Genomic DNA, 112,632 nt, shown 5'->3' with positions numbered 1-112,632 from the left:
CGCTCCAGCGCTGAAGATACTGCGGGGGCGACCCCGTGGGAAAATAGGTCATCGCCAGGGGGATTGGGGGCCGGGATTTATCCCGGCCCCCCTCTTTGTGGGTTCCCCCTTATCTGAATCTGATATAATAGCCCTTGAACAAAGTTATAAACAAAGTTATAAAAACAAGGTAGTAGCTCTTTCTGCCCCCATCGTCTAGAGGCCTAGGACACCACCCTTTCAAGGTGGTAACAGGGATTCGAATTCCCTTGGGGGTGCCTATTACAACCGGACCTATCTTACAGCAAGGTATAGAGGTCCGGGAAAAATTTGAGGACAGGTCCCTCGCCTGTAAGCGAACTCTCCACCGACGTGCCTATTAGAGCCATGTGGAACTTAGATTGGATGAAGCTACTCGCCAAATAGATCTGTTTGCAAGTAGCGCTCGCCGGTATCTGGCAGGATAGTCAGGACGACCCTTCCCGCGCCCATTCTTTTAGCCACCTCCATGGCCGCCCACGCGGCAGTGCCACTGGAGATACCGCAAAGAAGTCCCTCCTCTCTGGCCAATCTGCGTGCAGTCTCGAAGGCATCTTCGTCAGTTACGGCGATCCATTCGTCTACGATAGCCCGGTTTAGAATGCGTGTTGTCTGGCCGTCTCCTATGCCCTCCTGACGGTGTTTCCCTACCCTCCCCGTTCCCTCCAGGGCAGCCATATAAGGTTCTACACCTACAATGCGGATGCTGGGAATGACTGCCTTCAGAACCTCGGCGACGCCGGTGAGGGTTCCCCCTGTGCCAATGGTGGACACGAAGGCATCAATTTTATCGCCCATTTGCATCAGTATCTCGGCCGCGGTCATTCGCCGATGGATGGCCACGTTACCGGGATTATCGAACTGCTTGAGATAGACGACGTTCTCTGGATCATTCCGTTCCATCTCGAAGGCTTTCTCCCGGGCCATCCAGACAGTCTCATGCATGTCCTTACCTTCAGGGGAGAGAAGCACCTGAGCGCCATAAGCCTTCATTATCTTGACTCGCTCTTTGCTATATCTCTCTGGCATCACGATGATGGCCTTATATCCCTTCACAGCCGCAATCATGGCGATGGCGATCCCTTGGTTGCCGGTGGTGGCTTCCACAATGGTCATGCCTGGCTTAAGCCCTCCCTGCTTTTCAGCCAGCTCGATCATCCCCAGGGCTGTACGGCTTTTTACACTGCCCCCGATATTTACCGCCTCAATTTTGGCATATACTTGGGCATCAATATCCCTGGCTAATCTTCGCAGCTGCACAATGGGCGTCTGACCGATCAGCTCAAGAATACTCGAGCCAACATGCAGAGACATCTCAGTCCCCCCTTCCCAGCGAGCACCCACTTTAAGTGAATGCTATAGGCCCTTGATAGTGTCTATTTAAAGAGCTTGTAAGGCATCGTGCCAGGTGAATTGGGGTTGGTACCCTAGCTCCCACTTCGCCTTGGATATGGCAAAAAGAGCCCCTCGCTTGCTGGTGATGAATCCATCTTCGTTTGATATCCACTTGACATACGGGTAATAAGTTTTAACCAGTTCTAAAGAGTCCACCTCGGCAGCCACATCTTCAGCGCCAATGTTGTAAACCTCGTATTTACATCCCTCTTTCTCCAGAGCAAGGCGGATAGCCTGAGCAGCATCTTTGACATGGACGTAATTCCAAAGAAACCGTTTATTTAGCTCAGGCTTCCTGACCCTCTCTAAAAAGCGCCCCTGGGCCTCTGGTAAGTGGGGGAAGAGGACCGTGGCCAGGCGAAGGCAGATTGTAGAGAGGTTGTATCTTCTGGAGTATACGTAACAAAGATTTTCACCCACTAGTTTGCTCAATCCATATATATCCTCGGGTCTAGTTGGATGCTTCTCATCGATGGGCAGATAGTCAGGGATGAAGTCCTTAACGTAATTAATGAGCCCGTAAGCGCATATACTGCTTGGGTAAACTATCTTGTGCACACCGTTTCGGGCTGCTGCCTCCAGGACATTGAAAGTGCCCATCACGTTTATCTTCATGATCTTCTCGTCTTCCCCTGTGTAGACCGGGATGGCTGCTAAGTGGATGATAGCATCCATGCCCCTCGCCGCCTTCTCCACGTCCTCGAGGACACATAAGTCCCCCTTCAAGAATTCTAGGTCAGTGAAACTGGGTTCAACGATGTCGAAGATCCTTATCTCGTGCCGCTCGCGCAGTTCAGCGATGACCACCTCACCTATCCGTCCAGAACCGCCCGTGATAAGAACCTTCACTTCAGTCACCTCGCACGATTTTGGCGTCTTCGAGGCCCCATCCCAAGATGACCCTATCCCCCTTCCTCAACCTGGGCGTTTCCAGGCGATTTTGCAACCTGACGGTAAGGATCTCTCCTCCCACCGTGCCTATCCTATACTTAGTGATCTCTCCAATGTAGATCACCTCCTCGATGATCCCCTCCCACCTATTAGGGCCAGCAATATCCTTACCGACGAAGAGGATCTTCTCCGGCCTTAGTGCTACGGAGACTCGCTGACCGGGGCTTACCTCGTCGGATCTCACTGTCTGTATAGTTAGCCCACCTTCGGTAAGCACCGTACAGGCGTTGCTGCTGATGCCTATCACTTCGCCTTGCAGCAGGTTGGTCTCGCCTATGAAATCGGCTACGAAGCGGTTCAGTGGTCTTTCATAAAGCTCATCCGGCGTCCCTACTTGTTGAACCCTCCCATCGTTCATTACCGCGATTCTATCGGACATGACTAGCGCCTCCTCCTGATCGTGGGTGACGTAAATGACAGTGGTATTAACCTGGCGCTGGATATGCTTTATTTCGATTTGCATATGCTCTCTGAGTTTGCGGTCTAGGGCGCCTAGTGGTTCGTCCATTAATAGCACGGGTGGGTTAAAAACTAAAGCTCGTCCTAAGGCGACCCTCTGTTGTTGCCCACCACTGAGTTGGCGTGGATAGCGTTTGCCCATCCCAGAGAGTTTCACCAGTTCAAGCACGGTGCGAATGCGCTCGGCGATCTCCTTGGGAGCCATCTTACGCATTTGGAGAGGGAAGGCGATGTTGTCATATACCGTCATGTGCGGGAATAGGGCATAATTTTGAAATACCATGCCCACGTCGCGCTTGTAGGGAGGCTTGAAGCCAACAGGCTCGTCGTCGATGAATATCTCTCCGGAGGTCGGAAGTTCGAAGCCAGCGATCATCAGCAGAGTCGTCGTCTTGCCTGAACCGCTTGGTCCCAGGAGGGTTATGAACTCCCCCTTTTTGATTTCCAAACACAGATCATCGACGGCAACTACCTCGCCAAACCGCTTAGTAAGATGATCAAGGCGTACGCTTGCACCTTGGGTGGATACAGGATTACCCTGTGTCGCCTTTCCTCCTTCAACTGCATTCACTGTTTGACCTCGCTGTGTGATCACCTGGTGTGCCTACCCTTCCTGCTCTTTGCCAATAGTCACATTCTTAAACCGCTCTGCTGTTTCACGCACAGCCTTCTCTATGGGGAGCCGTTCAATAGCTGAGGCAGCAACGTAACCTACGGCCTCGGTGTGCTGGTAGAGATAGGCCGTGTCCTCTGGTGTGGCGAAGGGCCCGCCGTGAGCCAAGCAGATTATGCTCGGATTCAGCCGCTTGGTCGCCTCACATATTCTTTGCACGCCCAGGGCCGCTGTCTCCAGCGATGTTTCGGTAGGGACCCCCACCAGACCCCCAGCGGTGGGGCCCGCATGGGCGACCATGCAGTCGACCCCGGCCTGGGCCATCTGTTCAGCATCGGCTGGGGAGAAAACGTAGGCCATCGTGAAGATTCCCAGCTGGCGGGCCAATCTCACCATTTCCACCTCTCGGGAGAAGCCCAGCCCCACCTTGTCTCGCATCCGGCGATAGTCGGTGAAGATGCCGATGGTGGGGAAGTTGATGATGCCGGAATAACCGGCTTCGATGAACCGCCGCAGGAGCCTGTTTAGGTCCAATCTGGTGGGGTCGGTAGCCTCCACTCCCCCGATAACCGGGGTGTCTCTTACTACGTTCAAGATCTCCTCGGCCATAGCCAGGGTTATGGCATTGGAATCTCCTAGACGGCTAGTGGGCAGGCCCATCAATCTAGATTTGCCGGTACTATAGACTATGATCAAGTCAGCCCCACCGAGCTCAGCACATTTGGCGATTATCCCAGCGCTACAGCCGGCACCCAGGATCGGCTTGCCCGCCTCTACGGTGTGACGGAGTCGACGGAGAATCTCCTCCCTAGCGATTCTAGTCTTCAGCATTAGGTGCCTCCTGAAACCTGTTTTCCTATCATCTCGCAAAGGACATCCACGGCTGCCTGAGCGAATGTGTCATCGTTGATGTGACAATTGACCTCTACTACCTTTATATGTTTTGGCAAGCCCCCCTTCAGGGATTGAATGAAGGCCATGTCCGCTGTTGGATCATAAAAGACCCCTTGTTCTATATCATAGGCGGAAAAGCCTTTCAAAGGGAGGATCACCGCCGTTGGCCCTTTGGTACGGCTCAACCTTTTGGCTATCATCTTCCCCAAATTTCTATTTTCCTCTACATTGGTCCGCATAAGGACGGAGACAGGGGAATGGAAGCGAAGATTTCTAGTGCGGTACCGGGGCGGTACCATCTCTTTTGGTCCAAGGTTGACGAAGTCCAGTCCTCCAGGAGCTATAACCTGTGGAATACCTGTTTGACCAGCTATCACCAGTCGCTCTGACCCGGGGGCGCCGACGCCACCGGCGACTTCGTCGGCCAACTCTGTGGTGGTCAGGTCCAGAATTCCGGCCAGGAATCCTTCGCTGGCCCTCTCCTCCATAGCGCGGCCACCCACGCCGGTAGTGGCATGGAAAACGATAGAGGTATATCCTCTCGTTTCCAGAAGGTGTTTGCATTTCATGGCGGCAGGCGTCGTGGTACCAGCAGCGCTTAAGCCAATCAGTGGACTCTCCTGTTGACTCTCTTCAGCGATCCCTTGTCCATACATCTCCTGAGCCTTGATCATTCCGTACGTTGCGCCAGCGGCGTTGGCCAGGGCTATCTTAGTTAGACAGTTAAGCCCCATTATGTCGGCTACGGAATAGATCATAGTTATATCCTTAGTATCCACATATTGGCGTGTGTTACCAGAGGCAGCTGTCGAGAGCATCACCTTGGGAATGCCGAAGGGAAGGGACCTCATTGCGGCTGTCCCGATGGCTGTGCCGCCAGAGCCGCCCAGGGCAACGATGGCCTGGAGCCGGCCCGCAGCGTGCAGCTCCTTGGCCAGGCAAGCCGCGCCGGCCATCATGACCCGCATGGCCTCGCCTCGGTCAGCCAGCCGGACGAGCTCCTCGATCTCTCTTCCACCAGCACTGGCCACTTGACCCCGAGATATCTCCGCTTCAAATAGGGGCTCGCCCATGACACCGGTATCCATAACCATCACCTGTAACCCCAGACCCTGTAATAGCCTCTTAAGGTATTGGGCCTCTGGACCTTTAGTATCCAAGGTAGCTATAAGGACGGTCATTTTCATCAGTCTCACCAACGTCTTCTAAGTTATTGGCTTTGCCTCACTCCTGCGCTCGGATCAGTCTGAATCGGCTCAGAGGAGGCGTGCCACTCGCGCTCCCTCGTGGATGGCTTGATAGATCTTGCGGGGGGCAACGCAATCGCCTACCGTGTAGAGCTCTGCCACCTTCCCTTTAAGACTTTGCATCAGCTTGTTATTGGCTTTAGAGCCGAGAGCAAGCACCACTGCGTTGGCTTCCAGGGTTTGTCTTTTGCCCTCGCTATCGAGAAAAACGACGCTGTCCTCGCTGATCATCTCGACCTTCGCCTTAGTAAGGACGCGTATGCCCAGTTCGGCAAACCGATGGTCGAGAAACAGTCGCATGCTGTATTCCATATCCTGGGCTATATCCTCCAGCATCTCCACGATCGCGACCTTATGGCCCTGTGTAGCCAGGAGTTCAGCCACATCGCATCCAACCTGTCCCCCACCAACCACGATGACCTTGTCTCCTAGTTCTCTTTCTCCGGCCAACAGTTCGTTAGCGGTGATGACGTTATCCCTTTGTCTGCCGAAGATCTCCCCTCTCAACGGCTCAGCGCCAGTGGCGAGGATCACTGCCTCTGGCTTGATCTCCTCGATCAATCTGGGGGTGACCTCTGTCCTCAGCCGCACCTCCACTCCAAGTCTCTCCAGCTGATTAATAAAGTACGTAATTAAGCCGACGATCTCCTTCTTGAATGGTGGGGCTGAAGCCAGCAGTAATTGTCCTCCCAGACGGTTATTTCTTTCACAGAGAAGGACCTGGTGTCCACGCAGCCTGGCCACCCTAGCCGTCTCCATACCGGCCGGACCACCCCCTACGATTAGTACCCTTTTAGCTTTCTCAGCCGGGGTGATCTTGTACCTGACCTCCCTCCCCAGTTCCGGGTTTACCGCACAACCCAAGAGTAGATAATGTCGAGTCCTATCGATGCAATCGTTACAAGCGATGCAAGGTCGAATATCCTCCAGACGCCCTTCGGCAGCCTTCTTGGGTAGCTCAGGATCGGCCAATAGGGGTCTCCCCATAGCCACAAGGTCTGCCCTTTTCTCTTGAAGGATCTGTTTGGCCAGGAGGGGGTCGTTGATGCGGCCCACAGTGATGACCGCTATATTTACCGCTTTCTTTACGGCCTCGGCCAGGTGGACCATACAACCGCGGGGCATCGCCATGGAAGGGAAGGTCCAGTAGCACGATTCGTAGATGCCAGCAGAGACATCTATAGCATTCACCCCCGCCGCCTCCAGTTCTTGAGCTATTAGTACGGTATCTTTAATGGAGAGCCCACCTTCCACGAACTCGGAACCACTGAGACGACATAATATGGGGTAATCTGCGCCGAGCATTTGCCTTATTCGTTGTACAATCTCAAGGAGGAATCGCATTCGGTTCTTGAGGCTCCCGCCATAATCATCCGTTCGTCTATTGGTGTAGGGCGATAGGAACTGGGTGATGAGATAGCCGTGGGCGGCGTGGATTTCTACAGCATCGAAGCCGGCTTGCTTGGACCTTCGCGCTGCTTGAGCGAACGTCTCAACATACTTCTTGATCTCTGCAACGGTCAGTGGCCGGGGAGTGAGGCCACGGGCGACGTAGGAGACCTCAGAGGCGGAGACAACCTGCTCCCCTTCGACGCTTTCCCAGGCGCCCACCCGGCCCACGTGGTTTATCTGGGCAGCGATTTTGGCCCCCCAGGCGTGTACCTCCTCTACCAGCTCATTTAACCCAGCGATGTATTTGTCGTTATCTATTCTTAGTGGCTTGCCGCCGACCTTCCCTCTGGGCCATTCGATGATAGCGTTATCAAGAATTATTAGTCCAACCCCACCCTTAGCCCGCTCAACGTGGTAGTCGATTAGTCTCTGAGTTACGGCTCCATCCTCAGCTCCAAACTGGGAGTTGATGGGGGCAAAGACCAGCCTGTTGCGCAGCTCCATTTGTCCGATTCTGATTGGCTCGAATAGCTTTCTTAGCGCGGTCACGGTAGTATCTCCTTAAGCAGATGTAGGTAGACAGGAATAGTCACTGCTCTAAACATAGATCTCCTCGACGCCAAGCAATCTGCCCAGGGCGCTCAGCTCTCGCCTAATATCTCCATAGGCCATAACAAGATGATGCTCTACCCCCTTTGTTATCATAGTATCCAGGACCTCGCGCACAGGTGTATCGGTCTGGACGTAAGCGATATTGCCCCTTCCAGGTGGTCCCTCGATGCTTTGTCCGAGAGCCGTGAATAGACGAAACTGGCCGTTTATCTTTTTAGTTAACTTGGCTAAAGTTACCCGTCCCTGTCGCAATGGGAATTCGAGGGTGACGCCGATGTTGGTTCGCTGATTCTTGCGTAGTCTAACCTTATCCTGCGTCGATGCCAATCCTAGAGAGGCGTGGCCACAGTGCCATAATTGGATGGCTTGTAACTCAGGGATGATTGCCCCTATGTCTCCCAGAAAAACCGGTTGATTTGTTAACCAGTGGCAAGCGAACATGGTCACCGCAGCGGTAGCATCGTTTTCGCATACCCCAATGATCCCCTCATCCATAAATTGGGAGAAGGCCAAGCAAGGTGAGAAGCGGTGATAAATCTCTGGCCAGCAGCGCACGCCGATCCCATCGAGGGCGTATTCATTCACCATTGCCTTTAGCGCTAAGTAGAGATTGGCAGCTGCTCGCAGCTCCTCGTGGGTGGGCTCAATGACCTTCCCACTTTGGCAAACGACTACGTTGGCGACGTTATCGGCCTCTTGGTCGGTTAAGTTCTCGTATTTGGCTAGAAGCTCTAGCGCGTCGAGTCGAACGACCTCTAGCCCTAATCTTCTTAGTCCGATCTCATCTAGCCCAGCGTCGATCATACCAGGACAGGCATAGCCTACCAGTCCTAATCTAGTGTGGCGCAGTCTTTTAGCTATAGCTGAGGCTAGGGCGTGAATGAGGATCTCGTTTAGGACCTTCGCCTCGTCGGCAGCACCAATTACATAAGCGAATTGGCGGCCGAGTCGAGCGAGGTTACTGGCGGTGCTGACAAGGCCGGAGAGGTAGACCCAAGGCGATCCCTCCCCCAGGGACCAAAGGAGGAGGGGTTGACGGAGCTCGGTAGCAAAATAGATAGGTAGGTCCTCGCTGACCCAATGGGCGAAACCTAATATTATCAGGTCAACATCCTTATCCTTAAATTCTTGGATGGTTGTTATGGCCTCTGAGCGGGTTCTTACTACGGCCTGTAGGGGTATGTTCACTGGTAGTTGAGCGAGGCCCTCCATAGACTTCTGGCGATATTCCCGGTGTTGGGCCTCCTCTTCAACATATTCAGGGCTCTCTGACCGGGTCAGGAATATCAAGCCAATCGTTGGGGTCAATGTATCTTCATCCCTCTCTACATTTGGGGTCACGTGGCGGCGTATCGTTATACGATGACCCGATACACGCCGCCACGTTTTGTAGGATATAGTTACCTGTGCTGACTATACCCTCGCTGCTAGCGTAGCTTCCACTCATTCCACTTCTCGACTACCTTTTGCAGGTTCTCGCCCCACCAGACTGCATCATAAATGAATTGGTTCTTCACGTTATCAGGGTAGCTGGTGAGGGTACGTGCCACCGCTGCATCGATGTAATCGTAGGCTCGCTTGTTAGTTGGTCCATAGGGGATGATCTTGACCAGATCAGCTTGTGGCTTACCCTTGGCTATATAGGCCAGGAATCTCATCGCCCCCTCATAATTCTTGGCCCCCTTGGGGATGACGAAGTAGTCAAGCATCAGTCGTCCTTGATTCCACTCAATTTCCAGTGGAGCACCCTGTTTCTTCAAGGCGCCAACGCGACCGTCCCATCCCTGACCGACGACAGCCTCCTTATCTACATAGAACTGCATCAGTTGAGCTGAGGTATGCGCCCAGACGATGTCCTTTTTGATCTCATCTATCTTCTTGAAGGCTCGGTCTATGTCGATAGGATAAAGCTTGTCGACAGGTATACCATCGGCCAGGAGAGCAAACTCAAGAGGTGGGAGGCTGCCCCTTTCCCCGGAAGGGAAGGTGCGCTTGCCTGGGAACTTCTTAACATCCCATACTTCGGCCCAGCTCTTAGGGTGTTTACCAGTGGGGAAGACATCGGTGCGGTAGCACAGGATGGCTGAATAGACTATGTGGGGTACGGCATAGGGATCAAGCATCTTGGGGTCAACACTGTCGAGATCGGCCTTATCGATCTTGCTCGGATCGATCTTCTCCACCAGATTGGCCTTCTTCAGGGCGTAGAGCAGGCTGGCGTCTGCATCGATGACGTCCACCTCAACGTTCTTGCTCTCCACCATCGCCTTGATCTTGGCCAGATCAACCCCCTCGGCCTCGATGACCTTAATGCCCGTTTCCTTCTCAAACGGTTGGAAATAGGCCTTGCGCTGCGCCTCCTGGTAGCTACCACCCTTTGATAAGATGGTTACTGGACCGATTTTAGGTGTCGGTGTGGCAGTGGGCGGCGCTGTTGTGGGTGTTGGTGTTGGCGCCACTGCCACCGGCGTTGGCTTGGCCGTAGTCGGCGTGGGGGTAGGTACGGCAGCGGGTGCGCAGGCTGCCAATAGAGGGCCTGCGGCCAAAGCTCCGGTGGCCACGGCGACACTCTTCAAAAACTCCCTGCGGCTAACCTTCTTGCTCTTACTGCTTTTCATCTCCATTCCTCCTTTCAGCAGGTCTTGCTGTACGAAAAATACCTTCGTTATTCTCCCTTTCACCTTCCTTGGGCTGCGTAGGCCCTCACTGCTATTTTGCTTGCTATCGCTCTGTGCACCTCCTCCACACTGGGCCAGGTCAGAGTGAGCCCCTTGGTCCTTAGGCGGCCCGTCTACGCCCCGCGATTTCCAGGTATCTAGGCTCTCTTGCTGGCCCCAAGAAAGTCACCTGCGTGGTTCTATTAATCTCTTAACCGCTGAGGCGTGCCATTCTACTTCTTAATAATTCCGTTGTAACCAGGATCAAAACGGTCAATACGATCAAAAAGGAAGACACGGCCGCGATGGTCGGATTTATCTCTAGCCAGACGCCCTCCCACATTTTCTTGGGCAGGGTCACCGCCCTTGTGCCCGCAATGAAAATGGCGATCACTACCTCATCGAATGAAGTGAGGAAGGCGAAGATGGCTGCGGTAAATACTCCCGGGCTGATAATGGGTAAGGTGACCCTTCGGAATGTCTGCAAAGGATTAGCACCAAGGCTCATGGCGGCTCGTTCTAGCGAGGTATCAAAGCCGGCCAGGGTGGCCGATACGATGACTACAACCAGGGGGATGGCCAGGACGGTATGGGCCAGGATCATCCCGAGGGCTGTGCCAACTAGACGAAGGCTGGCGTACAGGAAATAAACGGCGATAGCCGTGATTATTGAGGGAACAATTAAGGGCGATAGGATAAAGCCATAGATGAGCCCTTTCCCTGGAAATCGTCCCCGGACAAACCCGAAGGCGCTCAACGTGCCCAGAATGGTGGCGAGAATCATGACTACGCTAGCCACCTCTACGCTGAGCAGGGTGGCCTGTACCCAGCCCGGACCTCCGAAGTAATCTTGATACCATTGCAGGGAGAAACCCTTGGGTGGGAACTCTAGATATAGCGATGAACTGAAGGAGATGGGAATGATTATAAAGATAGGGAGAATTAAGAAAATTACGATAGCGCCACAAAGGAGACGAAGGGTTATCATTCCCCAGCCAACCCCAGGATGGCCTGGTTTCGTCACCGTCTGCACCCAAGCCACGCCCCTCACGTTCTCCCTCCCCATATCTTGTCCAAGCCGAGGAACTGGTTAAAGGTGGTAGCTAGCAGAAGGGTGATGACCAAGAGCACCACGGCGAGGACCGAGGCGAAGCCCCAATTCAATAGCTGACTGGTCTGAGTTTCAATCAGCATTGAGATCGTGGTGTCCCGCAATCCGCCCAATAGGGCAGGCGTGACGAAGAAACCAAGGGAGATAATGAAGACCAGGATGCTGCCAGCAGCTACACCGGGAAGGCTCAGAGGTAGGAAAATTCTCCAAAACGCCTGGAATGGTGTTGCCCCCAGGTTATAAGCGGCCTTTAGTAAGCTCTTATCAATACCGACCATCACGCTGAAAAGGGGTAGGATCATATAGGGAATTAGAATCTGTACCATGCCGACATGGACGCCGATGAAATTATGCATTAACTGTAGTGGAGATGAGACAAGTCCAGACTTCAATAATAACTGGTTTATAAGTCCTTCTCTTCCCAATAACACCATCCAGGCATAAGTGCGGACCAACAAACTGGTCAGAAAGGGGAGGATTACGGCGATCATTAATATATTCCGCACACGAGGGCTGGCGTTGGCCAGGAGGTAAGCGAATGGGTATCCAAGGACTAAACAGGAGAGGGTCACCGTAAAAGCGAGCCTGAATGTGTTCAGGAGGACAGCGATATAAGCGGGCTTCTGAAGTAGATAGGCGTAGTGCTTTAGGGTAAGGTCGGGGTCAAAGAGGCTGAGCATAAATATGCGCATAAGGGGATAGGCGAAGAGCCCGGTGAGGAAGGCCGAGGCCGGCAGAATTAATAAGAGATTGCCTATTTGGGTACGCCGAGTCAGCGATCTGACGGCATCAGCAAGCAATGACCTATAGGTGATAGGGATGGCTGACGCTTGCTTTGACATAGAATCTCTTGACAACCTTATAATTGTATGCTATATTGTATACAATATAGCATACAATTTGATAAATGTCAAGGACTTATTAGAGATGAATCGAGCAGCGCGTACTGGCCCCCTCGTTGATCCCGTTGCTCCGAGCTCTAGGCTGCTGAAGCAACGTGCCTATGAAATTATTAAGGAAAAGATAATCAACTGTGAGCTTAAGCCAGGAAACCCCATCGTTGAGGGTGAGCTCGCCGCTGCCTTAGGTGTGAGTCGAACCCCCATAAGGGAGGCTCTACAGCAATTGCAAGATGACGGTCTGGTGATCTTAGCTCCCCACAAAGGCGCCTACATTTCTGACTTGGATGTGGATGATGTGACTGAGATCTTTCAGATCCGTGAGGCTCTGGAGGGGATGGTGGCCAGATTGGCTGCCGAGCGCATAACGCCTGACTCTCTGGCCGAACTGGAGAAGATCGTTGCTCTGTTGGACGAAGCTATTCGGGAGAATAGTGTCGAACTTGCCTTCAAAGCTGACAATCAATTTCATGCCCTGCTTCTGGAGACCGCAGGAAACCGCCGGGCTTCGCGTATCATTCACAAGCTGAATGGGCAAATCCATCGTTTGCGCTTCATATCTGCTAGTATCCCCAGCCGTATCCCAGTCTCGATGCAGGAGCATAAGGATATAGCTCAGGCTATCAAATCCAGGGACGCCCATTTGGCTGAACAGCTGATGAAGCATCACATAAGGCAGACCTATAACAACGTGGTGCAATTGATAAAGAGTCCGGTAGGAGCCTTCCTTATCTAGGTAGGAGGAGCAAGGGGAATGTTGAGAACCGATGTGCTGATTATAGGCAGCGAGGGAGCGGGCGCCGGAGCGGCCATAGAAGCCTTGCGGTGTGGTGCTGAAGTAGTTATGGTGACCAAGGGCCGCTTCGGCCACAGCGGAGCCACGATCACTGGTGGGGCTGATATTAATGTAGATAGCAGGTCAGCGAAGGAGCTTTTGGGATTGCCTGGTGATCCCCGCGACAGCGTTGATTGCTTCTTTGAGGATATGGTGGTGGAGGGTAAGTACATAAATAACCAGAGGTTGGTGGAGGCTCATGTCCAGGAGGCTCCCATCCGGGTCAGGGAGCTAGTGGACATGGGAGTGAAAATTACTAACTTCATGCATGGTCCGGGCCACAGGTATCCGCGAGGGGTGTACATAAGTGGGGCGGATATGATCAAGGTCTTCAAGAGGCAACTAGAGAGAACTAAGGTCAAAATCGTTGAAGACGTAATGATAACAGACCTACTTATTATAGACGGTCGAGTGGTTGGTGCTGTAGGACTGGACCTGTGTCGGGGGGAGTTTATCTCTATCGCAGCGGGAGCCGTGATCTTGGCCACCGGAGGAGGAATGAGGCTTTATCCCGTAACGACTGCTCCTGAGGAATTGACGGGCGACGGTCAAGCCATGGCCTGGCGTGCTGGGGCCGAGCTAGTAGACATGGAGATGGTCCAATTCTTGCCCTGCACCTTTGTTGATCCTCCGGCTTGGCTAGGGCTGACCTTCCCCTTCCTTATCGGCCCCGGTGTGGGTGGCATGGAGGGCTGGCTACTAAACAAATATGGCTATAGATTTATGAGAGACTGGGACCCTCAACGGGAGGAGCGGACGACACGAGATATTCTGGCCATTGCCATCATGAATGAGGTAGTGGAGGGGCGGGGAAGCCCCTCAGGAGGGGTCTATCTCTCCTTCGCTCATCTGCCTTATAACCTTATTGAACGTTACCCCATTGAGCGTAAAGATGCTCATTTAAAGCCAGATTGGACCTTTAAGGGTTTTTCCTTGCGTAGCCTCGTCGAGGAGATAAAGAGAGGATATGCTATGGAGGTTGGTCCAGCTAGCCACTTCTTTATGGGGGGGATCAGGATTAATGAGCGGTGCGAGACGACTCTGGAGGGGTTGTACGCTGCTGGAGAAGTGGCGGGTGGGCTGCACGGCGCTAACCGACTTACTGGCAACGCCTTCACCCAGATAGTAGTCCAGGGCGCTAGAGCGGGGCAATTCGCCGCCGCTTATGCTAAGGGAATACACCATCGTGAGGTTGATCCGAGGCAGGCCAGGGCTTTACAGGATAGGATATTCAGCCCCATCCAGCGTGATAGCGGTGTTAGATCCTATGACCTCAAGAAGCAGTTACAAAAGCTGGCCTGGGAATCCGCCGGTGTCTTGAGGAACGGGCTTTCCCTGGAGAGCACACTTGCTCATATCCAGGGCATATGGCGAGAGGCTATCCCAAGGAGCTACTGTGCGGCTAAGCAAAGGGAATACAACCGAGAGTGGATCGAATGTTTACAAATAGAAAACTTACTAACTTTGCTGGAAGCGATCTCGCACAGCGCTCTTACTAGAACCGAGAGTCGTGGCGCACACTACCGAAAGGATTTTCCAGGGATGGACAATCACTCTTGGCTGAAAAACGTTGTCATCGAAAATAGAGATGGTCAGATGCGGCATCGTCTGGAACCGGTCGTGATCACTAGACTCGAGCCCCCGAGGGAGTGAGTATGCCCCAGAAGAATATTCGGGTAACAGTCTTCAGGTATAACCCAAAGTGTGACGGGCAGCCGCACTATGAAACTTATCAGGTGCAGGTGACTACTGGTACAAGTGTGCTTAATGTCCTCCAGTATATCAGCGAAAACTATGATGGCGGATTGTCCTATTACACTTCCTGTCGAATCGGCGTCTGTCGGGGCTGTGTAGTGAGGGTTAACGGCAAACCTAGATTGGCCTGCACGGAGTTGGCCACGGGAGATATGGTCATAGAACCAGCCTCAAGTTCTAAGGTCGTAAAGGACCTGCTCCTGAGGTCGTCGGAAAAGTTGACTGGACTTGAGCCAGAATCATAAGGGTGTCCTATTCGTATCACTGGTCAACCAGCGAAGCGAAGGGAGACTAGCTACCGCACTGCGAGGGGAAGACTGTGCAATACAATGTGGGAATCGATATTGGGGGCACCTTTGTTGATCTGGTGGCTTTGAACCTAGAAACTGGCGAAATTCACTGCCATAAGACGCCTTCTGTTCCCGCAAACCTCTCTCAAGGGGTGATTAATGTCCTTAAAAAGGCCGTGGCTGAGGGGAACCTTCAACCTGCTCGTCTCCGTCATTTCGCCCATGGGACAACGGTGGGTACCAATGCGGTGCTGGAACGGAAGGGGGCTAAGGTTGGCTTAATCACCACCGAGGGCTTCAAGGATATCCTAGAGATAGGTCGTCAAAACAGATCATCTTTGTACGACCTCTTGTATGATAAGCCAGAGCCCCTAGTAACTAGGGATATGAGGGTAGGTATCTCTCAGAGGATCAATGCCCAAGGGGAGACGTTGCGGGAAGCCACCGCTGAGGAGATCTCAGAGACGGTGAACCGTCTGAGGCAGCGGGGAGCGGAGTCCATCGCTGTCTGCCTCTTACATTCTTATCTGGACCCAAATCACGAGGCAAGGGTGGCCGAGGTGATCAGGCAAGTCTATCCGCAAGCCTATATCTCGCTCTCTTCCGAAGTGCTTCCCGAGTTTCGGGAGTATGAGCGGATGAGCGTCACGGTACTCAATGCTTATCTTATGCCCGTGATGGATAGGTACTTAGGAAAATTAGAGGCTGAGCTCAGGGAGATGGGTGTGGATACCGTTCTTCACGTGATGCAATCCAACGGTGGAGTGGCTAGTAGCAAAGTGGCTTGCGAGAAGGCCGTCTTTGAGGTCCTATCTGGGCCAGCCGCCGGGGTGATTGGGGCTAGCTACCTGGCTCAGACTACTGGCTACCACAATATAATTTCGCTTGATATGGGTGGGACTAGCTGTGATGTTTCCCTTGTGAAGGGTGGCGTTCCCGAAGTAACAACTGAGGGTAAAGTGGGCGAGTTCCCCCTCAGGTTTCCAGTCATTGATGTTCACACCATTGGGGCTGGTGGGGGGAGCATGGCCAGGGTGGAGATGGGCGTGCTCCTAAAAGTTGGACCCCAAAGTGCAGGGGCAGACCCCGGCCCGGCCTGTTATGGAAAGGGTGGCGATCAGGCGACGGTTACTGATGCTAATGTAATGCTAGGAAGAATAGATCCCAACTACTTTCTGGGTGGGGAGATAAAACTGGATGCCAAAGCAGCAGCAGAGGCCATCTCTCGTAATGTAGTCAGTAAGCTAGACATGGATCTCATTGAAGCGGCTCACGGCATCGTCGCCATCTCTAATGCCCATATGGTCAATGCTATCCGGGTTGTATCGGTGGAGAGGGGCTATGATCCAAGGCAGTTCTCCCTTGTGGCTTTCGGTGGAGCTGGACCAGTGCAGGCGGGTAAGCTGGCGGAGATCCTCGGTATCCCTCGGGTGATTATACCAGAGCTGCCGGGGGCGTTATCTGCCTTTGGGCTCCTTGTCACGGATATAAAACACGACTTCGTTCAAACATATCTCCGAAGGCTGGATAAAGTTGATCTAGAAAAAATAAACTTTCACTACGCCAGACTGAAGATGGAAGGTATGAAAGTTCTAGGGGAAGAGGGATTTGCTGAAACGGAGATTCGCCTGGTTCTTACGGCCGATGTTCGGTACGTAGGGCAGGCCTACGAAGTGAATGTGCCTGTACCAGCAAGCATGCTCTCAGTTGAGGATCTGATCCTTATCGAGAAGCGCTTCCATGATAGACATAAGCAAATCTATGGGCATTGTGCTCAAGAGGAACCGGTCGAGATGGTTAACCTGAGGGTGAGTACACTAGGACTGATGGCCAAGCCTCCGATTAAGAGAGAGGCACTTGGGGATAGCGATACGAGGTTAGCCTTAAAGGGGAAAAGACAGGCATCGTTCGATCCGGAAGGGGGATTCATAGAATGCCCCGTGTATGAAAGGACTTGCTTGAAGCCCGGAAACGTGGTGGAGGGCCCAGCCATCATTGAGCAAAAGGATTCTACGGTTATAATCTATCCGAGGCATAGAGCCTACTTGGATGCCTATCGAAACTTAATTATTGATGTTAGTGCTGGATTTCGAAAGGAGACGGCTGGGTGGACAGAGTTGATCCCGTCACGGTTGAGGTAGTGCTGAATGCCCTGATCTCGGCGGCATTAGAGATGGGGGTAGGGCTGCAACGGACGGCTTATTCCACCATTATTCGGGAGGAAAAGGACTGTTCTTGTGCCGTATTCGGTCCCGAAGGGGAGCTGGTCGCTCAAGCCGAGTTTATCCCCATACACCTTGGTTCTATGGAATTCGGGCTCAAGGAGATCATCGCCGAATACAGCGCTGCCTTCGAGCCTGGAGACATTTATGCTAGTAATCATCCATATAGGGGGGCGCAACACACACCGGATATCATGATGTTTTCGCCAGTCTTCTATGGGGATGAACTGGTAGGTTTCGTCGGCAATGTGGCCCACCATATAGATGTGGGGGGGAACGTCCCGGGTAGCGTGGGGGGAAACAACACAGAGCTCTTCCAAGAGGGCTTAGTGATCCCTCCTCTTAAAATATATGCCAAAGATGAAATGGGTGATTGGTTCAGAAAGATGATCGCGGCTAATGTCAGGGAGCCGGATAAGACGCTTGGAGACCTGAGGGCCCAAGTGGTAGCTAATAAGATAGGAGAACGAAGGTTCTTGGAGCTCCTGCGTAATTATGGAACAGCGATTGTTCGCCACTGTATCAGGCGAATCGTAGACTATTCTGAGCAGCGAATGCGAGCCGAGATCAGTGGGATACCCAATGGCCGGTACGTAGCCGAGGAGTATATGGATGGAGATGGACAGAGTGACGCACCGGTGAGGATAGTAGCCACAGTTGTCGTGGATGGAACGGAGATCTGGGTGGATTTCACAGGTACGGATGAGCAAGTAAGGGGGGCTGTCAATTCGCCTCTTACAGCTACAAGGTCAGCTGTATATTACGCCATAAGATGTCTTACTGATCCAGAGATACCCCAGAATCACGGTTGCCTTCGTCCTATTCATGTCCTTGCGCCGTCAGGAACAGTGGTTAATCCTATTTCCCCAGCGGCCTGTGGGGGGCGCATGCAGCCATGCTATAGGATCGTGGATGTGATATTCCAGGCGCTGGCCCCAGCTATCCCGGATAAGGTGGTTGCTGGCAGCCATGGGAATACCGTTATCAGCATTGGAGGCAGGGGTATAACCGAGAACAAGCATTACGTGTTCTTCGAGGTGGTGGCCGGTGGTTATGGGGCTCGATCAAATAAGGATGGCATCGGTGGTGTGGATGTTCACCTTTCCAACTGTATGAACGCCCCGATAGAGGCCATCGAGATAGAGTATCCCCTGCTTCTCGAAAGCTACGAGTTGGAACCGAATTCTGGAGGAGTGGGGAAGTATAGGGGTGGACAGGGAATACGAAGGGACATCAGGTTCCTGGGTGACGAAGCCACTTTAATGATAAGGTCGGACAAAGTGAAGTTTGGTCCTAAGGGGATGTTGGGTGGGGGGGAGGGGAGGCCGGGCCTATTTGTGCTGAACCCGAACACGAAAGAACAACGGATTCTACAATCTAAAACTACCACATTCATCAAGAAAGGAAATCTCATTAGCCTCAGAACTCCAGGTGGGGGAGGATACGGTGCTCCTGAGCAGCGACCCCCCGGGTTGTTAGAAAAAGACCTGATCGAGGGGAGGGTTATACCATAGGCCGAAGGGGTGCCACACAGTAAGCTGATTCGGAGGTGCTAGGGTGAGGGAGCGCAATGACTTGCCATTTTCTATGGACGAATATAGGGCTAGACTGGCGAGGGTAAGACAACGATTAGTTGAAGAAGAGCTTGACGTTATGATCGTGAATACTCAGGAGAACATTTATTACTTAACTGGATACACGACTACCGGTTACTGGACTTACCAGGCCTTGCTCCTTCCCCAGGATGGCGAACCGATGATGGTTGTACGTCATTTCGAAGCACCTAATGTTGAGGCTTACTCCTGGCTTGATGGCTATGTAAGTTATCATGATAACGAAGACCCTATCCAAGTTTTAAAGACGACTTTGGCAAAAGCGAAGTTGCAGGACAAACGTATCGGGGTAGAGAAGGACTGTCAGTTTGTAACTATCAGGCACTTTGAGAGGCTGCTGGCTGCCCTACCTGAGGCAAAAATAAAAGACTGCTCTGGGCTCATTGAGGGTAGCAGGTTAGTGAAATCGGAGAGGGAGATTGAATATATCAGGAAGGCTGCTGAGATCGCCAGTATCAGCATGGCAGCAGCAATACAAGCTGTGCGTGAGGGGACAACCGAGAACGATTTAGCTATCGAAGCCTATCGTGCCTCAATTGGCAATGGGAGCGAATATATCGCTAATCCATTCTTCGTTGCTGCTGGGACCAGATCTGGCTTTGCCCATGCCACCTGGTCTGGTGGACGGATTCAAAAGGGGGATGTCGTCTACTTTGAGTTGGCCGGATGTGTGCAACGCTACCATGCGGCGCTGATGAGAACAGTAGTGGTCGGTCAGCCCTCAGAAATAATTGATAAGGCTGCTCAGGCAGCCATTAACGCTGTGAATGGCGCTATTAGGACGATGCGGCCAGGGATCATGGCTGGGGAGGTAGACCAGGCGGCTAGAGAAGTCGTCTCCGCGGCCGGCCTCGCGGAGTGTTTCCGTCATCGGACTGGCTACTCTATTGGAATTGCCTATCCACCGGGCTGGACTGAAGGGCATATTATGGATCTCAAGCCTGGGGATCCTAGAATGTTGCAGGCAGGCATGGTGTTCCACTTGCCCCTGGTTCTCCTTGTTCCCAGTGTGGGAGGCATCGGTTTCAGCGAGACTGTTTTAGTTACAAAAGATGGATGTGAAGTGCTAACGAAGGCTGATCGGAGTTTGTTGGTCAGGTAGATGTGAGGGCAGCGCTACGATGGAATATACCTTGAAGTTGGTCGAGTTCTGTGCCGATCTGCGATACGGAGATATCCCCGCTGATGTTTTGCGAAAGACAAAGCTTTGTATCCTTGATAATCTGGGAACGATCCTCGCCGCCTCGAACACAGTTGATGGCCAAAGAATAGCTGAGTTCGTGAACGAGATGGGGGACCGACCGGAATCCACCATTCTCGGTTTTGGTTTTAAGACCTCCTCACGGAGTGCTGCCTTTGCCAATGCTAGTCTGTCGGAGATACTGGAGCTTCAGGATGGTTGGAGATATGGCAATGACCATCCCTGTGTCGTCATACCAGCTGCGCTAGCTGTGGCTGAACAGAGGAATGTCAATGGAAGAGATTTATTGACTTCGATAGTAGTGGGCTACGAGGCGACCAACCGAATTGCCGCGGTTATGCACCCCACTCATTTGGCCAAAGGTTTTCTGCCCACTGGTACAGCAGGAACATGTGGCTCGGCTCTGGCCGTAGGTAAGCTTCTGAATTTCGATCGAGAGTTGATGCTTAACGCCTTGGGTATCGCTGCCTTTCTCCTGCCGATCTCCACGGCCGAAAATCTGTGGGGAGGATATACCATCAAACCGGCCCATTCCGGACAGGCGGCGCGAATGGGTATTGAGTCGGCTATGTTAGCTGAGCGGGGTTTTACTGCTTGTCCACTAGAGGGCCCCCCCGGGAGAGACCACGGCTTCCCTAATCTCACCAGCGACAACCCCAAGTTTGATCGTCTGGTGGAGGGCTTAGGAGAGAGATACACTGTAAAGGACGTCTACTTTAAGGTCTATCCAGCCTGCCGGCATGCTCACGGGGCAGCTGAGGCAACCTTGCAAGCTGTGGCAAGTACCAAGATAGCAGTCGAGGAGATCAAAGAGGTAATAGTCGAGACCTATAGCCTGGCCGCCAAATTGCTGGGGGATAGGCGCACGACTACCTCTAGCACCCCTGTAGCCTGCCAGTTTAGTATCCCCTATGTAACGTCGGTGGCCATCATAGATAGGGCCGTCACCCCTGGCCAGTTTTCGAGCTCGCGGATAAGAGATTCAGCAGTGCACTCCTTGGCGGCAAAAGTCAGGGTTAGCGAAAACGAAGAACTAACTAATATCTATCCGGATAAAACGGCTACTATAGTTCGGATCAGGTTGATTGACGGACGAGGGGTCATCAGCCGAGTGGATCTTCCTAAGGGTGATCCGCGAAATCCGGTCACGGAGGAGGAGCTCCTAGGTAAATTCAAGGATCTAACCTCTGAGATACTCAGCCAGAGGCGTGCTACGGAGGTCATTTCGGCCATTCTTGCTCTCGAGGATATGAGGAATATCTCAGAGCTTATGGATTTGTTGCCATCTTATGGCGAGGTGAGGAGCTAGGTTGTCGAAGACCATCACAGAGAAGCTGACTGATTTTGCCCTGAACTTGAACTTTGCTGATCTTCCCCTCAGCGTTGTCCGGAAGGCCAAAGAGTGCCTGCTTGACCTTCTCGGCTGTGCTATAGGTGGAACCGGGACAGAGGCGGGGCAACATATCCTGTCTCTAGTAGCAGAGGAGGACTGTTCTGGTAGTGCCAGTGTCATCGGGGCTCAAGGCCGGAACAGCTGCTTGAATGCCGCTCTAGCTAATGGCGTGTTAGGCCACAGCCTTCAGTTTGACGATGGTAGCCGAGTAGCCCAGGGACATCCAGGGACGGTGGTAATTCCAGCCATTCTTGCGGCCGGAGAGACGGCAGAAATCGATGGAAAAGGGTTATTGGTCTCCTTGGTGGTGGGCTATGAGGCGTTTATCCGCATCGGCGAGGCGATAAATCCTTCTCATATCAAAAGAGGTTTTCACACTACCGGAACTGTTGGCACCGTGGCCGCGGCCCTCGCTGCGAGCAAGGCATTCGGTCTATCAAGGGAGCAAACATTGGACGCCTTAGGCCTGGCTGGCTCCATCGCCGGGGGATTGATGGAATACGCAGTAACAGGAAGTATGAGTACCTATCTGATCGCGGGTAATGCAGCCAGGAATGGGGTATTAGCGGCACTGCTGGGAAAGAGGGGTTTCACTGGACCGGTGAGCATAATAGAAGGAGAGAAAGGCTTTTTCCGGGCGATGTCAGATGGACAGGATACAGAGAAGGCGACGCTGCAGTTGGGTCAAAGATTCCGTATCGAAGAGGTCTATTTTAAACCCTATCCTAGTTGCCGCCATACCCATGCGGCCATCGAGGCGGCCATTGAATTAGTGAAGCGATATGGGATAGATTTCAGGCAGGTGGAAAGGGTCGTCGTTGATACCTATTCACTAGCCCTCGACGAGTGTAACCTGCCGGAGCCAACGACTATCGCTGGGGCAGATAGCAGTCTGCAGTTCTGTGTAGCCACAGCTATAAGATACGGTCGATTCACCCTGGCTGAGCGATCCCTGGAAAATCTTTGGGATCCGGCAACACGGGCACTCGCCCAGATAGTGGCACTTAAGAAGAACCCTGCTCTGGATGCTTTGGTTCCCCAAAAACGCCCGGCGATGGTCACCATAGTCACCAAAGATGGGGCGAGCTATACCTATAAGCAGGATCACGCTAAAGGGGAACCGGAAAGGGCTATGTCTATGGAAGAGCTCTTGGGTAAATTCACAGCCTGTACCTCGGAGATTTTAAGTGTAGAAAAGAGGAAGAAGATCTTAGATCTCATAGCCATCTTGGAGACATTAGATAGCTTAGAACCGCTTATGGCTGAACTACGGTTTCGATCGCAAACACATCTTTAGGAGCTATCGAGTTGTTGCTTAATAAAAGGCGTACTTATGAAATCATGGAAGAACAGCACCTTGAGGCGCTGATCGCCACCACTCCGGAGAATGTATATTACACCAGTCAATCCTGGAGCCCCACCCATTGGTCGCTAAGGCATGATGTTCAGGTATACGTGGTGTTATTCAAGGACGAGGCTATAGCGCCTGTTTTAATTATGCCCTTAGGCAATGTCGGACTGGCCATCGACGCTCTTGCGGAAGGCTATGAGCTGATTCCCTATGGGACGTTTCACATAGTAACAACGGGCACAAAGCTAGAGGGATGGAGCGAAAGGATAAGAAAGATAATAGAAGATCCTTGCCAGCCGGATCCTATAGACACCCTAGTTAAGGTTCTAAACGAGAGGGGGTTAGTGAGGGGAACGATTGGTATCGATGAGCGAAACTTGACTGATGATCATCTGAACCGACTCAGGAACTCTCTGGATAAAGTCGAACTGAAGCCTGCTTATGCCTTACTGAAACGCATTCGGCAGGTAAAAACTGATGAGGAAATAAAGAGGATCAGAAGATCTATTGGCGTGATAGAGGCAGCTGTAGCGCACTCCCTGGCTGCTGCCCGTGTGGGTGTGACAGAGGCGCAACTGGCTAGAGAGTTAGAGAAAGCTGTAGTGGCGGGTGGGGCTCGACCATTATTCACTGTTATAGCCGGGGGACAGAATAGTGCCTATCCTGCGAGTCATCCGAGCGATAGGAAGTTAGAAAAGGGGGATATTTTGCGCTTCGATGTAGGTTGCAGGTATGAACATTATTGTTCGGATATAGCCAGGACGGCTATCCTGGGTGAACCAGCCGAGAAGCAAAGAAGTTATTATATGGCTATTCTGGAGGGTGAACAAAGGGCGCTGCGTGAGCTAGCCCCTGGCGTTCCCGTTAAGCACATATTCGAGGTGGCCGTTAAGGCTGTACGCCAGGCAGGCATCCCCCACTATAAACGCAATCACTGTGGGCACGGGATAGGGCTGGATCTGTATGAGACCTTATTGGTAGCACCAAATGATGCTACCGTACTTGAAGAGGGCATGGTGGTCAACATCGAGACTCCTTATTATGAGCTGGGCTTCGGGGGACTACAGGTAGAAGATACGGCCCTCATTACTGCGGACGGCTACACGTGCCTCACGACTATAGAAAGAGACCTCCGGTCTGTTCCAGTTTAGTCAGTGGTCGCTGTGAGCGAGGGCAGGCAGGGACCGTACCCAGGGGTGGCTGACTTGCCACCCTATGAGCGCTAGCAGATTCAAAGCAGGTTCGGGTAGCGTCCAAAAGTTGGTTATATTTGCAGCCTATCTGAAAAGAGGGTATGGCCGTAGTCCCTTGTCCTATTACTTAAGTATAGAACGCTTCCCTTGAAATTTTCAGCCTCTTGTATCCCTCTGTAGACTATCTCCTCCTTCAACCGATAGCGCTCACACTTCGCCCTCCGTACGAATCAACTTTTTTCCATACGCTACCCACCGTTCTCGGTCAAGGTTGCCCTGCAAGGGACAAGCTGATATGATGCAGGCGCTGTGGCGCGCAGGGGGCAATATTAATGTAAGCGCTAGGGGAGATTATGGCCGTTTTAGTGACGGGTGTTGGTTATATGGGGGCTAAGCTGGTCGAAGACCTCCTGGCGGATGGCCAGGAGGTGGTGGCCGTCGAGAATTTCTTTTCCGCTGACTCTAAAGCTGTACAGCGCTTGCAGCAACGACCAGGGTTTCATCTCATCAGGGGAAGTGTGGCCAATCGGAGAACCTTGGAGCGGGCTTTCACCTTTGGTCCAAAGATTGGGGCCGTCTTCGCCCTGGCAGCCCAATCCAGCGCCCATCCGTCGGCAGCCAGTGTTAGATACACAGAAAATACCAACTTACTGGCCCCACGTCTGCTCTTAGAGGCGATGCTCCACTATGGGATTAAGTCCCTGGTATTCGCCAGCTCGTTGAAGGTGTACGGTGACCATTTAACTGACACCGTTCGTGAAGATACACCTTATGGATGTTTCCAAGACCTGGCCCATCTATCGAAGTGTTATGTGGAAAAGCTGATCGAGATGTATGCCTCTCGATATGCATTGGACTGCTTCTCCTTGCGTTTTGGTATAGTTTATGGGCTCGGTCCGCTGATGAAACACGATTATCGCTTTATGACCGTACCTAATAAGTTCTGTCTCCAGGCTGTATGGGGGGAGGAGCTGGTCGTGCAAAATGGCCGGGTTCACGGCTTCATTCATGTAGCCGATGCCTCACGGGCCATGCAACTGGTGCTCACCAACGGGCAATTTCGTGGTTACACGCCACTCAATGTGGTCAGCGAGACGACTACCATCGGGGCCGTAGCCCGGATCGTCTCCGGGCTAGGTGCCCAGCGTGGGCTCGTGGTTAGCATCAGATATATGGATCAAACGATGGATGATCCAAGGACGGTTCAGGTGCTATCCTCGCTCCCGGCTATCGGTTTTCGGCCCGAGCGTAACCTGGAGGATGGGCTTGGCGAGGTGATCGACCATTTTCTCCAGAGAGAAGGGAAGGTGGACCAAGGGTGAGGATTGTTGTTACCGGGGGTACGGGGTTCATCGGCCAGCACCTCGTGCGAGAGTTGGTGGAGGATGGTCATCAGGTGATCACCCTCTCCAGTAAGACGCGGGTATCCTCTTTGGTGAGCGAACATCATCAGTGTGCCATTGATAGTTTGGAGGCGAGAAGCATCGCAGCCAGGGGTGAGGCTATCATTCACCTGGCTGGACTGTCGGAGGTTTCCCTCTCTTACAAGCAGCCCTTCTTATACAACTGGATCAATGCCTTGGGCACGCTGAATATCCTTGAAGGGGCCCGGGAGACTAAGCCTCTTTTCCTTTTTGCCTCCAGTCAGAGGATATATCAGCCTCAGCCTTTCCCCTTGGCTGAGGATGCTCCTAAAGAACCGGGAGATCCATATGGATATTCTAAGTTGGTAGCTGAACACTGGGTTAAAATGTATAACACTCTGTACGGCATGCCTACGGTGATCCTGCGTTTCTTCTCTGTATATGGACCGGGACAATTGATCAGCGGTGATTCCAGTGGGGTAGCTTCCATTCTCCTCCAAAGGGCCTTGGCCGGTCTGGAGATGGTTGTGGAGGGACGGCAGCTGAGAGATTTCACCTATGTGGCTGACGTCACCAGGGCTATAGCCCTGATTTTACAAAACCCCGCTTGTGCCGGACAGGTTTATAATATTGCCACGGGTGTTGCTACCTCCATTGAGGAGTTGGCCCTATTGATTAGAGAAGTTACAGGGATGAAATCGGCGCTGAGGCTTGTGCTTGGTGATCGCCCAGCCTGTGGTTATGTGGCGGACATCACCCGTGCCCAAAAGGAGCTTGGTTACAAACCCTTAGTGCCGCTTCGTTCGGGACTGGAGTTATATGCAAGTTGGCTCAAACAAATTGGCCAAGATTGCCTTGAAAGCACGACCGATCAAAAGACAGCTACAGGATAGATTGCAGGAACCCTGGGCCGAGGGTTTGGAACTCTACCTCGATGTGAAAGATGTCTCCGGGTCGGGTTGGCACGAGGAGTTGACGGCCAGATTGGGTGGCTGCATAACCCCTCCCGGATTCGATTATCTTGTGGAGGGTCCCCTGCGCTCCTTGGATGGTTCTTTCTTTGATGTCACCAACAACAGTGAATCTAATCGGGAGGTCATTCGGCGCCTGGTGTCCATCGGACTCAGCATCAAGGCTAAGGCCGCAGTCATTCACGTCATCGCGCCTACCACCAACCCTGTTCATTTTAAGCATGGTTCCCCTGAAGAGAGGCGAGCGAGGGCATTGCCGCTCCTGACGTACTATGTCGAATTGTGCCTCCAGCATGGGCTGGTGCCGACTATTGAGAATATCCCTCCTATAGCCCGCATGAGAGAGAATAGATTCGTCTATTCAGGACTCGGCGTCAAGCCGGATGACCTTCTTTTCTTCGCCGACAAGCTCGAGGGGCTTAAGGTAACGTTGGATGTCTCACACGCTCAACTCTATTGCAATGCACTCCGCACCGACGTGGGGGAGGTGGAGCAGGACCTAGTCCCTGTTCTGCACTATTACCAGGGTGTATCCCAGGTCGGCACACTCGAGGAGTATGTAACGGCGCTAGGAGAGCGTATCTATGAGGTACATATATCTAACGCCACTGGCCTGCTGGGAGAGGGCATGCCTTACGATCAGGGTGAGATCAACCTGGACTTGGTCGTGGATCGGTTGCTGCCCCAGGCCCATTTCCTCGTTACTGAAGTGATTGAGCCGGATCCCAACCATGCTGTATATATGCGCCAGGCACAGCAAAAAATGACCTGCATTCGTCAGCTGTGCGGTGGAGGAGGGGAGGGTCGTGGAATCTAGATTTGTGGGAAACGAGGATTCGAATCATTTGTTATCCCTCGACCCCCTTTTGGAGAGGCCCCCCCTGCGGATAGACATGACTGTCCTTTCTCAGGCTTTAGCCCATAAGCGCCTGCTAATTACTGGGGCTGGTGGATCGATAGGGGTGGCCCTGTCCGAATGGCTGTGTGCGCTTCATCCCGCTGAACTTTGTTTGCTGGATAACCACGAGGATTCACTTTTTAAACTGCAGCAACGACTCGGTATGGCTGGTGGTAATCTCTCCCTCGGGTTTGTCTTGGCTGATGTCCGTGACCGGAGGAGGATGCGCCTGGTTTTTGAGGAACGGCAACCGGATGTCGTTTTCCATCTAGCAGCGTACAAACACGTTCACCTGGCTGAAGAAAACCCTGGTGAAGCCATCGCCGTGAATGTATTGGGCACTCTGAATGTCATCCAGCAGGCGATAGAAGCGAAGGTAGGGAAGGTAGTCTATCCTTCGACAGACAAGGCAGTTAATGCTCCTAGTGTCTATGGGGCGACTAAGCGGATGGCCGAGATCTTGCTACAGGCGTATGCTAAAGAGACGGATACCCAATTCAGCATTGTCCGACTGGTCAACATCCTGGGAGCGCGGGGCGGTGTGATCGAGACCTTTCTGAAGCAAATTAGGAGTGGTCTGCCATTAACTGTCACTCATCCGGAGATGACCAGATATTGGATCACGATGCGAGAGGCGCTGTTTCTCTTAGCCTATGCTGCTTGCGTAGCTGATTCTCCGACTATACTCCTACTTGACATGGGTGCCCCCATCGAGGTCAGGGCTATGGCTCAGAGGTTGTGGAAGATGCTTGGTCTGCCTGATGAGGAGTGCGAGGTCAAATATGTGGGGATGCGTGTCGGGGAGCGGCTGCACGAGGAATTGATCAATGCTGGTGAACAGATCGTCGCCTCAGATTACCCAGGGATTCTCAAGATTCGGAATCTGCAATCCGACCCTCGCTCTATGGAGGAGCTTAGGCGCGAGGTGGCGGCGTTAAGGCGTTGGCTGAATAGGGGGGAAGGGGATAAGTTGAAACATAAGCTGTTCGCTTTGCTGCAGGCAGCGCCGGGAGCGTGTCGATGGTAATGTTGGAGTTGGCCCTGATTTTTCTGGGTGCCCTTTTTGTATCGATTACCCTTACCCCCTTAGCCAGGCACCTGGGTGCCCGCTATGGGTTGGTAGACAGGCCAAGGGCTGGGGAGATACAGTCCTGTCCTGTAGCTCGTACTGGTGGCTACGCAATAGTTTTATCCTTCATGGTGGCGCTAGTGTTAAGCCTGCTCCTGTTCTCTCGCTCTCTTCCGGAGTATCTAAGGATATATGGGTTCCTCTTGGGGGCCTTGCTCATCATACCTGCGGCGCTATGGGACGATATCAAACGTGTTGGTCCCTTACCCCAGCTGGGGGCTCAAGCGCTCATCGCCTTAGTGCCCATCTCCTTTGGGTTACTGATCGACGATGTAGCCAATCCTTTTGGAGGGATCGTGAATCTCCCTCTCTACGTGGCCTTGCCCTTCACCTTCTTCTGGATCTTAGGGCTGATTAATACAGTCAATTTTCTGGACACGATGGATGGTTTGGCCGCTGGTGTCACTATTATTGCGGCCACCATCCTGTTTGTGCGCAGCTTTGAGCTAGAACAATACACGATTGCGGTATTGCCATTGGCCTTAGCTGGTGCCTGCGCCGGCTTTCTTCCCTATAACTTTAACCCGGCCAGGGTATTTATGGGCACATCCGGCTCGCTATTTCTTGGCTACAGCTTGGCCATTTTAGCCATCATAGGTGGGGCCAAGATCGCTACGGCCCTGATGGTTCTGGGCATCCCCATTCTTGATGTGGCCCTGGTGATCATCCAGCGTCTCATTCGCCGACGCTCACCTTTGGTGGGCGGAGATTCTGCTCATCTACCGCATCATCTTTTCGCCATCGGCATATCGCAACGGCGTATCGTTTTTCTATTATATGGCCTATGCCTTACTACCGGCTGGCTCGCCTTGGCTCTCTCCAGTATTCAAAAGTTGTACCTATTCTCTGGCACTGCTCTTATCTTCACCATCTTTTTGGTCGCCCTGGCTCTCCGTAGATACGGGAGCGCCTCTGTGGACCGTTGACCTGAGTCTGGTCTGTAGGACAGTGAGGATGAACATAGGCAAAGCCAATTGCCGTCTCCAGCGCCATGGCTGTTTGATTAAGCGATAGAGCCATTCGAGACCGGCCTGACGCATCCAGAGCGGTGCCCGTTTCACTGTCCCCGAGAGGTAATCAAAGACTCCTCCCACTCCTATCACCACTGGCACTTGTAACTTGGCCAGGTTGCGGGCGATCCATTTATCTTGAGCAGGTGCCCCATAGGCGACCAGGAGGATGTCCACTAGTCCGGCACCTCGGATTATCCTGACAATCTCCTCGTCATAATGAGGGTCTGGCGCTCCAGCGTAGGTGCCAGCGATCCTCAGTCCGGGGTATGATCTTTGCAGGGATAGAGCTGCCTTCTCAGCTACACCTGGGGTGGCCCCAAGAAGAAAAAAGGAGTACCCTTCCCTCGCTGCCAGCTCGGCCAGGTTGTAAATCAGATCGGTGCCTCGTACCTGTTCCCGTAACCCTTGATTGAGGATCCTAGCCGCCAAAAGAAGCCCCCCGCCATCCGGTATCGCCAGCGCAGCACCATTTAGGATTTCCTTGAATTGCCCATCTTTCCTGGCAGCCATGATAAATTCAGGATTGGGGGTTACTACCTGGTGTGGCTGACCAGAGCGGATGAAATCGCCAATAATAGCGATTGCCTCGGCGTAGGTGATGTCGTCTATTCTTACCCCTAATATCTCTATCGATTTCATCTGCTCAATAAAACGGCTAGTATTCATTGGTGAGAAGATGCACGTTTCCGATGCGGACATTGGTCAGACCAGCTCGTGTGGCCGCCTGGAAGCATTCCTCAGCGTGTCGGCGGGAGGTGGGAGGGAGATCTGGCAGGTAGAAGTTAGGGCAGAAGGCAAGTAGAGCGTAAGGGATCATCGGGTCGAGGCGGGCGATAAAATGAGCAATGTGGCTCACCTCTGCTACATCCACATAGCCAGGCACAAGCAGGGTACTGGCGATGAGCAATGGTGGTTCTCGTCTCTCAGGAATAAATCTGGCCGCTAACTCAAAGTTACTTAAAGTACGTCTGTTCGCTGTAGCGGTTAAGGCTACGTGAAGATCAGCGTTGAATGCTTTCAGATCGAACTTGATACAGCCACCAGATGATAGAGAGAGTTCGACTGCTTCTTCAAGAATTTGGGGATGCATAGAGCCATTGGTTTCCCAACAGATGCGCACCTTTTTAGCTAAGCGCCTGGCCGTAGCTAAGGCGTGAGGCATCTGAGGTGTTGGATCACCCCCAAAAAAGCAGATGCAGAAGGTACGGGGATCGGCCTGGGCGGCCAGCTCCTCGGCACTCATAGCGAGTCTGCCTGAGCTCTCACGAAAATGCCAGTTCTGGCAAAAAAGACAATTGAAACTACAGGCGGTATAAAAGACGGCTAAGTTTTTCCTCCCATATTGGCGGTTGCCTGGACAAACCCAATCGGCTACACAATTGGTGGGTAACGGGTCATAGTACCAGTGTAAAAGTCCTCTCCTAGGGATGCCTGCCAGGTGAACTAACTTGCCTTCCCGATTAGTTCTCAACCCGCAGAACCCCAAACCCCCCGGCGGGATACGGCACTCATTCTGGCAGAGCGGACAGATAACCCCGTCAGCCTCCTGAGGTGGGGCGATGGGGAGGCCGAACTCCCGGCGACTTTGGGCGTGCAAGTGGAGAATCGGAGGGAGGACCTTGCCAGGGCTACTGCGGATGCACTCCACGCATGCGCCCAGAGCGTGTGATACGGGTCTTCCCACCGACCCACAGAAGGGACAGGTCATCTGCCAGTGATGCTCGCCGAAGATTCGTCGTTTCAATTGCCCCTATCCCTTTGCCTATTCCACGTTTAAGAAGGCCCAGCGCGCTTACCAGCTCTTGGGTATGGGCTCTGTCTGTAACCTTCGGGTGCCTGCTCTGAGAGAGAGTTGAACGGCTGCCTGCTGGGCTTTTTGCAACAAATCCTCTTCGTCTAGCGCTGTAAAATGCCCATCTTCCAGGATGATTCTTCCGTTGACGATAACCGTATCTATATTCTCCTCACCCAACGAATACACCAGCGTCGGCTGCGCTTCAAGGATAGGGATGGCCTTTGGGGTATAGGGATCAACTATCACAAGGTCTGCTTCTTTGCCCACCTCTAGAGAGCCGACTCGATCGTCCAAACCGGTCGCCTTCGCCCCACCTACTGTGGCCAATCTTAGTATTTGTTCGGCTGAGAGTACGGATGGATCATGAGCAGCTACCCTTTGGAGCAGGGCAGCACATTTCATCACCTCGATCATATCTTGACTATTGTTGCTGGCTGCCCCATCGGTGGCCAGCCCAACGGTGATGCCTTGTGCGATCATCTCTAGAAGAGGAGCGATGCCTACTCCAAGATACATGTTACTGACTGGGTTATGTGAGACCTTCACCTCGTGGCCGGCGATGATTGAAAGGTCGGAATCGTTCAGATCGACGCAGTGGACGGCCAGAACGTCTGGACCGAGAAAGCCGATATCCGCCAGGAAGGGGAAGGTGTGGCGTCCGAAGCTTTTCAGGGAATGCTCATTATCAACGGGGGTCTCGTTCAGATGCATCGTTAGCTTAACCCCATTATCATCAGCAAACTGACGCACCATTTCCAGCCCGGGTTTAGTCATGCCCCAGATGATACCGACGGCTATCTGAATACCGATGCGTCCATCCGCTGCCCCTTGATAGCAGGAGAGCAAGCGGTCGACGTCCTGCAGCGCTCTTTCGGCCGGCTGAAGCATCCCCGTCGGTAGACCGTACTCCTCGCCCACTTCAGTTATTCCTCTGGCCAGGATGCCACGGATGCCACTATCTTCGAAGGCACGGATGATTTGATCGTAGAGATAGGGGTTGGGGAGGGAGTACATAAAATCCAGGACGGTGGTGGTGCCGCTTCTGATGGACTCCATGCAGCCCAGCATCGCTGCCAGGTAGCAGTCTTGTTCAGTGAGATTCAGGGCACTGGGGGTAGTGATATTCCTTATCCAGGAGAGTAAAGGCATTCCATCCCCTAATCCCTTCAAGAAGGTTTGAAAGAGGTGCGTATGGGTATTGATCAATCCGGGGATGATCACCTTCTCCTGCGCCTTGATTACCTTTCTGGCTCTATATCCTTGGCTCAACAAGGGCGTTGAGCCAACGGCGACGATCTTATTCCCCTGAATGGCGACAGCCCCATCGGGGATGACAGCTCTATTCCTGTTCTGGGTGACAATCAGCCCATGGGCGATTAACAGGTCTACATCCATACTCATCATCAGTCCTTTTAGATTATAATCTGGAGAATGATACTTATCTAGAGGACATCCCGGAGTGTGGGCGATCAGCCATCCTCTACGAGAAGGAGTGAGCGGCGCAAGACGTCATAGTTTATTTCCCCGGCTGTGAAGGTGCGGCCGCTGTTCAGGTTGTTGATCGTAACTTTAGCGGGGGAGTCCAGTAAAGGATCTACCTCAAACCAATTACGGTGGAACATATCGAAAATCTGCGCAAAGGGCACCCCATATAGTCCCTTTGCTCTGGCTGAGAAGGGAATTAGGTCAATCACCTTCTCTATCTCTTCATCTGATGTTCGGGTGTAAATGATAGTGGAGCCACCGTAGATGAGACAATCATTTACCCGGCCCATCGCCTGGAATTCGTCGGGTATTACTGGAGCGACTGGAGCAGTACCGAAGGCGTGCACGATAGTAGTAGCGTCGAAGCCAGCGTATTGTAGCTTAATCATCACCTGCTCAACCGTTCGGGCTGAAACCTGTATGGAACCGACGAGGGAGGCGGTGGGGGCGATGAGCACATAGAGGTTCTCGGGGGCAATCCCGCAAGACTCACTAACAAACCGCAAGGTGCTCTCCTCGGGCATCTTATCACTCTGGAGCTGCACTATGGCCTCATCGTTATGATCAGTATATGTTCCTATCCTGGCCCATTGATCAGCCTTGGCGATGGCTCGGGCCGGACCGGAGCCTATAGGGGCGAGCTCACCTTCCCCCAGTTTCCAGGATCCGGCCTGGGATACAACAGCGGCGATCACTGGATTGTCAACCCACACATCAATGGAGGGTAGGGTAACTTCTCCCAGGGTAAAATTTCCGAAGGAGACGTGCCCCATTCCCCCGAGGCCGATTTCCACAAAGTACTTGCCGGCCAGCCAACCCCCATCACAGTTGAGACCCATGTCGATTATCGTCGCTCCAATTGGTGAGCATGAAACCTTCACATTCAGCTGGTCAGCCTCGGCGATTACCTTGCGGACGATCCTCATCGCTTCTTTATTGATGCTTAACACGATAGTACTCCTGAAGTAGTGTTCGGGTGCGGGGTGCTTTCCACTTCTTAATCCGGTTTAGAGCAGCGTTTCAGGATGGGTGAGGATATCTTTAATCTGTTGAAGAAAATCTGCCCCGTCCTTACCATCGAAGCAGCGGTGATCATGGGTTAGGCTAAGGTAAGTCATGGACCGTATTTGGATTGCGCCCTCGATAACGACGGGCCTTTCACGGATGCTACCTACCATCAGAATGCCGCTCTCCGGTGGCCGCAGGATGGGTGTACCGAAATCTATCCCAAACATGCCCAGGTTAGTGACAGTGAATGTTCCACCGCTGATATCATCCAGGGTCAAGCCTCCCTTTCTGGCTCTCTCCACTAATTCTTTCGCCTCTTGGGATATGGTGACTATATTCTTCTGGTCAGCATTTTTCAGGACGGGGACGATGAGTCCCTCAGGTGTGGCTACGGCGATGCCAATGTTAATATCGCCACGGATAATAATCTTATCCTCAGCGAAGGTGGAGTTTGTGATGGGGACCTGCCTTAAGGCGCGGGCGACAGCGCAAATGACGATATCGTTAATGGATATCCTCATCTCAGGGTATCTCTGGGACAGTTCTGTATCTCGTAACCGCATTACCGCGCTCATATCCGCTTCTGTTGTAATCGTGACCTGAGCGGCTGTTTCGAGACTGCGCTTCATCTCACGGGCGATCACCCGTCTGATCCGATTCAGGGGGATCTCAGTATCTGGCTGATTTGACATCTCTAGGACTGTCCTTTCTCATTCAACTGATGGCTAACCTTCGTTAGGCTCAGCGATCTCCCCTGGGGAAGCGAGGATAGCCAAAGGTGTGCCAACCGGGACCGTTTCTCCTGGTTGGACGAGTATCCTGGTCAGAATTCCGGACGTGGGGGCAGCGATATCACTGGTGATCTTGTCCGTTTCCACTTCGGCGATAACCTCATCCTGTTGTATGGCTTCTCCCTCGTTCTTCACCCATTTCGCCAAGGTGCCTTCGGTCATAGTCAGGCCTAGCTTGGGCATAACGATCGTTTCGGCCATTGCTTACCTCCGTTGCAGCTGATGCGTTTGTAGGGATCGTGAACTATATTCCTGCCTGCTGATGGGATATAGGCGCCGCGAGAATTTTAAGACCGCATCACCTCTAGGATAGCTTTACGTATATCTTCCTTACTGGGCAAGATGTAGTCCTCCAGTCCCGGGGCAAAGGCTAAGGGGGCATCTAAGGCGGCGACCCGTTTCGGCGGCTTCTTCAGGTGTCCAAACCCTTCTTCGGCCAGGAGAGCGCATATCTCAGCACCGGGTCCACCTGTCTTGGATGCCTCATGGACGATGACTGCTCTCCCTGTCTTGGCTACAGATTTCAATATAGTTGGCTTATCCAGGGGAAGGATGGTCCGCAGGTCGAGCACCTCCACGCTGATGCCCTCCTTTTCCAGTTCGGAAGCGACATCCAGAGAATCGTGCACAGTCTTCATACTGGCTATAACGGTGACATCGTTGCCTGCACGCTTGATATTGGCCACTCCTATGGGAACGATATAGGGTTCCTCGGGTACCTTACCCTTCTTCCCATAGAGCATCTTATGCTCCAGGAAAAGGATGGGGTTATCATCACGGATAGAGGCAATGAGCAGCCCCTTGGCATCGTAGGGTGTAGAGGGGGCGACGATGGTAAGCCCGGGGACATTCATGAACCAGCCCTCGATGCTCTGTGAGTGATGCGGCCCGGCGTGAAAACCACCACCACAGGCGGTTCTGATAACGATAGGGCATTTAATTTGTCCACCAAACATATGGTGCGCCTTCGTCGCGTTATTCACAATCTGATCATAGCATTCGGTGATGAAGTCAGCAAACATGATCTCGGCTACTGGTCGCATGCCCACGAAAGCCGCGCCATTAGCTACTCCTAAAATGGCGGCCTCGGAGAGGGGCGTATCCTTCACCCTTTCTGAGCCGAATCTTTGCCACAGTCCCCTGGTTGCCCCGAAGTCACCACCCATTTTGGCGATATCTTCGCCCAGCAGGAAAACCGTCTCGTCCCTCTCCATTTCCTGGCGAAGTGCTTCATTGATAGCTTGTAAGAAAGAGATGGTTCTCATTTTCCTTCAACCCTCCGTCCCACGTAAATATCGGTGGTAGCCTCCTCAAGGGCAGGGAAGGGACTCTCTTGGGCAAAGCGGATCATATCCTCTATTTCTTCGTCAACTCGGCGCTGTATCTCGGTCAATTGCGCTTCGGTAGCTATCCCTTCCCCAATGCATTTCTCCCTCAGACGCTTGATAGGATCACGTGCCTTCCAATACTCTAGCTCTTCGGCTGGTCTGTAACTGGCCGGATCGCCGGAGAAATGCCCTTGCCAGCGGTAGGTCTTAAACTCCAAGAAGTAGGGGCCTTTGCCGTCCCGGCAGTGGGCCACGGCCTCACTTGTGGCCTGGTATACAGCCACGATGTCGTTCCCGTTAACGACTTTTGTTTGGATCTTATAGCCCACAACCATCTCGACCAGATCCTCTACTGGATGAGCCTCTCGCAGCGGCGTGGAGATAGCATAGAGATTATTGACACAGAGGTAGACGATGGGTAGCTTCCAGACTGAGGCCATGTTCAGACTCTCGTGGAACTCTCCCCGTCCTATCGTCCCATCGCCGAAGAAGACGGCCGTTACTTGATCAGTCTTGCGTATCTGGGCGGCTACGGCTGGCCCGAGGCAAGTAGCTAAGATGGAACCTTGAATACCGTTGTTGCCCAGGTTGCCCACCGCTATATCGGCGATGTGGAGACTGCCGCCTTTCCCCTTGCATACCCCCGTGCTGCGACCAAAGATTTCGGCCATTATTTTGTGGGGTTCGCTTTTCAGGATGATGATGCCGTGCCCACGGTGGTCAGGGAAGAAGTAATCTCTACTTGTCAAGGCTCTAGCGACGCCAGCCAGAACAGCCTCTTGCCCTACGCCGGAGTGGAAGAAGCCGGGAATCTCGCCCTTCTTGAAGTGTTGCTCCAGATGGGTCTCAAAGCTTCTGATGAGACACATATCCCGAAACATCTGGATGAGGTCTTCATTTGTAACGATCGTTGGGGTCATACGCATCACTGACATCGAATCACCTCCTTATATATGTTGATTTAATCCAAAGTGTCCTGATCCCCCTCCTGTCCATAGGGGGGAAATGGAAGCCGGGGCAAAGCCCTAGAATCTTGTAGGAGCGTGTTGAAACAAGCCCTCGCGCCTTAACCTCCTCACATCCTGAATTTCGAGACTTTACGGAGCATACAAAGCTTCATAAAGTGTGGATTAAAGAATATCCTGACGAAGCATACGGGGCGATCCTCTAAGGTGTAATATAACTCCTCCCATTCAATCAATGGATTGGTTGGATCGATTTGGAGGATGTCGGATAAGCGAGAGTCAGCAAGCGTCGGTATGAACCAGATTATAGCGTGAGCGATTTCCTGTCCACAGTGCTCTTCCAGAAAATCTATAAATCCTCCTTGGAACGGTATTGCTGGCAAGGTTTGCAGATTGGGGCAGGGGATATATGTCGTACTGAAGATAGCTGGGCCCCCATTGGCGAAATAGGTTCGATCAAAAACGAAGACCTCTTGAGGTGAGTCTTCCGAGGGGGTCAGGTTAAGATACCTGGCTATCTGCAGATCGATGGTCCTCTCCACGTGAGGATTGGATTGGGTGGAGGTGGCCACATAGCCAGCATCTTCGATAAGAGCAATAAAGCCGGGGATAAGATCGATGCGCATCTTGGCCTCCAGGGCGCTGTAGTGCACAAAATTGCCCAACCCATGCTTCTTGGTCACTATGCCCTCTTTCTCTAAGGTGGCCAGGGCTTCCCTGATCGTACTGCGTCCTACCCCCAATTGTTCGGCCAGGGATTGTTCAGAGGGGAGCTTACTGCCCTTTAGAGACTCGCCCTCCCTTATGAATTCGGTCAGAACGCGTTTACCACGCGAGTAAAGCGGAGGACCACCTATTTTAAGGTTCATATCTCTACAGGCCCCCTTTTTGAGAGTGTTTCATAACGCTGCTAAGCCACACTATTTTGTGCCGGGTCACTTAGCTGTCCTACCAGAGGTTGTGGTGCGCCTGAGTTATGCCAACATCCCGTTTTGAGCTTGACAACATACCAATTTTGTGTTATACCTTTCCCATCATCTAAACCTAATAACTCTTCAGACTTCAGATGAGTTCTAGCCATACAATATCAGATTAAGGTGGTTCCTGTCAAGCATTTTTGGGGGATTGGTCACTGACGGTAGGTTAGTCCTGCGTTATATCACCCACAATCTGAGGTGAAAGGGGGTGTTTGCCAAAGGAAGCACGCTGTGAGACTCAACGCGGCATATCCTGGTTTTCGTACCAAAATTCGGTTCTAAGGAGGAAACGACAGCTATGGGTAGAATTAGAGGGCCTTTGATGGTGTCGATAGCCCTGCTGGCCGTTCTAGGACTTCTGGTAGCCTGTGGCGCGCCGGCTGCAGCACCGACCCCGACCCCAACTGTGGCTAAGCCGACGGCTACCGTTGCAGCGGCCGCAGCAACCCCCACCACAGTGCCAACCCCAGCGAAGGTAGCGGCGACGCCAACTCCGACGGCTATGAAGCTTAAAGTGGCCCTGGTCACCTCGGGCCCGATCAATGATGGTGGCTGGAACCAGTCGGCCTACGAGGGACTACAGGAAGTCAAGAAGAAGCTCGGGGCAGAAGTAGCTAATACCGAGAATACAAAGCAAGCTGATCAGGAACAGATTATTCGCAGCTACGCCAACCGAGGCTTCAATGTGATCTTCGGACACGGTTTCGAGTATGCCGATTCTTTGAAGGCGGTGGCCAAGGATTTCCCGAAGGTTGAGTTTGTGCAGATCGGCGGAGGCGAGAGCAATGGGAAGAACCTTAGTTCCTTCCTCTTCAAAGCTGGTGAGATGGGCTATCTCATGGGCTTCATTGCGGCCAAGATGACCAAGACCAATAAGATTGGAGAGGTAGGGGCGATGGAGATCCCGACCATCGCGGCCGATTTTGAGAACTTCAAAATTGCGGTGAAGAAGTACAACCCCAAGGCCACGGTGGTCACGGCCTATACGGGCAGCTGGGAGGACATCGGTAAGGCGAAGGAGGCCGCCCTAGCTCAGATTGCCACTGGTGTAGATGTGATTCTAGCCAATGGCGATGCGGCTAACATCGGAGCGATTGATGCGGCGAAGGAGAAGAACATCTATGCCATGGGTTGGACCAAGGATCAGACCCACTTGGCTCCTAAGCACGTCTTGACCAGTGCTATCCAGAGTGTGGAGGCGATAGTCCTCAAGTCCTGCACCTGGGCGCAGGAGGGCAAGCTGGGAGGCAAGAATTACAAGGTTGGGATAGCCGACGGCGTGTCTGCTCTCGGTCCCATGGGTCCGATGATTCCCAAGGAGATCCAGGACGAGGCCAAGCAGCTGGAGAAGGATCTGGCCGCGGGCAAGATCGAGTTGAAGACCGAATTCAAGTAGAGCATCTGGTTACCTGCAGCCGCTACGGCGGCTGCAGGTAACCTTTTTCTAGCGAAAGTAGAGGGGATCTTAGTGGGAAAGGCTTTGACTCGAGCCTCTTTTTGGAGTCAGCTGGGGGACAGATACAGCCTTCAAGGCATATTTAATGCTTCGATGCCTCTTCTAGCAGTGGTTGCCTCTTTTATTGCCGGGGCCATCGTCATCCAACTCGTTGGTGTCAACCCCATCGTGGCCTACCAGGCGCTCTTAGAAGGGGCTTTTGGCAACCTTGGTCAGATCACCACCAGTATAATCAGATCCATCCCCTTGATGCTTGCTGGACTGGCTATCACCCTTTCCTTTCGAGGTGGCGTCTTCAATATCGGCGCAGAGGGGCAGCTATACATGGCCGCTATTTTCGCCACCTGGGTCGGGACAAATCTCCTTGGACTGCCAGCGATTATCCATCTACCCCTGGCAATCATCGCCTCCCTTCTTGGAGGGTTATTATGGGGAGCGATACCAGGCTATTTGAAGGCTACCAGGGGGTTCAACGAGGTTATCGTCACCATTCTGATGAATTATATCGCTATCTGGTTGGCTAGCTATGCTGTGCATGGTCCGCTGAAGGAACCGGGCTGGAACCCGCAATCAGCCCTGGTCGCTGAGAGTGCCCGCTTGCCCATCATCTTTCCAGGCACACGTCTCCACGCTGGTATCCTCCTTGCCCTGCTTTGCGCTGTATTCGTCTATATCGTGCTTTGGAGAACTACCTTAGGTTACCAGATCCGCATGGTGGGGGCCAATGCCTCTGCTGCGCAGTATGCTGGCATCAACGTGGCCAAAACGATGGTTATCACGATGGGGCTAAGTGGGGCACTGGCTGGCCTGGCCGGTGGGGGCGAGCTACTGGGTGTACAGTATCGCCTTCTGGACGGTTTCTCCCCGGGCTATGGTTACGACGCCATCGCCGTCGCCTTGCTTGGGCGTCTGCATCCCTTCGGTACCCTGTTGGCGGCGCTCTTCTTCGGCGCTTTGCGCACTGGGGCCAACGCTATGCAGACTGCGGTACAGTTACCTGTCGTAGTTGTGTACATCATTCAAGCCCTGGCCGTACTCTTTATGATTGCTGGAACGGCCATTCAATTTGCGCCGAGGATTCTTGAACGGAAGGAGATAGCACGTGCTGGAGACATTGCTGAGCCTGTTCTCGAGTGATCTCGTCTACGCCAGCATCCGGCTGACCACACCGTTGCTTTTTGCTGCTATGGGTGGTGTTTTCTCCGAGCGCTCCGGCGTGCTCAACATTGGGCTTGAGGGGATGATGTTGGCTGGTGCCCTGGCGGCTGTTATCGGTTCCCATCAGACGGGCGATCCCTGGATGGGTGTTCTCTATGCCCTGATCGCTGGTGGGATAACGGCCCTGTTGCACGCCGTCATCACCATCACCTTCCGGGCTGATCAAGTCGTTTCTGGGGTAGCCATCAATATCCTTATGCTCGGCTTAACTGGCGTCGTCTTTCGGGCCTATTTTGGCATTACCACGGCGCAGATCAGAGTGCCAGCCTTCATCCCGATGCCAGTCCCGCTCTTAAGTGAGATACCCTTCTTGGGAACTGTGCTGTTCGATCACATTCCACTAGTATATATTGCCTTTCTGCTGGTCCCTCTCGTCCATTTCACTATGTTCCATACCACATGGGGATTGAAGATTAGGGCAGTGGGAGAGCATCCTCGTGCCGCTGACACCGTCGGGGTGAATGTGTTCCTGATTCGTTACCTCTGCGTGATTTTCAGTGGGATGCTAGCAGGCGTCGGTGGTGCTGTGATGACCATTGGTTTCTTAAACACCTTTATGGAAAATATAACGGCCGGGCGTGGCTTCATCGCCTTTTCGGCCATAATCTTTGGCAAATGGAATCCCCTCGGCGCATTCCTGGCTTGTCTCCTTTTCGGTGCGGCAGACGCTTTCCAGCTGCGGATTCAAGCCTTCGGCTTGGAGTTGCCCTACCAGCTGGTAGTGATGCTACCCTATGTCGTAACACTACTTGCTCTCTTTGGGGTAGGGCGGGCCCGTGCCCCAGCCGCCAGCTGCCTTCCCTATGTCAGAGATTCAGCCTAGCGTCCCACCAGGGAACAACCAGCCTGATGGGTTCCCTCAGGTGGAGGTCTCTAGGGGGCATTCTGCATATACTGGTGGAGGATCACCGGTTCGATAATGGCGGAAGATTGGTCTCCAGGCGGAGCGTTGGGAATCAAGTTGTTGGGGCTGGCAGCTAGTCCTCGCCACGGCAATTGCGAGCTTATAATCAAGGAGGCCTTAGAGGGAGCGGCGGAGAGTAAAGGTGTCAGCACTACGTTCCTAACCATCGCTCACAAAAGGGTCGATCCGTGTTTGGGTGTCTGCCATAGGAGGTGTCACCCACCCGTTGAGGACTATCTCTGTGGCCGAGGTGAACGCAGGGGATGGTTCCAGTGTGTCCACAAAGATGATGCGCCGTCCATCATCGAGGCGATAGCTCAGGCTGATGCCATCATCATCGCCAGCCCAGTCTTCTTCGGACAGATACCGGCCCAGTTGAAATCATTGATCGATCGCTGCAACAGCGTTAATTATTTCCAGGGGGAGGAGTCCTTCTCCTGGTTCAGGTACAAGGTAGGTGGAGCGATAGCTATCGGTGGGGCAAGGCATGGTGGACAGGAGGAAACACTCAGGCAGATCGTCCATTTCTATATGTCGATGCAGATGATACCTGTGGGCTTCGCTGAGCGAGAAGCACCATACGGCTTGGCTTTTCTAGCCGAGCAGAGGAGGAAGGTGGAAAGGGATACATGGTTGGATTGGGGCTTCAGACAGGCCTCAGCCCCGGAATACGCCCGACTGTTTGGGCGTAAGGTGGCCGAGGTTGCAACGATCGTCCAGCGTGGACTGTCGGCCTCTGCGAATTTCGAGACCGTTCGGTAAGGGGGTAAGCGATGTCTGTATGTTTAGGTAAAGGGATGCCACTTAAGAAGGTTAAGGCGAGGGTAATAGAGGTGCGCGGCAACTGCGTCGCCGGCTTTAAGGTAGGGGAAGAATTGGTTTTCGATGGGATGAGCCTGAGCACTGCGCCAAAGTGTGTGGAGGCGCTATGTGCTATCTATCCTATGGTGTATGGTAAGCAGCGCGGTGCCTCTTATCCCTTTCAGAACCGTGAAGGTGTTACCTTCAGCGGTTGTCCCAGTCCGGATAACACTGTGGCGTTCGCCATCGAGGAGATTAAATGATTTTTGCTGCTCTGAGGCCCGCGGGGCAGCGTAGGAGGGGGAAATGAGCTATAAGGTGTTAGCCAAAGTCATTGCTATGGGGTCGGATTGTACGGCCGGTCATAGGGTCGGTGACGAGATAGTGTTCGACAAAGACACGGTGCACGGCCATATGTGTGTTGAGGTGTTGCGGAATTGCTATCCGAGGGTTGTGACCCTCCAATTTGGTGGCGCGTTTCCTTGGGAAGAGGAGCCGCACGTTACGCGGGTGGCCTGCCCCGATCCCTACTATCAGGTGATCTTTGAACTGAGGCGCTTAGAGAGCGAGTAAAGGAGGAACGCCATGCGCTTTGGCGGTGAAGCGGTCATCGTCACGGGTGCCTCTCGTGGCATTGGGCGGGCTATCGCCATCGCCTTTGCCCGCGAGGGTGCCAGGGTCGCGGTAAACTACCAGAAGGACAAGGCCGGTGCTGAGGAGACGGTGGAGAGTATCAGGCGAGATGGTGGCCAAGCCCTGGCTATCCAGGCTGATGTATCTCAAGCGTCAGAGGTAGAGGAGCTGGTCGGGAGGACTGAAAAGGAACTGGGCCCGATTACCGTACTGGTGAACAATGCGGCTACCTTTCTGCGGACGACGTTGCTGGAGACAGACGAGAAGGACTGGGACAGGCTATTTGCAGTGAACGTGAGAGGCCCGTTCCTGATGAGCCGCGCTGTGGCCAGGAAGATGATCGAGCGCAGAAAAGGGGCCATCATTAATGTGAGCTCTATCCTGGCCACAGTGGCTGTCGATAGGCGTACAGCTTATTGTGCTTCCAAGGGAGCGCTGAACGCTTTCACCAGAGCCTTGGCCCTGGAAATGGCGCCATTCGGTATCAGGGTAAATGCCATCGCCCCAGGCTTAGTCGCGACCAATGAGATGAATGATTGGCTGGCCGAGATTGGCATGAGGGCTGACTTCGAGCGATACGTACCTTGGCAGAGGCTAGGAACTGCGGAGGAGATAGCGCAGGTAGCTGTCTTTCTGGCTTCTGACGAATCCAACTACATGGTTGGGGCTGTAATACCAGTGGATGGAGCCCTTAGCGCCCGTGAGGCCGTACCAAGGATTTCATAGGTGATCAAGTTGTGGCGATGATCACCCATCAACTGAGCGATGACGTTTATGTTTTCTCTGGGGACTTCTTTGAAAGAAATTGTGGGGTCATCTTCGCCAGGAAGCAAGCCTGCCTCATTGATGCTCCACTCACGCGTGAATCCTGTCAGCAGATCAGCGATCTGTTAGCCAAACGGCAAGCCTCATTAACCTATCTTATCAATACCCACTATCATTGGGATCATGCCCTTGGTGATTGGTTCTTTCGAGATGTGCCGGTCATCGCCCATAAGGCGTGGCGCCGGATGGCCGTTTCACATATGATACCTTATGCCAGAACGATGAAGAAGACATATAAGGACCTGTGGGACGCTGAGATTATTTCCCCTACCATAGTGGTTAACGAGTCTTATGAACTCCAACTCGGCGATGAATATCTTGAGCTCATCTGGCTGCCAGGCCACACGCCGGACTCTATAGCCGTCCGACATTCTCGGATGGGTCTTATCTTTGCCGGAGACGCAGTGATGGAAGGGCATATCAACGTTATCCGTGATGGCCGACTGAAAGATTTCTTCGCCTCCCTGGAGCGTTTGCGGGGGATGGTTGTACATACCGTTGTACCTGGACATGGGTACATCTGTGACCTGTCCATCGTGGATAAGGAAGCTGCCTATTTTCGCTATTTGCACCGTCAGGTGAGCGAAATGGTTCATCGAAAGAGGAGCTTAGAAGAGGTCCTAACCCTTCCCCTGGTGTATCCTTCAAGGATGCCTGAGAATGCGGCCAATATGGTTCACAGACAGAACCTGGTGAGGGTATACAAAGACCTGGTGGATGGCAGCTATCCTCTCTCTGACCGTCAGGACGAAAGGGAATAAGCTTACAAATATCTTGGGGAGGTTATTAGTGATAAGCGTAAACAAAGAGGCTATGAAGCTCGTGAGAGTGATTCTGGGAGAGGCCGAAAAGCTGAATATCGCCATCAATAAACTTTCGAATGGGACGACAGTCATAGATATGGGGCAGAAGGTAGAGGGTGGCTGGTTGGCGGGTAAATACTATGCCCTGGTTACTATGGGTGGTATAGGGGAGGTCACCTTTGGCCGCTTTAGACTTAATGAAACCGAACTGCCAGCGGTGCACGTCGCTATTGATCAGCCTCTTCTCGCCTGTGTGGCCTCTCAAATAGCCGGTTGGAGACTGCAAGGAGGTGATTTTGTCCCTATCCTCTCCGGGCCGGCCAGAGCCTTAGCTACCAATCCGGATCGCTACTTCCGCTGGATCGATTACCGAGATGACAGTGCTGAGGGGGTGATCTGTATTCAGACCGACAGGGAGATTACCGTGGAGATAGCCGAATCTGTCGCCAAGGCCTGCCGCCTTCAGCCCGAGCATCTCTATATTCTAGTAGCTCCGAATTCCAGCCTGGTCTGCGCCATTCAGGTATCGGCCCGGACAGTGGAGCAGGGCCTGCATAAGCTGGCTGAGGAAGGGTTCGATCTCAAGTCCATCGCCTTCGCCTACGGCTATGCCCCCATAGCCACATTAATAAAAGATGAATTGCAGGCGATGGGTCGTATAAATGATTGCCTCCTCTACGGAGGTACAGCTACGTACTATGTTCACTCCGAGGACCAACTCATAAGGGAAGTGATTGGAAAGATACCATCCTCCTATTCAAGAGAGTATGGTATACCCTTTGTGGATATTTTCGAAAGGCATAATAGAGATTTCTATCAAATCGATCCAGCGCTGCATTCGCCGGCCGTGATCAACATCAATAACCTTTCTAGTGGACATACCTTCACTGCGGGGGAGGTGGACTATGCTGTACTACGACGGTCACTGTTGGGGCCTTAAGGCGAGTGAAGAGCCTTTTGGAGGATAGCGGCCACATTGGAGAGGATGTCCGCCGCCTTATCAAATGAGGCTATAGTCAATGGCACGACGAATTGGGCAAAGCCATAGGTCTGAACGAGGGCACGTATCTCTGAGGCGCATTCAGTCCTATCGCCCATTATGATAAATTGTTTTAGCATCTCGTCCGTCACAAAGCGTGCCGCGCTCTCTATACCATTTTTGGCCATCTCAGCTCGGATATCCTGTTCCAAAGCAGGAGAAACACCTAGTCTCTCCTTCACGTGAGATGGGGAGTCGGCGATCATATAGGTATAGTGTGGTCTTATATCTCTCGGCAAGTCTTCGTCGTAGGCCACGTTGGTGGCGTAGATTATCTTCGGATCGTTTTGTGATTCGGCTGCCCCTCTTTTGATATCGCTGATCGTATTTTCAAGGTCAAACTTGGCCTTGCCTGAGAGGAGGACGCCATCAGCGTATTGACCACCCATCTCGAGCATCCGAGAGCCGCGCCCAGCGACATAGATTTCGATGTTTGGCCGACCAAAGGCGAGACTGGCCCCTTTCAGCTGATATCTCTTGCCAGAGAAATCGACCTTCTCCTTTCGGAAGAGCCTTCTGGCGATGGTGATGGCCTCTATGCAGGTGGAGACGGGCCGTTCAGCGTGCAGGTTCAGGGGATTCAGGGTCAATGAGCCACCGGCGCCAAGTCCAAGGAAAGCGCGTCCTCCGGAGAGTTCGTCTAGCGTGGCGATGGCTACAGCTGTTATGGCTGGGTGCCTGGTATAAGGGTTTGTTATGCCCACCCCTATCTTCAGCGTTTTAGTCGCCTGGGCGATGGCCGCCATAGAAATATAAACATCCCTGGCAAAGCCCTCATCCCCGAGCCAACAATAGGAGAAACCGTGTTCTTCAGCCATGCGAGCGATATGAACGATTTCGGCTACGGGCTTGTCCGGAAAGAGCCAAATTCCCGTGGGAATCATAGCTGTTCCTCCTCACAGGCGTGGTGCCCTGTAAGAGCACCTTTTGTCCTTCTTAAGCCACTTTCTTAGAACCGGCCATCATCAATCCGATATCCTCGATGTTGGCCGCGGCAGCTGGTACAATACCCATGATTTCACCTCCGTAGAGCACCGCTATACGGTCGCTCAAGGAGAGGATCTCTTCTAGCTCTGTAGAGATATATAGAATAGCGGCTCCCCTAGACCGTTGCTCAAGTAGACGACGTTCAACGTACTCTGTCGCTCCTACATCCAAACCACGCGTAGGCTGGACAGCGACGAGCAGGTCTGGATCCGTGCACAGCTCCCTGGCCAAAACTACCTTCTGTTGATTTCCACCGGAGAGGGCACGTACCTTTACCCCGGTATTCGGGGCGCGTATGTCGTACTCTTTGACGAGGCGTTCGGCCTGTTGGAGGATGGTCGGTACGTGCAGGAAGCCCCGCTCGGAGAACGGTTGACGGTAGAAGTTCTTGATGATGATATTTTCTGTGATGGTGAAATCCATCACTAACCCGACTTTTTGGCGATCCTCAGGGATATGGGCGAGGTTAAGCTCAAACAATTCTCGCGGTGAATGGTTGGTAACCTCTTGGCCCAGGATAAAGATATGACCGGAGGTTGGGCGGCGCAAGCCGCAAATAGACTCGGCCAATTCGCTTTGGCCGTTACCATCTACACCAGCGATACCCAGTATTTCCCCCCTTCTGATACCCAAGGAGACGTTCTTCAGGGCGCTGAGGTAACGACTGCTCGGCACGTTCAAATTGCGTACCTCTAAGACCGTCTTCCCTGGCTCTACAGGGGGCTTATCCAGGCGGAATAGCACTTCGCGCCCAACCATCATGCGGGCCAGGGCGGCTTTGCTCGTCTCCGCCGTGTGCACGGTGGCGACGACTCGTCCATCACGTAGGACGGTCACCCGGTCGCTGATCTCCATAACCTCATCAAGTTTATGGGTGATGAAAATGATCGAATGTCCGTCGTGAGCCAGGCGTTGCAGGATCAGAAAGAGATCGCGTACCTCTGCTGGGGTGAGAACGGATGTCGGCTCATCAAGAATGAGCAGATCAGCCCCACGGTAGAGGGCCTTGATAATCTCGACGCGTTGTTGCATTCCTACAGAGAGATCCCAAACTAAGGCTATTGGATCTACCTCAAGCCCATAACTCTTGGAGAGACGAGCGATCTCAGCCTTAGCTTTCTCTAAATCCAGTAGTGGTTCACGTCTTGAGGGCAGACCGAGGACGATATTCTCCACCACGGTGAGTGTCGGGACAAGCATAAAGTGCTGGTGAACCATCCCAATGCCGAGATTGATAGCATCTTTACTTGAGTGAATGTGTATCTCCTCGCCGCGAAAGGTGATGCGCCCGGAGTTGGGACGATAGAGCCCATAGAGGATATTCATGCAGGTAGTTTTGCCCGCGCCGTTCTCACCGAGAAGGGCATGAATTTCCCCCTGCTCGATCTCCAAGGTAACACCGTCATTGGCTACGACCCCGGGGAAGATCTTGGTGATGTTTTCCATGCGTAATATTGCCGTCAAAGCGATCACCTCTTATAAGTAATCAGCATCCTGGACCGTTCTAAGCAAGGAAAATCCTCGTCAGGATTGGGACAGTGGATGGCCCGTGTTGTGAACGGGAAAAGGCTCGATTGGTGGAGTCTTGACTTCAAGCCTGATCATCCTCGCGGCTATTTTTTCCAGGGTTGACCGTAAGCTAGCACAGACTACAGAATTTGTCAAATAAACCGCGCTCGCCTTGACAACGCCGGTGAAGACATATAGTATAGGCAACGCATCAGGCATTAGGCATTTTTAGCTAGAATTAGGTAGATTTTTTAGCGTATGGGTGATAGGGCACAGCGGAAGCGATCAGGGACTGCCGAAAATGTGGCCTCAACGACCTGGTTAAGGCTAGGGCGCGCCTCTCAACTGCTTGGGGTGAACCAGACTACCCTGCGCCGCTGGACGGATGAGGGCAAGGTCAAAGTTTTCTTAACCCCCGGTGGCCATCGGCGCTTCGCTGAGGAAGATCTGCGTCGCATGCTGCAAGGAACAGGGCAAATGCTTCGCCCTTCCAATCTGATCGAACTCATTCAGGCCGGATACCAGCGCTATTTAGCGGCACAGAAGGATTGGTTGTGTTCACGGGCTTGGTATCGTAACCTTGATGAGCAGCATAAGGTCAGGTTTCGGAAACATGGGCGTCGCTATATCGAGCTGCTCAGTGAGTATCTAAGTCATAAGCGGTCCAGGGAGCATAGCCTTAGAGAAGGCCATCGTTTAGGGGAGGAATATGGGACCGCGCTGGCTCAGCTTGGCCTATCGGCCTCGGAAGCGATAGAGTCCTTCCTCTTCTTTCGTAGTCCGGTGTTGAACGCTGTAGTCCAGTCGATCCGTCAAAATGATATCTTGAACCAGGAGCAGATGGCCGCAATCCTGGAACAGACTAACCGTTTCATCGATGAGCTCCTCCTGGCCACAGCTGAGTCGTATCAGCGGAACAAAGAGGACCAGCCAAGGCCAGAAGGTGCTGGCCGGGCTGATGCTGAGCCTGATGCGTCTATAGGACAACAATAGATTTATCCTGATACAGTACATAGTAAGATGCCAGATTGGTACCCAATCTATTTGAACCTGAAACAGAAGAGATGCGTTGTCGTTGGTGGTGGAGGCGTGGCCGAGCGCAAGGTGAACGCTTTATTGTCCTGTGGCGCTGAGGTGACGGTCATCAGCCCCACTCTCAGTCCTGGCTTGCAGGAGTTAGCTGCGAAGGGACAAATCAGGGCCATAACTCGCAGCTATCAACGCGAAGATTTGGAGGGAGCTGTCCTGGCGATCGCCGCTACCAACCGAGCGGGGATCAATGCGGCGATAAGACAGGATGCACGTAGCTTCGGTGTCCTGGTTAACGTTGTGGATGATCCCTCTCTTTGTGACTTCATCGTCCCTGCAGTAATCCATCGTGGTGATCTTACCATTTGTATTTCCACTGGTGGGCGCAGCCCGGCCTTGGCCAGGATGGCTCGCGAAGGGTTGGAACAGTCAATCGGGCCTGAATATGGCCATTTGCTAACCCTTTTAGCGAAGGTACGCCAGGAGCTGAAGGCACGTGGACAAAAAGTGTCCTATAGTGTCTGGCAGAAAGCAGTCACACCCGGAGTGCTTTCCCTACTAAAGGAAGGAAAGACCGAGGAAGCGGAAAGAAATCTTATTGTTGCCCTGGAAGGCAGGACTTCAGAGGAATCTTAGATCTAACAGGAAGGATCAATCGACAGGATGTACATCCTCGCCTTAGGATTGAATCATAAGACAACGCCGGTCGAGATGCGCGAACGCTTGGCCATCGGCCACGATGATCTTGCTGAGGCGTTATCTCTCTTGCGCTCCTATGTGACCGAAGGGATGATCCTCTCCACCTGTAACCGCACGGAGATCTATGGACTTGTTGGACACCGTCGCTCTGGGGCACAGAATATTCAACGCTTCCTCTGCGACTATTATCATCTGACCCTTGTCGAGATAGAGCCTTACTTGTATCTCTACGGTCAGGAGGAGGCGATAGGGCACCTCTTTCGCGTTGCCTCCGGCATCGATTCAATGATCGTCGGCGAACCGCAAGTTCTGGGCCAGGTGCGCGATGCCTTCGAGGTGGCTCAAGCCCAGGGATGTGTGGGAGCAGTGCTATCTAGTCTCTTTCGTCAGGCGATCAGCGTGGGTAAAAGGGTTCGTACAGAGACTGACATCAGTAAAAACGCCGCCTCTGTTAGCTATGCTGCAGTCGAGCTGGCCAGGAAGATCTTCAGTGACTTGGCTCGGCGCACTGTCTTGATCGTAGGGGCGGGGAAGATGGGGGAGCTCACAGCCAAGACGCTTATAGATAATGGTGTGGCCAAAGTTATTGTTGCCAATCGTACTTATGAGAGGGCTGTGGAGATGGCCAGACGTTTTGGAGGTAGCGCCGTTGAGTTTTCTCGCTTGCCGGAGGCTTTATCTGCTGCTGACATTGTCCTCACCTCCACTGGCGCGCCAAATTATATTATTGAACCAGAGATGATGCACCAGGCCTGCCAGGCCAGGCACAACCAGCCTATCTTTTTGATCGATATCGCTGTACCTCGCGACGTGGATCCGGAGGTAGAAAATCTCGAAAACGTGTATCTGTTCAACATTGATGACTTACAGGCAGTCTGTGAGTCGAATTTGCGCGAGCGCGAGAAGGAGATTAAGCGGGTAGAGGCGATCATAGAGGGAGAGGTGGCGAAATTTATGGCTTGGTGGGCTAGTTTAGATGTAGTGCCCACGATCAGTGCCCTGCGCCATAAAGCCGAGAACATTCGCCAGATGGAGCTGACTAAGGCCCTGGGTAAGCTGAGCAATCTCTCTGATAGAGAACGTGAGATCGTCAATGCCCTGACGGTAGGCATCATCAATAAGCTATTGCATCACCCGATCGTCTCGCTGAAGGATGCCAGCAATGGACGCAACTACGTGCGGGCCGTGCAGCATCTTTTCCGACTGGACGAGGAGCGCTAATGGAGCAACTGAGCTTAATCCTGTTTGTGGCTGGTGTACTGGCCTATTCACTCAGTACGCTCTTTTATGAGTGGTTCCTGGGTTTCAGGAGTAGGCGTATTGGAGAGTGGGCTACGCGCCTGCTCTTGATCGCTTGGGGAATTCATAGCCTTGCTATTGCCAGCCGTTACCTGGCTTCTGGACAACTACCCCTCGCGAGTCGTTATGAAACCCTTTCTTTTTACACCTGGCTGATAGTCCTCGCCTATCTTATTGTTGAACGTATTTATGCCCAGAAGGTGCTGGGTGCTTTCATCACCCCCATCGTCGTTCTCATCATCAGTATGGCGGCTTTCTTGCCTAAGGGCACTGTGGCTTCATTATCTGGGTTCCAAAGCGTCTGGTTGGCCGTCCACGTAAGCCTATCGTATATAGCCTACACCCTTTTTACCCTGGCCTTCATTACCGCGATCGTCTATTTATTACAACAGGCTCAGCTTAAGGGTAAAAAACCTCGGCTACTGTACTACCGCTTGCCGCCACTGGAGATGATGGAGAGGTTAGGTCACAGCTTTATTGGGCTGGGTCTTCCCTTTATGGCTCTGGCTATTATTACAGGAGCCTTCTGGGCACAACGCGTCTGGGGGACCTTCTGGAGCTGGGAACCGAAGCAAACAGCGACCTTGGTCGCCTTGCTGGTCTATGTGGGATATTTCTATATGCGCGATATCGTCGGCTGGCGAGGGAAGAAAGCGGCCTATTTAATAATGATTGGCTTTGCCTGTATTCTGGTCTCCTACTTGGGGCCCAACTTGATGGCCGCAAGCAGGCACGGATTCATCTTTTAGTTTGAGGGAGAGAGATCAGGACGCTTGTTGTTGGTTCACGTGGCAGTACCTTGGCCCTATGGCAGGCACGTCATATCGCCGCTAAACTACAACGATTGTATCCGAGACAACAGCTAGTTATAAAGCAGATTGTAACGCAAGGGGATCGGGAACGAGGGGTGCCACTACGAGCGATTGGTGGTCGGGGGGTTTTCGTTAAGGAAATCGAGAGGGCCCTTCTTGCGGGAGAGATAGATTTGGCTGTGCATAGCCTCAAGGATTTGCCCGGCCAGATGAGTCCTGAGCTTGTTCTGGCAGCGTTCGATGAAAGAGAAGAGCCCCGAGACGTCTTAGTGACCCGTTGGCGATGTTCCTTGGCCGAACTACCCTCAGGCGCTCGGCTGGGCACCAGCAGCGCCCGTCGGCAGGCTCAGCTGCTGGCCTTCCGCCGCGATTTCCAGATTCAAGACTTGCGGGGCAATCTTGATACCAGGTTGCGTAAGGCGTTGTCGGGTGAAGTCGACGGTATCGTCGTGGCTGCCGCGGGCATGATTCGTCTGGATCTGCAAAATCAGATTAGCCAGTACCTTCCCCTGAATATCTGTTTGCCATCTGTGGGGCAGGGCGCTTTGGCCATTCAGATACGAGCCGGGAATTCCGAATTACAGGAGATGCTCTTCCCCCTTGATCATCAACCCACTCGCTCGGCCATAACAGCCGAGCGAGCCTTCCTGGCGGCGATGGGTGGTGGTTGCCAGGTTCCTATTGCCGCTTATGGGCGTGTGGAAGGTATCTGCCTGATGCTGGAGGGTATGGTTTCCAGCCTTGATGGACGAAGGATGCTGCGGGCGAGGGAGATCGGTGAGGCGAGCGCTCCCGAACGGGTTGGAAGTGCTTTGGCGGAACAGCTGCTCTCCCTTGGAGGGGCGGAGATTTTGCGGGGAGGCCAAGGTGAATGAGATGGGTAAGGTCTACCTGGTTGGTGGTGGACCAGGTGATCCCGGTTTAATCACCGTGAAAGGAATCTGTTGCCTTCAGGAGGCGGATGTCGTGATCTATGATCACCTCATTGATCGGCAGCTGCTCACCGAGGCCAAGCCAACGGCTGAACTGATCTACGTGGGCAAAGCGGCCAGCAAGCATACACTGCCTCAAGAGGAGATCAATGCCCTTTTAATCCAGAAGGCCAGGGAGGGGAAAGTGGTCGTCAGGCTGAAAGGCGGCGATCCATTCGTCTTTGGGCGTGGTGGCGAGGAGGCTGAAGTCCTGGCCGAGGCCGGGATAGCCTTCGAGGTCGTACCGGGGGTGACTTCCGCTGTGGCTGTACCGGCTTATGCTGGTATCCCGCTTACCCATCGTGAATATAGTTCCTCCTTCGCTGTGATCACTGGGCATGAAGACCTTCGTAAGCTGACCTCATGCCTCGCCTGGGATAAGCTGGCCACAGGCGTTGATACCTTAGTCGTGCTGATGGGCATGGGGAATTTGTCCTTCATCGTTGGCAGACTGCTGGAATGTGGGCGAACCTCCCAGACCCCAGTCACATTGATACGTCATGGCAGTGGTCCGGAACAGGAGGTTCTTGAGGGAACCCTGGGCGAGATCGTGGCCAAAGCAAAGGAAAGAGGGTTCAGCCCACCCGTGGTAATGGTAGTGGGGGAGGTAGTGCGCCTGCGGGAGAAGCTGCGCTGGTTTGATAATCGGCCCCTATTTGGTCAGCGCGTGCTGGTCACCCGCTCTCGTGAGCAGGCAAGCTCTCTAGTAGAGATGCTACGTGAGCTAGGGGCCAAGGTGATAGAAGCACCTACCATCGAGATTCAACCCATATCAGATCATTCTGTGCTAGACAAGGCTATAACTCATCTGGAGGACTATGATTGGCTAGTATTCACCAGCCAGAATAGTGTCAATCTGTTTTTCTCTCGCCTCCAAACGCTAGGGCTGGATAGTCGGGAGCTCAAGGGGGTGAAACTGTGTGCCATCGGGCCGGCAACGGCCAAGGCCCTTGGACGTTATGGCCTGTACCCTGACTACATGCCCTCAGAGTATGTGTCCGAAAGGGTAGTGGCTGGACTGGCCGAGCGCGGTATCTCCGGTCAGCGGATTCTTCTGCCTCGCGCGGAGGGGGCCCGTGACCTTCTTCTGACTGAGCTAACCAGGCTGGGGGCCGTGGTGGATGAGGTGACCATCTACCGCACTGTACCACCAGCAACAGATAGGGCCTACGTGAGGAAGTTGTTTCGGGAGGGAGGGATAGACATCGTCACCTTCACCAGCTCATCCACAGTGCGTCACCTGGCGATGATGCTGGGTGAAGATATCACTCGCCTTGAAGCGACAACCGTGGCCTGTATTGGGCCGATTACCGCTCAAACGGCGACTGAGCTGGGTATTCGCGTAGACGTAGTGGCTGAGGAACATACCATCCCCGGCCTGGTAAAAGCCTTAGTGCAGTACAGAGACCGTTTAGGAACAGGGTTCAAGGAAGATAGGCACCCTTAGCAAAGGCCTGGGGTGCCTTTTCGTAGCAAGGAGGGAGGTGTTTGATGATCATTTCAAAGAATCTTTTGAAAGAGAGACAAGCATTTGGTTTTCCTGTTCAACGCCTGCGGCGCCTGCGCCACAGCGAGACTCTGCGGCGCATGGTCCGGGAGACCGAGCTCTCCGTGGATGATTTCATCTATCCCTTCTTTGTTGTCCATGGCACGGGGGTGAAGGAGGAGATCTCCTCGATGCCTGGCGTCTTTCATCTCTCGGTAGACCAGCTGTCCCGAGAGGCGGAACAAGTAGCCACCTTGGACATTCCTGCTGTGCTTCTCTTTGGGTTGCCGGCGAGCAAGGATCCGCTGGGTTCAGAGGCCTATGATCCACACGGTATAGTCCAGGAGGCGGTGCGCGCCCTGAAGCGCAACCTACCTGAGCTAATGGTGATAACTGATGTTTGTCTATGTGAATATACCAGCCACGGCCACTGTGGAGTAATCATTGATGGGCAGGTGGACAATGATGAGACCTTAGAAGTCTTGGCCAGGACGGCTGTTAGCCATGCTGAGGCGGGGACAGACATAGTAGCGCCGTCGGACATGATGGATGGTCGTGTAGCTGCTATTCGGGCAGCTTTAGATGAGAACGGTTTTAAGAATATAGCCATAATGGCCTACGCAGCAAAATATGCCTCTTCTTTTTATGGGCCCTTCCGTGAGGCAGCCGAATCAGCGCCTCAATTCGGTGATCGGCGTGGCTATCAGATGGACCCAGCCAATGTGCGTGAGGCTCTACGGGAGGTTGAATTGGACATCATAGAGGGGGCCGATATCGTCATGGTTAAGCCCGCCCTGGCTTATCTAGATGTGATATCCAAAGTTAAACAGGCCTTCCCTTATCCGCTGGCGGCCTACAACGTGAGTGGTGAGTACGCTATGGTTAAGGCCGCCGCTCGTAACGGTTGGCTCGATGAGCAGAAAGTAACCTTAGAGATTCTCACCAGTATCAAGCGAGCGGGAGCCAATCTGATTATCAGTTATCACGCCCTGGAGGTAGCGCAGTGGTTGAGGCGAAGATAAGGGATCTTGACCTTACAGATAAAAGGTTGCTCAATGTGTTACAGTCCGAATTTCCCCTATGTGAGCGTCCTTTTAAGGCGATCGCCGAGAGGCTCCATCTATCTGAAGCGGAGGTGCTGGAAAGAGTGCGCCGCTTAAAGGAGAGTGGCCTAATCCGGCAGATCAGCGCTATCTTTGACTCACGACAGCTAGGCTATCGGAGCGCTCTGGTGGCGATGCAGGTGCCAGAGGAGCGCTTAGCAGAGGTTGCGGCTCTGATCAGTGCACACCCAGGTGTGAGCCACAACTATCGCCGGGAGCATGCCTACAATCTCTGGTTCACCCTTACTGTACCGCCAGAGAGCAATCCTCAACAGGTGGCAAGTGGGCTGGCCCAACAGGTGGGTGTCGAGCGGATGATGTATCTTCCAGCCACAAAGGCGTTTAAGATCGGTGTTAATTTCGATCTGGGAGGTAGCTAGTGCTTTCGCAGCTGGAGCGGCGACTGATTAGCGAGTTGCAAAATGACTTGGAGGTTATTCCCCACCCCTTTGCGGCGATGGCGGCCAGAGTAGGGTTAAGTGAGGAAGAGGTTATTCGAATAGCCCAGGACTTGCAACAAAGGGGAATTATGCGCCGCTATGGGGCGGTGCTGCGTCATCGTCTGGCTGGCTTTCACGGCAACGCTATGACCTGCTGGTGCGTGCCTGCTGGCAGGATAGACGAGGTCGGTCGGATGATGGCCTCTTTCCCAGAGGTTACTCATTGTTATGAAAGACCAACCTATCCTGACTGGCCTTACAATCTCCTAGCTATGCTCCATGCTCACACAGCGGAGAAGTGTCAGGATATGGCACGGTCCATCGCCGAACGGATAGGGCTAAATGACTATGTCATCCTGTTCAGCACAAAGGAATATAAGAAGATCAGGGTGCGTTATTACGAAGGGGGCTGATCTCAGATGAAGATTGATGGATCAAGGCATCTTTTTAGTGAGGCCCAAAGATACCTGCCGGGTGGTGTAGATAGTCCTGTACGGGCCTTTCGGGCCGTGGGAGGAGAACCGCTCTTCCTTAGGTGCGGTTCCGGTGCACACATTTGGGATGTGGACGGCAATGAATTCATCGATTATGTCTGTTCATGGGGACCGCTTATCCTGGGGCATGCCCACCCCCGCGTCGTAACGGCCCTTAAGGCTGCGGTTGAGTCAGGGACCAGCTTTGGTGCCCCTGTTGAAGGGGAGCTCGCTCTGGCAAAGCTGATGACGGAGGCTTTTCCCTCGATTGAGATGGTGCGCTTTGTGAACTCCGGCACAGAAGCTACTATGAGCGCCCTTCGCCTGGCCCGCGCTTTTAGCGGCCGAGATAAGATAATCAAATTTGCTGGCTGCTATCATGGTCACGCTGATGGGTTGCTGGTTAGAGCTGGCTCAGGTGCTCTCACCCTTGGCGTGCCGGATAGCCCGGGAGTGCCTGTCGCTGTTGCCCAAAACACCATCTCTGCACCCTATAACGATTTCGACAGCGTACAACGCATTTTCGAGAAGCATGGACCTGATATAGCTGCCGTGATTGTTGAGCCCATAGCCGGTAATATGGGTGTTGTCCCCCCACAGCCTGGTTTCCTTAAGGGACTTAGAGAAGTAACCACTGCCTATCGGTCTCTATTGATTTTTGATGAGGTCATCAGCGGTTTTCGTGTCGCTTATGGTGGGGCACAATCTCTCTATGGTATATATGCGGACCTGACCTGTTTGGGCAAGATCATTGGAGGTGGGCTACCCGTCGGTGCCTATGGCGGGCGGCGGGAGATGATGGAATTGGTGGCCCCAAGTGGACCGGTCTACCAGGCTGGTACCCTTTCTGGGAATCCCCTGGCTATGACGGCTGGTATTGAGACCCTACGAATTCTTAAGGAACCAGGCGTTTACCCTCAACTGGAAGAGAGGGCGTCCAGACTGGCCGAAGGGCTAGAGGAGGCGGTCAGGGAAGCGGGCATAAGTGCCTTCTTAACGCGAGTCGGCTCTATGCTTACTCTATTCTTTACAAGCCAATGCGTTGTTGATTACGAAACAGCCAAGACGGCAGATACGAGGCGTTACGCCTCATTTTTCCGGGGCATGCTGGAACATGGCATAAATCTGGCTCCTTCTCAGTTCGAGGCAGTTTTTATCTCTCTGGCCCATAGCGAAGCTGACATTGAAGCCACTATCCGAGCTGCAAAGGAGACATGCCAAACCCTAAACACCTAGGGGCCTGTAATATGTACTGTCGGTCGAGCGTTTACAACCGGAATCGAGAGATTATTATTGCTCTGTGGAGGGCCGGATGATTGGTATTACAAAGCTAATATGCGGCACGGCGACGACCGGTGATGTGCTGCGTTATGGGAGGCGTTCGGCGGGGATGCCCTCTCATCTTCTCCAATTCTCGGCTGACAAGCGTCCCGTAGTCGTTTGGAATGCGACGCGACGCTGTAATCTACATTGTATTCACTGCTATGCCGACTCTCATGAGCGTGATTATCCAGGTGAGCTCAGTACAGCAGAGGCTGAGGCCTTCATCAGGGGTCTGTCCGAGTTCGGAGTGCCAGTGCTGCTCTTCTCTGGTGGCGAGCCGCTTTTGCGGCAAGACCTTTTCGAGCTAGGAGCGCTGGCCAGTGCACTGGGTATACGGGCGGTGATCTCTACCAACGGTACGCTTATTACTAAAGAGGTAGCCAGACAGATTAAGGATGCCGGCTTCGGTTATGTAGGGGTGAGCATCGACGGCATTGCTGAAAATAACGACCGCTTTCGGGGCAAGAGAGGGGCCTTTGAGATGGCCTTGCAAGGGATCCGTAACTGTGTAGCTGTTGGGCAAAAGGTTGGCCTTCGCTTCACTATTAATCGCCACAATTACCGGGATCTGTCTGCTGTCTTTGATCTTATTGAGGAGGAAAATATAGACCGCGCTTGCTTTTACCATCTCGTCTATGCTGGACGTGGTAGCAGCATGGTCAAAGATGACATCAGCCATGCTGAAACTAGAGCCGCTCTTGAACTGATCATCGCCCGAACGCAAGATTTCCATCGCCGTGGTCTGCCTAAGGATATCTTGACCGTCGATAATCATGCCGATGGTGTCTTCATCTACCTGAAAGTGAGGAGAGAGCAGCCGGAGCGGGCGGAGGAGGTTTTACAATTATTGCGCTGGAATGGGGGGAACATGTCTGGGATCGGCATCGCCGCCGTAGATAACCTTGGAAATGTGCACGCCGACCAGTTCTGGTGGCATTACTCCTTCGGTAATGTACGCAAGCGGAAATTTGGAGAGATCTGGTTGGATACCTCTGACCCCTTGATGCGTGGCCTGAAAAATAGGGAACCGTTGTTGAAGGGTCGCTGTGCTCGCTGTTGTTATCTGGAGCTCTGCAATGGCAACTTCCGTGTGCGGGCAGAGGCCGCTTATGGTGATGTGTGGGCGGAAGACCCGGCTTGCTATCTGACAGATACGGAGATTGGCTTGGGTGACGATGAGAAGAGTGGTAGTGAGGTTTTGACATGAGGGTGGAGAAAGGTAGGCGTTCACCCCTCGATCCCAGCGGAGTGCCCGTTCCCCACATCATGGCCTGGGAGCTCACCCGCCGTTGTAATCTGGCTTGTGCCCATTGTCGGGCCGCAGCGGCGAATGCCCCTTATGAGGGGGAGTTATCTACAACGGAATGTTTTCGCTTGGTTGATGAAATCTTACAGATCGGCCGACCCATCATCGTCCTTACCGGTGGTGAACCTCTTCTCCGCGAGGACATCTTTGACATCGCCAAGTACGCTATAGACAAGGGGCTTCGAGTGGCTGCATCCCCGAACGGCACCCTGGTCACTGCAGAGGCAGCGGAGAAGATGCGTCAGATTGGCATCAGACGGATAAGCGTTAGCATTGATTTTCCTACTGCTGAGCAGCACGACCGTTTTCGGGGTGTACCTGGTGCCTTCGCCGAAGCCATCAAGGGTATCAAAAATGCCCGGCAGGCCGGGATCGAGGTGCAGATAAACACGACGGTAACTCGTCTGAATGCTCCTTATCTAGACGAGCTCCTCTCCCTGGCCATCGAATTGGGGGCTGTCGCCTTCCATCCATTCATGCTGGTGCCTACTGGACGGGGGAAGGAGATGGAGGCTGAGGAACTGCCTCCGGAGGAGTATGAGCGTACCCTGCACTGGATCTATGATCGCCAAAGGGAGATTGGAGAGCGCATCTTCTTTAAGCCCACGGATGTCCCTCATTATTGGCGTGTAATGCGCCAGCGGGCCAAGGAGGAAAAAGCCGTTGTTCAGGACCCCCACGCTGGGGTTCACCCTCACGCTGTGGCGCGTGCCCATGAAGCGGGGGGGATGAGCGCTATGACCAGGGGATGTCTGGCTGGGATTGGCTTCTTCTTCGTCTCGCATATCGGCCAGGTGCAGGGTTGTGGTTACCTGGATGTAGCCGCGGGTAACGTTAAAGAAAAGAGCCTGGCTGATATCTGGGTGAATTCGCCGCTCTTTCGCCAGCTGCGTAACTTTAGCAACTTAAAAGGGAAGTGTGGAGACTGCGAGTATAAGGTGATCTGTGGTGGCTGTCGGGCACGAGCCTACGAGGCTAGCGGTGATTACCTGGCCGAAGAGCCCTATTGTATCTACCAACCAGGGCGCAAGCGCTAATCTCAGCAAATATCATCCATTTTACGTCTATTTGCCCCCCGTAGAGGAATTTCGGGTATAAAGTCCTGATATTGGAGAGGTCCCAGCTGGATATCTTTGTGCTATAATGCCCTAGATTAAAAGCGGCCTGAAGCGCATAGGCCGGTTGCTTGAGGCTCTGGGTATAGCGGCCAAGTGCGCGGGGGGAACTGTATCCGTTGAGGTAGAGAACAGCGGGGATGAAAAGTTACTACGGCCATTTCCGCCTGGGACGCTGGCTACTGATCCTCTTTGCTATTAGCGGGGTTCTACTCATCTATGCCATCCTCTTCGCTAGTTTGACGGTGAGTGGGGTGGTGCGCGATCGCCTTAACGGCCAACCGATCGCTGGCGCCTCCATTACTATTCTGAACAAGGAAGCGCCCTCGTCTCTCTCTGTTCATACTGGAGAAGACGGCCGCTACACCATCTCCGGGCTGCGGAGAGGCTCGAAACTGGTGATCAAGGCCGATCGATACGCTAAGCGAGAGGCCGTCGTCATCCATAATAGTCCGCTTGACATCGATCTTGAGCCCCTTATCTTGAGTGGTACAGTCAAGGATGCCTACACCGATGCTCCTATAGCCAACGCCGCTGTTTCGGAGGGTGGCTCCCATACGACTACTGATGCTAGTGGCCTCTTTCGCCTCGTTAGGGTTAAGCAGGGTGGGGTCGTGACGATGGTGGCCGATGGCTATGCCAAGGACGAAATTAGCTATATGGGACAGACCGGGGTGGAGGTCGCTCTCCGTCCCAATGTTCTCAGCGGCAAGATAACTGAGGCAACGAGTGATAAACAAATCGCCGGGGCGAAGGCTTCTGTTGGAAATAGGGTAGCCGTAAGCGGTGTTGATGGAACCTATAAATTGACTGATATACCTCCTGAACCCGACTTGCTGGTCAGCGCTCCCGGATATGAGAAGTCTAGGATTACAATTGCCCGACGAAGTAATATAGACGTCGCTCTAAAACCGTTTGTAGTTAAGGCGGCCTACATCACCATGGCTGGTATCGGTTACCAGCCAATGAGGGATCTGGTCACGCGTCTGATTGAGGAAACAGAGCTAAACGCTATCGTGATAGATGTAAAAGACGATGATGGATCGATCGCCTGGAGGAGCAATGTCCCTTTAGCCAAGGCCATCGGGGCCCAAGAGCGCATCACCATACCGCATCCTGAGGGGTTGATCGCAGAGCTGAAGAAACAGGGCATTTATACTATCGCTCGGATCATCACCTTCAAGGACGACCTGTTAGCCAGTAATGGGGCGAAGGCAGGTACAAATGTGGCCATAATAGATGAGCGGACAGGTGGACCGTGGAAGGATGCCTCGCAAGGACTGGGCTGGGTTGATCCTTTTCGGCGCGAGGTTTGGGATTACAATATCGCCATTGCTAAGGAGGCAGCCCAAAAGGGATTCGACGAGATCCAGTTCGATTATATCCGTTTCCCGGCCGATAGGAACCTGCGTTACGCTGTCTTCTCTCAACCGAACACAGCGGAAAACCGGGTTAAGGCGATCAGTTCCTTCCTGGCTGAGGCTTACGCTGCCTTGAAGCCACTTGGGGTCTATGTGGCAGTGGACGTCTTTGGCTATGCCAGCTGGCAACCGGACAATGTGAATCTCCCTCTTGGACAAAACATCGAGGAGATGGGCAAGTATGCCGATTTTCTCTGTCCGATGGATTATCCATCCCTTTTCTGGTATGGGCTGCCGATGACTCCGAGCTATACTCCAGCCGAGAATTACCCCTATGAGGTCGTTTACTACAGCGTACAGGAGGCCATTAAGAGACTGAACGGTCTACCGGTCAAGGTGAGACCCTGGATTCAGTATTATAATGGCAGCCGAAGGCCCTACACGGCCAAGGATATCGAGCTTCAGAAGAAGGCGGCCATCGATGCTGGAGCGGTGGGTTGGATGTTGTGGGAACCATTTGTGCGCTATAATAAGGGAGGGCTGGTCAAAGGGTCGGATTAGTGGGCGAGGGCACTATGAACTGGCTTGATCTACTGATCATCATGGCCCTGGTTGGTGGAGCCATTGATGGACTGTCCAGGGGGCTTGTTCGCTCGGCTATAGGCCTGCTCGGTTTCTGGGTTGGACTGATGCTAGCCGGACAGCGTTACGCTGAACTGGCGCCGTTGTTTTTCTTCGTGGCTGACCCCTCGCTAGCTAGGGTAATTGCCTTTGCAGCTATCTTCTTATCTGTCCTGTTGGTTGCCACTCTACTCGGCCAGCTTCTCCATTACGTCGTTGGTCTAATCTTTTTCGGTTGCCTCGATCGGATTTTGGGGGCTGTCTTTGGCACTGCTGTGGCGGCCATGATATTACAAACCTTCCTGATTATCGCCACCAGGTTCCCTCTACCTGGTCTGGAGCTGGCCCTCAGGAAATCAGCCTTAATGCCCTATCTCTCGAAGTTAACACCGCTTCTACTCTCGTTATTGCCCAAAGAGTTTGAATCGATACAGCGTTTCCTTCCTTGATCCTTCCTCTGTCTCATCAAGAGCGTCAGTGCTTCAAATATCGTTTAGGAACCTGTTAAGCGAAACAGCCGGCTTAATTTAATGAGGTAAAAGGGATTATGGGAAATCAAAAAGTAAGTTTCAAAACCGAAAAAGGGCTTCAAGAGGCAATCTTGCAGGAAAAGGCAAGAGGAACTTCTGATTTGGAAATTGGCCAGAAATATGGAGTTACATTTAGATATATTGAGCGACTTATTACCAAAACACATGGGCTCAATATTAGTGCTTTAAAAGTTTTAAAAGAAGTAAAAAAGCTTTCCCCAAAAGATTTTAGGGAAGAACAAACTACAGTTTGGAGTTTTAAGCAAAGGGGTAACTGGGCCACTCATAGCGGAGAGTATAGGGGAAACTGGTCGCCTTATATCCCGCGAAATGTGATTCTCAGATATTCAAACACAGGTGAATTAGTCTTGGATTATTTCTGTGGTGCAGGAACAACCGCTGTAGAATGTAAACTTTTAGGAAGAAGGTGCATTGCCCTTGATATTAACGATAGAGCCATTGAACTGGCAAAGGAGAATGTAAATTTCAACGTTGAACCACAACAGTTACCGCTTATTGAAGGAAAAAAATATTTTCAAATCTATGAACCTGAATTATCAGTTGGCGATGCCAGAGATTTATCATTCAATTCTACTTAGAGGATATAAAATGGACAAGCAAAAATTAACTTGGAAAGATATTGTAAGAGATGCCTTATTGGAATTAGGTGGGCAAGGTCATTTGTCTGAGATTAATAAAATCGTAGAGGGTCATCCCAAAACTAAGACTAATCCAACTTGGCAGGATACTATTAGGCGAGTTGTAAGGCAATATAAGATTTTTGAACCAGTCCCACCCGAAAGAAGTGGTATTTACAAACTTTTGGAAGAAGTTTTAATGAAACCAGAATCGCAGAGTTTTACTCAAAAACCAGAAATTGATCACGGAATTGCTCAAGGAATGTTACTAACGCTTGGAAGAATTTATGGATATGAAACCTATACACCACCGCATGACCAAACTATAAGAAAATTCCAAGATAAGCCATTAAGGGATTATGTGACTGTGGCTGACTGTACCGATATTTTTAGGGGTCCTAACTTGGCAAAGATTAGAGAGATAGATGCTTTATGGTTTCATGAGGATGATTACGGATTGTTTCCTGTGTATGCTTTTGAAGTGGAAGAAACAACAAGGGTTAAATCTGGTTTAGATAGACTATTAAAAATACCGAGAAGATTCCCAACCCAGTTTTTTGTTATCAGCCCAAGCACAAAAGAGAAAGATTTATTTGATCAATATGTCAATCAAACGCCTTTTAGAAGTTTTAGAGATAGATTTTTGTTTAAGCTTTATAAAGAATTAGAGGAGCTGTATAATGCTGCCTTAACTCATAATGACCGACGAGAACAGTTTGGAATTATTGAAAGGTGCAAAATTTGAGAGGAAACATGAAATCATGTAAGGATAAAAAGTCTACACAATTGAAGGAGGAATTTTGGGTACAGGTTTATATGCAGGAATAGTGATTGTAGACACTTTCGAAATCGAGGATTACGCAGATTATGGAGGCTTACTATATGAACTTAAGAAGTTAGGTATCCGAGACGGAGAAGAATATCAAATTGATAACGCTGGTGATTTACTTATGTATCGTGATGCGTATAAGAGGTGCAAGCGTATTCTTGAAAAGTTTGGAGTAAAGGTTGTGAATGAGTGAATGTCGTTCAAAAGCGACGATAAGAGGTAAACATGACTGATAAACTTTCTGTAGCTATAGACTCAAAATACCACCGTGTTCAGTTTGATGACTACCTTGCTGGTGGGAAGATTGAGTATAAGGGAAAAGCATATTACTGGTATGCACAAGATAGCAATTATGGTTTCGGGTGGGAGGTTGAACCGATTACCGAAGAAGATTGGAGCAGTCTTGACGAGAACGAGTTTAAGGAAGTCATGAGGATTATTGAAAAATATCTCTATAAACATAAAACAGAATATGTTATCTGAATTTTTCTATCAGAAAAAAGCATCTTTGCCTCCTGAATATATCTCTGAATTTCACAAATACTGGGAGGAAAACCATGAAATTGAAGGAAGAACAGGGTGGAAAAGCGGAAAGACCAATGAAGGTGGAGGGGGTGGAATTTCATCTTAAAGATAAGCCCCCCACACCACCTAACACAGCATAAAAGGAACGAATCATATATTGGAACTAATTGCAGCACGGCCAGCTGCATCAATAATGCCAGAAGTCTTCTTGAAAAGTTCGGCTATAAAGGCGATATGTTAAAGGTGCAATAAAGCGAAGTAGCGACATCACTCAAGTTACAGCCACTGCCTTCTTGCTTTCGTAGTCCTCGATAGCGCGGTGGAGGGCATCAGCAGCAAGATTAGAACAATGCATCTTATTGAGCGGTAAGCCACCTAGTGCCTCAGCCACCATCTTATTAGAAATGATCTTGGCCTCCTCCAATGTTTTACCCTTGACCATCTCTGTGACTATGCTGCTGGTAGCGATGGCGGCACCACAACCAAATGTTTGAAACTTTATAGCCTCTATGCGATTATCCTTCACCTTGATGTACATTTTCATGATATCGCCACAAATGGGATTGCCTTCGACGCCTATCCCATCGGCATCGGGGATACTCCCAACGTTGCGTGGGTTGCTGAAGTGCTCCATTACCTTTTCACTATACACGCCTTAAAGCCCTCCTTTATTCACATCTTTCTTATGCTTGAGCGGTCAAGGGAGACATGACGCGTAGCTTCTGGATGATGCCGGGTAAGACAGAGACGACCTGCTCCACGTCTTGTTCTGTGTTATCAATCCCCGCTGTCAGGCGCAGACTGCCGTGAGCAATCTGGATAGGGATACCCAGAGCCTTCAGCACGTGAGATGGCTCTAGTGAGCCAGAGGTACAGGCCGATCCGCTGGAGGCGGCGATACCATACATATCCAGATTTAGGAGGATTGATTCGCCCTCAACGAATTCAAAGACGAAGCTGGCGCTATTCGGCAATCGATCCGTAGGATGGCCAGTTAGCTGACAGCGTTCAATATTGGGGAGGATGCCATTGATTAATCCATCGCGAATCCTTTGCACGTGCCGGTTATACGATTCCAGGTGCTCGTGGGCCAGACGTAAGGCGGTAGCGAACCCCACTATGCCTGGAACGTTCTCTGTGCCTGCACGGCGGTTACGCTCCTGTCCGCCGCCGTGTTGTTGTGGCCAGAACTTGGTTCCTCGTCGCACATAAAGTATGCCTGTCCCCTTTGGTCCATAGAATTTATGCCCTGACAGGCTGAGCATATCTACACCTAGCTTATCGACGTTGAGATCTAGACTGCCTCCTCCCTGTACTGCATCAGTATGGAAGATGATCCCCTTACCCCGAATCATCTCCGCGATGGCTGAGATAGGCTGGATGGTGCCCACCTCATTATTGGCTAGCATGATGGTGATCAGGATCGTCTTGTCGTCTAAGGCTTTCTCCAGGGCATTTAAATCGACGACTCCATAGCTATCGACTGGTAGGTAAGTGACCCTAAAACCAAACTTCTCCAGATGTTCGCAAGTGTGCAGTACGGCATGATGTTCTAATTGAGAAGTAATGATGTGGTTACCCTTATCCCGGTTGGCGAAGGCAACACCCTTGATGGCCAGGTTGTCGCTTTCTGTGCCCCCGCTGGTGAAGATTATCTCATGTGCGCTGGCTCCCAGTATATCAGCCACGGTATCCCGAGCCTGATCGAGCGCTTTACGCGATTCGCGGGCAAGAGCGTAAACGCTGGAAGGATTGCCGAACTTCTCCGAGAAATAGGGGAGCATCGCCTCCAGAACTTCGGGACGGACAGGGGTGGTGGCGGCGTGGTCAAGGTAGATAGTTTTAGCCATCTGCTTCCTCCTTTGTGATGTGTGATGATCCTTGGGTTACTGCCTCGCGGCAGATATCGGCCAGTGAAGTGGCATCAAGCATCTCGGCGATGCTAGCGCGCATTTTAAGCCAGACATTTTTGGTTGTACAGGTTGCCTCGCGTTCGCAGCAGCTGGCGCTGCTTGTCTCCGAGGCACATTGGACCAGGACGATGGGTCCTTCCAGGATACGTATGACCTCCCCCACGCTGATTTGGGCCGGGTCTCTGGCCAGCTGGTAACCCCCTTGGACCCCACGGCTGGCAGTGATAAGTCCTGCTTGGCGTAGTGAGGCGAACAGTCGTTCAAGATAAGCGTAGGGAAGACCCTCGGCCTCGGCTATCTCCGTGAGCGACAACAAGCCGTGCCCATAATGTTCGGCCAGTTTGGCCATCGCCCTTAATCCATAATGCCCACGTGTTGATAGTTTCATTGAGGTTGACCCCAATTCCTACTAATTTAGTATGATTTTAACACCAAAAAGGTCGCATGTCAATAGCAAACGATGGAAAATTTTGGCTGAACTTCAGCAAGTGCTCGGAGTGATATAATGGGTGACTAAGGAGGTATAGCGATGAAGGACATTAGTAGCCTAACGACGAAAGTGCCCAGAGTGTACCGGGTGAACGGTCACGGGGTGACTCCATCGGCCGGTCCGTTTGCCCCCTTCTCGGCTGAATCCTACCTGATCATGTGCCCGGAACCGGTATTAGTGGATTGTGGCGCTCGCTTAACCTATGACGAGATGAAGGGCAATCTTCGATTGCTCGGGCTGTCCATAAGCGATATCCGTTACGTTATCGGAACACATTATCACCCCGACCATGTCGGCAACACTGCCTTGATACGCCGTGAATCGCAGGCTGAATTCGCTCTCCACGAGTCCGATGTGCCCTTCCTGGGCCGGGGATTTCCATCTCTTAACATAAAGGAGGATTTGGATGCCTCAGCAGACATCGTCGATCTTAAGCTTACTGATGGGCAAGTTCTTCGTATTGGTGATGTGACCTTTGAGATCGTGCCCATGCCTGGTCATACCCCAGGTAGCTGCACGATCCTGGCAGCGGTCGACGGATACCGGATGGCCTTTGTCGGGGATACTGTCCACGGGGTGTATTTCCTGGATCGTTCACGGGATGCCTATGCCGATCTGGAAACCTGGGCTGACTCGCTAGAGAGATTGTTATCCTTCGATTTCGATCTGATGTTTGAGGGACATGTCTTTCCTATCCATATCCTGGGCAACATCCTGGATACTGAGGAGGAAGAGCGCCAGAATATGTTCGGTTGGCTCATGAACCAGATGGAATCCAGACGCCGGGGGATAGAAAATCCCAAGGAGATCATCCGACAACAGTGGCTTATGACCAGACGGAAGATCGTGATCGTGCCCGAATATTGGATTACGCAATTGGCTGAGCGGCTTGGGTTTGGAGGATAACTTAGAGCTGGGTAGCTTGTCTCTGAGGGCTCAGTCTATCCCAACTCAGGAAAATAAGATAAGCGATGGCTGCTAACCATGGTAGGGCAAGAGGATATGTCCTGAGGCTCAGGACAACGAAGGAGGGAAATAATCCACTGAGTTCGACATGATCAAGATATTGATCGGCCCATAAGAGAAGGACGCTCTGCCCCGTGGGATGGTTGTACATGAGTTTTGGGTGCCATAAGAAGATGCCCATTATCCCCAGGCTGAGCATCAACAGTATAACGGCTATAATATTAAACGTCCTGGCCCTGATGGAGGCGATGGCGGAGGCTATTCCCACCACGAATAAGGGGGTGAGCGGAACCAGATAGCGGGCTGGAGGGCACCACTCGCCCCACCAAAGGTGATAATTGGCGATGAAGAGAAGATAAGGTAGCCCAATCACGGCTATCCAGAAAAGTTCAGAACGCCGTTCCTTCCAAAGACGCACTAGCCCAGCAAAGAGCAGCATGTAGATGGGAGAATACACCAGGAGTCCCCACTGTTGATCCAGAAAGGAACCAAAGAGGCCATTAATTGTCCCTAAGACGCCTTGAGCGCCAGCGTGGTCGTGATAGTTGGGGACGATCGTGCCGTACAAATAATAATAATAGGACATCAGTAGAATTCCTGAGAGGAAGAGAGGAATGATAAATAATAGTAACGCCGGCCATCTGTAGTGTCTCTTAAAGAGAAAGAATGCTCCCAAAGGTAGAACGATTAAGAGAAAGCGGGGATGTAGCCAGGGCAGGAAGGCCAGGCAGATGCTGACAAGGAATGTTTGCCAGGCAGCATTTCCGGTAGCCAGACGGGAGCGGCGATACGCATAGGTCACAAGAAGAGTGGCCGGCAGGGCCGGAAAGATGAGGAAGGAATAACTGAACAAAGGGTTAGTGAAGACTGTGGCTAGCCAGGTAGATAAGGCCGGAAATGTTTTGCCTGTTACCTCCCTGGCCAGCAGGAAGATATTGGCCGAAAGCAGTGCTGCCAGTACGTTCAGCCATAAAACCGTTCCCAACCGGCTGCCGAGCGCGTAGGCCGGTGATATAAGAAGGGGGAGCCCGATGCTGTGTTTCTCGTACCAGCCGGGCCGTTTTGTTTGCGACCGGTGGGGCAGCAGCTCTTCGGGGTAATAGGACCAGTAGTCTTTTTGGGCATAGTTGTTGCTCATTTCGATATCGTGGTCGTAAAGCAGACTGTGAGCGATGAGCAAATAGTACGGCTCGTCGCCACGAGGTAGATCCAGTTCGGCCACTATATGGGGGGTCAGGAGAAAGAAGATAAAGAGACTAAGCAGGAAGATAAGCACCGCCTGCCAACTGAGGCTGATTGCTAGAGAGGATTTCTCTAAGGCGTGTTTCATTTTCTCGCGCGGCCGCCAATAAGGGTAGGGCAGTGCCCTACAGGTAAATCTCCTGAAGGGATTATCTTGAAGGTATCTTTCAGCGGGTCAAATCTGAAGGGTCTGCTTATCATCCGTTGTTTGGAGCACAGATGCTATAATAAGCCATGACAAAGATTATCTCTATTATAGCAGGATGGATAGTATAGTGAAGGCGATTGGGATTTCGACTACCGTCCCCAGTGAGATATTGCTGGCTGGTGGCTATGTTCCTCTCGATTGAGTTCACCCTAGATCCCAAGCTACGGACAAGGCTGGAGGCGTTTCTAGACATGGTGAGAAGGCATCTTAAGCTGGTTGTGGCCGATTCCAGAGCTATAGGCGTGGAGGTGACAGGATGAAGAGAGCGAGGATAGCCATCGCTATTATCTTGCTCTTGGCTGGGTCGGTGGGAGCGTGGTATTTTGCCCAGGGTAATCAGGCTGGGTCGAAAGAGTTGACTGGTTCGGGGACGATCGAAGCGGAAGAGGTCTCCATCGTTGCGGAGGTGGGGGGACGAATCGAGGGGATCTTTGTTGATGAGGGCACTGAGGTCCGAGCCGGTGACCGCTTGGTGGGGTTGGACACGGCGCTGCTAGAGGCTCAGCTGAAGCAGGCTCAGGCGGCAGCAGCGGTGGCGCGCGCCAATCTAGCCCTTGTGCAGGCTGGGGCGCGTGATGAGGAGACGCGTCAGGCTAAGGCGGCTCTAGCGCAAGCCGTCGCCCTCCGCGATGGTGCTAAGAAGGCCTGGGAGAATGCTGAGGCGATACGAGCCAACCCGCAAGAGCTGAAGGCTAAGATTGATGCGGCTGAGTCACAGGTGGCCATAGCCAAGGCTTCACTGGACCGTGTCAAGAGGTGGCCCCCAGAGGCCGACTTACGCGTAGCCGAGGCCAATGTGGCTAGTGCCCAGGCCAATTTAGATCTGGCCCAGCAACGCCTCGATCTCCTCAAGGCCGGTCCTCGGGCGGAGGATATCGCCGTGCTCAAGTTGGCGGTTGAACAGGCACGGAATTCGCTTTGGGCCACACAGATTGAGCGCGATGCGATCAAGGGGAATCCAAGACTTCCTGAGTATCAAGGACAGGTAGCTGATGCCAAGGTAGCCGCAGCAGAAACTGCTGTCTCAGTCGCTGAGGCTAATCTGCGGGCTAAGACGGCGCCTCCTACGGCCCAGGATCTTCAGATAGCTACTGACGCCGTGCGGAGTGCTAAATCCGCTTTGGACAGTGCTCAGGCCAGGCTGGACCAGCTTAAGGCCGGTCCCACCGCTGAGGATGTAGCCTCCGCGGAGGCACTCCTGGATCAGGCCCGTAAGAGCCTGGCCAACCTTATCGCTATGCGTGACGATCCCCTTACCATCAATGTGCAGGTGGATAAGGCCAAGGCTGAGTACGAGTCGAGCAAAGCTGCTGTTGAGGCTGCTCAAGCCAAGCTGGAGGCCATAATGAAGGGCGCAACTGCAGAACAATTAGCCGTGGCGCGAGCCCAGTTGCAGCAGGCAGAGGCAGGTGTGGAAGTGCTTGAGGTGCAGCTGCGGAAGATGTCGTTAGTCTCGCCCATCAGCGGCCTGGTCACCGAGCGCACGGTAAACGTGGGGGAGATGGCCGTTCCGGGAATGAGGCTGCTCGTCGTGTCTAACATCGATACCGTGACCCTGACGCTCTACATCCCTGAGAATAAGATTGGCCTAGTTAGGGTAGGACAAAAGGTTGAGATGACTGTTGATTCCTTTCCCCATAAGGTCTTTGAGGGTCAGGTAGTCTTTATATCAGCCCACGCTGAGTTCACTCCCAAGAACGTACAAACTCAAAAGGCGCGGCAGAATCTGGTCTTCGCTGTTAAAGTTAAGGTGCCTAATTCTCAACACGAGCTCAAGCCGGGTATGCCGGCTGACGCGGAGATAAGGGATTAAAACAGCCGATGGGAAGCCGTATTTGGCCGATAATTCGTAAGGAGTTCATCCAAATCGTCCGTGACCGACGGACTCTGGCTATCATCCTGATAATGCCGGTGATGATGCTCACGCTTTTGGGCTATGCGGTCATCACTGATGTCAAGCATATCGCTACGCTGGTATGCGATGAGGCGCTCAGTCGGGAGAGCAGGTCTCTCATTCAGTCCTTCGTTAATACACAATACTTTGATCTCGTCGGCTATATTCGCAGTCCGGAAGAAGCACGTCGGGCGATAGATCGCGGTTGGGCGAAGGTAGCTTTCCTCATTCCCCCGGACTTTTCAGCCAATCTGATGGCAGGTAAGCCGGCTCAGGTGCAGGTGCTGATCGATGGCTCTGATCCTAACACGGCCCAAACAGCTCTTTTCGCTGCTTCGTCAATCGCTCAGGCCGAGGCGGCAGACATCCTCGCTTCCACCACTAACCGTATCGGTGGTCAGCAGCTTAAGACGCCTATAGATCTACGACCGACCGTGCTTTATAACCCTAATATGGAGAGTGCCAATTTTATGATCCCCGGGTTGATCGGCCTGATTCTCCAATTCCAGACAGTATTCCTTACCGCCTTCGCCATCGTAAGGGAAAGGGAACAGGGGACGATCGAACAATTGATTGTTAGTCCCATTAAGCCATGGGAGCTCGTGTTGGGCAAGATTCTGCCTTATGTCATCATCGCCTTCTGGAATGTGGCTCTGACCATCACTGTAGGCTCTCTCTGGTTTAAGGTGGAGTTCAGCGGCAGTATTTTTCTCCTGTTGGCTCTGGCGATGGTTTTCCTCCTGGGATCCCTTTCTTTAGGGATGTTGATTTCGACCGTCTCAGAGACCCAGTACCAGGCGATGCAGGTAGCGATATTTTACATGATGCCCTCTATTCTGCTTTCTGGCTTCATCTTCCCACGTGAAGTGATGCCACAGCCGCTATTTTATCTGGGTTATCTGATCCCTTTGACCTATTTCCTCAAGATCTTGCGAGGCATCGCTCTCAAGGGGATTGGCATCGACTACCTCTGGACTGAGGTGTGGCTGTTAGCCATCTTTGGTCTGGTAGTCTTTGTGATTAGTATCAGTCGATTCCGCAAAAGGTTAGTCTAGCTATGGAATTGGCCATCGAAACCGATAGGTTAACGAAGAGGTTTGGCCGCATTATGGCTGTGGACAACCTGAATATTGAGGTCAAAAAGAGGGAGATCTTTGGAATTCTGGGTCCAGATGGAGCGGGTAAGACGACAACCTTGCGCTTGCTCAGCGGCATCATCGCTCCCAGTGAGGGAACGGCCTCTGTGGTCGGATTCGATGTGAGCAGAGAACCCGAAGGTGTTAAAGAGCGCATTGGATATATGGCCCAGCAATTCAGCCTGTACGCTGACCTCACTGTCAGAGAAAACCTGGCCTTTTTTGCTGATCTCTATCGGGTGCCGCCTGAGACGCGGGAAGAACGTACCGCAGAGCTGTTATCCTTCAGCCAGCTGGCGCCCTATACGGATCGTTTGGCCGGTCACCTTTCTGGGGGCATGAAAAAGAAGTTAGCCCTCTCATGCACCCTTATTCATCGACCTGAGTTGCTTCTCCTCGATGAACCGACGACTGGAGTTGACCCTGTGGCGCGCCGCGAGTTCTGGCGCCTTTTACACGGCTTGCTGGCTCAAGGAGTCACTATCGTCGTCTCTACGCCTTATATGGATGAGGCAGAGCGTTGCCATACGGTCTGTTTCCTTTCTCAAGGAAAGTCAATCGCCTGTGACAGCCCAGCCGATCTGAAGCGATTGGTGACGAATCAGGTGATAGAGTTGAAGGGTATTCCGCGCAAGATTACCCAGCGAGTAGCGCGGGAAACAGCTGGTGTGGCTGATGTGCAGACATTTGGTGATTCATTGCATCTGCTGACTGATGATGCAGCCCAGGTTATGGCCAGGTTGAGGGCTAGGCTGGTTCAACTTGGGGTGGAGATAGTCATTATGCGCCAGATAGAGCCATCGATGGAGGACGTTTTCATGTTCCTGTCCGGCAAGAGGATTCGTTCTGGGGAAGGCGATGTCAGAGAGCTACGCTGTTGAGGTGACGGAGCTAACCAAGAAATTTGGGGAGTTCGCAGCTGTAGATAGGGTTAGTTTCCGGATCCAAGAAGGAGAAGTCTTCGGTTTCCTTGGTCCTAATGGGTCGGGCAAGACGACCACTATCCGCATGTTATGTGGCATACTCTCTCCCACAGCAGGTAAGGGGATGGTATTAGGAATGGATATAAGCCGGGAAGCGGAACGTCTAAAGGAGCATATTGGCTACATGTCGCAGCGCTTCTCTCTCTATAATGATCTAACGGTCTGGGAGAATCTCAATTTCTATGCTAGCGTCTACCGCATACCGCCTGAGCGGAAACGAGCCAGGATAGAGGAACTGATCGGTATGGCTGATCTCGTGGGACAGGGGAATGAATTGACAGCCAACTTGTCTGGGGCGTGGAAACAGCGCCTGGCACTTGGTTGTGCCATAATTCACCATCCCCCCATACTCTTTTTGGATGAACCGACAGCCGGCGTTGATCCGGTCTCCAGGCGAAATTTCTGGGATATGATTTACCAGCTGGCCGGCGAGGGGGTGACCGTTTTTGTGACCACACATTATATGGACGAAGCTGAGCATTGCAATACTATCGGTCTGATGCACCAGGGCAAACTTATCGCTTGTGATACGCCTGATCATCTAAAAGCGTCGGCGATACAAGGACGGCTGCTAGCTATTGATTGTAGTCCGCTGATGAAGGCGATGGACATTTTAGCTGACTGCCCCGCTGTGCGTGAAGTAGTCCTTTATGGAACCTCGCTCCATGTCGTAGTTAGTCCGGATGCGACGCCTCAGCAACTGAGCACCTGGTTTGGTGAGTCAGGGATAACTGTCACTCGTCTCGAACCCATCCTGCCCTCTTTGGATGACGTATTTATTTCTCTAATGAGGACTTAAGCCCGGGGCTGGCTGGCGGTTTATGCTATTATGTATCCGTCTTAAGCCAACTATGAGGAGAGATACTGTGCAGGGGTTGTTATTGAGCGAGAGTGGATGGAGCCAAAGTGAGGTGGCCATCGCCGCAGCCAAAGCAGCTGGGGAGACCATAAGGCAGCACTTTGGGGCGATCGACTCCTTTGATTACAAGGGACGGGCTAATATCCTCACTCACGTGGATTTAAGGGCAGAGGAGCAGATCATCAGCCTGATTCGGCGCGAATTTCCGACGCATAACATCCTTTCGGAGGAATCCGACCGAATCGAAAATGGGTCGGAGTATACGTGGGTCATTGATCCTCTGGACGGCACACTAAATTACGCTTGCGGTATAGGCTTTTTTTCGGTGTCTATCGCCTTAATCCATACGGAAGAGACACGGTTGGGGGTAATTTATGACCCTCTGCGAGAGGAAACGTTCCTGGCCGAGCAGGGAAAGGGTGCTTTTCTGAACGGTGTGAGAATTGTCAGTAAACCAAAAACGTCTCTACTTCAGTCGAACGTTGGCTTCGACCTTGGTCACAATGAAGAGGAGCGGGCCATTATAGTTAAGGTGGCTCAGGCCATTTGCCCCTACATTCAGTGTTTCCGCGTGTTAGGTTCGGCTGCCCTGGGCTTAGCCTATACTGCTGTTGGGCGTCTGGATCTTTATTTCCACCGATTTCTTTACCCGTGGGATATGGCTGCGGCTAGACTGATTGTGGCCGAAGCTGGAGGAAGGGTTACAGATTGGGAGGGGAAGCCGTGCTTACTGTGGAGCAGAAGTATTATCGTGGCCGGTGCCCAGTTACATAAGGAGTTTCTCGAACTTATCGAACGATTGGGACTCGACTTTCGTTCGAGCAGGGACTGAGTGGGGTTAGCTATGAGACGATTCTTTAAAGAATCGCACCGTGTCGAGGTTACCCCCTGGCTGTTAAGTCAGATGTTTGCTGTTGGGCTTATAGCCCTCATTCTGGCCTCAGGCTATCGCCTGGCAGAACCTGTCCTTTATCCTGTCGAGGGGCAGCCGGCGTCGCCGGCTCCTACACTTGTTAGTCAGATTCTGCCCACTGTGTCAGTGGTGTCACCGACGCCCACTGCACCGACGGCCACGATTACGCCTGTACCCAGTCCCCAGCCCACGGTAAGTCCAACAGCGACACCGGCTCCCCCATCTCCTACTGCTGTTCCGACCCCGATGGAGAAAGTGCACATCGTCAAGGCTGGTGAGACGCTGAAGGAGATAGCCATCCAATATGGGGCTTCCGTTGAGGCGATCGTCCAGGTGAATCAGTTGGAGGATCCGGACAACCTGGCTGAGGGGCAGCGCCTGCTCATCCCCTTGACCGCAGCTGGGCCGACGCCAACGGTATCGGCACCGCTCGTGCATACGGTCCAGGAAGGGGAGACTCTCAGGGGCATCGCTTCTCAATACGGCATATCGCCCCAGGCGATTATTGAAGCCAATGGGCTATCAGATCCGGATAGTCTCAGGGTGGGGCAAGAATTGATCATCCCATCCCGCCGTTAGGTCCTGGCTGGGAGTTTCCTGACGAATCGCTGGGTGTAGGGATCTTCGCCTATCTGGCCTGGGTATACCTTCGCCCGCTAGTTGTGCTGCCGTCCTTATCTGCGTTCCCCAGCCTCTATCCCAATGGCTCTAGCGTCTCTTTCAGGTCAAGGTAACTTTCCAAGGGGACGTTGGATAATGCTCTCGCCCTGCAGATTTGGTGGTGTGGTATAATCTTGGCTATCGGATAGACGCAAGGGTTGGAAGCAGATGGCCCAGCAGGACAGCGGGCCAAGGCAGATTGGGATGTTATTCGACAGAGTCAAAGCAAGAAGAGCACCGTGGATGGGGATTGATGATGAGTGGCGAGCGCGCCTAGCACTGATGGCCCTGGCTGTAGTGTTAGGAGCTGTGGTCGGATCCTTAACCGCCGCTGTGACTCCGCCCTTCGCCATAGCCGGAATCATCGGGCTACTGCTGGGTATGGCTATGCTGCTGAACACGCAGATTGGCCTGCTGACCATCGTAGGCGTCGCCTGTCTATTGCCATTCGCCGTCATCCCACTCCCTATCGGTACAGTTAAGCTCACCTTTCTCGATGCTACTCTGACTATCCTTCTTCTTGTTTGGTTGATCCGTTTCCTTACACATCCTGGGCAGAGGTTACAGACCTCGCCACTTGATCTCTTCATTTTGCTATTCATTTTCCTGGCTGGCGTCTCCTTCGTTCTTGGAACTGGCTATTCTGACTCACCTGAGATAACCCGTCTCTTCTTGAAATTGATTAATAGTATTCTCCTTTTCTTTGGGGTGCTTAATTGCGTGCGGACGAAGCAGCAATTGCAGCAGGTGCTTCTGGGTCTTGTGTTAGCTGGCAGTGTAGCTGCTTTGATTGGGCTTGTCCTCTATTTTTTGCCAACAGCAATGACGGTTCGTCTTATGTCATCGCTGCGTGTAATTGGTTACCCTTCTGGTTGGCAGGATATCCTGCGTTACATCGCTGGCACGAAGATCCTGCGTGCCAATGGAACCTCAATTGACCCCAATATCTTAGGAGCGACATTGATGTTGACGGGCAGCGTAGCTGTGACCTATCTTGTCTCACGGTCGCCGCTACCGGCCTTATTTGGTAAAAAATCGGCCTGGGCAGCACTGGCAAAGCGATGGGGACTGGCCGTGCTCTTCACCCTTATTGTCGCCTGCCTGTTATTGACGCGATCCCGCAGCGCCTGGGTGGGGTTGGCGGCAGCTACCATCTTCGTCGCTACAGTCAAATATAGAAGGCTATGGGTGCTTTTTGTGCTCCTGGGAGCAGCTCTATATTTTGGGCTTCTGCCACAGGCAGAACCGTTCTTGGGGCATTTGGAGTCAGGATTCATGGCTCAGGATAAGGCTGCGGCCATGCGCTTGGGGGAGTACAAGGATGCTTTTCGCTTGATTGCCACCTATCCTTGGTTCGGCGTCGGCTTTGGTGCTGCCCCATCTATCGATCTTTACATCGGTGTATCCAGCATCTATCTCCTAATGGCCGAGGAGATGGGGTTAATCGGCTTAGCTGTGTTCCTGTTGATTATGGGCTTGCTCTTCTGGCATGGTCTACGGGTACTCAATCGCATTCCCGATGCTGAGTTACAAACTATTTTGCTGAGTTGTCTGGCTGCTATGTTTGGGGCCCTCACCACTGGCCTGTTCGACCATCACTTTTTCAACTTGCGGTTTCCCCATGCCATCGCTCTTTTCTGGCTGTTCGTAGGCTTGACTATGGTGTCAGTGCGGCTGGGACAGATGGCGATCGAAGAGAGGCTCCAGCAGGTCAAGGAATCCGTCTGATGCGGGTCGGCATTGATGCCCGGTTGGTGCGTTATCGGCCCGGTGGTATCAGTACCTATATTTTGGGTTTACTGAAGGGGCTTGCTAATATTGCTACTACGATCGAGCCGATCGTCTTGCAAAGTGCGCGGGATAGACGCCCTTTATTTCCCGCCGCTGCTTTCAAGCGGAGTTTTCTTTGGACACCTTGTCATCATCGTCTTGAGCAATTTCTGCTGCCGCTTGAGCTCATTCCTCTTGGCCTGGACATATTGCACAGTCCCGATTTCATTCCTCCGTTTCGGCGACGGTGCAAATCGGTCATCACGGTTCACGACCTGGCCTTTCTGCATTATCCGCAGCTGCTTACGGCGGAGAGTAAGCGCTATTATGGACAGATAAGGCAAGCAGTAGAGAGCGCCGAGGGGATCATCGCTGTCTCAGAGAGCACAAAGCGCGACCTCAGGGAACAACTTGGCGTTCCCGAAACAAAAATCACGGTGATTTACGAAGCTGCCGACGCTATCTTTCGCTCAATCGTCGATGCTGAGCAGGTATGTTCGGAGCTGTGGTCGCGTTTCAGGCTTAAAGACGCATTCTTTTTATTTGTGGGCACTCTTGAGCCGCGGAAAAATCTACCCACGCTGCTTAGGGCATATGAACTTCTGAGGAGACAGCAAGGGGCGGGCACCAGCCTAAGGCAATTGCCCAGTTTAGTTATCGCTGGCGCGAGGGGATGGCTTTATGAGGAGATCTTCGCCCTGGTGCAGACTCTACAACTGGAAAAGAGTGTAATTTTTGTGGGAGCGGTCACGGCCGATGATTTGCTCTACCTTTACAACGGTGCCTTAGCCTTAATTATGCCCTCTCTCTATGAGGGATTTGGGTTACCGGCGTTGGAAGCGATGTCCTGTGGTACAGCGGTGATCGTCTCAAACTGTTCTTCGCTACCTGAGGTGGTGGGTGAGGCTGCTGTGCAGGTTGATCCAAACGACTTTGAGCAATTGGCGCTGGTGATGCAGCGCCTGTTGGTTGATAACGCACTTCGGGCGGATTTACAGCGTAAAGGACTGGAGCGGGCCAAGCAATTCTCGTGGGAGCAAACAGCCAGACAGACCTTAGAGGTATACAGGAGGGTATCAGCAGCGTGAGGATTCTGTTCTTGACTCCTCATGTCCCTTATCCTCCCCACAAGGGGACGGCCATAAGGAATTTCAATATCATCGAAAACCTTGCTGCCCGTCATGAGCTGACTCTTGTTTCCTTTGGTGAACCAGCGGATAAAGCAGCGCTCGCCGTGCTGCGTCGTTACTGTGTGCGGGTTGAGGTGATACCCCCACCAACTCGTTCGTCCCTTCGTCGGGCGTTCAGTGTGATCTTTTCAGAGCAGCCAGACCTGACTCTGCGCCTTTCTTCCCTGGCCTTAGTCCAGCGTCTTTCATCCTTACTAGCCGCTGAGGAGTTCGACGTGATCCAGATTGAGGGATTGGAAATGGCTCCCCTTTGGGAGATGGCCTGGAAGGGAAAGACCACGAACAGGCGCCCCTTGGTTGTTCTGGATGCCCATAATGCCGAATATGTGTTGCAACGTCGGGCCTTTGAGACCGACCTATCCCGTCCAGCCACTTGGGTCGGAGCCTTTTATTCGTTTATCCAATGGTGGAAGCTACGGCGTTATGAGGCCAAGATTTGTCGTCTGGTAGATGGGGTAGTGGCCGTATCCGAGGTAGATCGAAGGATGCTACAATCCCTCGTCCCCAACTTAAAAGCAACAGTGGTCAGCAATGGTGTCGATTTAGCGGAATTCGCCCCACTTAATAGTGAGAGGGAGCCGTTCCTTGTCTTTAGTGGAACGATGGACTTTCGACCGAACGTTGATGCTGTAACCTGGTTTTGTCGAGAGATATTACCTCGGCTTCGTGCTGAAGTGCCAGACCTGCGCTTCTACATCGTTGGTCGGGACCCCAAGAGAGAGGTTCTCCGCTTGGGGCAGATACCAGGTGTAATTGTTAGTGGTCCCGTGGCTGATATACGTCCTTATGTTGGGCGAGCAGCAGCCTGTGTAGTGCCCATGCGTATTGGCGGAGGGGTTCGACTGAAGGTACTGGAGGCTATGGCTCTCGGTACTCCTGTCGTCTCCACCTCGCTTGGTTGTGAGGGGATCGAGGTTACCCCCGATGAAAACGTGTTGATTGCCAATGATGCAGCTGAATTCGCCGAAAAGGTGCTGGCTTTGCTTCGCGATCCGGAAAGGGGCAGAGGGCTAGGCCGTAAGGCCCGCCAGCTTGTAGAGATAAAATACGATTGGCGGGTGCTTGTTCCCCGATTAGAGCGCTTTTATTGCTCCTTACTGGAGATATCCTAGGAGAGCGCGAGCCTCAAAGCCGACTGTGCTGGTATCAGCTTTTGAGAATGGTGGTACGTTGATAAATTCGGACAAGAGGGTTATACTCTGCCTCCGATGTGGGGAAAGCCACTTCGATGAAATTGTGGTAGGAGGAATCTTCATGTGGAACGACCTTCGCAGTAAAGGTTTGATCAGTGCTGTCTTAATGATTGTTTTACTGTTACCACTTCTAGTGGGCTGTATAGGGGGATCGGTGCAGCCGACATCCAGTCCATCGCCTACGGTGCAGTCGACATCCAGCCCATCGCCTACGGCGAAGCCGACACAGACGCACCTTACTGCAAAGGAGATCTATCCCCCATTGGCCTGGATGGATAGTACAGCCCGAGCAGTGCACGTTATGCTGTGGGGGAGCCCGTACCTGGAGAGGGATTTGAAGCTGGCCAAGGATGGTGGATTTACCTGGATCAAGCAGATGTTTCAATGGAACTATATCGAGGGCAAGGGTAAGGGGCAATTCGAATGGAATGAGCCAGACCGCATCGTGTCGGCAGCCAAGAGATATGGTTTGCGCATAATCGCACGGGTAGATATTTCTCCCAAGTGGGCCATTGATCCTGCTTCAGCTTCGGCCTTGAGCAGTCCCCCTAAAAATCTGCAGGATTACGCTGACTTTGTGTATGCCCTTGCCAGTCGCTATAAGAACGGTTCACCTTATGGTCAGATAGATGCTTATGAGATATGGAACGAGCCGAACCTGGCGCGGGAATGGGGAGGACGGCCGCCAAATGTAAAGGAGTATGTAACCCTCTTGAAGTTGGCTTACCAGTCCATTAAGAAGGCTGATCCGCAGGCTATAGTTATCAGCGCTGGCCTGGCGCCGACGACGGCTTCTGGGGCCATCGCTATGCCGGATATGGAATTTGTGAAGCAGATGTACGAGGAAGGCGCAAAGGATTATTTTGATATGCTGGGTGCTCACGCCGCAGGGTATAAGGCGCCACCAGAGCTGTCGCCTGATGAGGTGGCCTATGATCCGAGATACGATCATAATGAACCTGGTGCAGGACGGATCTATTGCTTCCGCCACGTGGAGGACCTGCGGAAGATAATGGTCAAGTATGGTGATGAGCAAAAACGCATCGCCATATTAGAATTCGGTTGGACGAGTGACCCCAGGCCTGACTCACCATACAAATGGCAGAGCGTATCTGAGGCGGAAAAGGCTGACTACCTTGTACGTGCTTTTCAGTATGCTAAAGAACATTGGCGGCCATGGATAGGGGCGATGACGGTCATTTATATTGCCAGCCCAGACTGGACGCCAGCCCAGGAACAATACTACTGGTCGATCACTAATCCTGATGGCACTGTTCGCCCTGCCTATACAGCCTTGAAGAATATGCGTAATTAATTGAGGTCTATTCTTGGTGAGGATCAGGCGTCTCTCTCTGTGGCTTGCAGCGTTATTCTTAGCCATCACCGTCCTTGGGATCGTCTTCCGCCAGCCTCTATGGCATACAGTGAAACCGATCATCGGATACGAAGTCAGGGATAGGATAATTGCCGTCTACAGTAGGCTCACAGCTCGACAGGTAGAAACAGCCGACTATGAGCCGATGCCTTATACAGGATTCAATCCTTACGGCATCAATGTCTTCTTAGAGCAGGAAGTGCAGGAGAGTGAGATCCGCCGCACTTTGCAAATGATCAAGGAAGCTGGGTTCGGCTGGATCAAACAGCAGGTCCTTTGGTATGAGATCGAACGTCCGGCCAAGGGCCTGTACCAAGATGACCGTCACAACAACGTGGATACCTGGAAGAAATACGACCGCATCGTCGATCTGGCCGACGAGTATGGCTTGGGTTTGATCCTTCGCATAGATACCTCACCTGAATGGGCCCGCCCGGGCAAGTCAAAGTTAGAAACGCCACCGGATAATTTTGATGACTTCGGTGATTTTGTCTACACCATTGTCAGTCGTTACAAGGGGAAGGTCAGGTATTATCAGATTTGGAACGAGCCAAACCTCGCCTTTGAATGGGGTGGGCAGGTACCGAATGCTAAAGAGTATGTACGACTGCTGAAGATCGCTTATGTGCGGGCGAAAGAGGCTGATCCGAAGGCTGTTATTCTTGCCGCAGCCCTGGCCCCAACGATCGAGTACAGTGAGCGAGGAATAAACGACCTCATCTTCTTGCAACAGATGTACGATGCCGGGGCTAAACCGTACTTTGACATAATGAGCGTCAATCCCTATGGATTGCGCTCTGGTCCCGATGTAACGCTGCAAGCCACAGAGAGAGACATCAACTTCTCGCGGCCCATTCTGACGCGAGAGATTATGGTGCGCAATGGTGATGCGGGAAAGCCGATCTGGGGTTCGGAGATGGGTTGGTGTGCTCTTCCCCCTGATTTTCCAGCTGAACCTCTTTTCGGGCGGGTCACTCGCGAACAGCAAGCAGAGTACACTGTTAGAGCCTATCAACGGATCCAGGAGGAATGGCCGTGGATGGGTGTGGTGAACCTCTGGCATTTTCGAGCGGTTAATGAGGCAGATAAAGAGCAGCAGCGGTATTATTTTAACATCGTCGGGAGTGATTTCCATCCTCATCCCGTTTATAAAGCGCTAAAAGAGTTGGCCACAGGGCCTCGAGTGATGTACCTTGGTTATCATCAGGAGGACCACTGGGCGTTGAACTTCGATGGTCACTGGCAACGAGCCACCGACCACAGAGCCGGCCTGGGCCACTATGCTTTTAGTGACACAGCTGGCGACGCCGTCAGGTTCCTCTTTAAGGGAAATGAGCTGGATTTGGTGGTTCGAAAGGGCCCCACTGCTGGAAGGCTCTTGGTAACCATCGACGGTTCGTCAGAGGGGGCTAATCTGCTACCGAGGGATGAACAAAAGCGAGCGTATCTTGATCTTTATAATCCAGAGGTGCGCTGGCAAGAGCGAGTACCAGTGGCCGATGGATTAAGTGATGATGTGCATTTTACCGAGCTGCGGGTTGCAGCGACGACGAATGAATCCTCGTCGGGCAAGCGCTGTGTGCTGGACGGCATTGTTGTTATCAAGGGATCGAATAACCTTCCTCTGATAGGATCCCTAATAGGGATGGGGGTTGGGTTAGTCTTACTTGGTGGTCTGGCCTGGTCTCAGCGATGGCGAAGAGAACATACGACGGTTACCCCGGAATCCGCGCCGCGGTCGCCCCAGCAGATCAGTTTACTCTTGGCACTGCTGTTGATCGTCGCCTGCGGTTTTGCTCTGCGCATATATTTACTGAATGGCCAGAGCCTGGAGTATGATGAGGGAGTAACGGCGGCGCTGATGACGCGTGATCTCTCGGCTATCACCCAGGCTGCGGCGATGGACATTCATCCACCGCTGTATTACTACCTGCTCCGTATCTGGACTATCTTTTTTGGTACATCCGAGTTTGTCTTACGCTTGTTTTCAGCAGTGATTGGTGTGGCTTTGCTACCACTGCTGGCCAAAGTTGGCACTCGCTTGATGGGGTGGGGTGTTGGGCTCGTAGCTGCCTGGCTTGCTGCTGTGGCACCGCTATTGATCTACTATTCTCAAGAAGCGCGCATGTATTCCCTGCTGCTTCTCCTTTCCACGTTGTCTATGTACCTCTTTATTAGGCTTATTTTAGAACGCTCGGATGGGGAGGAAGGCAGAACGCATCTGTGGCTGTCTTACGTTATCGTGGCGACCCTTTCTCTCTATACCCACTACCTGGCCGTAGCCGTTCTATTGGTGCAAAACGTTTATGTGCTGGTCGTCCTTTCTCGGCGTGACCGGAGGTTGCGCTCCTGGCTAAAGTCCCAATTGGTTATTGTTCTGCTTTGCCTGCCCTGGCTACTCTATGTAGGCCGACAGGTCATAGGGCGCGGCGGCCCGGGCGTTGGGGAATACGTTGCCTTTGGTTCAGTCTTAAGGCGGGCCTTTGTCGTCTTCAGCTTTGGTCTCTCAGCTGATGCTACGCTAACCAATAAAGCTGCGGCTGTTTTCCTGTTTTTTCTTCTGGCGGGCTGTTTCTGGCCGTTGGCGCGGTATCTCCGAGACTTATCCTGGGGGATCTGTGAGGTGAATACTTTGGGCAGGAGATTCGCAGAGGATCTACGCCCTCAAGCCTTAATGGCCTTCTGGTGTCTGGTTCCCATCGTGGTCACTTATGCCTTGTGGTTATGGCACCCTTTGTACAATCCGATTGATAATCCCCGCCTTCTGATTCTAGCTGTGCCGGCTTATTATCTTTGGCTGGCGATAGGCATAAATTCTTTCGCCTTTTCCCTACCGATGGTTTTGAGTCCCATCTGCGGATTTATACGATGCAAAGTGAAGGAGAATTTCCAGCAGATAGCGATCATAACAGGTCTTGGGTCTCTTATCTTATGCTTGGCCTTGGTCGGATTCTTTACCAGTCGCTCATTGCTGGCCTATTATTATGATCCGAAGTATGCTCGCGATGACTATCGGGGTTTGGTGCAGCAGATCGAGTCGTCCTTTCGGGAGGAGGATGCTATTGTCCTGAACGCTCCGGGGCAAGTGGAGATCTTTCGTTACTATTATCGTGGGGAGGGAGACGTTTACCCTTTGCCGCGGCAGCGGCCGATAGATGAGAGGGATACGGAGGGGGAGCTATGGAGGATTGCTGGTGGGCACAAGCGGGTGTGGTTGGTGCTCTGGGCGGTGCAGGAGGCCGATCCCAACGGTTTCATTGAGGGCTGGCTGGATAAACATGGCCATCTGATTAGGGAGCGCTTATTTGGTACGGTTCGGCTTCTTCTCTATGAGGTTTCTTGATCAGGAAGAGAAATAGGATGGGAGGCCGGTCAGCAGGGCGAGCGAATTATATAAGCATAATGATCCTAATGGCCATCCTCGTCATCGCCTTTGGCTTGCGCCTCTGGCGGATAGAGGCACAAAGCCTGTGGTACGATGAAGGAATAAGTGCGCTGATGGCTCCACGGGATTTGGCCACCATCACCCATGATGCCGCAGGGGATATTCATCCACCGCTTTATTACTACATTCTGCATTTCTGGACAGCCCTTTCCGGGAACTCGGAAATTGGCCTGCGTTATCTCTCCCTGATCTATGGCGTTCTAACTGTGGCTCTAACCTACAAAATTGGGGAGCGTTTATTCAATCTGGGAGCGGGCTATTTCGCAGGCTTCATAGCTACTTTTTCTCCTCTCCTAGTCTACTATTCTCAGGAAGCGAGGATGTATATGCAGGTAACCTTCCTCGCTGCTTTATCGATGTATCTATTTCTGAGATTGCTGACCAGGGGCTATCGAATTATCACCGTGGATAGCCAAGGTCCGTCTACCTCTCCACTGCGCAGCAGCTTATCCTCGACGGGGATAGGGAAGGTCGGACGATGGGATGATTTGTGGGTGTGGATCGTCTATGTTTTGGTCACTGCTGCGGCGCTGTACTCTCATTATTTTGCCTTCACCATCGTTTTAGCTCAGAACTTTTTCCTGGCTCTCACCTTTTGGCCACGGCGCAGTCTGGCCATCAAATGGGTGATAGCTCAGGGTATACTTCTACTCCTTTATGTTCCCTGGTTAGCCGTATCGCTGAAACAGCTGGCCGTCTGGCCGAGTGTCAGCGAACCATTTTCATTCTTCACTTTATTGCACAAGATTTTTGTGGCTTTCTCTTTTGGGCTTTCCTATGAGGCATCGAATGTCGAAGAAGTCGCCTTCTTAGCCTTGCTAGTGGCTAGCCTTCTATTGATGTATCTGCCTGCGCAGGTAGGAAGGCCTGATCGCCTTCGGGCTCTTGCCTTCAACCTTGCCTACGTTTTGTTCCCCGTATTGGTTCTTTATCTGTTATCCTTACGTCGCCCAATGTACAATCCCAAGTTTCTCCTGTTGGCTGTTCCTGGGTATTGTTTACTCCTGGGTTTGGGGCTGGATAGATTAGATAGGATCGTGAGGTGTTTACCACCCATTTCCGGGATGAGGTTGACCCGGACGGCTCTCTCGATGGGGGCCATTGCTATTTGTGTCCTGCTCATTTTGACTTCCAGTGCCCGCTCATTGCTGGCCTATTATTATGATCCGAAGTATGCTCGCGATGACTATCGGGGTTTGGTGCGGCAGATCGAGTCGTCCTTTCGGGAGGGGGATGCTATTGTCCTGAACGCTCCGGGGCAAGTGGAGATCTTTCGTTACTATTATCGTGGGGAGGGAGACGTTTACCCTTTGCCGCGGCAGCGGCCGATAGATGAGAGGGATACGGAGGGGGAGTTGCGGAGGATTGCTGGTGGGCACAAGCGGGTGTGGTTGGTGCTCTGGGCGGTGCAGGAGGCCGATCCCAACGGTTTCATTGAGGGCTGGCTGGATAAGCACGCTTACAAGGCAAACAACACCTGGTATGGTGGCGTACGGCTATGCCTTTATTCCTTGGCGGCAGGCGAGGTGGGGGAGGCTACCACAGATAAAGTAAGGGTAAATTTCGGTAATGAAGTCGTCTTACTGGGCTACCGTGTGGTGGCACAGTCACCAAAACCTGGCGACATCCTTCCACTGACGTTATTTTGGCAAGCGCTAGAGCCATTGAAGAAGCGCTATACTGTCTTTGTACATTTGCTTGATCAACGTGAGTTCATCTGTGGGCAACATGATAGTGAACCAGCAGGAGGAACCAAGCCGACCGATTCCTGGGCTGTCGCCGATATGGTTGAGGATCGTCATGGGATACCTATTCTCCTGGGCACCCCGCCCGGCGAATATCAGATTGAGGTAGGCCTCTATGAAACAGATACGGGTAAGCGCTTGAGTATCCTCGATGAACAAGGGCGCGCTACAGCCGACCGCTTCTTGTTTGGGCGGGTAACGGTGCTTCGGTCCAACACACCACCGAAGGTCGAGGCGCTCCGTATGCCACGTTTATCGGGTAAAACGCTTCTTGACAACAAGGTGAAATTTCTCGGTTACGGGCTCTATAAGCTGGGTAGCGACTCCGCGGAGGTTAACTTTGCCCCAGCCGACATAGCTCATCTGGTCCTGTACTGGCAGGCCTTAGGCGACATTGAGGAGGATTACGCGCGGCAAATAGGGCTGGTTGGTACGAATGGGGTTGTCACTCGTACCACAGAGGATGAGCCGATGGGGGGTGCGTATACCACAAGTAAGTGGCACGTTGGTGACTTGATTCGCGATCAGGAAAGGATCGCCCTACACGGGCTTGCGCCTGGGGAGTACAAGATCGTTTTGTATCTGAAACAGGATAGCGGGCCTGGGAAAATGGCTGGGGAGAGGGTTCTTCGGGCAACGGTTGATCTGGGGTCGCTATGGATTCGCTAGCCCACCCGTCCTAAGGAGGATACATTGGTGCGAGCGTCAGTCATTATGACAGTTAAAAACGAGGAAGGTACTATCGATGATATGCTTTCCTCTCTGCTGTCTCAGACGCGCCAACCCGAAGAGATCGTCATCGTCGACGGTGGCTCGACCGATCGAACGGTAGAGCGAGTCAATTCGTTTATAGCCGAAGGTGCGCCCATCAAATTGCTTGTGGTGCCTGGTTGTAACATCTCCCAGGGACGTAATCGGGCCGTCGAGGCGGCAAGTGGCGAGATCATCGTCTCAACCGATGCAGGGGTGCGTCTCGCCCCAGATTGGTTGGCCAAACTATTGGCTCCCTTTGAGAGCAGCAATGCAACTATCTTAGGGGAAGCGGACAGCGGGCCGATCGATGTTGTGAGCGGTTTCTTTAAGCCCGATCCACGAAGCATTTTTGAGATAGCGATGGGCGCAGCGGTCCTGCCTGCTGTGGAGGATATCGATCCGACATCCTTTTTGCCCTCCAGCCGATCGGTGGCTTATACAAGAGCCGCTTGGGTTAAGGTGGGCGGGTATCCGGAGTGGCTTGATTATTGTGAGGATGTTGTCTTCGATCTGAACCTGAGGCGTTTGGGATGTCGTTTTCACTTCGTTCCGGACGCAGTGGCTTTGTTTCGTCCTCGCTCCACGTTGAAGGACTTTTTTAGACAGTATTATCTGTATGCACGAGGGGATGGCAAGGCTGGACTATGGTTTCATCGCCATCTTATCCGCTATGCTGCCTATACCATCGGCTGTCTTGTGCTCCTACTTGGTTTTTGGTATAAAGGATGGTGGCTTATGCTCTTTTTGGGTGCGGCCGGTTACTTATATCGTCCTTATCGACGCCTATATCCGTTGGTCTTGCACTGCTCTGGAGGTGATAGGATAAAGGCTGTTCTCCTCGTTCCCCTCATTCGTCTTACGGGTGATATCGCTAAGATGATCGGCTACCCTGTTGGCGTTCTCTGGCGGCTGAAGAATAGAGGGTTGCGTGCTTGATCTAGCAATCATAATCGTAAATTATAATGTTTGCGATCTGCTACGGGATTGTCTTAAGACGGTTTTCAGCAGTGAGGGGGGATTCAGCTACGAGGTATTTGTTGTAGACAATGCGTCTAAGGATGGAAGTGTGACGATGGTAAGCAGGGAGTTCCCCCAAGCGCGTTTGATCGAGAGTCCATTCAATGGGGGATATGCTTATGCTAATAACCTCGCCTTGCGGGTGATACTCGATGGTTACCCATCGTTGCCAGCTGTAGATGATGAAACATCCTCAGCGTTACCCCGCTACATCCTGTTGCTGAATCCTGATACCGCTTTATCGCTCTACGTCCTAAGGGACATGATCCAGTTTATGGATTCTCATCCGGATGCTGGAGCGGCGGGCCCGCAGCTGATCAGGCCGGATGGTAGTTTGGATCTGGCCTGCCGCCGTAGTTTCCCAACTCCTGCGGTATCTTTCTACCGTATGCTCGGCCTGAGCAAGCTATTTCCGAGAAGCCGTCGGTTTGCCCGCTACAACTTGACCTATCTTGATCCAGACGACGTCGCGGAAGTCGACTCGGTGGTTGGCGCATTTATGATAATTCGTAGTTCGATGTGGCGGCAGGTTGGATTGCTTGATGAGTCGTTCTTCATGTATGGCGAGGATCTCGATCTGGCTTATCGAATTAAGCAGCGTGGTTGGAAAGTGTTATATAATGGGAAAGTCAAGGTATTGCATTATAAGGGCGAGAGCAGCAGGCAGGATAGTTGGCGGCCAGTCATCGAATTTTATCGTGCGATGCTGATCTTCTATCGTAAGCATTATGCGTCCACGACACCATTTCCGCTTAATCTCCTGATTGTAGGCGGAATCTATGTTCAGGCTATCCTGGCCTTATTGCGTAACGTGTGGTTGTCTGCGATCGTGAGGAGGCTAGCTTAATGAAACGGAGAGTAGGAACTTACTTTCTGTTTCTTACTTTTATCAATGACCTGGCGATGGTCAATTTGGCTTCCCTGCTGGCCTATCGCCTGCGCTTCCAAGCCAACATCTTCTCTTATGATGAATGGCAGCCCTATTCTGCCTACCTTGGGCTAGTGGGTCTGCAAATGATTATCTTACCCCTTGTTTTTGCCCTCCAGGGGCTCTATCGTCCCAAGCGAGCTGTTTCTTGGACTGACGAGTTCTACGCCATTTTTGTGGCCCTTTCCATTGCCACTGTTCTGATGATGGCGGCTAGCGCCTTCGCTTCACGAGATTTTGCTTACTCTCGTTTATTGTTAGCCTTAGCCTGGTTCTTGAGTATCATCCTGGTCACTATGGGGCGCTTCGTCTTGCATTCTCTATATTCTTTGTTGCGCTCTCGGGGGATTGATAGAGATAGGGTCCTCATCATGGGCACAGGTGAAACAGCGCAGCTCATCTTAGACAAAATTAGAAGTTCACCAGGGCTCGGCTATCACGTTGTGGGTTTCCTCTCAGAGGATCAAGACGTGGGCCAGGTAGCTGGTGTACCTGTGCTCGGCCAGATTGAACAATTGGGGGCAATCATCAGGAGCCAGGGCATAGATGAAATCATCATCGCTATTCCCAATCTATCCCATAAACAGCTGTTGGACCTGGTGGCAAAGAGCCAGGGAGCTAGGGTTGGCATCAAGGTGTTTCCGGATCTGTTCCAGATGATGGCTAGTGAGGTGAGCATTGGTGACCTGAATGGCTTACCTCTTATCAGTGTGAAAGATGTAGCCCTGCGAGGTTGGAACCTAACCATTAAGCGAATGATGGATTTAGTATCTAGTGCCGTAGGTTTAATCCTCCTATCACCCCTCATGTTGTTGATCACTGCTCTGATAAAAGTGACGTCGCCAGGGGGGCCCGTTTTCTATACCCAAGAACGGGTGGGGTTGGATGGGAAGCCTTTCCAGATGCTCAAATTCCGGTCAATGAGGCCAGGAGCTGAGGACGAGACTGGCCCGGTGTGGGCAAAAAAGGGTGACCCCCGTACCACTCGTTGGGGGGCTTTCTTGCGCCGTTTTTCGCTAGACGAGCTGCCTCAGCTGATCAATGTCCTCATCGGAGAAATGAGTCTGGTTGGGCCTCGCCCGGAACGGCCATATTTTGTGGAGCAATTTCAAAGGAGAATACCACGCTATGTAGAGCGACATAACGAGAAGGCCGGCATTACGGGGTGGGCGCAGGTTAATGGCTTAAGGGGGGATACTTCTATAGAAGAACGGACCGCTTATGACCTTTGGTATGTTGAAAATTGGACCATCTGGCTAGATTTCAAAATCCTAATACGCAGTCTCCTCGTAATTCTGGGAGACAAGAACGCTTATTGATGAAGAGAGGTTACTACGTCTGTTTTCTGATGATGATCATCGCCCTGGTGGGCGCGAGTCGAATTGGGGCTGTTTTGGCGGCGGAGAATACCACTGGCAATACAGTGGTAGCTCTGCCGATGCCATTCGCTCAGCCGAGTCCTACTATAACTCCAGCAACGACGATGGTTACAGCCACACCTTCTCCGCCCGCCCTCTCCTCCACGGTATATTTTGTGCCGCGCTATTTATTGAATGCGCCTCTTACTCCGTCAGCCGAGGGGCGTGGCGCCACAATTCGCGGTCGAGTACTGGATCGAGTTGGAGCTGGATTGGCCGGCATCGTAATCAAGCTCTGGGGTCATAACTATAAAACCTTGACGATTTCGGCGAGTGATGGGGGATTTGCCTTTGTTGGTCTCCCTCTGGGGAGTTATTCACTTGCGGTGGAGGGATTCTCTGGGGTGCCGGCGGAGAATATCTTTGTGGATGGACGAACTGGGGCGGTCATCGAGTTCGTTGAGACCACTTTATTGATGACACCAACACCTGGGGCGACGCCGACGATGACGGTGACGGTTTCACCGACGCCCACCCCGCCGTCACCTACGCCTACACCCTTCAAGACTCCTGTTATTAGAGGAACGGTGACTGCTGGTAGCCCATCGCCATCTGTGGCTGAGATCACTCCTGAACCTGACACCAGACGACCATCGTCAGAGATATTTACATTGTGGCCATCCTGGTTACGGTTTGATCTTTGGGTCGAATCATTATGGCCAGCCTTTTTCTTCGGGGTTGCTGGTGCAGCCCTCGTCTTCTGCGCAGGGCTTATCGCCGCCATTTGGAGGCGTTAACAACTTGGTAGCACCGTTACGATTGCTGGTAGGGCTCGGCAATCCCGGCCGAATGTATGCCCACAATCGGCATAACATTGGTTTCCGGTGTGTCGAGCTCCTGGCTCGCAGGCATGAACTACGCTTTACGCTGAAGCGAGCGAGATCCTTGATAAGCGAGGGACGGATAGGGGGAACGAGGGTGGTTTTGGCTAAACCTCAGACTTTTATGAATCTAAGCGGTCGGGCTGTCCAGGGGCTGATGCAATGTTACAAATCCGATCCAGCCGCGCTCCTCGTTGTTCATGACGATCTGGATCTATCTCTGGGTAAGATTCGCATCCGGCCGGGGGGTAGCGCTGGAGGACATAACGGTGTTCAATCCATCATTGATCATCTGGGAACGGAGGAATTCGCCCGCTTGCGCCTGGGTATTGGCCGCTCGGCTGAAGGAGAGCCGTCTGATTATGTTCTGAGCGATTTCATGCCTGAGGAACGTCCTGTGGTAGAGGAGATGCTAGCGCGGGCTATGGAAGCCATCGAGTATCTTTGGGAACACGGAATCACTGCCGCTATGAATAGATTTAATTGAATGGGCGATGGAAACGTCCCTATCTTCCTTGAGGAGGGCGTACATGCCATATGGTTACAATGGCCGAATATTGCGTGTTGATCTCACTGAGCGTCAGGTCGGGATTGAGGAGAACGATGAGCACTTCTACCGTACTTATATGGGAGGAAGCGCGCTTGGTGCTTACTATCTTTTGAAGGAGATGCGGCCAGGCTGTGATGCCTTCTCGCCGTTGAATATCTTAGTGCTTGCCTGTAGTGTTGTCACTGGGGCACCGGTAAGTGGTCTCAGTCGCTTCTCGGTAACGGCTAAGTCACCATTAACTGATGCTATTGGGGATAGCCAGGCTGGTGGCTACTGGCCGGCTGAGTTGAAGTTTGCTGGCTTTGATGCCATTGTCATCAAGGGCAGGGCTTCAAGCCCTGTTTACCTCTGGATCGATGATGGACAGGTAGAGATCCGGGACGCAGGTCATTTTTGGGGGAAGACTACGGGTGAGACCCAAATACTCGTCCGTCGTGAGGTTGGTGATGGGGATGTGCAGGTAGCCTGTATTGGACCGGCTGGTGAAAAACTGGTTCGTTTCGCCAGCATAGTAAGTGGGCTCAATCATGTCGCCGGCCGCACGGGGATGGGGGCAGTGATGGGCTCGAAGAACTTGAAAGCGGTGGCCGTCCGTGGGCGTAAGAAGGTGGAGGTCTTTGATGCGGAGACGGTACGGAAGATTGCAAAGCAGGCCGTAGAGGCGGTGAAGCGTGGTTTCTCCTTGCATGAATTGGGTACGGCCGGAGTAGTGAAATGGCAACAGGACGATGGGGGGCTACCGACACGAAACTACGCTCGAGGCGTCTTTGCCGGAGCAGATAAGATCTGCGGAGAAGCGATGCGTAAACAAATATATGTGAAGAGTGAAAGCTGTTATGCTTGTGCCGTTCGCTGTAAGCAGGTGGTGGCGGCCGAGGCGCCGTATAAGGTCGATCCAACCTATGGTGGCCCAGAATATGAGACGCTGGCTGCTCTTGGCTCCTATCTGCAAATCGATAACCTGGTGGCCATAGCCAAGGGAAACGAGCTTTGCAACAAATATGGGCTTGATACCATATCCGCTGGTGGAACGATCGCCTTCGCTATGGAATGTTGCGAGCGAGGAATCATTGGAAGGAAGGAATCCGACGGGCTGGACCTATCCTTCGGCAATGCTCAGGCGATGGTAGAGGTACTGGAAAGGATTGCCAGGAGGGAGGGCATCGGTGATATCCTGGCCGAGGGTAGTGCCAGGGCAGCGCGCCACTTCGGTAAAGGAGCTGAACAATTCGCTATAGAGTCCAGAGGACAGGAGCTGCCGGCCCATATGCCCCAGGTGAAGCGATCATTGGCGCTAACTTACGCGGTCAATCCTTTTGGAGCCGATCATAATTCCTCGGATCATGACACTTCCTATGAGCCTGAGGCCGATCTGGAGGGCTTACGCCGACTAGCTAGCCTAGGCCTCCTGAATCCCAGACCGCTTGATGCCTTAGATAACGACAAGGTTCGTTTCTTTGTCTATACCCAGCAGGTACTTGCTCTTCTTGACGCTCTCACCATCTGTATCTTTGTTTGGGGACCGAGCTTTCAACTATTGCCAATTAATGATCTGCCCAGTTTGGTCAAAGCGATAACAGGTTGGCGGGTGACCCTGTGGGAATTGATGAAGGTAGGCGAGCGGCGGACGAATCTGCTGCGCAGTTTCAATGCCAGAGAGGGATTCACCAAGGAGGATGATCGTCTCCCTGAACGTCTCTTTCAGCCGCTGCCCGATGGCCCGAGCGCAGGAAAAGGGGTGGATCGCTGTAGTTGGGAGATAGCCTTAGAGAAATATTATGCGATGATGAACTGGGAGGCCCAAACCGGTAATCCAACGCAGGCCAAGCTGGAGGAGCTCGGCTTGGGTTGGGTGGCCGACCACCTGATGGAGTAATGCAAGGAGATCAAGTTTGACAGAAGGGAGCCGATTAAGCGAGCCAACACAGATCGCCCAGATGGTCCTTTGGTTGGAGGAGCAACGTAAACAGGATAAGGAGCAGCTCGGCAGATTACAGCAACAGGTAGAGCGACTTATCCAAGAGGCGAAGGGGCAGGTGGCCCAGCTGTCGGCCTTACAGGATGAGCTCAGGAGGGAGAAGACGCAGAGTAATCGTTTGCCTCTGTTAGAGGAGAGATTGCAGCGATGTGAGGAATGGGCTGCTGCCTTGCAAGAACGTTTTGAACAAAGGGTGCGTGACCAGGACCATATTGCTCTTCTGCGGCAGACAGAATTAGAGCGTGATAGAAAATATATGAAAGAATTAGCCCAGCAGATCAATGATTTATCCAGGCTTCATGAAACTTTGAGCACGAAGATCACGCTCTTGATAGAAGATGTAAAACATGAGCATAGCACGGTCGAGCCCATGCTCTCTTTGGTCGAGAGCTTGCAAAAGGAAACGGCTCAATTGGTCGAGCGCCTACAGGGTCTTGATGAGCGGCGAAAGAGGCTAGAGTCGCAGGTCGTGGCCTTACAATCCAGCGTTGATGATGTCTTGGCCGAGCAACCCCGCCTGGTGGAACGTCTGCAGGCTATTGAGTCGCGCCTCGCACGGCAGCTATCAGAGTGGCGATCGCAAATGGAGAACTGGCAGAAGCAGGATGAGGAGCAGGCGCTGAAGTTTCTGCAGTTTGGTAAGCAATTGACCCAAATCTCGGCTGAGAATCTGGATCTTTTTAAATCCTTGGCTGAGCAACACAAGCGAAGTGAGGATCATGGACAAAACTTGCAGCAATTGCAAAAGATGCTTGATCTGATTCAACAGACCCTGGCCAAAACTGCTGGAGAGGTAGATAATCAGGGACAACGCCTGGATGTTCAGAGTGCTATGCTGCGGCAGTTTGAGGAACAGTGGGGACGCAGTAGGCAGGACTTACGGAGCCTGGAGCAGCGTTTGGAACAGGAGCAAGTACAGATAGAACGACAGGGAAACCTTGTCAAGCGGCTCGAAGATGAGTTGCGTGCCCAGTTAGGAGAGTTTGAGCAGGAGTTTAAGCAAAAGGTTACGGAGATATCCGAGGGGGCGGAGCTCTCACGCCGTGAAATGCAGGGGTATTGGGAGCGGGTGAATAAGCAGCTGGCCGACATCGAGCGTGTTCAAGAACAATACAAACAACAGCGGATCACTGAACTGGAACAGTATATTCTGGAGCTGAAGGAAGGGAGGGCCAGTCCTCAGGAGTGAACAGAACCATGTGCCCTCAGAAATGGACTGGTAATCTAAGATAATGGATCCGATAACCTCACTGGATGATGCCCTTGAAGGGGAGGAGCGTGAACCACACGCGGGGAGAATACTTGGGCTCAAATTGGTGGTTGTGCTCACCTTCGCCGTTCTGGTTGCGCAGCTTTGGCACTTGCAGATTGTGCAGGGGAATGAATATCGTGAGCGGGCGGATAATAATCGCTTTCGATTGATGCGGATCGAAGCGCCTCGAGGCGTCATGTATGATCGCAATGGTGTCCTCCTGGTGCGCAACAGCCCCAGCTATACCATCGCCATCATCCCGGCCGATCTGCCTAAAGATCCCTCTCTTGTCTACCGACATCTCGGTATACTCTTGAACATGTCCCCTGAACAGATTAGGAAGATGGTCGAGTTGCCACCATTTGGAGAGCGGAGTACGGATGCCTTTACTTCTGTACCGATAAAGACCAACGTGTCTACAGAGATTGCCTTCGCTATCGAAGAGAGGCACCTGGAATTGGCTGGTGTTCATGTCGAGGTTCAGCCTATCCGTGAGTATCTGGACGGGCCACTCACATCTCATATCCTTGGTTATGTCGGGAGGATCACGAAGGAGCAGTATGAAGAGCTAAAAGATGATCCGGAAAGGAAATACGCCTTGAATGACCTCATAGGGCAAACCGGTCTGGAGTATACCTATGAGGCAGAGCTGAGGGGCCGTGTGGGCGAGAGGCAGATGGAGGTAGACTTTAGTGGTCGTCCAGTGTACATCTTTAATGAGAAGCCACCGAAGGCTGGTTATAACCTGCGTCTGACCATAGACCTGGCTCTCCAGCGTGAGATCAATAACATCCTTGCCCAGAATATCGAGCAGTACGGGAGTGCAGCCGCCATCGCCATGGACCCTCGCAACGGGCAGATTCTGGCTATGGCCGATTTGCCTACCTATGATAATAACCTCTTCTCGAGGGGAATAAGCGCGGAGGCTTACAAGGACCTGCTTTCCCAGCCTGGTCGACCACTGGTAAATCACAGTATCAGTGATGCCTATCCTCCTGGTTCTGTGTTTAAGATCGTCACCGCCTCGGCAGCCCTCCAGGACAAGGTGGTATCTATATGGACCAGGATAACCTGTAATGGCTACATCTTGGTTCCCAATCGCTATGCCCCTAACGATCCGAGATTGGCGGCAAAGTTCTCCTGTTGGGGAATACATGGTCCACAGGACCTGATCAGCGGCTTGGCTGATTCCTGCGATGTATACTTCTATCACCTCGGCGGTGGTCCACCGAATGGGGAATGGGATGGGTTAGGGGTGAAGCGGTTGGGTGACTATGCTAAGATTTTCGGTCTCGGCGATTACACCGGCATTGATCTGCCTGGTGAGGTAGCGGGCAATATCCCTACCGAGGGATGGAAGCTAAAGTTCTGGGGGGAGCCATGGTATAAGGGGGACACCTACAATATGGCCATTGGTCAGGGATTTGTCACCGTAACACCTTTACAGATGCTTAACGCCGCGGCAGCCATCGCCAATGGCGGAACACTGTATAAACCGCAACTGGTTCTGGAAGTGACTGATGCAGATGGTCGGGTGATCCGCTCCTTCCATCCCCAGCCCATCAGACAACTACCGCTAAGGGAAGAGTACATCAACGCCGTCAAAGAGGGCATGCGCGCCAATATGCTGGTCGGTACTACACCGGGTGGTACGAAATATGCAGGTACTGCTTATACAGCCAATGTGCCTGAGATCAAAATGGCGGGCAAGACAGGAACGGCCGAATATGGTACACCCAATGCCAAAGGGGAGATGCCCACTCACGGCTGGTTTGTAGCCTACGCCCCCTTGGAAAATCCGGAGATCGCCGTGCTCGTCTTTGTTGAGCACGGTAAGGGGACGCATGATGCGGCGGAGTTGGTTAAGAAGATAATGCGGTATTACTTTCGTCTCCCAGAGATAAAGGAGACGAAGGCAGCTCGGTAAGGTCATTTGAACACGAAGGCTTGGCGGAACTTCGATTTCTTACTTTTCCTCCTGACTTGGTTACTCATTGGCTACGGCCTGGCTATGATTTTCAGCGCCACGCTACCTAACAGTGAGTTGGTCTACCGTCAAGCCGTTTATGCCTTGCTGGGGCTCGTGTTGATGCTTGTAATTACGAGCATCGATTATCATATCCTGGGCAATCTGGCTCTTGCTGGTTATCTACTGGCTATCGTGCTTTTGACTGTTGTGTTAGCTAGTGGTCACATTTTCTATGGATCCCAACGTTGGCTAAACATTGGTTTATTTCCACTGCAGCCATCGGAACCGGCTAAAATATTACTCATCATTGCCTTGGCCAAATTCTTTGCTGACCATGAAGAAGAGATATTGCGCTTTCGCTATGTTTTACTTTCCCTAGTTCTGGTGGTCATACCGGTGTCTTTGACCTTAGCTCAACCAGATTTGGGCACGTCGATCATCTTTTTGGCTATCTGGGTGGGTATGGCGATGATGGCTGGGGTGCGATTAAAGCATTGGGTTATCTTAGGACTGAGTGTCTTATTGACAGCCCCGCTTGGCTGGTTGATGATGCACGACTATATGAGAACAAGGCTGCTAGTCTTTGTGAATCCTTATAGCGATCCTCTAGGAGCAGGTTACAGCATCATTCAGGCGTTGACCGCTGTAGGATCTGGCGGATTCTTGGGACGTGGGTTCACCAGTGGTACCCAAAGTCAGTTGCATTTCCTTCGAGTGCAGTATAGCGACTTCATCTTTTCGGTGTTGGCTGAAGAGCTGGGCTTCATCGGGGCTTTGGTGTTGTTTGGGCTTTTTCTGGCCCTTCTTTGGCGCGGTGTCAGAGCAGCTGCCCTATCGCGCGAGAATTTTGGTCGCTTGATCGCTACTGGTATTGTAGCGATGCTGTTGTTCCAGATATTGGTGAATGTTGGTATGAATATGGGACTTATGCCTGTTACAGGAGTGCCATTGCCCTTCATTAGTTATGGTGGAAGTTCTTTAATAACTGTTATGACCGGTATCGGTCTATTGGAAAGCATAGTAATGCGACATAAGAAGATCGAGTTCTGATCGAGCATCGCAAATTCGTTTTTAGGGAGTGTAATATGGGCTATACGGTTAATACGGATGCGGGAAGACAAGCAATGCTGGAGGTCATCGGGTCCACGACTATCGATGATCTCTTCGACGATATTCCTGAGGTCCTGCACAATCCACCATTACACCTACCATCCCCTCTAGCAGAAATGCAGGTTAAGCGACTGTTGCGAGAGATAGCAGAGCGAAGCTGGGATTTGGAGCATTATCCCTCATTTCTGGGAGCAGGCGCCTATCGGCATTTCACCCCCAGCGTAGTGGAGCATATCCTGGCACGGGGGGAATTCTACACGGCCTACACGCCATACCAACCGGAGATCAGCCAGGGAACGTTACAAGCCATCTACGAGTATCAAACATTGATCTGTCAACTTACTGGTATGGATGTGGCTAACGCTTCCCACTACGATGGGGCTACTGCCTTGGCAGAAGCCGCTATCATGGCCTGTAAGGTTACAGGGAGGTCGAAGGTGGTGGTGGCACCAGGGGTACATCCCGAGTACCAAACCGTTCTACGAACCTATACTGCTGGATTGCCCCTGGAAGTGATTGGTATCAAACCGGTTAGGGAAGATGGCTTATCAATTGCTCTAGATCCAGCGGTGATAAGCGACCTGATTGATACTCAGGTAGCCTGTTTGGTAGTACAACAACCGAACTTCTTCGGCTATCTGGAGGAGGTATCTGGGCTAAGCGAGCTCATCCATGCCGCTGGGGGACTGTTTGTCGTCTGTGTTGATCCCATCTCTCTAGGTTTATTGGTCCCACCAGCGGCCTACGGGGCTGATATCGTTGTGGCTGAGGGACAGCCCTTGGGCATGTCGCTGAGTTTTGGTGGGCCGTACCTGGGAATCTTTGCCTGTCGGGAGAGGTTCCTCCGCCAAATGCCTGGGCGAATAGTGGGGCAGGCGATTGATGCCAAAGGGCAACGGGGGTTTGTGTTGACTGTACAAACGCGGGAGCAACATATCCGACGGGAGAAAGCGACCTCCAATATCTGTTCCAATGAGGCTCTCTGTGCTTTGGCTGCAACGGTGTATCTCTCGGCCTTGGGTAAGGCAGGACTACGTCTGGTGGCTGAGCTTTGTTTGCAGAAGGCTCATTATGCGGCCAGGCAAATCGCCCAAATCAGCGGTTTCACCCTGCCGGTCTCGGCTCCCTTCTTCAAGGAGTTCGTTGTGAAGTGCCCTGTCCCGGCTGGTGAGGTGAACCAACGGCTACTGGCGAGAAGAATCATCGGTGGCCATGTGCTTGGTCGATCTTATCCAGAGCTGAGCGATTATTGGCTGATGTGTGTTACAGAGACAAACACCCGAGAAGAGATCGATACACTCGTCGCTGTTCTCAGAGACGAATTCGGGAGGTGAGAAATGGCTGAGCCGTTAATCTTTGAATTAAGTCGTGCAGGGCGCACGTCCTTCTCTCTGCCAGAGGTGGATGTGCCTGAAGTGCCTCTCGCAGAGCTTCTACCGAAGAATAGTCTCCGTGCGGAATTAGAGCTGCCGGAGATTTCCGAGGTAGATCTCGTTCGGCACTTCACGCGCTTATCCCAGCTGAATCACGCTGTCGATACCGGTTTCTACCCCCTGGGCTCTTGCACTATGAAGTATAATCCTAAGATTGCTGAGGATGTGGCCCGTCTGGATGGCTTTACCCAGATCCATCCCTATGAGCCAGAGGAGGTAGTGCAGGGTGCCTTGCAGCTGATATATGAACTACAGGAATTACTGGCAGAGATCAGCGGTATGGATGCAGTTAGCCTCCAACCCGCGGCTGGCGCTCATGGTGAGTTGACCGGTATGCTAATCATACGGGCCTATCATCAGGCGCGGGGTGATAGGAAACGGTGCAGGGTGCTGGTTCCGGATTCGGCCCACGGCACTAACCCGGCAACGGCGGCGATGTGTGGCTATGAGGTGGCACCAGTTCCGTCGGATGGACGTGGTGGGGTTGATCTGGGGGCATTGAGATCTTTAGCCGGTTCTGATTTAGCGGCCTTGATGCTGACAATTCCCAATACCCTTGGTCTGTTTGATGAGAATATTTTGCTGATCACCGATATAGTTCACGAAGCAGGTGGTTTGGTTTATTGCGATGGGGCCAACATGAACGCTATGCTGGGTCGAGCCAAGTTTGGTGCTATGGGTTGCGACGTGATGCATTTTAACTTACATAAGACCTTCGGCACACCCCACGGTGGGGGTGGCCCCGGATCCGGTCCTATCGCCGTAAAGGGGACACTGGCTTCCTTCCTACCGGTTCCCATCATCTCCAGACGCCCGCGAGGTACCACCGAGGATGATTGGGAATATTATCTCGACTATGATCGTCCATTGAGCATCGGCAAAGTAAAATCGTTTTACGGTAATTTCGGTGTGATGGTCAAAGCTTATACTTATATCCGTTTGCTTGGGGCGGAGGGATTATGTCAGGTCAGCGGTGACGCCGTGCTGAACGCCAACTATTTGATGCATAAATTGAAGGGGGCCTATGATCTCCCTTATGATCGGAGGTGTATGCACGAATTTGTCTTGTCGGCAAGGAGACAAAAGACGCAACACGGGGTGCGCGCACTCGATATAGCCAAGCGGCTGATGGATTATGGCTATCACCCCCCAACTATTTATTTCCCTTTGATCGTAGAAGAGGCTCTCATGATTGAGCCCACAGAGACAGAAAGCCAGGAAACGCTAGATGCCTTCGCCACGGCGATGCTGGAAATCGCTGCTGAAAGTGGACGGGATCCCCAATCGGTACAAATGGCACCGCATAAGACCAGATTTACCCGTTTCGATGAGGTGGCGGCCGCTCGGAAGCCCGATCTTCGCTGGCGCCCTGATTGTTGAACCATATGCTGCTCAAAATCCTGTAAGTTGACAATCCCACCACTAAGTGTTAAGGTTTGGTAGGTGGTTCTGGGTCTGAGAGACTAGAATTGCGTGACGTGCAGTTCCTTAACAAGTGAGGCTTAAGGTTGAATGGTGTCTTGAAGTGTCCACCAGACGTAGGAGGGGGTGAGATAGCGGGAAAGGGATTATGGATGCGGATAAACCCATATTTTTTGTTATGAAGTAAGGAGGAGGAAATGTCTCGAAGCAAGGTGCTATCCATGATAGTGATGGTAGCATTCGTCTTGAGTACGTTGGGTGGAGCGCTCAGCGGCTGTGCCGCACCGCCTCCGCCGACGCCAACGCCTACTAAAGCGGCCCCACCGGCTGCTCCAGTGGCTACCCCAACGGTGGCCGTGGCAGCCACGCCGACGCCGGCGCCACCTAAGGAGGAATTGGCGGCTGATCAGCATCTGCGTGTGAATATAGCTGGTGAGCCCCCCACGTTGGATCCAAACCTATCGTCCTGGGACGCTTCCATAGCCGTCGAGTCGCTGGTCTTTGAGGGCCTCTTAAAATTCGACAAGGACCTTAACCTTGTCCCTGCCGTAGCCAAAGAGGTACCCACGGTGGCTAATGGGGGAATCTCCCCTGATGGCAAGGTTTATACCTTCAAGCTGCGCAACGATGTGAAGTGGAGCGACGGCAAGCCGGTCACAGCTAAGGACTTCGTCTACGGGACCATGCGTCTGCTTGATCCCAAGAATGCGGCTGAGTATGCCTCCTTTTACTACACGATTGTCGGCGCGGAGGAGTACAACACCGCTCTAGGGACGAAAGCGAAGCCCAAGAAACCGACAGACGAGGAATTAGCCAAGCTAAGAGCGGCTGTAGGAGTGAAGGCACTCGATGATTACACCTTCCAGGTGACCCTAAAGGAGCCACGGGCCAGCTTCAACTCCCTGGCGGCCCTTTGGGCGATGTACCCGGCTCGTGAGGACATCATCAGCGCTAAGGGGGAAAGGTGGACAGACGATCCAGCCACCTATATCGGTAACGGCCCTTTCAAGATGACCGAGTGGGTGCATAAGGATCACATCACCGTGGTGGCCAACCCCAATTACTACGGTGAGAAGCCCAAGCTGCAAAAGATCACTCTTCTGATGGTCACCGACATCAACGCTGACTATGCAGCCTATCTCGCCGGAGAGAGGGAGATCGCCCGTGTGCCGCTAGCGACCATACCCTCTGTGCAAGCTGATCCAAAGATGAAGGACCAGATCAGGCGCGGCCCTAGACTGGCCACTTTTGCTCTCCAGTTCAACAACAAGAAGCCTCCCTTCGATAACGTCAAGGTGCGCCAGGCCTTCTCCATGGCGGTTGATCGCGAGGCGTTCATCAGCAAGATCCGCCGTGGTGTCGGTAAGCCGGCCTACAGCTGGATCCCACCGGGAATGCCCGGCCATCAGCCAGACCTTGGCCTGCAATATAAACTCAATCCTCAGAAGGCTAAAGAGCTGCTGAAGGAGGCCGGCTACGCCGATCCCAAGTCGTTGCCGCCTGTTGCGCTTCAATATGCGAACACGGGTGCCAACCCGATCATGGCCGAGTTCGCTCAGGCACAATTCAAGGATAATTTGGGCGTCGAGGTCAAGTTAGAACCGTTGGAGCCGGCGGAGTTCAGCAAGCGCATCAACGCTATGAACTATCAGATGGGCTTCTATGGCTGGGGCGCCGACTATCCGGATCCAGATAACTGGCTTCCCGAGCTATTCGGCACCGATGCGGGCAACAACCATACCGGCTATAGCAACCCGAAGCTGGATGAGCTGATGAAGAAGGCCATTACCGAGCCGGATGAGAAAAAGCGCTTACAGATGTGGGCTGAGGCCCAAAAGATGGTTGTGGATGATGCCCCAGTGATCTTCTTCTTCTACGATGAGCGGTTCATTGTAGTGAAGCCGTACGTTAAGGGGCTGACGTTGACTGGGATGGATACGACTGCCCTCCCCGGCAATCGCTACATGAACCAGGTGTATCTCCTGAAGCACTGAGCCATAGCTGACGGAATGTGGTGGCTGGTCCGCCTTCGGCGGACCGGCCACCACAGTAATGTCGTCGGACGAGAACAATGTTGAAGTATATTGCCCGCCGTGTGCTCTGGATTTTCCCCGTTCTTATAGCCGTTTCTTTGATCACCTTCATCCTGATGCACCTTGTGCCGGGTGGGCCTTGGGATAGGGAGAAGGCCCTGGCCCCGGCAGTAATTGAGAACCTCAATCGTCGCTACAATCTGGATAAACCTGTCTGGGAGCAATATCTGTTCTTCGTTTGGAATGCAGCACACGGCGATCTGGGCGTGTCCTACACCAGCCAGGATCGCAGTGTGACTAGTATAATAATGGAGGGTTTTCCGATAACAGCCACGCTGGGGCTGGCTGCCCTGGGGGTGGCCATCGGGATAGGCCTGCCTTTTGGTATCGCTGCCTCTTTACGACAGAACTCCTGGATAGACTACATCTGCCTTGTCTTTGCCACGACAGGAGCCAGCACGCCAAACTTTGTCCTGGCCATCGTGCTGATCATCGTCTTAGCTGTAGTTCTGCACCTGCTGCCGACCAGTGGTTGGGGCAGTCCTGAACAGATAATTATGCCGGCCATCGCCCTGGGTTATGGTCCGGCCGCCCTTGTGGCCCGTTTGACCCGAGCCAGCATGTTGGAGGTTATCAGGCAAGATTACGTACGCACGGCACGAGCAAAGGGGCTTATGGAGGAAGCCATTCTGTTTGGGCATATCCTCAAGAACGCTTTGATACCGGTAGTTACCATCCTCGGTCCCCTGGCAGCCTACTTTATCACCGGTTCCTTCATCATCGAGACGATGTTTTCGGTGCCGGGCATCGGCCGGATGTTCGTGCAGGGCATTGGAGCCCGCGATTATGCCCTGATTCTGGGTGCTACCCTTTTCTATTCCTTTATTGTCGCTCTGGCGAATCTGGCCGTTGATTTCATTTATGGTTTTCTTGACCCCCGCATCAGGTATACATAAAGTTAGCGAGGTAATTTAATAGTTACGGAGAGGCAGTCCATTGGGTTGCCTGGCACAGTGGTAGAAACAGGTGTTACGATAAGGAGGCGAGCGACCCTTTGGGGTGATGCCTACCGTCGGCTCATTCGCAATCGGATGGCTGTGGCCGGGGGCATCATTGTCATCATAATGACACTAGTAGCTATCTTTGCTAATGTGATCGCCCCTTATGACTATGCCAAACAGCATTACGATGTAGTCCTGGAGCCCCCACGTCCAGGCTATTGGCTCGGCACCGATAACCTGGGGAGGGATGTCCTCACCCGTTTAATCTTCGGAGCGCGGACCTCGATCACGGTAGGCGTCTTCACCCAGTTTGTCATCCTGTCTATTGGCATACCGCTGGGAGCGATGGCTGCCCTGGCCGGTGGTCGGATCGACAATCTGCTCATGCGCTTTACTGATATAATGTACGCCTTCCCTGATTTGCTCTTGATCATCCTCCTGCGGTCAATCTTTGGGGGCAGCATCTATATGATCTTCTTTGCTATTGGATTAGCGGGTTGGGTCAATCTGGCCCGTCTTGTCCGTGGCCAATTATTGTCGTTAAAGGAGAGGGAATTCATCGAGGCAGCGCGTTGCATCGGGGCTAGCGAGGCTCGTATCCTTTGGCACCACTTATTGCCTAACGCTTTCGGACCAATAATTGTATCCCTGACCTTTGGTATCCCAAGCGCTATCTTTGCTGAGGCAGCTCTGAGCTATATTGGGGTTGGTGTTGCTCCCCCCACACCGAGTTGGGGCTCTATGGTTCAAGATGGCTTCCAGGCCATCTTCGGTTCTCCGCATCTGGTCCTTTTCCCGGGCATCGCCATCGCTATTACGATGATGTCTTTCACTTTCTTGGGGGACGGTCTGCGCGATGCGCTTGATCCCCGAATGAAGATGTAGGCGCGAGAGATAAGTACCAATGTTCAAGAGGGAAGGCGCTGCGGCGACGCTGCTGTTGATCGTTTTTTTGATTATAGGAGGCTGTTGGCCAGGCGAAGGGAAGTGGCCGAAACCTTCGTTGCTGACTGGTGATGAGGCCAAGCCTAGAGCAGTTGGTACCTTAAGGTTGCAAGGTAGCGAGCCTCTAACCCTCGATCCGGCGCTTTCCCAGGATGTTTCCTCATGGCGGTATCTAGTGCATATATTCAGTGGCCTCGTCTCCTTAGATGATAATCTGGAGATTGTGCCGGAGATAGCCCGTGATTATCGCCTCAGCCCTGATGGGCGGGTGTATACCTTCGAGCTGCGTCGCGGGAGCAAATTTCATGATGGAACCTCTGTAACAGCGGCCGATTTCAAGTACAGTCTAGAGAGAGCTCTGAACCCTAAAACCCGATCAGCGGTGGCGCAGGAGTATCTGGGTGATGTTGTCGGGGCGAAAGAGAGGTTGGCTGGTAGGGCGAAAGAGGTTAGCGGGATTCAGGTTAAGGATGCCTATACCTTGGAGATCACCATCGATACTCCTAAGACCTATTTCCTGTCGAAACTTACTTACCCAACGGCTTATGTTGTGGATAAGAAGAACGTTGAAAGTGGGCCAGACTGGGCGAGTCATCCCAATGGGACTGGGCCCTTCCAGCTGAAGAGATGGGATAAGCAGGCAGGGATCATCCTTCTGACCCGTAATGATCTCTATTATGGTCGCAAACCGACCCTGAATGAGGTGAGCTTTTATTATGGTGGTGGCTCGGCGATGACGATGTATGAGCGGGATGAACTCGATGCCTGTGAAGTAGGAGCAGCTAACATTGAAAGGGTTTTGGATAAGAGCAATCCCTTAAACAGGGATCTGAGGATCGTCCCTCAGCTGGACATCATGTACTTGGGCATGAATGTGAGAATGAAGCCGTTCGATGATCTGAAGGTGCGCCAAGCCTTCAACTATGCTACGGATAAGAAAAGGATCGTCAACGTCCTTTTTAAGAGCACGCGAATAGAGGCTAAAGGGATCTTGCCACCGGGTATGCCCGGTTATAATAAGGATCTGGTAGGATTAGATTTTGACCCAGAGAAAGCTAAACGGCTCATCACGGAGTCTTCCTATGGAGGGGTGGCCAATCTACCGGAGATTACCCTGTTTACCGGTGTGGGGGGTGGGGCGTTGGGGCGGAGATTTGCCGAGATGTACCAGCGCAACCTGGGCGTGCGAATTAACGTGGAGCAGATCGATAGAGGGTTCTTCGAGCAGTTAAATGCCAAGAAGTTACAGATGTTCTATCTGGGATGGATGGCTGATTACCCAGACCCCCAGGACTTCCTTGATATCCTTTTTCGGAGCGACAGTGGGAGCAATCATAGTGATTATAGTAACTCTAAAGTAGATGATATTCTAAAGCGGGCCGGGGCTGAGCCGGATAATGAAAAGCGTACGAGGTTGTATCAAGAGGCAGAAAAGATTATTATTAATGATGCACCGTGGGTGCCCATAGCACACGATGTCAGCTATATTTTAGTTAAGCCGTGGGTGAAGGGGTTGGTTTGGACCCCGATGGGGATCATTTCGCTGAAGAGCGTGGAGATCGTGAAGAACGTGTCGTAGGGAGGAGAGAATCTAAATGAGGCCTTTGTTGCAAGTAAGTGGGTTAAAGACAAGGTTTTTCACCCAGGATGGGGTGGTAAAGGCGGTAGATGGTGTTTCTTTTGAGATAATGCCGGGAGAAGCCTTGGGCATTGTGGGCGAGAGCGGTTGTGGGAAATCCGTCACTGCTCTCTCTATTATGCGTCTTGTGCCCCAACCTCCGGGCAAAATTGTGGATGGTCGGGTTATCTTCGATGGACAGGATCTCCTGGAACTGGACGAAGATGAGATGCGTAAAATTAGGGGTAACAAGATCGCTATGGTTTTCCAGGATCCGATGACTTCGCTGAATCCGGTCTTGACTATTGGTCGTCAGATCAGTGAAAGCCTTGAGCTACACTTGAAGATGACGCATGAGCAAGCCAGAAAGCGCACCGTTGAGCTCTTGCAGTTGGTGGGCATACCATCAGCGGCGGACAGAATAAATGATTATCCCCATCAGTTCAGCGGGGGCATGCGCCAGCGGGTTATGATTGCAATGGCTCTATCCTGTAATCCCAAGTTACTCATTGCTGACGAGCCAACTACGGCTCTGGACGTCACCATCCAGGCTCAGATCATCGATCTGGTGAAGAAGTTACGGCAGGAATTCGGCATGGCTATCATCTGGATCACCCACGATTTAGGGGTAGTAGCTGGTCTGTGCGATAAGATGATAGTGATGTATGCTGGCCATATCGTTGAATCGGCGCCTGTGGCTGATCTCTACAGCAATCCCTCCCACCCCTATACCCTCGGCCTCCTGAAGTCAATTCCCAGGTTGGATGAAGCCCGCAAAGCCAAGCTGGTGCCGATAGATGGATTTCCTCCTGATCTGATCAATATACCCCCTGGCTGTTCCTTCGCACCACGCTGTGTATATATGAGGGAGATTTGCTCGGAAGAGGTACCGAGTTTGCGTTCTCTTAACGGCAGACACGAGGTAGCGTGTTGGGTGAATGTCCGAGAGGGGAAGGCTTAAATGAGCTTGAATAACATTCTTGTTGAGGTAAAGGACCTAAAGATGCATTTCCCCCTGACCCAGGGGATCATCTTTCAGCGTCGGGTCGGAGCGGTCAAGGCCGTAGATGGACTCAACTTTTTCATCAGGCGAGGTGAGACTCTGGGTCTGGTTGGAGAGAGTGGTTGTGGGAAGACTACCACAGGTAGGGTAATTCTGCAATTATACCGTCCAACTGGTGGCTCCGTCTATTTTGAGGGACGGGATTTGACTAAAATGGACGGGGAGAGCCTGCGACGGATGCGACGAAGGATGCAAATGATTTTTCAGGACCCTTACGCTTCCCTGAATCCGCGCATGACCGTGGGTGATATCATCGGCGAACCATTGGAAATCCACAACTTGGCGCGAGGTAAGGCAAAGCAGGAGCGAGTGCAAGAATTACTCCGTATCGTAGGGTTAAACCCCTACTTTATCAATCGCTATCCCCACGAGTTCAGCGGTGGACAACGACAGCGCATTGGTATCGCCCGCGCCTTAGCTGTCCAACCGATCTTTATTGTCTGCGATGAACCGATCAGTGCCCTGGACGTGTCTATCCAGGCCCAGATTATCAATCTACTCGAGGATTTGCAGAAAGAGTTCGACCTTACTTACCTCTTCATCGCCCACGACTTGAGTGTTGTCCGCCATATCAGTGACCGTGTGGCTGTGATGTATGTGGGTAAGATCGTGGAATTGGCCAATCGCGCCGAGCTCTACGAAAATCCCCTCCATCCTTATACAAAGGCATTGCTCTCCGCTGTGCCCATACCGGATCCTGCTGTGGAGGCGAGACGGGAACGAATAATACTCACTGGCGATGTGCCGAGTCCAGTCAACCCGCCCAGCGGCTGTCGATTTCATACAAGGTGTCCGGTGGCTATAGAGGTTTGCCGCGAGGTAGAGCCGGAGTTCCGGGAGACAGGTGAGTTGCACTGGGTTGCCTGTCATCGTGTCTGATTCAGCTGTCTTCACGGCTGTAAAGATGTCAACTCGAGCGGCCGCGGCGTGCCAATGATTCTTGGACGGTGAGCTCACCCACGCCGTGCCTCTGGAAGGCAAGGTCCTTTTGGCTATTACCAAGAGGGCCTTTTCGTTATGGGATAAGACCTTCCCTTCTGTGTAAATAATGATAATAAGGAAGGGGAAATACCTTAGGTTAAATTAAGGGACATTCGTAGAGTGAATATATCCTCGGGAAAAGTGGAAGGCATCTTGTTGCTTGTTGTACTGATCGGGGGTCTGGGCATTGCGGCCCTACCGCAGCAGGATGGATGGAAGGGCATCATCAAGGTAGGCTCAGTTTTGCCCTTTTATGGATATGACGTTAGTACCGCCCCCAACGCCCTTATGGCCATGAAGCTAGCTATTGGAGAATGGAATCAAAGGGGTGGTGTTGAGGGGTATCGAATTGAGCTGGTGTCCGTTGATGATGAGAATGACCCCAAGGTGGCTGCTTACCAGGCCAAAGAGATGATAGTCGATCCGGTTATAATGGGTGTCGTGGGGCACCTGAGCAGCGATTCAGCCTTGGCGGCCGTCGGAGACTATCATCAGGCGGGACTGGCTCTTATAACCATAGGGGCAACGGCTAGCGGTCTTACCGAATATGGCTATCCTGAGGTGTTTCAAATGGTAGCTGATGATCGTCTACGGGCAGACAAAGCTGTGGGATTGTTGATCAATAAATACGGCCTAAAACGTCTGGCTATTATCTGGGAACAATCGCCGGGCTATGTTGAGGCAGCCCATACCCTCGCTACTGTGGCGACCGGACGGATGGCTATCGTCGTCCAGGGCCAGGTGCCTGGACGGCCACGCAATTTCGCTCCTCTCCTGGAACAAATGGCACAGGCGAAGGTGGAGGGGGTCTTTTTCAGCGGCTCCTTTCAGCAGGCAGCGGCACTAGCGGTCGAACTGAAAAATGTCTTACCCAAGGTAGTTTTCCTGGTCGGTAGTGACTGTGATACAGCGGACTTTGTTAAGATCGGTGAAGCGGCGGTTGATGGTACCTTGTATTTATCCCGTGGTGTAGTCGATCTTTGGGGGGTAGAGAAGACAGGAGGGTTCACACGAAATTTTCAGGATTATGCCCAGCTGAAACCGCTGGGTGTGGCCGCCCTGGCCTATGATGCCACCAATATCCTTTTACAGGCGATAGCTCTAGCCCTACATGAGGATGGAAATCTGAACAGAGAGCGAGTCGTGGCCAGCCTACACAACATTGGCGCTTATCAAGGTGTAACCGGTGCAATCGCATTTGATAAGATGGGGAGAAGTCGTCATCCCTTGTTCTACATCTACGGTATCGAGTCAGGGCGATACCCGGGCAGAGTGATCCTCAAATCGGAATGACAGCGTTGCCGTCCGTTGTTCCTTTGAGGGGAGAGTGGGTTCGGGGGTGAGGTTCTTAAGAGCCTCAAATAATTTAATTGGCCCTGGCTTAGCCCAAAGAGCTGTTGAGGGTAGTTGTGAAGGTTCTGATGTTATCTTGGGAATATCCACCATATAACGTTGGTGGTCTGGGTAAGCATGTTATGGAGCTTGTACCAGCCCTGGCCAAACAGGGCGTTGAGGTCTATTTATTGACACCACGTTGGGTTAGTGCCTTGGGTGAGGAACCCATCGTGGAGCTTCATCCCATAGATTATACTGAAGGCAAGGGTGTTCCTACTAATCTCTATCGTGTGGCTTCCCTCTCGGCTGACATGTCCGACTTCTTCAGCGGGGCTATGCGGGTAAATCTGAATCTGGCGGATAGAGGGCGGAAATTGGTCGAGGGTGAGGATAAGTTCGACTTACTTCATGCTCATGATTGGCTGGTAGCACATGCGGCCTTCTCCTTAAAGCATGCCTATGGACTTCCCTTGATCAGCACTATTCATGCTACCGAATATGGGCGCAGTCGTGGTAACCTGAGTGGGGAATTACAGCGAGCTATCCATAACGTGGAGTGGTGGCTCACTTATGAGTCCTGGCGAGTGATCTGTTGCAGCAGACATATGGTGGATGAGGTTGGGCGAATCTTCCAAACGCCCCTGGACAAGATCGATCTAATTCCCAATGGGGTAGATCCGACGCGTTTTGATAGGCTGGAGGGGAAAGACCTCAGAGACTTTCGCGCTGGCTACGCCATGGCAGATGAGAAGATAGTTCTCTATGTAGGACGCCTGGTATACGAGAAGGGTGTTCATCTCCTCGTCGAGTCTGTGCCGCGGGTCCTGGACAGCTTCCCATGGGCAAAATTTGTGGTGGTGGGGACGGGCGACTCTATGGATAGCTTGCGCCAGCGAGCTATGGAGCTCGGGGTGGATCAGAAGATTTACTTTACCGGTTTTGTATCAGACGAGGTACGAGACCGTCTGTTCAAAGTGGCTGATGTTGCCGTCCTTCCCAGTCTCTACGAGCCTTTCGGTATCGTGGCTCTGGAAGCGATGGCGGCAAAGACACCCGTCGTTGCTGCTGGAGTAGGTGGTCTAGCTGAGGTGATCGTGCACAATGAGACTGGAATACTCGTTCACCCGGATAACGTAGATTCTTTGACTTGGGGCATCTTGCATACGTTGCTGAGTCCAGACTGGGCAGCCATGCGTGCCCAGCGGGCCTATGAAGTAGTTGTGCGAGATTATGGTTGGATGGAGATCGCCAGGCGTACGAAAGAGATTTATGAGAGGGTGATACGTGAACGGCAAGCTAGCCCGTCCGCATAGGCAGGCGATTGCAAATAATGGGTCAAGGAGGTGATTGAAGGTGGCCGACAAGAAGCCAGCGAAGAAGATGACGAAGCGGGCATGTAAGACGACCAAGAAATCAACCAAGAAATAACGGCGATGACAGGTATAGACTGCCTGCGCTATCAAAGATCAGATAGCGCAGGCAATCTATTCTGTAGGGCTCGTCTCCTGGGGCTTTCCAGGGACGATTACCCATATGTGGCTGTCAGAGAAGGATACCATCTCTGCTTACCCAGAGCAGCCTTTTTCTGATCCCATTCGTGTAGGATTTTAACTGCTTCCACAGCTACCGCGATGCAACGATCCACGCCGACGTAGGCCAGCTTATCAGTGATGCGATTGGCTACCACGGCACAGACGGCACCAGCCCTGAGGTCAAATAGGTTGCTTAAGGTGAGGATAGTCCCCGCTTCCATCTCGAAGTTTAGCACCTTCGCTGCCCGGAGGTCAGTGATCTTAGGCTCCATCCAGCTCTGCCAGTAATCCTTGAAGCCGGGACGTGCCTGCCCACAGAAAAAGGAGGCCGTCGAGGCCGAAATGCCTACGTGATAGGGATGTCCCAGTCTCTCGGCGGCCTCCACCAGGGCGGCGATGACCTCATAGTTAGCGCAAGCGGGGTAGGCGAGGTCGACATAGTAGGGGCTGGTGCCATCATACCTCACTGCCCCGCTGGTGATGATCAGGTCCCCGCAGTTGATATGCTCCCATAAAGCACCAGTTGTTCCCACGCGGATGAAGGTATCTGCCCCGAGCTCAGCCAGTTCTTCGAGGGCGTTAGCTGCAGAAGGCCCTCCTACGCCTGTCGAGCAGGCTGTGATAGGGATACCGCTTACCTTGCCACTGTAGGTCACGTGCTCTCGGTGACTGGATACCTCCCTCCATTCGTCCCAGATTTGGGCGATCAGTTTCACGCGGTCTGGATCTCCGGGCAGTAAGACATACTTAGCTACATCTTCAGGGCTACAACGGATATGATACTGTAATTTCCCCGCCATCTCCGGTCTCAGCGCCTTTGATTCCCATTTTGGTCGGCTAGTCAAGACAATCCCCTCCTTTGAACAGAAAAATTTCGCCTGTCAGGTCTATACTATAGCATAAAAGCACCAGGGATTGTTTATCAGGCTGA

99 protein-coding genes and 1 tRNA gene are annotated in these 112,632 nt (G+C 52.5%); 74 read left to right on the top strand and 26 right to left on the bottom strand.

The window, feature by feature from the left end; all coding sequences use genetic code 11:
* Positions 1 to 184: 184 nt before the first annotated feature.
* Positions 185 to 257 (top strand) — tRNA-Glu (locus M1136_07175).
* 133 nt (positions 258 to 390) lie between these two features.
* On the opposite strand, the gene cysK is transcribed toward M1136_07175, so the two are convergent.
* The 10 genes from cysK to M1136_07125 all read right to left on the bottom strand — a co-directional run bounded on the left by cysK (position 391) and on the right by M1136_07125 (position 12,191).
* The gene (cysK, locus tag M1136_07170; protein ID MCL5075415.1) at positions 391 to 1,332 is read right to left on the bottom strand and encodes a cysteine synthase A; all 942 of its coding nucleotides are present in this window, start codon (positions 1,330 to 1,332) and stop codon (positions 391 to 393) included.
* A gap of 66 nt (positions 1,333 to 1,398) precedes the next feature.
* Positions 1,399 to 2,262: an NAD(P)-dependent oxidoreductase gene (locus tag M1136_07165; GenBank protein MCL5075414.1), complete on the bottom strand. Its 864-nt coding sequence runs from the start codon at positions 2,260 to 2,262 to the stop codon at positions 1,399 to 1,401.
* A gap of 1 nt (position 2,263) precedes the next feature.
* Positions 2,264 to 3,394, bottom strand: a complete 1,131-nt coding sequence (locus M1136_07160; protein MCL5075413.1) for an ABC transporter ATP-binding protein — start codon at positions 3,392 to 3,394, stop codon at positions 2,264 to 2,266.
* Positions 3,395 to 3,427: 33 nt separating this feature from the next.
* On the bottom strand, positions 3,428 to 4,267 hold the full coding sequence (locus tag M1136_07155) for a phosphoenolpyruvate hydrolase family protein (protein MCL5075412.1): 840 nt from the start codon (positions 4,265 to 4,267) through the stop codon (positions 3,428 to 3,430).
* Positions 4,267 to 5,517 carry a Tm-1-like ATP-binding domain-containing protein gene (locus M1136_07150; GenBank protein ID MCL5075411.1) on the bottom strand — a complete coding sequence of 417 codons (1,251 nt, stop codon included), beginning with the start codon at positions 5,515 to 5,517 and terminating at the stop codon, positions 4,267 to 4,269. Before M1136_07150 ends, M1136_07155 begins: the two co-directional genes overlap by 1 nt.
* Before the next feature lie 69 nt (positions 5,518 to 5,586).
* A complete protein-coding gene (locus M1136_07145) occupies positions 5,587 to 7,518 on the bottom strand; it encodes an FAD-dependent oxidoreductase (GenBank protein MCL5075410.1) in 1,932 nt (643 codons plus the stop codon).
* Between the two features lie 48 nt (positions 7,519 to 7,566).
* On the bottom strand, positions 7,567 to 8,889 hold the full coding sequence (locus tag M1136_07140) for a hypothetical protein (GenBank protein MCL5075409.1): 1,323 nt from the start codon (positions 8,887 to 8,889) through the stop codon (positions 7,567 to 7,569).
* A 119-nt stretch (positions 8,890 to 9,008) separates the two neighbouring features.
* A complete protein-coding gene (locus tag M1136_07135; protein ID MCL5075408.1) occupies positions 9,009 to 10,199 on the bottom strand; it encodes an ABC transporter substrate-binding protein in 1,191 nt (396 codons plus the stop codon).
* A 250-nt stretch (positions 10,200 to 10,449) separates the two neighbouring features.
* Entirely contained in the window at positions 10,450 to 11,289 is an 840-nt protein-coding gene (locus M1136_07130; GenBank protein ID MCL5075407.1) for an ABC transporter permease, read from the bottom strand.
* Positions 11,286 to 12,191: an ABC transporter permease gene (locus M1136_07125; protein MCL5075406.1), complete on the bottom strand. Its 906-nt coding sequence runs from the start codon at positions 12,189 to 12,191 to the stop codon at positions 11,286 to 11,288. The genes M1136_07130 and M1136_07125 overlap by 4 nt, the downstream gene beginning before the upstream one ends.
* Positions 12,192 to 12,276: 85 nt before the next feature.
* On the opposite strand from M1136_07125, the gene M1136_07120 reads away from it, so the two are divergent.
* The 14 genes from M1136_07120 (at position 12,277) to M1136_07055 (ending at position 29,389) form a co-directional block, all read left to right on the top strand.
* A complete protein-coding gene (locus M1136_07120; protein MCL5075405.1) occupies positions 12,277 to 12,984 on the top strand; it encodes a GntR family transcriptional regulator in 708 nt (235 codons plus the stop codon).
* A gap of 18 nt (positions 12,985 to 13,002) precedes the next feature.
* Positions 13,003 to 14,736, top strand: a complete 1,734-nt coding sequence (locus tag M1136_07115; GenBank protein ID MCL5075404.1) for an FAD-binding protein — start codon at positions 13,003 to 13,005, stop codon at positions 14,734 to 14,736.
* Between the two features lie 2 nt (positions 14,737 to 14,738).
* A complete protein-coding gene (locus M1136_07110; protein ID MCL5075403.1) occupies positions 14,739 to 15,083 on the top strand; it encodes a 2Fe-2S iron-sulfur cluster-binding protein in 345 nt (114 codons plus the stop codon).
* Positions 15,084 to 15,157: 74 nt separating this feature from the next.
* Entirely contained in the window at positions 15,158 to 17,269 is a 2,112-nt protein-coding gene (locus tag M1136_07105) for a hydantoinase/oxoprolinase family protein (GenBank protein MCL5075402.1), read from the top strand.
* Entirely contained in the window at positions 17,236 to 18,864 is a 1,629-nt protein-coding gene (locus M1136_07100) for a hydantoinase B/oxoprolinase family protein (GenBank protein ID MCL5075401.1), read from the top strand. Before M1136_07105 ends, M1136_07100 begins: the two co-directional genes overlap by 34 nt.
* A gap of 43 nt (positions 18,865 to 18,907) precedes the next feature.
* A complete protein-coding gene (locus M1136_07095; GenBank protein ID MCL5075400.1) occupies positions 18,908 to 20,065 on the top strand; it encodes a Xaa-Pro peptidase family protein in 1,158 nt (385 codons plus the stop codon).
* A gap of 19 nt (positions 20,066 to 20,084) precedes the next feature.
* Positions 20,085 to 21,473 (top strand): MmgE/PrpD family protein, encoded by a 1,389-nt coding sequence (locus M1136_07090; GenBank protein MCL5075399.1) that lies wholly within the window; start codon positions 20,085 to 20,087, stop codon positions 21,471 to 21,473.
* A gap of 1 nt (position 21,474) precedes the next feature.
* On the top strand, positions 21,475 to 22,854 hold the full coding sequence (locus M1136_07085) for an MmgE/PrpD family protein (GenBank protein MCL5075398.1): 1,380 nt from the start codon (positions 21,475 to 21,477) through the stop codon (positions 22,852 to 22,854).
* Between the two features lie 11 nt (positions 22,855 to 22,865).
* Positions 22,866 to 24,059: a Xaa-Pro peptidase family protein gene (locus tag M1136_07080; GenBank protein ID MCL5075397.1), complete on the top strand. Its 1,194-nt coding sequence runs from the start codon at positions 22,866 to 22,868 to the stop codon at positions 24,057 to 24,059.
* A 395-nt stretch (positions 24,060 to 24,454) separates the two neighbouring features.
* Positions 24,455 to 25,423 carry an NAD-dependent epimerase/dehydratase family protein gene (locus M1136_07075; protein MCL5075396.1) on the top strand — a complete coding sequence of 323 codons (969 nt, stop codon included), beginning with the start codon at positions 24,455 to 24,457 and terminating at the stop codon, positions 25,421 to 25,423.
* Positions 25,420 to 26,358: an NAD-dependent epimerase/dehydratase family protein gene (locus M1136_07070; protein ID MCL5075395.1), complete on the top strand. Its 939-nt coding sequence runs from the start codon at positions 25,420 to 25,422 to the stop codon at positions 26,356 to 26,358. Before M1136_07075 ends, M1136_07070 begins: the two co-directional genes overlap by 4 nt.
* Positions 26,285 to 27,253, top strand: a complete 969-nt coding sequence (locus tag M1136_07065) for a TIM barrel protein (GenBank protein MCL5075394.1) — start codon at positions 26,285 to 26,287, stop codon at positions 27,251 to 27,253. Before M1136_07070 ends, M1136_07065 begins: the two co-directional genes overlap by 74 nt.
* Positions 27,243 to 28,361: a polysaccharide biosynthesis protein gene (locus M1136_07060; GenBank protein MCL5075393.1), complete on the top strand. Its 1,119-nt coding sequence runs from the start codon at positions 27,243 to 27,245 to the stop codon at positions 28,359 to 28,361. The genes M1136_07065 and M1136_07060 overlap by 11 nt, the downstream gene beginning before the upstream one ends.
* A complete protein-coding gene (locus M1136_07055; protein ID MCL5075392.1) occupies positions 28,355 to 29,389 on the top strand; it encodes an undecaprenyl/decaprenyl-phosphate alpha-N-acetylglucosaminyl 1-phosphate transferase in 1,035 nt (344 codons plus the stop codon). The genes M1136_07060 and M1136_07055 overlap by 7 nt, the downstream gene beginning before the upstream one ends.
* On the opposite strand, the gene M1136_07050 is transcribed toward M1136_07055, so the two are convergent.
* The 9 genes from M1136_07050 to M1136_07010 form a co-directional block, all read right to left on the bottom strand.
* Positions 29,303 to 30,175 carry a WecB/TagA/CpsF family glycosyltransferase gene (locus tag M1136_07050; protein MCL5075391.1) on the bottom strand — a complete coding sequence of 291 codons (873 nt, stop codon included), beginning with the start codon at positions 30,173 to 30,175 and terminating at the stop codon, positions 29,303 to 29,305. The two genes, M1136_07055 and M1136_07050, sit on opposite strands and share 87 nt — an antisense overlap.
* Positions 30,132 to 31,220 (bottom strand): radical SAM protein, encoded by a 1,089-nt coding sequence (locus tag M1136_07045; protein MCL5075390.1) that lies wholly within the window; start codon positions 31,218 to 31,220, stop codon positions 30,132 to 30,134. Before M1136_07045 ends, M1136_07050 begins: the two co-directional genes overlap by 44 nt.
* Positions 31,221 to 31,268: 48 nt before the next feature.
* Positions 31,269 to 32,675, bottom strand: a complete 1,407-nt coding sequence (locus M1136_07040) for an amidohydrolase (protein ID MCL5075389.1) — start codon at positions 32,673 to 32,675, stop codon at positions 31,269 to 31,271.
* 65 nt (positions 32,676 to 32,740) lie between these two features.
* The gene (gene mch / locus M1136_07035) at positions 32,741 to 33,706 is read right to left on the bottom strand and encodes a methenyltetrahydromethanopterin cyclohydrolase (GenBank protein MCL5075388.1); all 966 of its coding nucleotides are present in this window, start codon (positions 33,704 to 33,706) and stop codon (positions 32,741 to 32,743) included.
* Between the two features lie 57 nt (positions 33,707 to 33,763).
* Entirely contained in the window at positions 33,764 to 34,456 is a 693-nt protein-coding gene (locus tag M1136_07030; GenBank protein ID MCL5075387.1) for a 2-oxo acid dehydrogenase subunit E2, read from the bottom strand.
* Positions 34,457 to 34,489: 33 nt separating this feature from the next.
* Positions 34,490 to 34,756: a biotin attachment protein gene (locus M1136_07025; GenBank protein ID MCL5075386.1), complete on the bottom strand. Its 267-nt coding sequence runs from the start codon at positions 34,754 to 34,756 to the stop codon at positions 34,490 to 34,492.
* Between the two features lie 86 nt (positions 34,757 to 34,842).
* Positions 34,843 to 35,820, bottom strand: a complete 978-nt coding sequence (locus M1136_07020; GenBank protein ID MCL5075385.1) for an alpha-ketoacid dehydrogenase subunit beta — start codon at positions 35,818 to 35,820, stop codon at positions 34,843 to 34,845.
* Positions 35,817 to 36,818, bottom strand: coding sequence for a thiamine pyrophosphate-dependent dehydrogenase E1 component subunit alpha (locus M1136_07015; protein ID MCL5075384.1), 1,002 nt, complete (start codon positions 36,816 to 36,818; stop codon positions 35,817 to 35,819). Before M1136_07015 ends, M1136_07020 begins: the two co-directional genes overlap by 4 nt.
* A 140-nt stretch (positions 36,819 to 36,958) precedes the next feature.
* A complete protein-coding gene (locus M1136_07010) occupies positions 36,959 to 37,717 on the bottom strand; it encodes a GntR family transcriptional regulator (GenBank protein MCL5075383.1) in 759 nt (252 codons plus the stop codon).
* 406 nt (positions 37,718 to 38,123) lie between these two features.
* On the opposite strand from M1136_07010, the gene M1136_07005 reads away from it, so the two are divergent.
* The 9 genes from M1136_07005 (at position 38,124) to mch (M1136_06965) (ending at position 45,405) form a co-directional block, all read left to right on the top strand.
* Positions 38,124 to 39,221 carry a BMP family protein gene (locus M1136_07005; protein MCL5075382.1) on the top strand — a complete coding sequence of 366 codons (1,098 nt, stop codon included), beginning with the start codon at positions 38,124 to 38,126 and terminating at the stop codon, positions 39,219 to 39,221.
* Between the two features lie 72 nt (positions 39,222 to 39,293).
* The gene (locus tag M1136_07000) at positions 39,294 to 40,418 is read left to right on the top strand and encodes an ABC transporter permease (protein MCL5075381.1); all 1,125 of its coding nucleotides are present in this window, start codon (positions 39,294 to 39,296) and stop codon (positions 40,416 to 40,418) included.
* Positions 40,387 to 41,322, top strand: a complete 936-nt coding sequence (locus tag M1136_06995) for an ABC transporter permease (protein ID MCL5075380.1) — start codon at positions 40,387 to 40,389, stop codon at positions 41,320 to 41,322. The genes M1136_07000 and M1136_06995 overlap by 32 nt, the downstream gene beginning before the upstream one ends.
* 96 nt (positions 41,323 to 41,418) lie before the next feature.
* Positions 41,419 to 42,165 carry a flavodoxin family protein gene (locus M1136_06990; GenBank protein MCL5075379.1) on the top strand — a complete coding sequence of 249 codons (747 nt, stop codon included), beginning with the start codon at positions 41,419 to 41,421 and terminating at the stop codon, positions 42,163 to 42,165.
* A gap of 11 nt (positions 42,166 to 42,176) precedes the next feature.
* Positions 42,177 to 42,467 (top strand): TIGR04076 family protein, encoded by a 291-nt coding sequence (locus tag M1136_06985; GenBank protein ID MCL5075378.1) that lies wholly within the window; start codon positions 42,177 to 42,179, stop codon positions 42,465 to 42,467.
* A gap of 43 nt (positions 42,468 to 42,510) precedes the next feature.
* Positions 42,511 to 42,777, top strand: a complete 267-nt coding sequence (locus tag M1136_06980) for a TIGR04076 family protein (GenBank protein MCL5075377.1) — start codon at positions 42,511 to 42,513, stop codon at positions 42,775 to 42,777.
* Between the two features lie 12 nt (positions 42,778 to 42,789).
* Positions 42,790 to 43,563: a 3-oxoacyl-ACP reductase FabG gene (locus M1136_06975; protein ID MCL5075376.1), complete on the top strand. Its 774-nt coding sequence runs from the start codon at positions 42,790 to 42,792 to the stop codon at positions 43,561 to 43,563.
* Positions 43,564 to 43,580: 17 nt separating this feature from the next.
* Positions 43,581 to 44,423 (top strand): MBL fold metallo-hydrolase, encoded by an 843-nt coding sequence (locus M1136_06970; GenBank protein MCL5075375.1) that lies wholly within the window; start codon positions 43,581 to 43,583, stop codon positions 44,421 to 44,423.
* 28 nt (positions 44,424 to 44,451) lie between these two features.
* Positions 44,452 to 45,405 carry a methenyltetrahydromethanopterin cyclohydrolase gene (mch, locus tag M1136_06965; protein MCL5075374.1) on the top strand — a complete coding sequence of 318 codons (954 nt, stop codon included), beginning with the start codon at positions 44,452 to 44,454 and terminating at the stop codon, positions 45,403 to 45,405.
* On the opposite strand, the gene M1136_06960 is transcribed toward mch (M1136_06965), so the two are convergent.
* Positions 45,402 to 46,388, bottom strand: coding sequence for an LLM class flavin-dependent oxidoreductase (locus tag M1136_06960; GenBank protein ID MCL5075373.1), 987 nt, complete (start codon positions 46,386 to 46,388; stop codon positions 45,402 to 45,404). The genes mch (M1136_06965) and M1136_06960 overlap by 4 nt on opposite strands.
* 52 nt (positions 46,389 to 46,440) lie before the next feature.
* Complete coding sequence (locus tag M1136_06955; GenBank protein ID MCL5075372.1) at positions 46,441 to 47,955, bottom strand: ABC transporter ATP-binding protein; 1,515 nt, start codon at positions 47,953 to 47,955, stop codon at positions 46,441 to 46,443.
* Positions 47,956 to 48,258: 303 nt separating this feature from the next.
* Between M1136_06955 and M1136_06950 the strand changes: the two genes are divergently transcribed.
* From M1136_06950 to M1136_06865, 18 genes are all read left to right on the top strand, one after another.
* Positions 48,259 to 48,993: a helix-turn-helix domain-containing protein gene (locus M1136_06950; protein ID MCL5075371.1), complete on the top strand. Its 735-nt coding sequence runs from the start codon at positions 48,259 to 48,261 to the stop codon at positions 48,991 to 48,993.
* Between the two features lie 27 nt (positions 48,994 to 49,020).
* Positions 49,021 to 49,665, top strand: a complete 645-nt coding sequence (locus tag M1136_06945) for a bifunctional precorrin-2 dehydrogenase/sirohydrochlorin ferrochelatase (GenBank protein MCL5075370.1) — start codon at positions 49,021 to 49,023, stop codon at positions 49,663 to 49,665.
* A 27-nt stretch (positions 49,666 to 49,692) separates the two neighbouring features.
* Entirely contained in the window at positions 49,693 to 50,949 is a 1,257-nt protein-coding gene (gene hemA, locus M1136_06940; protein ID MCL5075369.1) for a glutamyl-tRNA reductase, read from the top strand.
* Positions 50,949 to 51,776 (top strand): cytochrome c biogenesis protein, encoded by an 828-nt coding sequence (locus tag M1136_06935; protein ID MCL5075368.1) that lies wholly within the window; start codon positions 50,949 to 50,951, stop codon positions 51,774 to 51,776. Before hemA ends, M1136_06935 begins: the two co-directional genes overlap by 1 nt.
* 50 nt (positions 51,777 to 51,826) lie before the next feature.
* Positions 51,827 to 52,714, top strand: a complete 888-nt coding sequence (hemC, locus tag M1136_06930) for a hydroxymethylbilane synthase (protein ID MCL5075367.1) — start codon at positions 51,827 to 51,829, stop codon at positions 52,712 to 52,714.
* A 1-nt stretch (position 52,715) separates the two neighbouring features.
* Entirely contained in the window at positions 52,716 to 54,257 is a 1,542-nt protein-coding gene (gene cobA, locus M1136_06925) for a uroporphyrinogen-III C-methyltransferase (GenBank protein ID MCL5075366.1), read from the top strand.
* A 44-nt stretch (positions 54,258 to 54,301) separates the two neighbouring features.
* Positions 54,302 to 55,318 (top strand): porphobilinogen synthase, encoded by a 1,017-nt coding sequence (gene hemB / locus M1136_06920; protein MCL5075365.1) that lies wholly within the window; start codon positions 54,302 to 54,304, stop codon positions 55,316 to 55,318.
* On the top strand, positions 55,300 to 55,779 hold the full coding sequence (locus M1136_06915; GenBank protein MCL5075364.1) for an AsnC family transcriptional regulator: 480 nt from the start codon (positions 55,300 to 55,302) through the stop codon (positions 55,777 to 55,779). The genes hemB and M1136_06915 overlap by 19 nt, the downstream gene beginning before the upstream one ends.
* Positions 55,779 to 56,252 carry an Lrp/AsnC family transcriptional regulator gene (locus M1136_06910; protein MCL5075363.1) on the top strand — a complete coding sequence of 158 codons (474 nt, stop codon included), beginning with the start codon at positions 55,779 to 55,781 and terminating at the stop codon, positions 56,250 to 56,252. The genes M1136_06915 and M1136_06910 overlap by 1 nt, the downstream gene beginning before the upstream one ends.
* 6 nt (positions 56,253 to 56,258) lie before the next feature.
* Entirely contained in the window at positions 56,259 to 57,548 is a 1,290-nt protein-coding gene (gene hemL / locus M1136_06905) for a glutamate-1-semialdehyde 2,1-aminomutase (GenBank protein MCL5075362.1), read from the top strand.
* A 76-nt stretch (positions 57,549 to 57,624) separates the two neighbouring features.
* A complete protein-coding gene (locus M1136_06900) occupies positions 57,625 to 58,842 on the top strand; it encodes a radical SAM protein (protein ID MCL5075361.1) in 1,218 nt (405 codons plus the stop codon).
* Positions 58,839 to 59,978, top strand: a complete 1,140-nt coding sequence (locus M1136_06895; GenBank protein ID MCL5075360.1) for a radical SAM protein — start codon at positions 58,839 to 58,841, stop codon at positions 59,976 to 59,978. The genes M1136_06900 and M1136_06895 overlap by 4 nt, the downstream gene beginning before the upstream one ends.
* Before the next feature lie 218 nt (positions 59,979 to 60,196).
* Entirely contained in the window at positions 60,197 to 61,978 is a 1,782-nt protein-coding gene (locus M1136_06890) for a carboxypeptidase regulatory-like domain-containing protein (GenBank protein MCL5075359.1), read from the top strand.
* Positions 61,979 to 61,992: 14 nt separating this feature from the next.
* Positions 61,993 to 62,487, top strand: a complete 495-nt coding sequence (locus tag M1136_06885) for a CvpA family protein (GenBank protein ID MCL5075358.1) — start codon at positions 61,993 to 61,995, stop codon at positions 62,485 to 62,487.
* A 98-nt stretch (positions 62,488 to 62,585) separates the two neighbouring features.
* Positions 62,586 to 63,167: a 50S ribosomal protein L11 methyltransferase gene (locus tag M1136_06880; protein ID MCL5075357.1), complete on the top strand. Its 582-nt coding sequence runs from the start codon at positions 62,586 to 62,588 to the stop codon at positions 63,165 to 63,167.
* A gap of 10 nt (positions 63,168 to 63,177) precedes the next feature.
* A complete protein-coding gene (locus M1136_06875; GenBank protein ID MCL5075356.1) occupies positions 63,178 to 63,951 on the top strand; it encodes a hypothetical protein in 774 nt (257 codons plus the stop codon).
* A 55-nt stretch (positions 63,952 to 64,006) separates the two neighbouring features.
* Positions 64,007 to 64,228 (top strand): hypothetical protein, encoded by a 222-nt coding sequence (locus M1136_06870; protein MCL5075355.1) that lies wholly within the window; start codon positions 64,007 to 64,009, stop codon positions 64,226 to 64,228.
* Positions 64,229 to 64,260: 32 nt separating this feature from the next.
* Positions 64,261 to 64,518 carry a hypothetical protein gene (locus M1136_06865; GenBank protein MCL5075354.1) on the top strand — a complete coding sequence of 86 codons (258 nt, stop codon included), beginning with the start codon at positions 64,261 to 64,263 and terminating at the stop codon, positions 64,516 to 64,518.
* A gap of 313 nt (positions 64,519 to 64,831) precedes the next feature.
* On the opposite strand, the gene nifU is transcribed toward M1136_06865, so the two are convergent.
* From nifU to M1136_06850, 3 genes are read right to left on the bottom strand one after another with little or no spacing between them, the layout of a single operon-like run.
* On the bottom strand, positions 64,832 to 65,212 hold the full coding sequence (gene nifU / locus M1136_06860) for a Fe-S cluster assembly scaffold protein NifU (GenBank protein ID MCL5075353.1): 381 nt from the start codon (positions 65,210 to 65,212) through the stop codon (positions 64,832 to 64,834).
* A 31-nt stretch (positions 65,213 to 65,243) separates the two neighbouring features.
* The gene (gene nifS / locus M1136_06855) at positions 65,244 to 66,410 is read right to left on the bottom strand and encodes a cysteine desulfurase NifS (protein MCL5075352.1); all 1,167 of its coding nucleotides are present in this window, start codon (positions 66,408 to 66,410) and stop codon (positions 65,244 to 65,246) included.
* On the bottom strand, positions 66,403 to 66,861 hold the full coding sequence (locus tag M1136_06850) for an Rrf2 family transcriptional regulator (GenBank protein MCL5075351.1): 459 nt from the start codon (positions 66,859 to 66,861) through the stop codon (positions 66,403 to 66,405). Before M1136_06850 ends, nifS begins: the two co-directional genes overlap by 8 nt.
* Before the next feature lie 141 nt (positions 66,862 to 67,002).
* On the opposite strand from M1136_06850, the gene M1136_06845 reads away from it, so the two are divergent.
* Positions 67,003 to 67,869 (top strand): MBL fold metallo-hydrolase, encoded by an 867-nt coding sequence (locus tag M1136_06845; GenBank protein ID MCL5075350.1) that lies wholly within the window; start codon positions 67,003 to 67,005, stop codon positions 67,867 to 67,869.
* Between the two features lies 1 nt (position 67,870).
* Here M1136_06845 and M1136_06840 read toward each other — a convergent pair whose 3' ends face one another.
* The gene (locus M1136_06840) at positions 67,871 to 69,259 is read right to left on the bottom strand and encodes a hypothetical protein (protein MCL5075349.1); all 1,389 of its coding nucleotides are present in this window, start codon (positions 69,257 to 69,259) and stop codon (positions 67,871 to 67,873) included.
* Positions 69,260 to 69,635: 376 nt separating this feature from the next.
* On the opposite strand from M1136_06840, the gene M1136_06835 reads away from it, so the two are divergent.
* The 31 genes from M1136_06835 (at position 69,636) to M1136_06685 (ending at position 111,482) form a co-directional block, all read left to right on the top strand.
* Positions 69,636 to 71,192, top strand: a complete 1,557-nt coding sequence (locus M1136_06835; protein ID MCL5075348.1) for an efflux RND transporter periplasmic adaptor subunit — start codon at positions 69,636 to 69,638, stop codon at positions 71,190 to 71,192.
* 8 nt (positions 71,193 to 71,200) lie between these two features.
* On the top strand, positions 71,201 to 72,328 hold the full coding sequence (locus tag M1136_06830) for an ABC transporter permease (protein MCL5075347.1): 1,128 nt from the start codon (positions 71,201 to 71,203) through the stop codon (positions 72,326 to 72,328).
* A gap of 2 nt (positions 72,329 to 72,330) precedes the next feature.
* Positions 72,331 to 73,290 carry an ABC transporter ATP-binding protein gene (locus M1136_06825; GenBank protein MCL5075346.1) on the top strand — a complete coding sequence of 320 codons (960 nt, stop codon included), beginning with the start codon at positions 72,331 to 72,333 and terminating at the stop codon, positions 73,288 to 73,290.
* The gene (locus M1136_06820) at positions 73,268 to 74,191 is read left to right on the top strand and encodes an ABC transporter ATP-binding protein (GenBank protein MCL5075345.1); all 924 of its coding nucleotides are present in this window, start codon (positions 73,268 to 73,270) and stop codon (positions 74,189 to 74,191) included. Before M1136_06825 ends, M1136_06820 begins: the two co-directional genes overlap by 23 nt.
* Before the next feature lie 67 nt (positions 74,192 to 74,258).
* On the top strand, positions 74,259 to 75,083 hold the full coding sequence (locus M1136_06815; protein ID MCL5075344.1) for an inositol monophosphatase: 825 nt from the start codon (positions 74,259 to 74,261) through the stop codon (positions 75,081 to 75,083).
* A 12-nt stretch (positions 75,084 to 75,095) separates the two neighbouring features.
* Positions 75,096 to 75,743: a LysM peptidoglycan-binding domain-containing protein gene (locus tag M1136_06810; protein MCL5075343.1), complete on the top strand. Its 648-nt coding sequence runs from the start codon at positions 75,096 to 75,098 to the stop codon at positions 75,741 to 75,743.
* 324 nt (positions 75,744 to 76,067) lie between these two features.
* Positions 76,068 to 77,552 carry an O-antigen ligase family protein gene (locus M1136_06805; protein MCL5075342.1) on the top strand — a complete coding sequence of 495 codons (1,485 nt, stop codon included), beginning with the start codon at positions 76,068 to 76,070 and terminating at the stop codon, positions 77,550 to 77,552.
* A complete protein-coding gene (locus tag M1136_06800) occupies positions 77,552 to 78,682 on the top strand; it encodes a glycosyltransferase family 4 protein (GenBank protein ID MCL5075341.1) in 1,131 nt (376 codons plus the stop codon). The genes M1136_06805 and M1136_06800 overlap by 1 nt, the downstream gene beginning before the upstream one ends.
* Positions 78,679 to 79,896: a glycosyltransferase gene (locus tag M1136_06795; protein ID MCL5075340.1), complete on the top strand. Its 1,218-nt coding sequence runs from the start codon at positions 78,679 to 78,681 to the stop codon at positions 79,894 to 79,896. The genes M1136_06800 and M1136_06795 overlap by 4 nt, the downstream gene beginning before the upstream one ends.
* A gap of 142 nt (positions 79,897 to 80,038) precedes the next feature.
* Positions 80,039 to 81,292 carry a hypothetical protein gene (locus M1136_06790; GenBank protein MCL5075339.1) on the top strand — a complete coding sequence of 418 codons (1,254 nt, stop codon included), beginning with the start codon at positions 80,039 to 80,041 and terminating at the stop codon, positions 81,290 to 81,292.
* Between the two features lie 16 nt (positions 81,293 to 81,308).
* On the top strand, positions 81,309 to 84,695 hold the full coding sequence (locus M1136_06785) for a glycosyltransferase family 39 protein (GenBank protein ID MCL5075338.1): 3,387 nt from the start codon (positions 81,309 to 81,311) through the stop codon (positions 84,693 to 84,695).
* A gap of 17 nt (positions 84,696 to 84,712) precedes the next feature.
* Positions 84,713 to 87,211 carry a glycosyltransferase family 39 protein gene (locus M1136_06780; GenBank protein MCL5075337.1) on the top strand — a complete coding sequence of 833 codons (2,499 nt, stop codon included), beginning with the start codon at positions 84,713 to 84,715 and terminating at the stop codon, positions 87,209 to 87,211.
* Between the two features lie 27 nt (positions 87,212 to 87,238).
* Positions 87,239 to 88,231 (top strand): glycosyltransferase, encoded by a 993-nt coding sequence (locus M1136_06775; protein ID MCL5075336.1) that lies wholly within the window; start codon positions 87,239 to 87,241, stop codon positions 88,229 to 88,231.
* Complete coding sequence (locus M1136_06770) at positions 88,224 to 89,159, top strand: glycosyltransferase family 2 protein (protein ID MCL5075335.1); 936 nt, start codon at positions 88,224 to 88,226, stop codon at positions 89,157 to 89,159. The genes M1136_06775 and M1136_06770 overlap by 8 nt, the downstream gene beginning before the upstream one ends.
* Positions 89,159 to 90,559: an undecaprenyl-phosphate glucose phosphotransferase gene (locus tag M1136_06765; GenBank protein MCL5075334.1), complete on the top strand. Its 1,401-nt coding sequence runs from the start codon at positions 89,159 to 89,161 to the stop codon at positions 90,557 to 90,559. Before M1136_06770 ends, M1136_06765 begins: the two co-directional genes overlap by 1 nt.
* Positions 90,559 to 91,395, top strand: a complete 837-nt coding sequence (locus tag M1136_06760) for a carboxypeptidase-like regulatory domain-containing protein (GenBank protein MCL5075333.1) — start codon at positions 90,559 to 90,561, stop codon at positions 91,393 to 91,395. The genes M1136_06765 and M1136_06760 overlap by 1 nt, the downstream gene beginning before the upstream one ends.
* A 52-nt stretch (positions 91,396 to 91,447) precedes the next feature.
* Positions 91,448 to 91,966 carry an aminoacyl-tRNA hydrolase gene (gene pth, locus M1136_06755; GenBank protein MCL5075332.1) on the top strand — a complete coding sequence of 173 codons (519 nt, stop codon included), beginning with the start codon at positions 91,448 to 91,450 and terminating at the stop codon, positions 91,964 to 91,966.
* Between the two features lie 43 nt (positions 91,967 to 92,009).
* Complete coding sequence (locus M1136_06750) at positions 92,010 to 93,905, top strand: aldehyde ferredoxin oxidoreductase family protein (protein ID MCL5075331.1); 1,896 nt, start codon at positions 92,010 to 92,012, stop codon at positions 93,903 to 93,905.
* Positions 93,906 to 93,921: 16 nt separating this feature from the next.
* A complete protein-coding gene (locus M1136_06745) occupies positions 93,922 to 95,196 on the top strand; it encodes a hypothetical protein (protein MCL5075330.1) in 1,275 nt (424 codons plus the stop codon).
* Between the two features lie 43 nt (positions 95,197 to 95,239).
* A complete protein-coding gene (gene mrdA, locus M1136_06740; GenBank protein MCL5075329.1) occupies positions 95,240 to 97,186 on the top strand; it encodes a penicillin-binding protein 2 in 1,947 nt (648 codons plus the stop codon).
* 6 nt (positions 97,187 to 97,192) lie between these two features.
* A complete protein-coding gene (gene rodA, locus M1136_06735) occupies positions 97,193 to 98,278 on the top strand; it encodes a rod shape-determining protein RodA (protein ID MCL5075328.1) in 1,086 nt (361 codons plus the stop codon).
* A gap of 35 nt (positions 98,279 to 98,313) precedes the next feature.
* The gene (gcvPA, locus tag M1136_06730) at positions 98,314 to 99,672 is read left to right on the top strand and encodes an aminomethyl-transferring glycine dehydrogenase subunit GcvPA (protein ID MCL5075327.1); all 1,359 of its coding nucleotides are present in this window, start codon (positions 98,314 to 98,316) and stop codon (positions 99,670 to 99,672) included.
* Positions 99,673 to 99,675: 3 nt separating this feature from the next.
* Positions 99,676 to 101,151, top strand: coding sequence for an aminomethyl-transferring glycine dehydrogenase subunit GcvPB (gene gcvPB, locus M1136_06725; protein MCL5075326.1), 1,476 nt, complete (start codon positions 99,676 to 99,678; stop codon positions 101,149 to 101,151).
* A gap of 239 nt (positions 101,152 to 101,390) precedes the next feature.
* Positions 101,391 to 103,187 carry a peptide ABC transporter substrate-binding protein gene (locus M1136_06720; GenBank protein ID MCL5075325.1) on the top strand — a complete coding sequence of 599 codons (1,797 nt, stop codon included), beginning with the start codon at positions 101,391 to 101,393 and terminating at the stop codon, positions 103,185 to 103,187.
* Between the two features lie 77 nt (positions 103,188 to 103,264).
* On the top strand, positions 103,265 to 104,182 hold the full coding sequence (locus tag M1136_06715; GenBank protein MCL5075324.1) for an ABC transporter permease: 918 nt from the start codon (positions 103,265 to 103,267) through the stop codon (positions 104,180 to 104,182).
* A 45-nt stretch (positions 104,183 to 104,227) separates the two neighbouring features.
* Positions 104,228 to 105,112: an ABC transporter permease gene (locus M1136_06710; protein ID MCL5075323.1), complete on the top strand. Its 885-nt coding sequence runs from the start codon at positions 104,228 to 104,230 to the stop codon at positions 105,110 to 105,112.
* Positions 105,113 to 105,131: 19 nt separating this feature from the next.
* Positions 105,132 to 106,751, top strand: coding sequence for a peptide ABC transporter substrate-binding protein (locus tag M1136_06705; GenBank protein ID MCL5075322.1), 1,620 nt, complete (start codon positions 105,132 to 105,134; stop codon positions 106,749 to 106,751).
* Positions 106,752 to 106,767: 16 nt separating this feature from the next.
* Complete coding sequence (locus M1136_06700) at positions 106,768 to 107,751, top strand: ABC transporter ATP-binding protein (GenBank protein MCL5075321.1); 984 nt, start codon at positions 106,768 to 106,770, stop codon at positions 107,749 to 107,751.
* Positions 107,752 to 107,793: 42 nt separating this feature from the next.
* Positions 107,794 to 108,732 (top strand): ATP-binding cassette domain-containing protein, encoded by a 939-nt coding sequence (locus tag M1136_06695; GenBank protein MCL5075320.1) that lies wholly within the window; start codon positions 107,794 to 107,796, stop codon positions 108,730 to 108,732.
* Positions 108,733 to 108,990: 258 nt separating this feature from the next.
* The gene (locus M1136_06690; GenBank protein ID MCL5075319.1) at positions 108,991 to 110,127 is read left to right on the top strand and encodes a branched-chain amino acid ABC transporter substrate-binding protein; all 1,137 of its coding nucleotides are present in this window, start codon (positions 108,991 to 108,993) and stop codon (positions 110,125 to 110,127) included.
* Between the two features lie 116 nt (positions 110,128 to 110,243).
* Positions 110,244 to 111,482 (top strand): glycosyltransferase family 4 protein, encoded by a 1,239-nt coding sequence (locus M1136_06685; GenBank protein ID MCL5075318.1) that lies wholly within the window; start codon positions 110,244 to 110,246, stop codon positions 111,480 to 111,482.
* Positions 111,483 to 111,694: 212 nt separating this feature from the next.
* Here M1136_06685 and udp read toward each other — a convergent pair whose 3' ends face one another.
* Positions 111,695 to 112,501, bottom strand: a complete 807-nt coding sequence (gene udp / locus M1136_06680; protein ID MCL5075317.1) for a uridine phosphorylase — start codon at positions 112,499 to 112,501, stop codon at positions 111,695 to 111,697.
* Positions 112,502 to 112,632: the final 131 nt, after the last annotated feature.

The organism is Chloroflexota bacterium (genome assembly GCA_023475225.1).
Classification (GTDB): Bacteria; Chloroflexota; UBA6077; order FW602-bin22; family JAMCVK01; genus JAMCVK01.
The sequence above is the reverse complement of the archived record's forward strand: the minus strand, read 5'-3'. Positions and strand labels throughout refer to the sequence as shown.

Coding starts and splice junctions, on each gene's coding strand:
- M1136_06960 (MCL5075373.1), bottom strand. CDS start 46,388: ATGATTCCCACGGGAATTTGGCTCTTTCCGGACAAGCCCGTAGCCGAA.
- M1136_06820 (MCL5075345.1), top strand. CDS start 73,268: ATGTCAGAGAGCTACGCTGTTGAGGTGACGGAGCTAACCAAGAAATTT.
- M1136_06885 (MCL5075358.1), top strand. CDS start 61,993: ATGAACTGGCTTGATCTACTGATCATCATGGCCCTGGTTGGTGGAGCC.
- hemA (MCL5075369.1), top strand. CDS start 49,693: ATGTACATCCTCGCCTTAGGATTGAATCATAAGACAACGCCGGTCGAG.
- M1136_06830 (MCL5075347.1), top strand. CDS start 71,201: ATGGGAAGCCGTATTTGGCCGATAATTCGTAAGGAGTTCATCCAAATC.
- gcvPB (MCL5075326.1), top strand. CDS start 99,676: ATGGCTGAGCCGTTAATCTTTGAATTAAGTCGTGCAGGGCGCACGTCC.
- M1136_07120 (MCL5075405.1), top strand. CDS start 12,277: ATGAATCGAGCAGCGCGTACTGGCCCCCTCGTTGATCCCGTTGCTCCG.
- M1136_07055 (MCL5075392.1), top strand. CDS start 28,355: ATGGTAATGTTGGAGTTGGCCCTGATTTTTCTGGGTGCCCTTTTTGTA.
- udp (MCL5075317.1), bottom strand. CDS start 112,501: ATGGCGGGGAAATTACAGTATCATATCCGTTGTAGCCCTGAAGATGTA.
- M1136_07010 (MCL5075383.1), bottom strand. CDS start 37,717: ATGAACCTTAAAATAGGTGGTCCTCCGCTTTACTCGCGTGGTAAACGC.
- M1136_06990 (MCL5075379.1), top strand. CDS start 41,419: ATGGCGGAAGATTGGTCTCCAGGCGGAGCGTTGGGAATCAAGTTGTTG.
- M1136_07025 (MCL5075386.1), bottom strand. CDS start 34,756: ATGGCCGAAACGATCGTTATGCCCAAGCTAGGCCTGACTATGACCGAA.
- cysK (MCL5075415.1), bottom strand. CDS start 1,332: ATGTCTCTGCATGTTGGCTCGAGTATTCTTGAGCTGATCGGTCAGACG.
- M1136_06800 (MCL5075341.1), top strand. CDS start 77,552: ATGCGGGTCGGCATTGATGCCCGGTTGGTGCGTTATCGGCCCGGTGGT.
- M1136_06700 (MCL5075321.1), top strand. CDS start 106,768: ATGAGGCCTTTGTTGCAAGTAAGTGGGTTAAAGACAAGGTTTTTCACC.
- M1136_07030 (MCL5075387.1), bottom strand. CDS start 34,456: ATGTCAAATCAGCCAGATACTGAGATCCCCCTGAATCGGATCAGACGG.
- M1136_07155 (MCL5075412.1), bottom strand. CDS start 4,267: ATGCTGAAGACTAGAATCGCTAGGGAGGAGATTCTCCGTCGACTCCGT.
- M1136_07050 (MCL5075391.1), bottom strand. CDS start 30,175: ATGTCCGCATCGGAAACGTGCATCTTCTCACCAATGAATACTAGCCGT.
- M1136_07125 (MCL5075406.1), bottom strand. CDS start 12,191: ATGTCAAAGCAAGCGTCAGCCATCCCTATCACCTATAGGTCATTGCTT.
- M1136_06750 (MCL5075331.1), top strand. CDS start 92,010: ATGCCATATGGTTACAATGGCCGAATATTGCGTGTTGATCTCACTGAG.
- M1136_06780 (MCL5075337.1), top strand. CDS start 84,713: ATGGGAGGCCGGTCAGCAGGGCGAGCGAATTATATAAGCATAATGATC.
- M1136_06705 (MCL5075322.1), top strand. CDS start 105,132: ATGTTCAAGAGGGAAGGCGCTGCGGCGACGCTGCTGTTGATCGTTTTT.
- M1136_06695 (MCL5075320.1), top strand. CDS start 107,794: ATGCATTTCCCCCTGACCCAGGGGATCATCTTTCAGCGTCGGGTCGGA.
- M1136_06935 (MCL5075368.1), top strand. CDS start 50,949: ATGGAGCAACTGAGCTTAATCCTGTTTGTGGCTGGTGTACTGGCCTAT.
- M1136_06720 (MCL5075325.1), top strand. CDS start 101,391: ATGTCTCGAAGCAAGGTGCTATCCATGATAGTGATGGTAGCATTCGTC.
- M1136_06810 (MCL5075343.1), top strand. CDS start 75,096: ATGAGACGATTCTTTAAAGAATCGCACCGTGTCGAGGTTACCCCCTGG.
- M1136_06845 (MCL5075350.1), top strand. CDS start 67,003: ATGAAGGACATTAGTAGCCTAACGACGAAAGTGCCCAGAGTGTACCGG.
- M1136_06840 (MCL5075349.1), bottom strand. CDS start 69,259: ATGAAACACGCCTTAGAGAAATCCTCTCTAGCAATCAGCCTCAGTTGG.
- gcvPA (MCL5075327.1), top strand. CDS start 98,314: ATGGGCTATACGGTTAATACGGATGCGGGAAGACAAGCAATGCTGGAG.
- M1136_07020 (MCL5075385.1), bottom strand. CDS start 35,820: ATGAGAACCATCTCTTTCTTACAAGCTATCAATGAAGCACTTCGCCAG.
- M1136_07005 (MCL5075382.1), top strand. CDS start 38,124: ATGGGTAGAATTAGAGGGCCTTTGATGGTGTCGATAGCCCTGCTGGCC.
- cobA (MCL5075366.1), top strand. CDS start 52,716: ATGGGTAAGGTCTACCTGGTTGGTGGTGGACCAGGTGATCCCGGTTTA.
- M1136_07110 (MCL5075403.1), top strand. CDS start 14,739: ATGCCCCAGAAGAATATTCGGGTAACAGTCTTCAGGTATAACCCAAAG.
- M1136_06880 (MCL5075357.1), top strand. CDS start 62,586: ATGGGAAATCAAAAAGTAAGTTTCAAAACCGAAAAAGGGCTTCAAGAG.
- M1136_06850 (MCL5075351.1), bottom strand. CDS start 66,861: ATGAAACTATCAACACGTGGGCATTATGGATTAAGGGCGATGGCCAAA.
- hemB (MCL5075365.1), top strand. CDS start 54,302: ATGATCATTTCAAAGAATCTTTTGAAAGAGAGACAAGCATTTGGTTTT.
- M1136_06825 (MCL5075346.1), top strand. CDS start 72,331: ATGGAATTGGCCATCGAAACCGATAGGTTAACGAAGAGGTTTGGCCGC.
- M1136_06790 (MCL5075339.1), top strand. CDS start 80,039: ATGTGGAACGACCTTCGCAGTAAAGGTTTGATCAGTGCTGTCTTAATG.
- M1136_06805 (MCL5075342.1), top strand. CDS start 76,068: ATGGGGATTGATGATGAGTGGCGAGCGCGCCTAGCACTGATGGCCCTG.
- M1136_07135 (MCL5075408.1), bottom strand. CDS start 10,199: ATGAAAAGCAGTAAGAGCAAGAAGGTTAGCCGCAGGGAGTTTTTGAAG.
- M1136_07075 (MCL5075396.1), top strand. CDS start 24,455: ATGGCCGTTTTAGTGACGGGTGTTGGTTATATGGGGGCTAAGCTGGTC.
- M1136_06945 (MCL5075370.1), top strand. CDS start 49,021: ATGCCAGATTGGTACCCAATCTATTTGAACCTGAAACAGAAGAGATGC.
- M1136_06975 (MCL5075376.1), top strand. CDS start 42,790: ATGCGCTTTGGCGGTGAAGCGGTCATCGTCACGGGTGCCTCTCGTGGC.
- M1136_06760 (MCL5075333.1), top strand. CDS start 90,559: ATGAAGAGAGGTTACTACGTCTGTTTTCTGATGATGATCATCGCCCTG.
- nifS (MCL5075352.1), bottom strand. CDS start 66,410: ATGGCTAAAACTATCTACCTTGACCACGCCGCCACCACCCCTGTCCGT.
- M1136_06985 (MCL5075378.1), top strand. CDS start 42,177: ATGTCTGTATGTTTAGGTAAAGGGATGCCACTTAAGAAGGTTAAGGCG.
- M1136_06900 (MCL5075361.1), top strand. CDS start 57,625: ATGATTGGTATTACAAAGCTAATATGCGGCACGGCGACGACCGGTGAT.
- M1136_06890 (MCL5075359.1), top strand. CDS start 60,197: ATGAAAAGTTACTACGGCCATTTCCGCCTGGGACGCTGGCTACTGATC.
- M1136_06835 (MCL5075348.1), top strand. CDS start 69,636: ATGAAGAGAGCGAGGATAGCCATCGCTATTATCTTGCTCTTGGCTGGG.
- M1136_06980 (MCL5075377.1), top strand. CDS start 42,511: ATGAGCTATAAGGTGTTAGCCAAAGTCATTGCTATGGGGTCGGATTGT.
- M1136_06895 (MCL5075360.1), top strand. CDS start 58,839: ATGAGGGTGGAGAAAGGTAGGCGTTCACCCCTCGATCCCAGCGGAGTG.
- mrdA (MCL5075329.1), top strand. CDS start 95,240: ATGGATCCGATAACCTCACTGGATGATGCCCTTGAAGGGGAGGAGCGT.
- M1136_07115 (MCL5075404.1), top strand. CDS start 13,003: ATGTTGAGAACCGATGTGCTGATTATAGGCAGCGAGGGAGCGGGCGCC.
- M1136_06875 (MCL5075356.1), top strand. CDS start 63,178: ATGGACAAGCAAAAATTAACTTGGAAAGATATTGTAAGAGATGCCTTA.
- M1136_07090 (MCL5075399.1), top strand. CDS start 20,085: ATGGAATATACCTTGAAGTTGGTCGAGTTCTGTGCCGATCTGCGATAC.
- M1136_06865 (MCL5075354.1), top strand. CDS start 64,261: ATGACTGATAAACTTTCTGTAGCTATAGACTCAAAATACCACCGTGTT.
- M1136_07015 (MCL5075384.1), bottom strand. CDS start 36,818: ATGTCAGTGATGCGTATGACCCCAACGATCGTTACAAATGAAGACCTC.
- pth (MCL5075332.1), top strand. CDS start 91,448: ATGTATGCCCACAATCGGCATAACATTGGTTTCCGGTGTGTCGAGCTC.
- hemL (MCL5075362.1), top strand. CDS start 56,259: ATGAAGATTGATGGATCAAGGCATCTTTTTAGTGAGGCCCAAAGATAC.
- M1136_06715 (MCL5075324.1), top strand. CDS start 103,265: ATGTTGAAGTATATTGCCCGCCGTGTGCTCTGGATTTTCCCCGTTCTT.
- M1136_07040 (MCL5075389.1), bottom strand. CDS start 32,675: ATGATGAGTATGGATGTAGACCTGTTAATCGCCCATGGGCTGATTGTC.
- M1136_07065 (MCL5075394.1), top strand. CDS start 26,285: ATGCAAGTTGGCTCAAACAAATTGGCCAAGATTGCCTTGAAAGCACGA.
- M1136_07150 (MCL5075411.1), bottom strand. CDS start 5,517: ATGAAAATGACCGTCCTTATAGCTACCTTGGATACTAAAGGTCCAGAG.
- M1136_06950 (MCL5075371.1), top strand. CDS start 48,259: ATGGGTGATAGGGCACAGCGGAAGCGATCAGGGACTGCCGAAAATGTG.
- M1136_06970 (MCL5075375.1), top strand. CDS start 43,581: ATGATCACCCATCAACTGAGCGATGACGTTTATGTTTTCTCTGGGGAC.
- M1136_06765 (MCL5075334.1), top strand. CDS start 89,159: ATGAAACGGAGAGTAGGAACTTACTTTCTGTTTCTTACTTTTATCAAT.